We start from the raw sequence: 115,343 nt of genomic DNA, 5'->3' as shown, positions 1-115,343 counted from the left end.
TTGGAACGGACGCGCTCGATCGCGCTCTCCATGATGGCGTCGTGAAGATCACGCCGGATAAGAGCATGCCCCTCGGTGCAGCGCCTTGCCTCATACCGCTTGAGCCTGCCCGATGGGATGATCCGCTGCTACATGAGCGGGTCGAAGATCGCGGGCTTTGGACACCAACTGATCAAGGCTTTGATCCTACCTCCGCCGGAAGGCTCGAACTCGCCTGAGGCGCAGCCGGGTCCGCGGATCATGCACGGGCCCGATGCCCCGTCGTTCCAAGCACTGCGCCGCAGATGATGGAGCTACTTGTCATCGATGAATCGTCGCTACCGGTCTCCTGGGATGCGGACTTCCTCTATGGGCCGCGCGACGCGGCTGACACCGACACCTAAGTTCTGTGCGAAATCAACGCGAGCTCGTGCTTCCCGACCCCCGATGAGGCACCCACGGCTATCGCACGGACGGTTGCCAAGCAGCTTGTGGTTAACAGTCGGCAGGACGGCGCACCGTTGCCCAGACTACATCTCTGACTATCAACTCCGCGATCCAATCCGGACCGGGAAGGATTGGGATGCCAGCGTAATGATTGCGAAGGTTTCGTAGCCGACGGGACGCGGCTCCGCTTCAGAAGCCGCATTCACGGTATTGCTTTTTGGCAAGCCGGAACCGTGAGCCTATCTGGATAAAATCTACATCGAGGCATTGGTCTTTTCGTCGGAAATCGCGGAGACCATCGCATCGAAGATATTCGAGGTTTATTCGCCAACGCCTCTCGGTTGGAGAATAGGTCGCGAAATCATGCTGCGCCCTGGCCGGTCCCTTGCAGATTGCCGCTATATAGTGACGGATGTCGGGCGGCAGTGCATCTATGTGGTGAGGATTCCAGGGATCATCCTTAGGTTGTTGGGATGCCGCCGGCAGCTCGCTCGCAAGTAGAAGAGAATATGCCAATAAGAGGATGCGGACGATCATTCGGTCCTCCACCAGAGAATTTTTCATAAAGATGTGCACATGCTGCTTCGAATGCGCGCCTTGTTGCCTGCCATCTTGAAGGCCGGCAGGGCCAAACGCAACCGTCATTAGCCCTGTGCCGGTTAACGCAATGACCTGCGCCGCAAAGAGATGGTAACAGGTTCTCAAGCACTGAAAGCGCGGAAAGCTCCGATCTATTCGGCTGCGCGACTCGTCGCAATTCCGTTCGCGTTATCCAATTCCAAGCGTCGCGGCGCGAAACGGGCATAAAGCGCCGGCAGCACCACAAGCGTCAGCATCGTTGCGGTCAGCAGTCCGCCGATGACGACGGTTGCAAGGGGCTTCTGCACCTCTGCGCCTGTCCCCGTTGCCAGTGCCATCGGCACAAAGCCGAGCGACGCCACCAGCGCCGTCATGGCGACGGGACGGAAACGCGTCAGCGCTCCGTCGCAGATTGCCTGGACAAGCGGCACGCCGCTGTCGATCAGCGACCGGATCTGGGTCAACATCACCAGACCGTTGAGCACGGCCACGCCCGATAGGGCGATGAAGCCTACCGCGGCAGATATTGAGAACGGCATGCCGCGCAGCCACAGCGCGGCAATCCCACCGGTCAGCGCGAGCGGCACGGCACTGAACACAAGGAGTGCGTCGCGCGCCGACCCCAAAGCGCCGAAGAGAAGCAGGAAGATCATCGCGAAGCATGCGGGGACGACAATCGCGAGCCGCTGGCGCGCGACTGAGAAGTTTTCGAATTGCCCGCCCCAGGCCAAGTAGCTACCCGGCGGCAGCTTCAGCTTTTCCGCAACCTTCGCCTGGGCCTCAGCGACCAGCGATCCGATGTCTCGCCCGCGGACCTCGGCGGTCGTGACAACGCGCCGCTTGCCGTTCTCGCGGCTGATCTGGTTGGCCCCTTCCGTTTGCTCGAACGTTGCGACTGCGCGCAGCGGCACGGTCGAAGCCGGCGCGTTCGGATTGGAATGCGGCAACGGCACCGGGAGGTTTTCCAGCGCGGAGATGTCGTTGCGCAGCGCGTCGTTCAGCCGGACCACGATCTGGAAGCGCCGGTCTCCCTCGAACACCAGTCCCGCCGCGCGTCCGCCGACGGCAGTCTCGATCAGGTCCTGGACGTCCGCAAGATTAAGGCCTCGCCGCGCGATCTCGGCCTTGTCGATCCGGATCTCCAAAAACGGCAGCCCGCTGGTTTCCTCGACCTTCACGCTTTCGGCGCCGTCGATCTTTCTCAGGACGTCCGCGATGCGCGCCGCCGTCCGTTGCATTTCCGAGAAGTCGTCGCCGAACACCTTGACGCCGAGATCCTCACGAACGCCGGCGATGAGTTCGTTGAAGCGCATCTCGATCGGTTGCGAGAAGCCGACCTTGTTGCCGGGGAGCTTGGTCGCTTCCGACTCGATCGCTTGGATGAGATCATCCTTCGTCATCGAGGGATCGGGCCAGTCCCGTTGCGGCTTGACGATGATGTAGGTGTCCGACGCGCTGGGCGGCATCGGATCGGCCGCCAGGTCCGGCGTGCCGGTTCGCGAGAACACGAACGCGACCTGAGGGAATTTGCTGATCACCTTCTCGATCTCCAGCTGCATGGCCTGAGCCTGCGCCAGTGCGGTGCTCGGTACGCGCTTCACTTCCATGACGATGTTTTTCTCGTCCAACGTCGGCGTGAGCTCCTGCCCCAGGCGGGAGAACAGGACGAGCGAGGCGGCGAAGAGCGCAGCCGCCGCTGTGATGACCAAGCCGGGTTTCGTGATGCTTCGGGACAGGATCGGCGCGTAGGCATCCTTCAGCCGGCGGACCAGGAAGTTCTCGCTCTCCCTCACGGGCCTCGTCAGGACGATCGCTGTCGCGGCTGGGACGAAGGTCAGGGAGACCACGAAGGCCGTGGCCAGCGCGATCATCACCGTCAGCGCCATCGGCTCGAACGTCTTGCCTTCCACGCCGGAGAAGGTGAGCAGCGGGACGTAGACGAGGATGATGATGAGCTGGCCATAGACGGTCGGCCGGATCATCTCGACCGCGGACGCGGTGATCGTCTTGAGGCGTTCGTCGCGCGAAAGCGCCCGTCTGAGAGCAACCTGCCGCTCGGCGAGGTGTCTAAGGCTGTTCTCGCAAATGATCACCGCGCCGTCGACGATCAGGCCGAAGTCAAGCGCGCCGAGGCTCATCAGGTTCGCGCTGATGTGCCCCCGCAGCATGCCCGTCGCGGTCAGCAACATCGTGATCGGAATGACGCAGGCCGTGATCAAGGCCGCCCGGAAGTTGCCGAGCAGCAGGAACAGCACGGCGATTACCAGCAGCGCGCCTTCGGCCAGGTTGGTCGCGACGGTGTGGATCGTGGCGTCGACGAGTTGCGTGCGGTTGAGCACCGTTCGGGCGTGGATGCCCGGCGGTAGCATCTTGGTGATCTCTTTGATCTTGGCGTCCGCCGCGGCAGCGACGGTGCGGCTGTTTCCGCCGATCAGCATCAGGGCTATTCCGAGCACGACCTCGCGTCCATTTACGCTGGCGCTTCCGGATCTCAACTCCCTCCCGATGGTGACATCGGCGACGTCCCTGATCCGTACGGGCACCCCATTCCGGGTCGAGACCACGATCTGTCCGATGTCCTCCACGTTCTCGACGCGCCCGGCGGCGCGGACCACGTAGCCCTCGCCGTTCTGCTCGATGTAGTTGGCGCCTCGGCTGGCGTTGTTGGCTTCGATCGCCTCGATGACTTGCTTCAAGGAGAGGCCGTAGCCGACGAGCTTCGCGGGATCCGGCTGCACTTGATACTGCTTGACGAAACCGCCGATCGCGTCGGCGCCGGCCACGCCGGGCACCGTCTTCATCTGCGGCCGGACGATCCAATCCTGTACCGTCCTGAGGTAGACCGTCCGGCGGAAGTCGTCGGTCAATCTCTCGCCCTCCGGCGTCAGATAGCTGCCGTCGCTCTGCCAGCCGGGCTGGCCGTCGCGGACGGGCGCAATAGCGCCGGGCTTTTCGTATTCGACGGCCCACCAGTAGATTTCGCCGAGACCGGTCGAGACCGGCCCCATCTTCACCTCCACGCCCGGAGGTAGCGAGGATTTGGCGTCGTTGATGCGCTCGGCGACGAGTTGCCGCGCGAAGTAGATGTTCGTGCCGTCGACGAACACGACGGTCACCTGCGCGAAGCCGTTCCGCGAGAAGGAGCGTGTCGACTCCAGGCCGGGTATGCCGGCCAGCGCGGTTTCCAGCGTGACCGTGACCTGCTTCTCGATCTCGACCGGTGTCAACGCCGCCGCCGTTGCGTTGACCTGTACCTGGACATTGGTCACGTCGGGGACGGCGTCGATCGGCAACCTGGTCAGCGACCAGAGTCCGGTGGCCGCAGCAACCAAAGCGATCAGCAGAACCAGCCATCGGCGCCTGACCGAGAAATCGACGATGCGCGCGATCATCTCAGTCCTCGACGCCCGGCTTGGAGAGTTCGGCTTTCAGTGGAAAGGTGTTCGAAGACGCGATCGTTTCGCCAGCTGCAAGTCCGGACGTCACTTCAACCATCCCATCGTCGCGAAGACCGAGCACCACGTCCCGTTTCTCGAATCCCTCGGCAGTTCGCACGAAGACGACCTTGCGCCCATTCACGCTCTGCACGGCGACCGCCGGCACCGCCACAGAGACCGGGCGCGAGTCCACGGCGATGGCTGCCGTCACGAACGATCCGGGACGCCAGAGTCGATCCGGGTTATCCAGGGTGGCCACGACGCGCGCCGCCCGCGTGTCCTTGTCGAGCAAGGGGCTGACGAAGATGATCTTGCCCGTTCCTACGGGGCCGCCCCGGACGGACACCGCGACGCTTTGCCCTTCGCGGACCACCGGCAGGTCAGACGAATTGACCGCCATCTCGACCCAGACCCTACGGAGGTCAACGATGACGAAGAGCTCCGTCTCGAGGTTGTCCCTCCCGACAGCGGTCCCGAGGTCAACCTTGCGTTCCGCTACCCGTCCGGAGATCGGCGCACGGACGTTCTGAAGCCTGAGCGTTCCCTCTGGCGCTTGTGGGATCGCGGCAATCTCGCTTTCGTCGACCCCGAGCGCGAGCAACTTTTGCCGAGCAATGTCGAGACGCATAGCCGTCTGCGATGCGGCGTTCCGCGACCTGATGTACTGTTGCTCGGGTATCGCCTTGCTGCCCCAAGCCGCCTTGTCGCGGGCCGCCAGATCTTGCTGCAGATCGTTCGACAGTCGCGCGGCCATGTACTCGCTCTTCGCGTCGGCGACCTCCCGGCTCTCCAGCGCTCCGAGGATCTCGCCCTTCTCGACCTCGTCGCCGATGTTCCTGCGGAGCTCGGCGACGGTTCCTGACAGCTTTACCGACACGTGGGCAACCTGATCGGCATCGGGCGCAATGACGGCCGGGACCAACAGTCTCGTCGCCATCGTCGCCGGGCCGACTTTGACCTGCTCGATCCTGGCCAAAGCGATCCGCTCTTCGCCCATCCGAATGACGGGGTTCCGTTTCTCCCCCTGCGGCCTGTCCGCCGCGACCAGACCCGTCGTCTTGCGCAGCGCCGGCGCTCCCGGTCCCCAAGCCGCGAACGCGCCCGCCGCGACGACGGCGGCGAGACCCAGTATCCAAATCGACTTTCGAGAAGACATCGGCCGGTTTCCGGTCAGAGGTAGCGCGCGATCGCCTTGAACTCGGCGAGTATTTTCTTTGTCGGCTTCGAGGAGCCGCTGTTGGCTGCAACGTCGAGGCAATTGTCGACGTGATCATGGATGAGCGTCCGCTTCGCTTCTGTGATCGCCTTCTCGACCGCGTATAGCTGCTGGGCCAGTTCGAGGCAGGAGCGGTCGTCGTCGAACATCTCGATGACGCGGCGAAGGTGGCCTTCCGCGCGTTTCAGGCGCTTGACAATCTGGGCATGGCTTTCGTGGATGTGCTGCTTTGTCATCATGTACCTATCCTATCCCTCTGGATGGGATATTCTAACTCTGAATGGGCGGGATCGCTTCCGAGGTTAACGATCCCCCTTTCGTTCTGCGACGATAACGGGTCGCTTTCGGACATCGGAGCGATTACCGCCTTCAGGCCGCCGAGCTCCGACCTGGAGAGCTCCAGCCGCCACCCGTACGCATCCAGGACATCCTGCACGATGGCAAGCCCCAGACCCGCGCCACTGCCTCGCTCGTCGAGACGGGCACCGCGTGCGAGCACGCGTGACAGGTGACTCGGTTCGATGCCTTCGCCGTCGTCTTCGACGACAAGGGATAATTGGCTTCCGTCGGTGATGCGGACCGATCTTCCGGCATGCCGGGCCGCGTTCTCGATCAGATTACCCAGAACCTCCGCAAGATCAGTCCGGTCGAGCGGGACGCAAAGATGGTCGGCGATGAGGTTCTCGAACCTCACTCGCGCGCCGTCGGGAGTGCGCGACACGGTCGCGACGATGGATTCCACGAGCGGTTTCACCGATGTGGACGCTGCGGGGACGCCACGAGTTCGCCCGCGAACCCTGGCTCGCGCGAGCTCGCGGTCGACGTGGCGGCCCATGGCTTCCCCGACGGCTTCGATGTCTCGGGCGATGGCGGGCTCACCCCGATCACGGAGTCGCGACGCATCCGCTGCGAGAGCCGCAAGTGGCGTTTTCAGTCCGTGGGCCAGATCGGCGGCGCGGCCGCGGGACCGTTCGATCTCCCTCTTCTGCGCATCAATGAATGCATTGACTTCCTCTACGAGGGGACGAACTTCGGTCGGGACCGAGGACGGCAGATGCCGGATCCGCCCTGCTCTGATGTCGGCCACGCCGCGGCGCAGAGTGACCAGTGGATGCAAGCCGACGCCCACCTGGACCCATGTCGCAAGAGCCAGCACGCAGCCGAGAAGCACGAGCGCGAGCGCGAGATCTTTGGCGAAAGCCGAGGTCGCCGCCGACACCCTCGCCAGGTTCTCGGCGACCGCAAAGCGAACGATTACCGGCTTCCCATCTGCGGAAAGCGTGATGGCGCGCTCGGCGACCAGCACACGCTGGTCCCCAGGTCCCGACGCTTGGTGCTGGTGCGTTTCGCCAGGGCTCAGCCGATCCGCCGGGAGTTCCATGGTGGAATCCCAGAGCGAGCGCGAGCGCAGAAGCTGCCCGCGGTCATCGCCGACCTGCCAGTAAAGTCCGGAGAGAGGCTCGGCGAAGCGTGGATCGACCGGCGTCGGCATCAGCACCAGCTTGCCTTGCGGGTCGACGTCGATGCCCGCGAGAAGCTGCTTCAGATGAACGTCGAGATCTTGAGCCAGGGTGCGTGAAACATGACGCTCGAAGAGAACGATGAGCGCGCCACCGGCAATCGCAAGCGCGATCAGGATCGCCATGAGACCGCCGGCGACGAGTCGCAGTCTGAGCGAATGCCGGTTCATGCCGGGGCCTCCGGCATCAGATAGCCGAAGCCGCGCCGCGTTTCGATCACATCGGCGCCGAGCTTCTTGCGTACGCGGCCGACCAGCACCTCGAGCGTGTTGGAGTCGTGCTCTTCGCCGTGACCGTAGATGTTCTCGTCGAGCTCCTGCTGCGAGACGACCCGCCCTCGATTCCGCAGGAGATGAGCGATAAGCCGGTACTCAAGCGGCGAAAGCGCAATCGGCACGCCTCGTCGGGTCACCTTCATCTGCCGCTCGTCCAGGGTGATCTCGCCCGCGGTCATAACCGAGGAACCATGCCCCGCTGAGCGCCGCACGATGGACCGCAGCCGCGCCAGCAACTCCTCCATCCGGAATGGTTTCGGCAAGTAATCGTCGGCGCCAGCGTCGATCCCGTCCACCCGCTCGGCCCAGCTTCCTCGCGCAGTGAGAACGAGGACAGGCATGTGGCGTCCATTGGCGCGCCAGCGCTTCAAAACCGCGAGGCCATCCATCCCGGGTAAGCCAAGATCGAGAATGACGGCGCCATAGTCCTCGGTGTCGCCAAGGAACCAAGCGTCCTCGCCGTTCGCAACCGTTTCAACCACGTAACCGGACGCTTCGAGCGTGCGTGAGACATCCGCCGCGATCCGCTGGTCGTCCTCGACAACAAGCACGCGCATCACTTCTCCTTGGTTCGTTCGACTTCGCCGCTGCGGGCATCGACGTGGATTTCGAACAGCCGCCCCTTGTCGTCGACGACGCGCAACTCGTACATCCAGGCGCCGGCTTCCCGTTCAAGCTTCACGCCGACGACGTCGCCGGGAAGCTTTCTCCTGACCATTTTCAGAATGTCGGCAAGCGGACGGATTTCGCCTGCCTCGACGGCCCGTCGTGCGTCATCGTAGTCGCGAGCGAACGCCGGCGCCCCGCTGCCCGCGGCCAGAAGGGCGACCGCAAGGATCAGGGCACGAACTCGGCGCAGACGTAGGCACATGAAAACAACTCATTCTCTGGAAGACATGGATGCCAGATATCACCTGACAAATCGCTGACTTGGCTCAACAGGCGGCGGTCAGGCCGCTTCTGGCAAGGTTGCCCGCATTGCCGGCGCATGGTGCGGCCGGCCACCGTCAGGAGACACCTATGCGCAAGATAGCGATCCTTACCATTGCCGCCGTGACGCTCGGGGCGGCCACAGCCCAGGCTGGCAGCCTCGGCAAGCCGTGCACGTCGGCCTCCGAGGCCCAGTGGCTCCCGGTGGAGCAGTTGCAGGCCAAAGTCGAGGCTCAAGGCTACAAAGTCCAAAAGGCCAAACTCAAGAATGCCTGCGGCGAGTTCTACACACTCGACCAGAACGGCAACCGGGTCGAGCTGTTCGTGGACCCGACCAACGGCCAGGTCATCGGCCAGATATGACGATTCGCAAATGAGAACCGTGAGCAACATGATCGGAGCCGGCGGCGCGACGCCGCCGGCCACGGTCAAGGTCTGGGACCCATTCGTCCGGATCTTCCACTGGTCCCTGGTTTCCTGTTTCGTGATCGCCTACGCCACAGGCGACGAGATCGAGCGGGTACATGTCGCGGCTGGCTACGTCATCGCCGGACTCCTCGCGGCCCGCATCGTCTGGGGTTTCGTCGGTCCGCGGCATGCGCGATTTTCTAGCTTCGTTCGTCCGCCGCGAGTGGCCCTCGCCTATGTTCGCGACGTCGTGATGCTCAGAGCTCCCCGCTATGTCGGGCACAACCCAGCGGGCGGTGCGATGATCGTCGCGCTCCTGATCGCGCTGGCCGGCACGTGCGCCACGGGCTACGTGATGACCACGGACGCCTACTGGGGCTCCAAGTTGATCGAACACGTCCACGAGTTCCTGGCCAATCTGACGGTTGGCCTCGTCGTGGCGCACGTCATCGGCGTGCTGATCATGAGCTTCGAGCATCGTGAAAACCTGGTCGCGTCCATGATCTCCGGCCGCAAGAGGGCTGCTGATTAGCAGCCCTCTTCGAACTCAATCTGCGAATTCCGTCCAAACCAGGAGCGTTCGTTTGCACGGCTTCCGAAAGCGCCCCCGACATCGTGATCGGATGGCCGACGGCTTGGCGGCGCCAAGCTTCACCAGGAGCGCCGCAACGTGGAACTTGACGGTGTGGACTGAGATGCCGAGCCGGCGGGCGATCACCTTGTTGGGCGCGCCTTCGGCAAGCAACGCCAGCACCTCCGCCTCGCGCTGTGAAAGATGGATGGGCAGGCTGGCCGCAGTCTCTTCAGGATCGTTGGCAACTTCGTTAGGCAGACGAACCGAAGCGCTGACCGCACCTCCGGTTATCCAATAGCCGGCAGCCGCCAGGCGCGCCGCCGCGGCAATCAGAACCGGATCGGCATCAGCGCCAAGCGTTGCTGCGACACTGCCGTGCGTTATTGCCGCGCTGCCGCGGCCGGAAAGCAGAACGGCCGGAGTTCCCCGCGGCAAGCTTTTCACGGTCGCAACGTCGTCGACGACCGCAACCTCCGCGTGGTCGGATTCCCAATCCGGCCAGCGATGCGGAAAGACGCTCGCCGCGATTGGCATCGCTGAGCGCGACGAGAACGAGCAGGCTCTCGTCGCCATCGTGTCTCACCAGCACCGTTTGTGCCTCATGCCGTTCAGCTCAATGGCTTCTCGCCAATGGTAACCGTGACGTCGCGCGCCTCGCCGCCACGCAAGACGCCAAGCGTGACCGCAGCGCTTGCACTGTCTGGTCCCAGTCTGCGGATCAGTTCGCGTGGTCCGCGCACCTTCTCGCCGTTCCAACTGGTGACGATGTCGCCCAGCACAATGCCCGCCGCTTTCGCCGGCCCTTCTTCATCGAGGCCGACAACGATGGCGCCCTGTACGTCGGTGTGGTGGATCGGGTGCAGCCCGGCGCCAAGATAGCCGCGCACGACATGGCCCTTGCTCCTGAGCGTCGCGACCGTGCGCTCAATCGTCTCAAAGGGGATGACCAGCGCCCGCCGGCGCGGACCAAACAGCAACATCCCGACCAGCCCGCCCCGGGCGTCCAGCACGGGCCCTCCCTCGGAGCGTCCCCCTGTCATCACCGCCAGATTGATCCGGCGGTCGATGGTGCCGCCGCGCAGCGAGCGCCACGCCGGCCCGACCTCGGCCACCGTTCCGAGCTCCGCGAGCGACGAAGCACCATCACGCCCTGCCGCGACGATGAGATGGCCAGGCCGCACTGGGCCAGCGTTATCAAGAACAGGAACGGCGGCAGCAGGCGCCGACTTAAGCAGTGCGATGCCGGTCGATGGGTCACGGCCGACCAGTTCTGTAGCTACGGTCTCTCCAGAAGCGAGCGAAAGCCGCAGTTCCTCGTCCGGCTCGCCCGCCTCCTCGGCGGTGACGTAGAATCCATCGCCCCAATGAAAGGCCGTTGCCGTGCGGCCATGCTGGGTCACGAAACTGGCGGTCGTCGGTGCGGCCTGTTCGGCAATGCCGGCGACCGCGTCGGAAAAAGCACCAAGATCGAAACTGCTCATCACTCCCTCCCGGGTTCAGCCCTTCTGGACTTTCGATACTTGGATATGGCTGCTCAGGATCGAGTTTTCCTACTCGCCTGACGGCTAGGGCGTGCGCCCACTGGCCATCCGGTCAGGTCGCGGAGGAACGGCGCGCTCAGCACATATAGGCATCCGCTTCTTGCCTTGCTTGGAAAGCACATATGGCTCTGCCCGCGCCCGAACCGCAGCCGGATGACGCCCGCCTGCTCGATACCTATTCCGCCACCGTCACCGACGCCGTCGACCGTATCGGTCCAGCCGTGTGCCGGATCGAACGTGTCGCCTCCCGCCGCGATGCCGGGCAAGGCTCCGGCTTCGTCATCGCGCCGGACGGTTTGATCGTCACCAATTTCCATGTTGTCGGCGATGCGCGCGCTGTGCGCGTCGCCATGCCGGATGGCGCGTCAACCGAGGGTCGGGTGCTCGGTCGCGACCCCGACACCGACGTCGCGTTGGTGCGCGCAGACGGGCATTTCTCCGACATCGCACCGCTCGGCGATTCCGGGCGCCTCCGCCGCGGTCAAATCGCCATTGCCATCGGCAATCCGCTCGGCTTCGAGTGGACGGTGACGACCGGCGTCGTCTCGGCGCTGGGCCGCTCCATGCGCGCCTCGACCGGACGGCTGATCGACGACGTGATCCAGACCGACGCCGCGCTCAACCCCGGCAATTCCGGCGGCCCCCTGGTCTCGTCGGCAGGAGAGGTGATCGGTGTCAACACCGCGATGATCCGTGGCGCGCAAGGCATCGCCTTCGCCGTCGCTTCCAACACCGCCAGTTTCGTCATTGCCGAAATCATCCGCTTCGGCCATGTGCGCCGCGCCTTCATCGGCGTCTCGGCCGACACGGTCGTGTTGCCGCGCCGTGCCGCACTGATGTCGCAAGTAACGAGCCGTACTGCCGTGCGGTTGCGCTCGGTCGAGGCGCATGCACCTGCGGCGAAGGCCGGCCTGAAGGAAGGTGACATCATCGTGGCGATAGACGGCCGTGCCGTTGGCGGAGTGGACGATCTGGTGCGCATGCTCACCGCTGAAAGGATCGACAGGGAAACGGTGTTTACAGTAGTCGGCCGCTCCGGGGTCAGACAGGTAACAGTAATTCCAACGGCACGCCGCTGACTGCGAAACATCTACGTTGCCACCTGCAGGAAGAAGGCTCCGACGATGCCGCAACCCATTAGACAGCAGCTGATCGGTTTAGGTGCGGCCTGTTTCCGAGTATGACAGAGCGACGAGCTTACCGATTCCAGAATGCATGCTGATGTACCAAAACACTCGCTGCTTCCTGTCGAACTTAGGTTTGTTTCTAGACAAGGTTGCGTGATACTTTTGGTCAAGTAACGCGCAGGTGCCATTGGGCAAGGTAGCGCCGATGCAAGGTATGGGACAGTCCCCGCTGTTCGCCTCCATGCGCGGCTGGAGCCGCAAGGACCTGGGCGGTGACGCCTTCGCCGGCCTGACACTGGCTGCCATTGCCATCCCCGAGCAGATGGCCACCGCACACCTCGGCGATCTCTCCCCCGAAGCCGGCTTCCTCGCTTTCCTGACAGGCACCGTAGCCTTCGCGCTGTTCGGCGCGAGCCGCCACATTTCCGTTGGGGCGGATTCCACCATCACGCCGATCTTCGCGGCGGGCCTCGTTATTCTGGCCACGTCTGGCTCGCCACATTACCAAGCGCTGGCTGCACTACTCGCGCTGATGGTGGGAGCCGCAGTGTCGGCTGCCGGCCTGCTGCGGCTCGGTTGGGTCGCCGATCTGCTCTCGGTACCGGTCACCGCCGGCTTCCTTGCCGGAATATCGATCCATATTGTTGTCTCGCAGCTTCCTGAGCTGCTCGGCCTGCCTCCCGGAAGCGGAGACGTCTTCCACCGCCTCGCAGCTGTCTATGGCGGCTTAAGTGACATCAATCCCTATAGCGCCACCATCGGCGCGGCCGTGTTCGCAGTCGTCGCTCTGTGCGAGCGCATCAGTGCGCGCATTCCCGGCGCGCTGATCGCGCTAACGGCAGCCACGCTGGCGGTGGTCGCCTTCGGTCTGCAGACGCGCGGCGTCGCGGTCCTCGGCACACTGCCGGCCGCCTCGCCTGGCCTACGCCTGCCGGAGGTGACGTTCGGGGACATGCGTACGCTGGTGCCGCTGACCCTTCTGGTTACTATCGTCATCATGGTCCAGACGGCGGCCACCACGCGTTCCTTCGGCGGCAGCAGCGCTTCGGACTCTAACGACGTCAACCGCGATTTCATCGGCGTCGGCGCGGGCAGCCTGCTGTCCGGTCTCGTCGGCGCGTTCCCGGTCAATTCCAGCCCACCCCGCACCGCGATCTCGGTCGAGACGGGCGGTCGCTCGCAGGTCACCGGCTTGCTGGCTGCGGCCATCGTGCTGGCGCTTACGCTGTTCGGCACAGACCTTTTGAAGAACGTGCCGCAGGCGGCGCTGGCGGGCATCCTGTTCTTCGTGGCTATGCGTATATTGCGCTGGCAGACCTTCATGGCAACGCTGCGCCAAGCGCCGACGGAATTCTTGCTGATCGCCACCACCGCGCTCGCCATCGTGGCGCTGCCGATTGAGATCGGCGTCGCCATCGGCATCGGCCTGTCACTCCTGCACGGCGTGTGGACCATCACCCAAGCCAGGGCGATCGAGTTCGAGCACGTGCCGGGCACTTCCATATGGTGGCCACCGGACGGTAAGCCGGCGGGCGAGCGGATCGCAGGCGTGCTGGTCGCAGCGTTCCAAGCGCCGCTGTCCTTCGTCAACGCAGATCGCTTCCGCCAGGACTTCCACGCGATGGTGGGGGAGCGCGCGGGCAGCCTGAAGCACGTGGTGTTCGAGGCCAGCAGCGTCATCGACATCGACTATACAGCGGCGCAGACCTTGCGCGAGGTGATCGCCTATTGCCGAGACGCCGGGATTACCTTCTCGATCGCTCGGCTGGAATCGGTCAGAGCGCAGAAGGCGCTGGCGCGCTTCGGCATCGCCGCCATGCTGGGTCCAGCTGGGGTCTACCGCAGCGTCGATGACGCCGTACGCGCCCTGACGCGTGGACAGGACGCAGTTGCTGTGCCGCCAGCTGCCAACGGCAAGGAATGAGCCATGCCCACGAACGTCCTACCCGTCTTGCACACCGTTTCCGTGAGTACCCTGCAGCGCATGCTGTGCGCGGGCGACAAATTGGGCCACAGGAGCGCAGATCCCTTTGGGGGTCGGCCGGGAATGTTTGCCGTGGACGTCTACGCCGCCGCGCCAGTTCGGGCCCTTCTCACTTCGCTAGGGGTCGCCCACACCATCGCCGCCGCTGGTAGAAACCAGGCCGAGAGGAAGGCAAGGTCCTTGGCAAAGTCCTAAATCCCGCATTTCCTCGAACCAGAGCCGGCACTCGGGTGCCGGCTTTTTTACTTCAATGAGTTAAAGGGTCTGAACTCAGACTCGGAATTCGAGCACGCCTAAAGGCGGCAGACTCGGAATTCGAGATCTTGGGACTCGAAAGAGATGATATGAAGCTCATTGATTTTGTTAGATAAACTTCATCTGCGGGACTCATTTGGCGTGAGAAGCGACACCCGGAGCATCCGACGGGCACCCTCCGCTTGAACGATGCGACCGTACGCTGGGACAACGGCTTCGGTTTGCAAGTTCTCGGGAAAGGAGTGCTGCCGCACGGGCACAGCACGTCAAATGACTATTTCCGCGACAAACACGCCGCCACCGAAACCAGTTCGCTGCACTCCGTCGAGGCTACCTTTCCGTATGCCGAAGCTGCTGGATACACGATCGACTGGCTCGAAAACGTCGGCCGCTGGTTCGTCTGGCCGCACACGATCAAGAGCGAGAAGACAATCGCCGAAACGCGCACGATAGGGCCCGGGCCAGCCGAGCTCATCATGCTCGATCGTGACACGCGAAATTCGTTCGGGTCGCATTGTGTTCGTATCCAAGTGGGCGATGTCGAAGTCCATCTCTGCGCCAAATGGATCGAACCGGACGTGTTCTGCGCGTCTCTGCTCAACGCGCAGCCGATGGGTTTCTACGCGCCGGCGCAGATCGTTCGTGACGCCCGCGACCACGGCGTCGAGGTCCGGCCCGTCTGCATCAACGCTTCGCGCTGGGACTGCACGCTGGAGCCGATCGACGACGAAAAGTTTGCGGTCCGCCTGGGATTCCGGCAGGTGCGCGGCCTGCCCAACAAGGACGGCGCCGAAATCGTCGCCGCGCGCGCCGACCAGCCGTTCGAGTCCGTAGACGACCTCTGGCGCCGTTCGGACGTTCCCGTTGCGTCTCTGGTCCGATTGGCCGAAGCCGACGCCATGAACGAGTCCCTCGGCCTCGTCCGCCGCGAAGCGCTGTGGGCGCTGAAGGCGCTGCGCGACGAACCGCTGGAATTGTTCGCCGCCGCCGCGCGGACCATCGAGGAGATCCGCGAGCCACAGGTCGCGCTGCGGCCGATGACGTCGGGCGGCGAAGTCGTCGAGGATTACCGGCACGTCGGCCTCACGCTGCGGCAGCACCCGGCAAGCTTCCTGCGTGCCGACCTAGCAAGCCGCCGCATCGTGACGTGCCTCGATGCAATGACTGCCCGCGACGGCAAATGGCTGACAACGGCCGGTCTGGTGCTGGTGCGTCAGAAGCCCGGATCCGCTAAGGGTGTCATGTTCATCACCATCGAGGACGAGACCGGTGTCGCCAACCTGGTGATCTGGCCGTCGCTCTATGAACGCCAGCGCCGCATCATTCTCGCCGCCGACATGATCGCCGTGCAGGGCCGCATCCAGCGCGAGGGGGACGTCGTCCATCTCGTCGCCAATCTTTTGACGGACCTGTCTGCCGACCTGGCTGGTGTCGGCGACCGGGATGACGGCTTCCCGCTCCCGCATGGGCGGGGCGACGAATTCCACCGCGGCGGCCCCGGCATCGATCCGCGCAGCCTGCCGCCTAAGGTCCCGAAGCCGAGGGACATCTACATTCCCGACCTGCACATCGACAGCATCAAGGTGAAGACGCGGGATTTTCGATGACCGCCTGAGTGCTTATTCGATCTCAATCAGCCGAAGCAATCTCGAATACGAACTGGCAAAGCTAACGTCATTTTCTAAAAAACGCGGAAATTTCACCCTCAGGCGACATCAGGCGTAGGGTAATCCGTCGACCCGCCATCGATGCCTTGGTAATGGAAGTCGACTTGGCGCGGTGGCTCCATGGGAGCAACCGTGGTCAGGACGCAAATTTAAAATCATCGATCCGTTAAAGGGTCGTTCGAGGGGCAGCGAAAAAGCTCCAACAACTCGGCACAGGATGGATCAAGCGAAATGAAAAAAGGCACGGGGCAATCCGCGGTGCCTCAGAAACAACCGCCGCGGTTGAAGGAAAAGCTCGTCAAGCAGGTACTGAAGACATTTGCGTGGGGCACGCTCAAGCAACACTTGTCGACATTTCAACTGAATGACGACAACCTGTCCGAACTCCTTGGCCATATTCGCCACAGCACCGATTTCCTGCTCAAGAGACCCGATCAGGCCCGCGAGGATGCCCGCGCGGCGTTCACTGAGGGACTACGGAGCTACCTCGCCGAACACGCCGGTCCAGATGCGGCGGCGGGGCTCGGCGACCTGATCGCGGTCCTTCAACGAATAGAAGCCGGCTACAGGGAGATCTTGCGGACCCAGCAGGCAACTGTCGCAGCGAAACTGCTTCCTGAGACGCAAGTCTCAGCCGCTCTCTCGCGGGCGGCGTATTCGTATCACGAGTTGATGGAGGCATTTAATTCCTCCGTCAAGAGACGCAAGGAACTGACACTGCAGTCGTTTCGCATCATGCGGAGCGATGGATCGTCCTATTCGCCTGATGGTGTGCTGGCCGGAATAGTCGACGTGGCGGCGATGACACTCCTGTTGCATGGTCATCAGAACAATTGGTTTGATCCTCAGAAATTCCTTGTGCTGCCACGGCTGACAGAGGTGACGGAAGACGAGGTCTACAAGGCCGGCCTGACCGAACTGCTCGCCGCTTCTTGGCGTCAATGGGAGCGGGTCGATCAGCGATGCCGATATTTCGATGGTGAGATCAAGGTGTTTACGGGAGATGCTATTCCTTCGTGGGCACCGCAGGGCACCGAGACCGCGATCGAATACGGCCATATCAGCAAAGACGAATTCTTTGACTATCTCGCAAACGAACGCCTCAACGATCGGCTGATACAGACGTTCCAGGAAATGTCGCTGCAGACCAACATGCAGACCCAAGCTTCCGGAATCGCCGCGCCCCTCCCTCTTCCACCCGGAACGTTCGTTTCCCCGCAGGAAGCCCATTCTGGTGTCTCGCTCAGCGAGATCCTCGGTTACTCGATCGTAGACGACCATGAGAGGCCGTGCGGGTTGAGGTTGTTGGAATGGATCCGCGGCTACGCGACGCTCCAGTGCCTGGCAGACGAGCGCTATTCACAGCATGGCGAGAGCGGCATTTACTTCAGCATTCCCCGCGAGGATCTCATTGATCTGCTTGATCGCGTCGGCTTGAAGGATGGAACGGCCGAAATCTTCATCGACCAAGCGTCGCTTCGCATGTCCAGCCGAGACTTGTTCGACCAACCACTGATCCGGATCGAAGACGGATCACTACTCGTATTCGGCCCAGGATTGCTGAATTCCGATCCGGCCCGACTGACTCTGTCCGCAATCGGCAACGAGGGCGAACAACTAGGACGCAAGGGCAACGCGTTCGAAGCCGAGACCCTTCGTTTTTTTCAAGATCAGGGATACGCCGCCAAGGCATTCAAGTTCAAGCATGAAGGCGAAGAGTATCAGTACGACGCCATCGTGCCGTGGGACGATCACATTTTCGTCCTGGAATGCAAGAATCGCACGTTGTCGGGGCACAACCCTGTCGCGGCCTATTATTTCGTCATGGAGATTGCATCGGCGGTCAAGCAGGTAACTCGCCTGGCAAACGCGTTGGTCGAGCACGCCAGCCTCGTTCTCGAACGATTCGGGATCGATGTCGCAAACAAGACGGTCGTTCCATGCGTTGTGAATTCGTTGCCTTATGCCATGAAGGGGGACTTGGACGGCGTTTACGTCACTGATGCATCCGGCCTCCGCCGCTTCTTTCAGGAACGTAATTTCCACATTGTCCGACCGCATCACCTGAAGACAAAGAATGCAACGATCTTGCATCGGACTTCGATGAAAAGTCTTTGGGCAGGTGAAAAGCCTACGACCGCCGACCTAATGTCATATCTCCGCGATCCACTTGCGCTCCAACTGGGGATAGGTCACGGAAAAGAAGCCGGGCATGTCTTCGGTCTCGGAGAGCGCACGGTGGTTGCAGTCACAGACCTGGTGCAGGAGGAAATGACAACAGCGAGCATCGCAAAACTATTCTCGGTGGATGAGAAATGGGTGCGGCACGAAGCTAAAGCTGTGGCTGCTGGGATCCGGAAGGCAACTAAAAAGCACGAGAAACGGTCCGTGCGGGACGCTGACCGTGCCTGGCGGACTTCCCGACAAAGACGCAGATAGAGTGTGGGAATTGACCGCAAGCTACGGCCCCGCCTCGTTTAGAGCTTGCTCGATGTCCGCGATCAAATCGGACGGGTGTTCGACGCCAATCGACAGCCGAATCGTCGAATCGTCGAATCGAGGATTCCAATTTTTTGGCGGATGTCAGCCGGCACGCCGGAGTGGGTCATGCTTGCTGGCAGACTGGCAAGCGACTCTGTACCGCCCAGGCTCACCGCCAGTTTGAAGATCTGCAGCGCGTTCAGGAATTTGAATGCCGCAGCCTGACCACCGACAATGTCGAATGAAAACGTAGAGCCCGCGCCGGTGCATTGCCTCTTGAACACGTGGCCGGCCGGAGAATATTCGTCGAGGTGCCCAAGGTAGTGGACCTTAGCCACTTTGGCGTGATCCAGCAGGCAGTCCGCGACGATCCGCGCGTTGGCATCCGCTTTTTCCACGCGGATGCTCAATGTCTCGAGCGACCGGCTGAGAATCCAGCAGGAATGCGGATCCAGTTGGGTGCCGATGGCGCCTCGCAGCGCCTTCACGTCGAGCAGCGTGTTGTCGCATACGACGAGCGGTGTATGGCCCTGAGCCCGGCCGATCGTGTCGGCGATGCGGCGCACCATCGCGATGTCGACCAGACTGTTCGTTGGATTCGCCGGGGTTTCAGTGAAGATCATCGCCACCCGCCCTTTGCGCGTGGCGTCCTGCGCTACCGCGCTGACCGCGGCTTCGTCGACGCCGTCCGCGAAGCCGACCGCGTTGATGGAAAGACCCGCAAGCGTCTTGGCGAAGAGGGTCTCGGTCCCGCCATAAAGCGGCTGGGAATGCAGGATTACGTCGCCCGGACGGACGAAGGCGAGAATCGTGGTCGCGATCGCCGACATGCCAGACGAGAACAGCGCGCATTTATCAGTGCGCTCGTAGACGGAGAACCGGTCCTCGACGATCTCGCTGTTCGGGTGATTGAAGCGTGAGTAAACCAGTCCCGCGCCCTGCCCCTCAGGCGGCTCGCGCCGACCCGACACGAAATCGAAGTAGTCCTGCCCATCCTCGGCGGTCCTGAAAACGAAGGTCGATGTCAGGAATACGGGCGGCTTGACGGCGCCCTCCGACAGTTGAGGATCGTAGCCATAGTTCAGCATCAGCGTTTCGGGATGCAGCATGTGATTGCCGATATGGGTCTTCGACGGAAACGGCTTCACCATGGTTCACCTCAGACAGCGCCGAGACCGCGTCGGAGACGCAGTTACCAGACCGCCCGATCTCGCCTCATCCTCTACAGCAGGCGCAGAATGCATACGAAGCGACCCTGAAGTTTGAAGACGTTAACGAGCGACGGCGGCAAGCTGCCCTGCCCCTACGCGACGCGCGATACTTCACGGCCCGACTCCGGACGGCAAAAGTGATACCCTCTCCTTCCTCGACCGAAATCGTCGCTTTCGGTAGCACGGTGACTTTCAGTCGTGTTGATGGTCGTGTTCAGAAGTACCGCATCGTGGGCGAGGACGAAGCCGATCCCAAGGCGGGTTCGATCTCCTGTCGAGTCGATCTGATGTGCCCGGTATCCGTCGGCAAACTTCACTCATTAGTCCTTTGTCAAATAGGCGTGGCCTGCGCCGTCGGCCTGGGGCGCGCTCGAGGCTCAATTCACGAAATCGCGACGATTTCGATTTCCTGGCCCGCTATCTCGATCACTCGCCCGCGCTTTTGCCCAACATTGCCTTCGCGACAGGCGACACGAAGACCACTACGGTTGGATGAAGCCGGGCGAAATGCTGGATGGCCTCGGCATGGCAGAAACCACCCCCGGACCTCTCATCATGGTCCTGCAATTCGTGGGGTTCATGGCGGCCTATCGTGATCCCGGAACGCTGTCACCGATGCTGGCGGGGACGCTCGGTGGATTGCTTGCCACGTGGGTCACGTTCACCCCATGCTTCCTCTGGATCTTCCTTGGCGCGCCATTCATCGAAGTCATTCGGGGAAACAAGGCCCTGGCGTCAGCGCTGTCTTCCATCACCGCCGCAGTTGCGGGGGGTGTGCTCAATCTTGCCGTCTGGTTCGCGATCCACACGATCTTCCGGGAGACCATTCCGGTTCACGGGCTGTTGGTGGATTTCGATGCACCGAAACTGGGGAGCGTTGATCCGTTGGCGCTGGGTCTTTCGGCAGCGGCCGCAGTTGCGATCTTCCGGTTCAAGGTCGGCATGATCCCGACGCTTGCCGCCTGCTGTGTCGTCGGCCTATTTCTCCACGTCACCGGACTGGTGGGGATGATGCGATGAGACCGTCAGCGCCTCTTGCCCTGTTGTTCGCAATCTCACTACTGACATCCGCTGCCCACGCGCAACACGTGGCATTCGGCGACGTCGAGCGTGGCACAGCGTCTAAGGACTTCGTCCCTGCGTTGACCGGCGGCGGCAGACAGGGCGAGTGGAAACTCGTCGATGACGCTACGGCCGATCGCGGTAAGGCGCTTGCGCAAGTAGATGTTGACCCAACCGACTATCGATTTCCCCTAGCGATATACATGCCGACCGTTCAGAGCGATATAGAAGCCACCATCCACTTCAGGCCCATCTCAGGAAAGGTCGATCAGGCAAGCGCCTCAACCTCATCGAGGAGAAACTTGCAGAAATCGATTTTGCGACGGCGCCAGGCTTCATTCTGAACGGGCTGAAGCGCGAACAGCTTGTCGCGATGAACTCGATGATCCTCCATGAGATCTTCTTTGATGCATTGGGGGATGATGGCAAACCAGGTACAGCCATGCGCCAGGCCATAACGCGCGACTTTGGCTCGTACGAGCGATGGCTCTCGGAGTTCATTGCCATGGGCAAGGCGCTCGGCGGGGGATCCGGCTGGGTTTTTCTCTCCTGGTCGCACCGCGACGGCAAGCTCGTGAATCAATGGGCTCCGGATCACTGTCATACCCTTGCGGATGGCAGAGCAATCCTTGCGCTCGATATGTATGAACACTCCTACCACATCGATTTCGGTGCCAAAGCGGCGACCTACGTGGACACGTTCATGGACGCCATTCGCTGGGAAACCGTCGAACATCGCCTGACCGAGGCGAATACCCAAGGACGGTTGGGGGCGCAATAAACGTCAGTCACTTCACAAGGAGGATCAGCATGCCAAAATTGTCACTATTTCTGTTCGGTGGCCTTATCTCGATATTGGCCACGCTCGCCAATGCACAGGAAATCGATTGGCAGAAGGTCGATTCGACGCTCGGCCGCAAGCCCGCCATATCCGGCGATGTCCATCGCTATGGCTTTTCACGGAGCGATCTGAAGGTCACGCTGGACGGGGTCACGATCGCGCCGGCGCTCGCGCTCGGCGGCTGGGTCGCCCTGAAGCCCATGCACGGCGGCGTGATGGCCATGGGCGATTTGGTCCTGCTCGAATCCGAGATCAATCCGGTCATGTCCAAACTGATCGAGGGTGGCCTCGAAGTCACGGCGGTCCACAACCACTTGCTTCGCGCGACGCCTGCAACCTTCTATCTCCATGTCGGCGGACATGGAGACGCCGTGAAACTCGCGTCTGCAATTCATGATGCCCTTGCCGCGAGCAAGACCCCTCTCACAACGCCAGCAGCAACATCCTCGAACGGAGCGATCGACCTCGACACGGCTCGGATCGATCAGATCATCGGTGCAAAGGGACATGCAAACGGGGGCGTCTATCAGATCGGCGTTGCTCGCCGCGACGACGTTACGATGGATGGAATGGCGATCTCGCCTGCGGGCCCTATGGGCGTGGCTACGGGCATCAACTTCCAGCCGACCGGTGCCGGTAAGGCAGCGATAACCGGTGATTTCGTGCTGATCGATAGCGAGGTCAATCCAGTAGTAAACGCATTGCGCGCCAACGGCATCGACGTAACGGCGGTACACAGCCACATGTTGGATGAGCAGCCGCGGCTCTTCTTCCTGCATTTCTGGGCAAATGATGACGCCATCAAGCTCGCTCAAGGGCTCCGATCCGCGCTCGACAAGACCGCCGTCGTGAGCAAGTAGCGTATCCGAACGACAACGAGGTCACGTGAAGAAACGGGAGAGGATGGCATGTGGCAAGCTGCGAACCTCAGTGACCGACGACGGGGTTGGCCGATCCGTCATTGGGCCTGGCTCGTTTGGACAACGTTGTTGGTCGTACTGAGCCCACTCGGTTTCCACGTGGCTGCGGCTGAGGCTGAGGACAAAGTACAACCTCCATTGCAGCTTGAGGCCAAGATTCCTCTCGGCGACGTGCGAGGCCGAATTGATCACATGGCGATTGATCTGAAGCGCCAACGCCTGTTCGTCGCCGAACTGGAGAATGACAGCGTAGGGGTTGTCGACCTTTCGAACCATCGGGTCATTCGCACCCTTACCGATTTGCGGCAACCGCAAGGCATCGCATATCTGGCTACAACCGATGTTTGGTACGTTGCAAACGCGGGTGACGGATCGGTCCATTTGTTTCGCGGGAGTGACTATTCGCCGATCGGGCAGATCGATTTGGGCGAAGATGCCGACAATATTCGCGTAAATGCTGCTGGCACCCGCGTGATGGTCGGTCATGGCAACGGGTCGCTGGCCGTTCTGGATCCATCCAGCCGAGTGAAGGTTGGGGATGTGCCGCTCAAGGCCCACCCGGAAGGCTTTCAGATTGACGACAGTTCCGGCCGCGTCGTTATCAATCTTCCAGACGATCATTCGATCGTCGTGGTCGATGATGCCTCCCTGAAGCAAGTTGCCCGATGGCCGACCAGGGACCTCGCGGCGAATTTTCCAATGGCTTTGGATCAGGACCGCCGAAACGTACTTGTTGCCTTTCGTCGCCCCGCCAGGCTTGGTGCCTTTTCAATGGAGGATGGATCCGTTGTTGCCACGACGCCAATTTGCGGCGATGCTGACGACGTTTTCATCGACCAGAAACGGCGACGAGCCTACGTGAGTTGTGGCGAAGGCTTCATCGATGTTCTGGATATCCGGAGCGCGGCATATCCTCGCGTTGCCCGCATTCCAACGATTTCGGGAGCCCGCACGTCGCTTTTCGTGCCTGCACTTGATCTATTTCTTCTCGCCGCCCGGACCCATGCGGGACAGCCAGCAGGCGTATGGATATTTCGCCCAGTTTCCGAATAGCTGGATTCCCTGAGGCTCAGCCATGGTTACAAGGCCTCAATTCGCTGTACCACGAAGCTCCAAAAACCTGGTTGGAGCAATGCTCGTTGCCCTTCCCCTTGCGGTATGGCCCCGTTCGGCAGCGGCGTATCGTCCGTTCGACGGGACCGACGCCGCGGTAGCCGATCCGGGCGAAGTCGAGCTGGAATGGCAATCTGCCGGTGCGCGGCGGGAAAGCTCGCAGACAACGCTGATAGCGCCTGCGACGGTCGTGAACATAGGCTTGGCACCAGATTGGGAGGCCGTGTTCGAGGGCCAGTTGGAAACCCCACTTTCTTCCTCCACCCCCACAAGCCTGACCGCGGCCGGAAGTTTCCTCAAGCATGTCCTGCGGCCAGGCAGCCTCCAAAATAAGGATGGACCGAGCATTGCCACGGAATTCGGAGTGCTGCTTCCGGATAGTCGGGGCGATTCCGGAATGGGCGCAAGCCTTGCGGGGATCGTATCCCAGCGATGGGACTGGGGAACGGTCCATCTGAATGGCGAGGCGGTCCTCACGCGCAACCACGACGCCGATCTGTTCCTCGGCGCCATCATTGAGGGGCCAGCGGACTGGTCCATCCGGCCCGTTGCTGAGGTCTTCTACGAGAACGAATTCGGGCGATCGGAGACAGTGTCGGGGTTAATCGGCGCGATCTGGAAGGTGACCGACAAACTATCGTTTGACGTTGCGTTCCGCCACGCGCTGACAAACGACCACGCGGTCAATGAACTACGCGCTGGATTGACGTTCGGATTTCCTTTGCCGCCGCTCAGCACTTCCCGCAAGTAGGCCTTGATCATGGCAGATGCTCCGTACTCACCCGAGACTAGATCGTCGCCTTCGCCACAAGAACAATCGCATTCCAATCTCTTGCTCCTATATGTGGCGCGAGGCGTACGCGGTCTCGGCGACGGATTCACCGTCATTCTCCTGCCTGCATATCTCTCGGCGATCGGTTTGAGTCCTGCTCAAATCGGGATCATCGCGACCGCTTCACTCCTTGGGACAGCCACCCTGACACTCGGGATTGGGTGGATCGCACCGCGTCACGATCTACGCAGCCTGCTTCTGATTGGCGTGTTCCTGATGACATTCACAGGACTTGCCTTTGCGAACGTCGAGTATTTTCCGTTCATCGTGATCGTGGCGTTCGTCGGCACGATCAATCCGTCGAGCAGCGACATCGGCATGCTTGTACCTTTAGAGCATGCCATGCTGGCGCGCGGCGCTTCGGACAGGGACCGGACCAGTACTTTCGCTCGCTATAGCCTCATCGGCGCCCTTTCGATGGCCACGGGTTCGCTCGCGGCAGCCATTCCCGATCTTATGGTCTCTTTCGGGTTCGAAAGACTGAACGCGTTCGCGTTGATGTTTTACCTGTACGCGTGTCTCGCGGTGGTGGCGACCGGTCTCTACCGACACCTGCCCCGCTCGCATACTGAGGTCGCCAAAACTCAACCTCCCCTCGGTCCCTCGCGCACAATCGTCTATAAACTTGCTGCGCTGTTCAGCATCGATGCCTTTGCGGGAGGGTTCGTCGTTCAATCGTTGATGGCGCTCTGGCTGTTCTTGCGATTCGACTTGTCGCTCACACAAGCAAGCTTATTTTTCTTTTGGTCCAGTCTTCTTTCCGCATTCTCGTACCCGATCGCGGCACGTCTTGCACAGCGATTCGGCCTCGTGAACACCATGGTGTTCACGCATATTCCTTCGAGTCTCTGCCTGATCATCGCCGCTATCGTGCCGGATCTGACGACGGTATTGACGCTGTTGCTTGTCCGCTCCGCACTGTCGCAAATGGACGTACCAACGCGCACATCCTATGTGATGGCCGTCGTGACCCCTGAAGAACGGCCCACAGCAGCCAGCGTGACGGCGGTCCCTCGTACACTCGCCTCATCCGTCAGCCCCATGTTTGCAGGAGCCCTGCTCGCGACTGCGCTTCCAGGGTTACCGCTCATAATCTGCGGCACGCTCAAGATCGGTTACGATCTGGCCCTTCTATATTCATTTCGCCACATCAGGCCGCCGGAAGAAAGCTCCAAATCCGTTCATTAGACAGAGATCAAACGACAGTCCGCCCAGAATCGGCGAAGCATGGCACGAGCCTCCAGCCAGGATTTGCGTGAACGCGCAATCGACGCCGCGTTATCTGGCGTGCGACCGGCTGCAGCACGTTTCGGGATTGGCGATGCCACGGCGATCGTGTGGGTTCGCAGGGCCCGCGAGGTCGGCGACCGTTTGGCGCGCAAGCAAGGCCAGCCACGCGCTCGAAATTCGATCCGCACCGAGTTTATCTTCACGGGCTGATCACTCAGTAGGATACTCGACGCGAGATTCGCTCATTCGAATTTTAGTCGCGCAACCCGTCACACAGGCTTGCTATCGGCGATCACAACACACCGTTCCTTTTAATCCGGGAGTGAAGTGGGCCACAAATTGAAGTGTATTTTTATGTACTGCTTTGCATGCACGTTAGCTCGACAAGCTAAACCATCAGCGTCAGACGAAAACGGCTTCAAAGTTGATTGCGCGATAGGACAGCCGGCGTGACAGATGCCCGGCACCGATCCACCTTCGGGATCTGTATTTCCAAGCAACTGAAGACTTATGACCACTCCATGGTAGTCAATTTCCATCTGGAACGAAGTTGACGAAATGACCCACTGCTATTTGTTGCGCTTATCCCGCAAGAGCCAATCCCTGATGGCCTCCTCGGCCAACTCGTACGCCGGCCGTTCTTGATCAATCGCGGCCTGCTTAAGTTCTGTGATGACCTCCCTCGATAGGTAGATCAGCATCTGTCGACGCCCATCGGCTCGTTTACGAGCGCTGGATGCCTTCTCCCTGGGATTGCGCACCGACTTTTTCTCCTGGGCAGAATCGCGAGACTGCAGATAGCTGGCTATCGTGGATAGTTAACACCTTGGCAGACCAGAGGAAAGTTAGGAATCCGCCCCGCTTATGGGGCGCCCACGAGTCGCTATTCCAGTAGCATCGGGCGTAGGCCGCTGCCCATATAGATAGCTAGAATTGTAGCTATCTATTGACTCGCAGCGTTGCGAGATGTTTAATTTTGCGCGGTCTTCGATCAGATCCTCAGGACTATCTGTAGGAGGGTGGCCACAATGTCCAAAAAACTGGACGCACCGTCGTCTGTCCGTAACGACGAATCCCGGCCGGGATTACGTGCGAGCCAAATCGGACGAGCTCGCTCTGCAAGAACTCGAATTCGAGATGTTCCTAGCGCCGTTCCGACCTCTTTTTCGAAGATGGACGAGTTCGCCATCCAGCTTCTGCTTGACCCGCACATCACGGCTCTCGAATTTCGTACCTCCCTCTCCTTTTCCGGCCGTGAAGTTCCGGTCGCGATGTTCGTCGCCGACCTCGCCGACGGTAGTTGCGTTGCATTCGACATCATCGATGAGCGGCCTTATCGGGACCTCGACACCGAAGGGCTCGCGCTGCTTGCTCTGCAAGAACTAAATATGAGTCTTGTTGAAATTGATCACGCCATCATCTACTGCGAGCCGCGTTTGACTAACACCCGCCGACTGTGGAGCTTTAGAGAGTATCGCGTGTCGACTGAGCTAAGGGCCTCCATCGACCGCGTGTTAGTGGCCCGTCAACGTCTAACCATCCAATCGTTGGCCAGGACTGTAGGACTGCGAGATCCACTGCCCGTGGTCGGTGCGTTGGTCTCTCAAGGCGTTCTCGCCATCGACCCTGCGAAGCAGATCGGCCCCCGGTCCGTCGTGGGCCGGCGATCCGATTGCTGGCCATCTAAAGGATTGAACTGGTTTGGAAAGGCCGGCCAATGAACGACCGGGTCTGGCGGCATCAGTCGCTCCACGTGTATCCGCATCTGTTCATGCGCTCTGCGCGGCATTTCCTTTCTATGGCCCCACGATCAGGTCCAGCTCCCAGCGCGCTTGATAGGCGCGCCCTCTCCGTCGATCTTTGGCCTCATAAGCACGCCGGCCTCCTAAGCGACGGGTCGAAAGATACGCTTACACTTTGTGAGATGTGCAACCTGATTGTGCATTTCATTCAGATCGTGCCCGAGCAAATCCTTGGAGGCGCATGAAGGTCCATCGATTGGCGCATGTCAAAAGTCACATCGGGAGACAAAAGTGCTTCTTGCAAGCTCGACTTTCAACTCGGAGTGAAGCGATGAACGAACTCAGCTGGCAGCAGTCACTCGTGGACACACATCTAGAGCTTTTTGTCCGAACGTTTAGAGGTGTACGCTTCGCGCCGGGGCTGCCGCTATGCAGCAACGGTTGGCAGCGTATCGTTACACGGCTGGTCGACCGAGTTTCCGAGGCGACGAGCAGCTACAAAGTGACCTTTATCCAAATAGTAGAGCAGCACGGGATACTGCGCGTTTGCTGGACCACTTACTCGGAGCTTCCACGGCGGGTAGAATTCGCAATCGAGGAAGCAATCTCGCTCGCCAGCGCAAGGTCGGCCTGCACCTGTATGGAATGCGGAGGAGAAGGCCGGCTGTTCTCCTCCGGATACCGACTTTTCGTCGCGTGCGATGTTCACCAAAATGGTAATCCAGCCCCGGCAGTTCATGGCTTTCAGGCCGATTATCTCGTCCGCACGGTTATGAATGGGCGGTCGAAATTAGTGTGCAGTCGATACGATCGGGCCTCCGACTCTTTCATCGCCACCGGCGATGTCATCGCACCAGCGCCACCACCGCCACGGTGTTGATGTCCGAAACGCCAAACAGGCTAGACGGTGAGATGCTCCGGCCGCATGCCGCGTTCGAGGCGGTGTCGGACACAGGCGCGCTGCAGGTCGCTTGTAGTGAGCCGTTCGCCGAAGCCCAGGATGCTGCAGCGGCCGCGAGTTCGGCGTTCAGCGAGGATTGTTTCCACTCGCCGGCACGGAACTTGATAACGAAGAACCGCGTCACGATTGGGGCACGCCTACCAGCTGCGAGCCCAGCCAGAGCAAAATCCAATCAATCATCTATGAGGAATGGGAGTGGAGCATGCTTGAAGTCGTTATCGACCTGGCTCCTGCGGCGGCCGGCGCGAAAGCAGCGAACGATTCACCTTGGCCAACGCCATTACCGTTCGATCCCGATAGCATGTTCTGGCTCGATAGTTTGCTGCGCGGCGGCGCCTCACGGTCGACGATCGGCTGCTATGAGCGCGACATCAGGCATGTCTCTGCCGCTCTCGGAACGAATGACGCCGCGGCGCTCACGCGCCTCAATCAGTCCGTACTCGAATGCATCACGAAATTCTGGACCGCGAACGGCGCGGCGGAGTCAACCATCTTTCGACGGTTCTCCTCGCTGCGGAGTTTCGCCCGCTTCCTTATGCTCGAACGGTCCTACGACTGCTCGACGCTGCTAAGCTCCCGCTTCCCGCCTAGCGGCAGAAACCGCAGAGAAGCCATTAGTGGCGAAGCGATCGAAACGATACTCTCCTCCTCAACGTGCGATTGGGACCATTCCTGGACGCGCCTTCGCGATTGCGCTGTCGTCCAGTTGGCCGCGTCGTCCGGGCTCACAACGGCTGAACTGACCGCGCTGAACCGCCGCCATTACGACGCTCGACTGGCGAAGGTCCGCGTGTGCGGCTCGCACTTGCATAGCCGCCTCGGTATTGTCTCCCGCGAAGCCGCCCGTTGGTTGACGCGCTATCTCGACGAAGTGCCTTTCGACCTCAGCCCGGGCGGCCCGCTCTTCGTTACGACGCGACGCACCCGCCTCAGCGCACGATCGCTCCAGGCCTCGTTCCGGCGCTTGCGACAAACAGCAGGAGTCTCCCGTCACGCCGTGCCGAGCTCGTTACGCAACGCCGTCGCCGAAAAGTTCGTGCGGTCCGGTGCCACACCCGAAGTCCTGGCCAAAGCCTTGGGAATCGAGGTCTCGAGCGCGTGGCGTTACTTCGATGCGCGCGACCGCGACATGGAACGACTCTGATGGATGATCCACTTCGCGCGCGCGTGCATCAGGCGCAGGCGAGAGTCAACAGTGCACAATTTGTGGACAAACGCTGAGCCGCCCTGACGATTCCAGCGAAATGGCCGGAAATGCGTCCCGAGAAATCCCCGAGATTCATTTCGCTAGGATTCCAGAACGCGCGTGTTATCAAAAAGATACGCCACGCGGCGTGACGAGGAGAACGTGATGCAGCAGCCCTAATAAGACGCGCGATCGGAGCGGACCCCGATCGCGCGTCATATCGAAAGTCTTCGGCACCAAGCCCGCAAAGCTCGCCTAGACCAAGATCCGCCAATCCCTGAATTGAAACCGGCAGAACGACCAAGAGAACGTCTTGGCCGACCGAGAATCGCATGTCCGATTCTAAGTCGCAAGCTTTTCTTGGGGACCTTCCGCCGGACCGATCCGCGCCGCAGCTCTTCCGTTGCGCGCTGTGCAGTCTCCAGCAGAAAGGTCTGCCTCATGGCACGTCTTCCTCGTCCGCGTCCGTCGAAAATCGTGGACCGGCTCTTCCATAACCTCAACTGGCAGTTCGACGCGCCGACGCGCATCGTACGCGACAACTCGCACGAGTTCCACAGCATCGCGTACAGGCGTTGATCGAGAGCGCAATCGATGTGCAGTACGCGATTCCGCGCCACAACGAGAGCGTCGATGCCCCGTAGACGGCGCAAGATCGAGCGCGCCTGGGGTTTTCTCTGCGAGGGCGTCGATGCGTTCCGTCTCGAAGCCAACGAGGCCGTGCGCCGGGTCATCACGGGCCGGCGCAACCATATCGTCGGCGGGCACTTCAGCATGAAGATGCGCGGGCACGTGGTTCACGAAGGCGGCATCGAAGAGCGCTTCGTCCGGGCTTCCGACTGCGTGCTTCACGCAAAACGCGTCTGGGCGCAACCCGAGACGATCCGGATGAACATCTTTCCAGAATTCGAAGGAGAGATCTACACTCCCGATTATCTCGTCGAACACGATGCCGGCTTCATCCGCTACGAAGTTAAGCAGTGGACGGAATTGCGTCCCCCGAAGCCCGCCGACTGGGACGAAGACGGCAAACGGAAATGGGAGGAAGCCAAGCTTCTTCGCGCCCGTCTGCGTCGCGTTCGAGAGGCCTACCGGCGGGCCAGCCTTTCGTTTCGCGTCATCACGGAACGCGGTATCGCGAAATATTGGGGCGATCCGGACGTCGTCGATGAAGTCATCGCAAACGATCGCTGGGACGTCGAGCCGGAAGAGCTGAATCGCCTCGTCACCGCGCTGGTGGAAGCCGGCGGCTCACTCCCGATGTGGCGCTGCGAGGCGCTGTTCGAGCAAGTGCCATTCCCGCGCGGCGTGGTGCTGTCGCGCATTCCGGAACGCATTATTCGTATCGACCTCTTCTCCCCGGTCGGCCCGCACACGATCGTGCACATCGGAGTGGTATCATGCTGAATGTACTCGACCCCGCCGAGGCGGATCGCCAGGTCGAATCCGAAATCTCCGCGTACGGGGACGGCGCGCCCCTCCCTTCCATCGACTGGGTCCTGTTCGACAACCTGACGCCGAATCAGGTCATCCTCATCGACGATAAGCCACATCAGTTCATCAAGAAGCTCGAGGGTGCCGGCCCGCACCTCTTCCTGAGCCACCACACCGGCGATACCGTACGCCTCGCCACGACCCGGCTCATCGAGTTGTTCGAAAAGGGCCGATACTACAGCCCGCAGTGGAAAGTCCCCCCCGTCGACGAGAAGAAAACGATCGACGAAACACGAGCGTTGATCGGGAAGGTCTACAACACGATCAATGCCGGACCGCGGGCAAGAGCCGCAGTCATCTGGCGCTACGTCGGCGCGTTCATCAACAAGATGCTGACCGCGCCCCCGGGCGAGCCCTTTTTTAGAAACCACGATAACGCGCAAGAGATCATCGAGACCGTTGACAAGGCGATCGACGCGGAAAATAGCACACTCCCGCAAGGCAAGCAGATCAAGAAGCCCAAAAAGGTGACGCGCACGATACTGCGCTGGGTCGCGAACGAATTGAAGCACGGCATGCAGGAGCGCACGTTCGTCCATGCGAATGCGATCAAGGCGCGCAAGGCCAAATTGCCGAAACAGGTCTTCTCGATCATCGGCATGACGATCCGCGAATTGGTGGAACTCTCGGCGGAGTTTGGACCGACTAAGATCAAGATGCGGACAAACCACAAGATCGTCGAGCGCAATGCAGAGATTCGTCTGCACAACAAGGAGATCAAGAAACGGATCGACGAGGGCGAACTCACCAAAGAGGCTCTCCTGCCGGAGCTTCCGGAAGTCGGACTTTCGACCGTGCAGGTGCAGTACAGGCGCTACGACGCGTGGATCAGGCTCGCTAAGGAGAATGGTGCACAAGCTGCCGATCTCGAGTTTGGCGGCGCGGGACGCTTCGAACGTCCGAAGCGCATTCTGGACATATGCGAGTTCGACCACCACCAATTCGATTTCATGGGTGTTCTGGGCGAGACGCCGTTCGGTCGAGCTTGGTCGAAGGCCGGAATCGACAGGTTCTGGATATGCCTCGGCATCGATGTCTATAGCGGATATCCGGTGGGATTCCACCCTTCCTTTGACCCAGGCGGACTACATCCCGCACTGGCTTCGATCGATCACGCCATCAAGGTTAAGACCTACGTCGACAAACGTTTCCCGAACATCAGAGGTTCGCTCCTGAGCTACGGCAAGCCTCGGAAGATTAGATACGACAATGGCAAGGAATTCGTATCCGAACAGATGGCGCTGAGTTTGGCTCGGGTGAGAATCGGCTTCGAGATGGCGGTCCCGCACCAACCCGACACGAAACCGTTCGTGGAGCGCTTTTTTGGGACGCTCGAGCAGGATTTCGTTTCTTGGCTGAAGGGCTCCACGGGATCGAATCCGCAGAAGCGCGGAGCTCGTAAGCCGTTGCTTGAGGCGTGCATCACGATCGACGATTTTATCATGTTGTTCCACCTCTGGCTCATCGAGGTCTATGCCCGACGTAAGCAGAAAGATTTGGACTGGGACACTCCCGAGCAACGCTGGCTTCGCGGTGCGTCTAGTCCCTCGCATCGGCCTCAGCCTCTAACGAAGGAAGAAGCCGCGCGCTGGGATCTCATTCCCTCTCTCGAGTTCACTTTGACGGCCGGAAAGAACGGTATCAAGTGGAACAACCTTGTCTATCAGTCACCGCAACTTCAGGCGATGCGCACGCGCTCGGGGAGCATGGGGAAACGAAAGCACGAAAACACGCCCGTGACCGTTCGAATTCCGCTGGCGAACGTAGGCCGGTGCATCGTTGCCGATCCCACTTCCCGTTTCCATGGCAACGAACACCTCCCGCCGGAATTCGACGTGGAGTCGACGGACAAGGAAGCTCATGGGTTATCTAAGTTTCAGTGGGAAGTCCTGTGCAAGTTCCGCAACGCGAAGAAGCACGCGCCCACCGAACATCCCTCGCACCAAGTGGGTTTCAATCACCTTCTCGAAGAAGCATTAAAGGCGATGGGCATGGTGCCGACCGACGAGAAGCCGCCCGCGAAGGCCGTGCTCTCGAAGGGTTTATATCCGCGCATCGCCGGAGTCCTAGCCCGCGGCGCCGAGGAGCATGCGCTCGCCGTGACGGAAGAATTAATCGAGAAGACGGGAATCTTCAAGTCCGCTTCCGAGCAGCGCAATGCGGCTCCGGCGCCGCCTCGGGCCGATGCCGGCCGCATCACCGAAGCTGTCGCCGAAAGCCCGCCCCAGCGGCATAAGAAGCTCAGGTTTGAGGTCGATGCGCCGCTCCCCAGGGCGCAGTAGGCTAACGAGAGGTCGCAAGCGAATGTCGGATTTGGAAAACATCCTCACTTCTCCGCTGGTCCAGGGCAAACTCGATGCGATCAGAGGGATCTTCGTGAAGCACACCAAGGTGGAAGAAGCGCGCCAGATGTTGCTGCTGTCAGTAGCTTTCGCAAGACGCTTGCGCGAAAATTCCAGTACCTACCTGATAGGCTGGTCGCGCTGCGGAAAGAGCGAAACCATCAAAAGGTTGCTGCAGGAGCAGACGGGGCAGCCCATCTCGAAGAAGCGAATTCAACTTCTGCATGGGAACGGAAAGCGCTTCCTCTATGTTGACCTGATGGGTGGCTCCACCCCGCGAATCTTGGCGCGTCAAATCAATTTCAATATCTTCAACGACCGCAAAAGCCTCCGGCTCGGCGAGGAAGAAGGCACCGGCGCGCTCATCGAAAATCTGAACGATCTCAAGGTGGACGGCATCATTCTGGATGAAGCGCAAAATCTAGCCGAGGATGGCGTAAAGAAGCTGGCGAGATTCATCCTCTCGATCGAGAACGAATGCAGCGCTCCGCTGTTCGTCGTGGGGCCGCCTTCCTTGGTGAAGATGATGACCAAGGTGGATGCCATGAGCCAGCGGTCCGGCGGCATCAAGATGCTCCCGCCCTTCGGATTTGCCGACGACGAGCAACGGGAGATCCATGCCGCGTTCGTAGCGGCCTTTTCCGACGAGCTTCCCTTCGAATCGAACTGGTTCAGGGACAACGAATACGATCACCACATGCTGCGCGCCACGTTCTACGCCCAGCGCGGCCGGCCCGGCAGGCATTCGCTGCTCGTGGAGGCGGCGGTGCCCCATGCATTCATCCGAACGGGAGGGGCTGAACCAAAAGAGCTGATGAAGGAAGATATCGCCGCCGGCTTCGATCGAGTGTTCATCAACCAGGAGATCATGCACGGCCGGAATCCTTTTCGTTCGGAGGATTACCTCAGGCTCCCCCAGTTCCCGCTGAGCGTGGAACAGGAAAAATCCAGCGACTAGATGGCGGCGGCAATGATCCCCAATACGCCATGGGTTAGGACCGTCCAGCAGTTCGACGACGAGGCCATTGCTTCGCTCGCCGTACGTCTCGCACCGATGGGCAGGATCGATACAGACACCCTGCTTCGCTTGCACCTCGACATGCGCGGCCAGTCGGTTTCGACCATCGCGACAAAACCAAACGCAATCGCGGAGCTGGCGGCCTTGGGCTCGTTCGATCCGGAGCGGCTTTCCATGGGAGCCTGGGAGAATTTCAAGGATCGGACGGAATTTCTTGGTCGCGAATTTCCTGTGGGATGGTTCGTACCGGAGCGACGTCGGGTCGCGCCGGCGAGGCTGGCGGCCGACGGCGAGAACGCGCGCATCAGAAATGTCTGGCTGGTTGCAGCCATGCCATGCGATGTCGAGACTGGCGAAGTGCTTCTGGACCGATGCCCGGCGTGCCTCAATCTGTTGGGATGGACGAACCTCCGGACTGTCTGGACCTGTCAGGCATGTGATTTTGACCTGCGGTTCGCGGCTCCCAGATTGTGCCCGCCCGAAACGTTCGCCGCAGCTAAGGAGCTTGCGAGTTTTATCTTCGACCGAGGTGTTCGATTGCCGCCTCCACTAGACGAACTGCCATCATTGGATCTTTTGAAGCTCTGCAGTTGGCTTGCTCATGTCAGAATGCTTCCCGCAGAACTCTTTCTAGGCATCACCGCTAAGAACGCTCCTGCCGGATTTGCGCAGGTGAAGCGATGGCCACACTCATTCGACGAAACGGTCTTCGACCTGCTCGGAGCCTCGACAGGCGACGATCTGATCGAGGGTAACGTGATCTGGAGCAAGGCGGCCGGCGGTCTACTAGCTACCATCGATCGCCTGAGTTCGGCGAAGGCCCGTGAAGTCGTCAGGTCACGCCTCGCCGCGCTTTTGGGCCTGCCACCCGGATTTACCGAAGCTCTCCGTGACGTTACGGAGCCGAGGATACCACTCGGGATCTCTATTACTGGCCTAGACCGTCGACGATAAAATTGACGCGATCAAGCCAGGATCGGGCAAGGTTCAGACCGGCCGGATTGAATAGATATACAGTTCCCTCTCGACTTTTTCCTTCCGAAACTAGTCCAACTGTCTGAAGAATTTGCATCGCGGCGCGGATCTTCTCACCCGAGCTGTCCAGAACCTGCACTAATTCATGGGACGAGCGGGGACCTTCGGCCAGCAACTCTACGATCTTGCGGGTATTGGCGTTCGCGAGGGCCTGTAAGGCATTTGTCAGCAAAAGCTGACTGTTTTGGTTGTCGGCATCGAACATGCTTGGCCCTCACGGGAGTTGCTGCACCATAGGTTCTGGGAGAGGAATGGACGCTAGGCCAGTCCACCCAAAGTGGCTTGGCGCTGTAGCGTTCCAATGACCGCTCCTCCTCCAACCAACCCGACGCGGAAACCCTCGGAAGTCAACTGAGCGTCTATCTGAAGGCGGGGAAAACCGTGCTTAGGCGCCCTATGCGTGAAGCTGGGTGGCCCGCGCGCTAGTGCCAAATTACCATCTTAGAATTTCACGCAGTGCCAATTTTCAATCGCCAGTGTCAAAATCTAGCAACGCGTCAAAAAAAAGAGTTGGATAAACCAATCGGATAGCTTGTGGAGAATTTGGGGCCAGTGACAAAGTCAAGCGCGTATCACAAGGTCTTTGGTGTTGCTCCCCCGTAAGATTGCATTTCACCCCAATTGACCGTCGCATCCCATGTTTCAACGCCGGATCGCCGGCCTCGCCTATTGGCTCAGCCGCCGTTTTCGGAGTGGCGACTACGAACAGCAACTACCTGCCTGAATCGGCGGGCACGGTACTGAGCCGTACGAACAGAACACACAGCAATCGCCCGCCTTCGGCTTCAGCCGAGCACCGCATCCCTTGCAGTCATAGAAGAATTGACACGCATCGGTCGGCATCGTCTCGACCGCATGATGCTCGCACTTCGGGCAGGTGATCGTCGACATCAGTTGCATTGATATTCTCCTTTCTCAGTTGTCTCGACGACAGCCGTCGATCACTGTAGCCGCTCACCCAATTCTTTCATTCGACAAGTTCCGGAGCGATCGTACGTTCGACACTCCCGGTGTGGGCAGGTGGCTGATGACCGTTGCCATCCCGCAGCCCAATGCCCTTGATCAGGCCGAAGATCGCCGGGATCACGATCAGCGTCAGCAGCGTCGACGAGACCATGCCGCCGATCATCGGCACCGCGATCCTCTGCATGATTTCCGATCCGATCCCGGTGCTCCACATGATCGGAAGCAGCCCTGCCATAATCGCGACGACGGTCATCATCTTGGGGCGGACACGCCCGACTGCGCCTTCCATGACGGCGTCGTAGAGGTCCTTGCGCGTGACCGACCGCCCCTCCGCCGCGCGCCGGGCCTCGATTTCGGCGTAAGCCTGGTTGAGATAGATCAGCATGACGACACCGGTCTCGGCGGCAACGCCCGCAAGTGCGATGAACCCCACGGCGACGGCGACGGACAGGTTGAACCCGAGCCACCACATCAGCCAGAGGCCACCTACCAAGGAGAACGGCAGCGATAGCATGACGATCATGGTTTCGGTGATCGAGCGGAAATTCAGATACAGCAGCAGGAAGATGATCAGCAACGTCACCGGCACGACGATCTTGAGACGCGCGGTGGCACGCTCGAGATATTCGTACTGCCCGCTCCAGATCACGTAGTAGCCCGGCGGAAACGCGATGCTGGCCTGCACCGCCTTCTGCGCGTCGGCCACGTATCCGCCGAGATCGCGATCGCGAATGTCGACGTAGACGTAAGCCGCGAGTTGCCCGTTCTCCGTCCGGATCGAGGTCGGCCCGCGATCCAGGGTAATTCTGGCCACCTCGCCCAGCGGCACGGCACCTCCCTGCGGCATCGGCACGAGCACGTCGGACGCGATCTTTCGGGGACTGTCGCGGAGGTCGCGGGGATATCGCATGTTGACGCTAAAGCGCTGACGGCCCTCGACCGTCGTGGTCACCGTCTGTCCGCCGAGCGCGGTGGCGATCACGTCCTGCACGTCCTGAATCATGATGCCGTAACGCGCGAGCGCCGCGCGATCGGGCGTGATGTCCAGATAGTAACCGCCTATGCCGCGCTCGGCATAGGCCGAGGAGGTGCCGGGCACGGCCTTCAGAACCCGCTCGACTCGCTTCGCCAACTTGTCGATTCCGACCAGATCGGGACCAATCACCTTGACGCCGACCGGGGTGCGGATTCCGGTCGACAACATGTCGATGCGAGCCTTGATCGGCATGGTCCAGGCATTGGAGACACCCGGAAACTGCAACGCCTTGTCCATCTCAGCGATCAGGCTGTCGATGGTGACGCCGGGACGCCACTGCTCCTTCGGCTTGAGATTGATGACGGTCTCGAACATTTCGGAAGGCGCCGGGTCGGTTGCGGTGGAGGCTCGCCCGGCCTTGCCGAACACCGAGGCCACCTCCTGAAATGAGCGGATGATCCGGTCCTGGGTTTGCAGAAGCTCACCCGCCTTGGTGACGGAAATGCCGGGCAAGGTCGTCGGCATGTAGAGCAGCGTGCCCTCGTTGAGGTCAGGCATGAACTCGGTCCCGAGTTGCCGGGCGGGCCACACGGTGACGGCGAGGATTGCAAGGGCAAGAACGATGACCAGCGCCCGCGCCCGCATCACGCCCTTAATCACCGGTCGGTAGATCCAGATCAGAAAACGATTGATCGGATTCTTGTGCTCCGGAACGATCCGGCCGCGGACGAAGATCACCATCAATGCAGGTACCAGCGTAACCGACAGGAGAGCGGCTGCGGCCATCGCAAACGTCTTGGTGAAGGCCAGCGGGCTGAACAGGCGTCCCTCCTGCGATTCCAGCGTGAAGATCGGCATGAAGGACACGGTGATGATCAGTAGGCTGAAGAACAGCGCGGGCCCGACTTCGGATGCGGCATCTATCAGGATTTGAAGACGTGACTGGCCCGGTGCGGCACGTTCCAGGCGTTTGTGCGCGTTCTCGATCATCACGATCGCCGCGTCTACCATAGCGCCGATCGCGATCGCGATGCCGCCGAGGCTCATGATATTCGAACCGATGCCGAGCAGCTTCATCGCGCCAAATGCTATCAGCACGCCGACCGGCAACATCAGGATGGCGACCATCGCGCTCCTGACATGCAGCAGGAAGACGATGCAGACCAGTGCGACGATGATGCTTTCCTCAACCAGGGTATGCTTGAGCGTTTCGATCGCGGCATTGATCAAGGTCGACCGGTCGTAGACAGGAACGATTTCGACCGACTTCGGCAGGCTGGTGGCAATCTCCTGGAATCGCTTCTTGACGTTGTTGATGACATCGAGGGCGTTGGCGCCGAAGCGTTGCAGGATGATGCCGCTCGTGACCTCGCCTTCTCCGTTCAATTCCGTGATGCCGCGCCGTTCGTCCGGGCCGAGCTCGACGCGGGCGACGTCGCGCAGCAACACGGGTGTGCCGTTGTCGGTCTTGAGCACGATGTCGCCGAGATCGTTGATGTTCCTGATGTAGCCCCTGCCCCGAACGACGTATTCGAACTCGGATAGCTCGACCGTCCTGCCGCCGACGTCGGCGTTGCTGGCGCGGATCGCGTCACGCATCTTTTGCATCGTGATCCCGCGGTCGCGCATGCGCTGCGGGTCGAGAACGACATTGTATTGACGTACGAACCCGCCCGCGCTGGCGACCTCGGCGACGCCCCCGGCCTTCGCCAGTGCGAATTTCAGATTCCAGTCCTGTATGGCCCGCGTGTCCGATAGATTAAGTTCCTTGGAAACAACGGCGTACTGGTAGACCCAACCGACCCCAGTGGCGTCCGGGCCGATGGTGGGCGTCACGCCCGATGGCAATCGCGAGGATGCGCTATTGAGGAATTCGAGCACGCGCGAACGCGCCCAGTAGATGTCCGTTCCGTCCTCGAAGATCACATAGACAAACGACACGCCGAAAAACGAGAACCCGCGCACGACCTTCGATTTCGGCACCGTCAGCATCGCCGTCGCGAGCGGATAGGTCACCTGATCCTCGACGACCTGCGGCGCCTGGCCGGGATAATCGGTGTAGACGATGACCTGCGTGTCCGAGAGGTCGGGAATCGCGTCGAGCGGCAGATGGACCAGAGCGTAGATGCCAGCGGCGGCCGCGAAACCCGCACCGAACAGAACAAGCAGCAGATTGCGAGCCGACCAGGCGATCAGGCGCGCGATCATGGTTGGCCCCCCGCGTCCGAAAAGCTCTTCAGCGCAGCCTTCAGATTGCTTTCGGCATCGATCAGGAAGTTCGCCGACACCACGACAGCCTCGCCGTCGTGCACACCTTCTCGTACCTCGACGTAACCATTGCCACGCCGGCCAAGCTTCACCTCGCGTGGTTCGAAGCGCCCTTCCCCCTTGTCCACCAGCACGGACTGTCGCGCCCCGGTATCGAGCACCGCGCTTTCCGGAATCGCCAAGACCGGTGCCGGATTGCCGGTGTCGATTTCCGCGTCGACGTACATGTCGGGGAGCAAGGCGAGATCGGGATTGGCCAGTTCGATCCTGGCCCGTGCCGTGCGCGTTTCGCGGTTCACTTGCGGATAGATCACGCTGATCTTTCCGGAGAACGTGCGTCCCGGAAAACTGCGTGCCCTCACGGTGACCGGTTGCCCTGCCCGCACCGCACCAAGGTCTCGCTCGGCGACATCGACCACGGCCCACACCACCGAGGTATCGGCGACGCGGAACAGGACCTCGCCGGGCTGTGCCCGCATGCCCTCGATGGCATTGCGTTCCAGCACGATGCCATCGCGCGGCGCGGTCCATTCGATCGCAATCGGAACCACCCGGGTCCTTTCCATGGCGACGATCGCGCTATCCGGAACATCGAGGTTCATCAAGCGTTGCCGCGATCCGCGGCCGTAGCGCTCCGGGGAAGCCGTGACAGGCGAGTTGATCGTGGAGATGTACTCCGCCGCGGCCGACGAAATCGCCGCGCTGTATATCTCCATCAACGGTTGCCCTTTCTTGACGGCGGACCCGATGGTGACGTTCGCGACCTTCTGCACCCAGCTTTCCGCGCGCATCGAGATCACCGACACCCGTCGCTCATCGAGTTGGATCGTGCCGGGTACCCGCACCATCGTCCGGATTACGCGGGGTATGGCGCGCTCGGATTGCACGCTCGTGCGTTGGATTTTGCCCGGAGTTAACTTGATCGAGCCGTCGTCGGTGTCCTCGTCTTCGTACACGGGGATATAATCCATCCCCATCGAGTCCCTCTTCGGTGTCGGCGACGTATCCGGCAGGCCCATCGGATTGCGGTAATATTTGATCTTGCGGTCGTCGCCCTCTGCATCGGCAGCCTCGGCGCCCGCCGCCTCGCTCGCGGGATCGTCGAAACTCACGTCGGCACTGGGCGGCACCGGACGGTAGGCGCGTCCATCCTCCGTCTTCTTCGGATTGAGCGAGTACAATGACTTGCCGTCCGGATCCTGATAATAGATCGGTGCGGCGGCGGACTCTGCCGCAGCCGGCGTCGCCAAGCGAATCGAGCTAACCCAACGCACATGGTCGGCAATGAATGCGCCGCCAACCGCCGCTATAAGCGCGGCGGCGACAACGCCCGTCAGGACGGCCCGTTTCATTTTTGCGCCGTGATGACGAATTGGTTCTCGACGGTGCCGGTCTCGCCCTGGACCTTGGCACCGAGCGACAACTGCCAGCGCCCCGCCATGCCGAACGTCGCTTTGAACTTGTAAACGCCGGGCTCGCTTCCCGGGGTCTGCGTGATCTTCGTCGCCATCTCCTGCATGCCGTCGGGCGCCATATCGAGACGGGTGGCGAAGATCACCGCGTCAGGAACCGGCTTTCCGGTCTTGGTATCCATCAGCCTGACGGTGATGACCTTGTCAGGCCCGGCCTGCACGGTCTGATCGACCAACTCGAACTTGTAGTCGTTGATGTTCGCAAGGGCTGCGGTGCCGGCCATGCCGATTGCGGCCATGGCGATCAACGCGCCCCGAAGGGCACGCGAATAACGTGACGAATTCATCTGTAAATCCTCGAACAGTGTTGATCTGCCGGAACACGGCACGCATCATCCGCGCAGGGTTTCGGCCACGCGGGGTGGAGCGGCGCTGATGCGCCGATCAGACCAGGGTTCGAGGAGGATGGTCGGGCGGAGGACGATCGAGCCCGTCGCTAATGAGGTCGTCGTGGACCGCTGGATTGTAATGCTTGAATGACCGCACAACGATGGCATCGGCAATAGGTTGGGTGACCAAATTTTTGAGCATGCAAATCGCAAGCAGCGGGCAATCCTTGCAATCATTCTTCTTTTGCGTGTCCGGACAGCATGGCATCTCGTCGGCCATCGACGCCATGTCGGACATCGCGACGTTGGACGACCCCATCGCCGCCACCGGCGAAACCAACGGAGCCACGACCAGCCCCGCGATCACGAAGACCGCCAGCAGATGACCGATAAGGCGACGAAAACCCATAACCTACCTTGCCATACCGCGGGGAACCGGAAAAGTAGAAGTTCCTTCACATGTCCGGGACCGAACGGCCACATCGACGAGAAGCGTAATCACAGGAGAATCCGCTAGATTGTTGCAATTGCAGGAAGCTTGCTGCCTGACAGCGGTCAAGGATCCGGTATCATACTCGCTCCGGCCCGATAGAACTACCCGGCCATTCCTGGAAACGTTTCCTCTGCGGACAGATCGTGCGCCGGCACGGAGTCTTTCCGGAACAGGATATATAGCGCCGGCAACACCAGCAGCGTCAGGATAGTCGACGAAACGATGCCGCCGATCACGACTGTCGCCAATGGCCGCTGCACCTCCGCGCCGGCGCCGGTCGCGAGGGCCATCGGAACGAATCCGAGGGAGGCGACGAGCGCCGTCATCAGGACCGGTCTTAGCCGGGTCGATGCGCCCTGATACACGGCGTCGAACACCGGCTTGCCCTCCCGCCGCAGCCGTTCGATGAAGGCGATGATGACGATGCCGTTCAGAACCGCGACGCCGGACAGCGCGATGAATCCAACACCGGCGCTGATGGACAGCGGGATGCCGCGCAATAGCAGCGCCAGAACGCCGCCGGTCAGAGCCAGCGGCACGCCGCTGAACACCAACAGCGCATCGGCGACCGATCCGAAGCTCATGAACAACAGCAGCAGCACGAGCGCGAGCGCAACCGGCACCACGATGGTCAAGCGTCTGGTTGCCGAAACGAGCTGCTCGAACTGCCCTCCCCAGCCGATCCAGTAACCCGGCGGCAGTTTGACTTTCTCCGCGACCGCCTCCTGCGCGTCGGCTACGAACGATCCGAGGTCCCGCTCGCGGACATTGGCGGTGACGACGATGCGACGCTTGCCGTTTTCGCGGCTGATCTGGTTGGGACCCGGCGCGATATCGATGGTCGCTACCGACGACAGCGGCACGTACCGCATCTGCACCGCGGACGAATCCGACCATGCGACCTTCGTCGTTTCCGCCGCCGCGTTTTCGACGGGAGGCAGCGGGATGGAGATGGCGCGGATCGAATCCAGACGGCCCCGAAGGTTTTCGGGGAGACGGACCACGATATCGAAGCGCCGATCGCCCTCGAACAGCTTGCCGGCGCTTTTGCCGCCGATCGCAATCTCCACGACGTTCTGGACATCTGCAGTGCTCAGGCCGTAGCGCGACAGCGCCCGGCGGTCGAGCTTGACCGTCAGAATTGGCAGTCCGGACACCTGCTCGGTCTTCACGTCGGTCGCGCCCGGGATGCTTGTAATCGCGGCCTGCACCTGTTTCGCGGCGCCCTGGAGAATATCCAGATCGTCGCCGAATATCTTGATGCCAAGGTCGCTGCGCACACCCGAAATCAGTTCGTTGACCCGCAACTGGATCGGTTGCGAGATTTCGTAGTTGCTGCCGGGAATCTCGTTCGCAGCGTGCTCGATCTCCTCCACCAGTTCGGATTTCGGCTTCGACGGATCGGGCCATTCCTCGCGCGGCTTGAGCATGACGTAACCGTCCGAGATCGATGGCGGCATCGCATCGGTGGCAACCTCGGCGGTACCGGTCCGCGCAAAAAAATCCTTCACCTCCGGAATTTTCCTGATCCGTTTTTCCAGCGCCATCTGGAGATCGAGCGACTGGGTCAGGCTGGTCCCCGGTATCCGGATCGCAGCGATGGCGATGTCCCCCTCGTCGAGAGACGGAATGAATTCGCCGCCCATGCGGGTCGCGGCGAAGCCGCTTGCAAGCACGACGACGACAGCCCCCGACGCCACCCAATGCCTATACCGGATCGCACCTTTCAGCAGCGGCAGATAGACCCGCTTGGCCCCATGCATGAAGATGTTCTCCTTCTCGGAGACCTTGCCGGTAACCACGATCGCGACCGCCGCAGGAACGAACGTCACGGAGAAGATGGCGGCGCCCAGCAACGCCATCAGCACGGTGAGCGCCATCGGCGTGAACATCTTTCCTTCGACGCCGGTGAGCGTCAGTACCGGCAGATACACGACCGCGATGATCATGGTGCCGAACAGGCTGGGTTTGATCACCTCGCGTGACCCGTCGAGAATCGTCCGCAGGCGTTCCTTGAGCGACAGCAGCCCACCTTTCCTGCGCTGCTCCTCAGCAAGAAGCCGCAGACAATTCTCGACGATGATCACCGCGCCGTCGATGATGATGCCGAAATCGATGGCGCCGAGGCTCATCAGGTTTGCGCTGACTTTTGCCTCGACCATGCCGGTGATGGTGAAGAGCATGGCGAGAGGGATCACGCACGCCGTCACGATGGCCGCGCGAATATTGCCGAGAATGAGGAACAGCACAGCGATGACGAGGAGCGCGCCCTCGATCAGGTTTTTCTGGACGGTTCTGATGGTCGCATCGACCAGGTCCGTCCGGTCGTAGACCGTGCGCGCGATGACGCCGTCGGGAAGCGACCGGGCGATCTCGCCGAGCTTGGCGGCAACCCCTTTCGCGACCGCGCGACTGTTTTCTCCGATCAGCAGCATGGCCGTGCCAAGCACGGTCTCCTTGCCGTCCAGCGTGGCCGCCCCGGTCCGGAGATCCTTGCCTTCCTTCACTTCGGCTACATCGCGGATGCGGACCGGAATGCCCCCGCGCGAGCCGATGACAATGTCCTGGATCTCGGCGATGTTGGCGACCTGCCCCGGAGTCCGGACGAGATATTGCTCGCCGTTGCGTTCGATATAGCCCGCGCCGACGTTGGCGTTGTTGGCGGCGAGAGCCGTCATCACGTCGCGAAATCCGAGATTGTAGGCCAACAGACGCCCCGGATCCGGCAATACATGAAATTGGCGTTCGTATCCGCCGATGGTGTTGACCTCGATCACGCCGGGGACGGTGCGCAGTTGCGGCTTGATGATCCAGTCCTGGATCGTGCGCAGGTCGCTCGGCGTGAATTCGCCACCACCGGGCGCCCTGGCGCCTTGCCTGGCCTCCACGGTGTACAGGAAGATTTCACCGAGCCCGGTCGATATCGGACCCATCGCGACTTCGACACCGGCCGGCAACTGGTCCTTCACCTGCTGGATGCGTTCGTTGACGAGCTGGCGCGCGAAGTAGATGTCGGTGCCATCGAGAAAGACGACCGTGACCTGGCTCAAGCCGTAGCGCGAACTCGATCGCGTGTATTCAAGCTTCGGGAGACCGCCCATCGCCGTCTCGACCGGAAACGTAATGCGCTGTTCGGTTTCCAAGGGAGAGTAGCCCGGCGCGCGCGTATTGATCTGCACCTGGACATTCGTGATGTCAGGCACGGCATCGATCGGCAGCCGGGTGAAACTCCAGGCTCCGAAGACGCCGACCCCCAGCGCGAGCAGCATCATCAGCCAGCGCTGGCGGATGGAAAAGGCAAGGACGGCGTCAATGTTCATGTTCGGCCTCACCCTTGCCCATCTCCGCCTTCACGACGAAGCTGTTCTCGGCGACATAGGGCTCTCCCGCCGACAGTCCCGCCCGGATCTCCACGAACCTCGCATCGGAGTCTCCAAGCTCGACGGGGCGGGCCTCGATCTTGTCTCCGCCCTCCCGGACGAACACGACCGTCTTGTTTTCCAGCGTCTGAATCGCTCCCACGCGCACGGCGACGTGCACGTTGCGCTTTGCCAGCACAAGGCGCGCCGTGACGAACAGTCCCGGACGCAGGCGTCCGTCCTTATTTGCCAGAACGATCCGGGCGAGCGCCGTCTGCGTGTCGCTCGATCCGACCGGCGCGACATAGGAAATGTGGCCCTTGATGTCCGCGCCGCCGTCGTCCGGGTCGATCAGCACTTCGTCTCCGGTCCGGACGCGCTTCAAATCCTGACGATAGATCGACAGGTCGACCCAGATCGTCGACAGGTCGGCGACGACGAAGGACGGCTTCTGTTCAGAGGCATATTCGCCGAGCGAAATCTGACGGTCGATCACGGTACCGCTGATCGGCGCCTTCAGGTCGTAGACAGTAAGGCTCTGGTTGCTTTCGATCGAGGCGAGCTGGTCGTCTTTGGCGACCGCGTCGCCGATTCGCTTTTTGATCGAGCGGACGATACCCGGAAAACGCGGCGTGACCTGAACCACCGCCTCCTGGTTGGCGCGCAGCACGCCGTTGAAAGACAGCGTATCGCTGAGCGTGGCCTCCCCGGCCTCGGCGAGTATCGCACCGGCGGCGGCGAGCTTGACGTCGCTGATCAGAATGCGGTCGGCACCGTGCTCGTCCTGCTCGACATGGCCATTTGCGATCTTCTCGTCCCTATGGCTTGTCTGCGTCACCGGCGCGTTGGGCGTCGCCGGCCCCATGATGCAGTAGCCGGCGCCCCCGATCGCCAGGACCGCCGCAGCCGCGACGATTATCGTGAACGTCCTCATCGAGCGGTCTCCCGAGCCAATGTGAACGGATTGCCGACAAGCCCCTCGATGGTGGCGACGGCGACGTGGAAATTCTGCTGGGCCTCCTGCTCGCGCAGGCGCGCCTGAGCGACGCTTGCTTGCGCATCCAGAACTTCGAGCAACGTGAAGCGCCCCTGCCCGTACCCCTCGAAGATCGCATCGGCGGCCTGGCGCGACTTCGGGATCGCAACTTCGCGCAGCACTTTCAGCTCACGCAACGCGCCCTGCAGCGAATCGTAGGCACGGCCGGCGAGCACGATCAGCGTGTTGCGATTGGCTTCGCGCTCGGCCCGGGTCTTCGCGAGGCTTTCCTGAGCGGACAGGATGTTGCCCTGGTTCTGGTCGAAAACCGGAATGGGAACGGACAGCGAGAGCCTGACTGCGTCGTCGTTGGTCTCGTTGAAATGGCGCCAGCCGGCGCTGACGCGAACGTCCGGATAGGGCTTCAGCCGCGCCAGCAGAAGTTCGGCGTTGCGCTGCGCGTAGACCGCGGTCCAACGCATCAGTTGCGGATTTGAATCGATCGCAGCGACGACGGCCTTAAAAGACGGAGGCCGGCCCAGAACGTCCAGTCGCCCGGAAACAGCCGAGAACTTTGCTGCGGTGTCTCCCATCAGCACCGCCAATTCGCGCCGGGCGCTGGCAAGCGTCGAGCGAACCCGCTCGCGGTCTGCTTTCACCAATGCGGATGCGACTTCCGCCCGGCCGATTTCGGCGGGTGACGAAGCGCCGGCGTCCACCCGCCGCTGCAACAACGGCGTCAACTTGTCGATTGCGGCGACCTGCTCGTCCAGGATCTGGATTCTGCGCTGCGCGCCGAGGACGCCCAGAAAGCCGACGGCCGTCTCCGACAGAACTTCGAGGCGAACGGCCTTGCGCTGGATGGCCGCGGTCTCAATGCCGGCGCGGCCGACGGCAATTCGCGCATCGCGCTTGCCGAATAGCTCGAATAGCTGGCTGATCTGTAGCGTGGTCTCGGCCGACTTCGTTCCGCGATAGCCTCTGGAGCCGAACGAGTTGTCCTGCTCATAGGATACTTCGGGATTGATCAGCGCACCGGCCTGGATGCGTTGGCCGGTCGCGATGCCGACGTCGCGCTCGGCGGCGGTCAGACGCGGGCTGGCGGCGAGCGCGCGTTGAAGTGCGGTCTTCAACGTAAGCGGTTGCGAATGCGACGGTACCGTCAGCCAGGGGCTGACCAGCAATGCCATCGCCCACGCAAGACGCACGGCGAATTTTGACAACATGAAATATCCTGACGAACGACGGATTCAGGGCGTCAATGCGCCCGGCGAACGCGTTCAGGTCAGGAGTTTCGGTGGCGGAGTCTCGATGCCCGGAACAAGATCAGAGGCGCGCGAAAGCACTCGCGGAATCGAGGCAGCCTCAGGTGCAATGATAACAGAGAGCATCGGCGGATTCGGAAGCGAGACGGGGAAACAACCATGACAGTGGTGGTCTGCAATCATTCCCGGCCCGTTCGTGTCCGTATGGATTGGCGACATCGAGACGATGATCTCACCCTTGGGAGCGGTCACATCCATGTGGAAGAGTTCGTGCAGGGCGCCCGATAACAAGTAAGCGACGATCAGAAACACGACCGCGAACCTGCCGCGCGAAGTGCGCAGGCGATTCGTTCCATCGTTGGTGGCAGTGAGGGTCAAGGCTACTCGTTCCAAGCCGGCAGTCTTTGTTTAACACGCGCGCGAAGGTCGAGTCGACTGCTACACTATAACACGTCCGGCATCATCGAGGGTGACGCGGTGGCCGCGGGAGTTCCGTCAAACCGCCCGCGCCACGTACTCGCACCAGCCTTTTGCGCGCAACCGGCACGCCGGGCATTCGCCGCAACCATAGCCCCAGTCATGCCGCGCGCCGCGCTCGCCGAGATAACAGGTGTGCGAGTGTTCGCGGATCAGATCGACCAGCCCTGCCCCGCCGAGTTCATGCGCAAGCGCCCACGTCGCCGCTTTGTCGAGCCACATCAGCGGCGTGTGCAATTCAAACTGTTTGTCCATCCCGAGATTGAGCGCGGTCTGCAAGGCCTTGATGGTGTCATCGCGGCAATCCGGATAGCCGGAATAATCGGTCTCGCACATGCCGCCGACGATATCCGTCATGCCGCGCCGGTAGGCCAGCGCCGCCGCGAAGGTCAGGAACACGAGATTGCGGCCGGGCACGAACGTATTGGGCAGTCCGCCCTCGCCCATTTCGATCGCGACATTCCGGGTCAGCGCGGTATCGGAAATCTCCGCCAGCGTCGGGATGGCAAGCGTATGGCCCTCACCGAGTTTCTCCGCCCAGTCTGGGCGCAGCGATGTCATGCCCGCGAGCAAGGCGTCGCGGCAGTCGAGTTCGATCGCGTGGCGCTGGCCATAGTCGAATCCCAGCGTTTCAACATGCGCAAAACGTTGCAGAGCCCAGGCCAGACAGGTCGCGGAGTCTTGTCCTCCGGAAAACAGCACCAGCGCGGTTCGAGAGACGGGCTGATCGGTCATGACGTGCCAATAGCACCCCTCTACTCCCGCGCCAATCGGCAGGGATTGCGTGGCCGGTTGCCTGCTTTTCGCTGGGACGGCGGCGCGGCTTGCGGCATAGAGAAAGCGAGCCTCCCCCGATACCGGTGCACCGAATGACCCCTTCCCGCGATATTTCACGTCTGATCGAGATCATGGCGCAATTGAGAACGCCCGGCACCGGCTGCCCGTGGGACCTCGAACAGACGTTCGCGACCATTGCGCCCTACACAATCGAGGAAGCCTACGAGGTGGCGGACGCGATCGCGCGTCATGATCTGATCGATCTCTGCGATGAGCTCGGCGATTTGCTGTTGCAGGTCGTGTTTCACGCCCGCATGGCCGAAGAGCAGAACGCCTTTTCGTTCGGCGATGTGGTCGAGGCCATCACGCGCAAGATGATCCGCAGGCACCCGCATGTGTTTGCCGACAGTTCGGGCTATATCGCGCCATCAGACGTGAAGGGAACATGGGAGCGCATCAAGGCGGAGGAAAAAGCCGAGCGCGCCGCGCGCAAACCGATAAAGGAAGCGCCCGCCTCAAGCCTGCTCGCGGGCATCAAGGCCGGACAGCCTGCGTTGACGCAGGCAATAGCCTTGCAGCGAAAGGCCTCGACCGTCGGGTTCGACTGGAACGATCCCCGGGCGGTGCTCGACAAGATCCGCGAAGAAGCCGACGAAATCGAAGCGGCGCTGGATCGCGGCGACAAGCCCGACATCGCGTCTGAGACCGGTGATCTCATGTTCGCGCTCGTCAACCTCGCGCGTCATGTCGACGCCGATCCGGAGATGGCGCTGCGCGGGACCAATGCGAAATTCGAGCGGCGGTTCGCCTATATTGAACAGGCGCTTGCTGCAAGGGGCTGCTCGCTGGAGGACTCATCTCTTGCCGAGATGGATGCGCTGTGGAATGAGGCGAAGCAACAGGAGAGAACCTGACCGGTCGTGATCCGCGTGAATCCGTGTCGTCCCCGCAAACCGACAGGCCGGCTTACACCCCCGTCTGGCTGATGAACTTGGTGATGAGATAGGCTTCCATCGCCTCGATTCCGCCCTCGGAGCCGTAGCCTGAATCCTTGACCCCTCCGAACGGATTTTCCGGCAGAGCCAGGCCGGCATTGTTGATCGCCACCATGCCGCTCTCGATCCCCGCGCCGATAGCGGTCGCGGTCTTGGTCGAACTGGTGAAGGCGTAAGACGCGAGGCCATACGGCAGGCGGTTCGCCTCCTCCGCGGCCTCCTCGAAGGTCGAGAACGGCGTGATCAGCGCCAACGGGCCGAACGGCTCCTCGTTCATGGCGCGGGCATCCTTCGGCACATCAGTGACCACGGTCGGCTCGAAAAAATAACCCTTGTTGCCGACACGATGACCGCCGGCCGCGAGCCTGCCGCCTTTTCCCACCGCGTCCTGCACGAAGCTCTCGATGGCGGTCATGCGGCGGGGATTGGCGAGCGCGCCCATCGTTGAATCGGCGTCGAGACCGTTGCCGACCTTGATCGCCTTGGCGGCTTCGGTGAACTTGCCGACAAAATCCTTATAGACCTTGTCCTGTACGAGAAGGCGCGTCGGTGCGATGCAGACTTGGCCGGCGTTGCGGAATTTGGCGCCCGAGATGATCTTCGCGGCGCTTGCAATGTCGGCGTCGTTGAACACGATTGCCGGCGCGTGGCCGCCAAGCTCCATCGTCGCGCGCTTCATGTGCAGTCCGGCCAGCGCTGCGAGTTGCTTGCCGACCGCGGTCGAGCCCGTGAACGACATCTTCCGAATGATCGGATGCGGGATGAGGTATTCGGAGATTTCGGCAGGCACGCCGAATACGAGATTGATCACGCCGTCGGGTACGCCCGCATCGACGAACGCGCGGAGCAGTTCGGCCGGAGACGCCGGTGTTTCCTCGGGTGCCTTGACGATGATCGAGCAGCCGGCGGCGAGCGCGGCCGACAGCTTGCGGCAGACCTGATTGATCGGGAAATTCCACGGCGTGAAAGCCGCCACCGGGCCGACCGGCTCCTTGATCGCGATCTGGTAGATACCGGGTCCGCGCGCCGGAATCACCCGGCCATAGGCTCGGCGGGATTCTTCTGCAAACCATTCGATGACGTCGGCCGCAAATAGCGTCTCGATCCTGGCCTCGGCAAGAACCTTGCCCTGCTCCAAGGTCATCAGCGTTGCGATTTTGTCGGCGCGCTCCCGCATCAAGGCCGCCGCTCTTCGCATGATCTTGCCGCGCTCAAAAGGTGCGACGGCGCGCCAGACCTTGAAGCCCCTGTCGGCAGCGGCGAGCGCCTCGTCGAGGTCGGCGCGATCCGCATGAGCCACCGTGCCGATCTGCTCTTCGGTAGCAGGGTTAAGCACGGCGATAGTCTTGCCGGACGCACCGGGACGCCACTTGCCGTCGATCAGCAGCGATGTGTTCTGATAGTTCACGGGCATCTCCTGCGGCTTTCGTGCAATTGCTCGAGTGGCATGGAATAGAGCGAAATGAGGAAAAGTGTGTAGCGGTTTTCCACCCGCATCCCGCTTCTCAAAATACTGGAATCGATCACGTTCATGACCTTGGATCGATTCGATCCAAGATCATCGTGATCTAGTGCTGCCGCCTTGCCGGTCAAGTCCGTCCTGCGCGACCCTGCCTTGCGAAGGGGGACAGGACTGCGCAATCCATCAAAGCGGGTGCGGTATCGCGGCGTATCGGTTGACGAGGATGTCGCGTTTGGTCTCGTCGACGCGGACGGTCATCTCGTAACGGCCGTCGCGCAGTTCCTTGACAAGCACTTCGGAATTGCGGTGCAGCCAACTGATCGCCGCGCCGTCGGAGGCATCGACCGACAGGTCCAGCGTGGTTCTGGTCGCGGCAAGCCGATCCTCGATCGCCGCCAGCAGCGTATCGAGTCCTTCGCCGGTTTCGGCGGAGACGAGGAAACACGGCACCTCGGCCGAGCGGCGCACAGCAATGTTTTCGAGGTTTTCGCGTTGATCCGCGTCGAAGCGATCGATCTTGTTCCAGACCTCGAGAATGCGCGCGCCGTGTCCGGGATCGATACCGAGCTGACGAAGCACAGCCTCGACATCGTGCTGCTGCGCCTCCGCATCCTCGTGCGAAATGTCGCGAACATGGAGGATAACGTCCGCCTCCATCACCTCTTCCAGCGTCGCGCGAAACGCCGCGACAAGCTGGGTCGGCAAATTGGATATGAATCCGACGGTGTCCGACAGCATGGCCTTGCCGCCGTGCGGCAGCGCCAGCGCGCGCAGCGTTGGGTCGAGGGTTGCGAACAGCATGTCGGCGGCCTGGACCTCGGCGCGCGTCAGCCGGTTGAACAGGGTCGATTTCCCGGCATTGGTATAGCCGACCAGCGCAACCACGCGATAGGGCACGCGCTGCCGCCCGGCGCGATGCAACCGTCGCGTCGCCTGCACCTTCTTCAGTTCGTTCTCCAGCCGCACGATGCGGTCGCCGATCAGGCGGCGGTCGGCCTCGATCTGGGTTTCGCCGGGGCCGCCCATGAAGCCGAAGCCGCCGCGCTGCCGTTCGAGGTGGGTCCAGGAGCGCACCAGGCGGCTGCGCTGGTAGTTGAGGTGAGCGAGTTCGACCTGAAGCGCGCCCTCTTTCGTCTTGGCGCGGCGTCCAAAAATTTCGAGGATCAGGCCGGTCCGGTCGAGCACCTTTGTGCTCCAGGCCTTTTCCAGATTGCGCTGCTGAATCGGCGACAGCGCACAATCCATCACCACGAGATCGGCGCCTTCGGTGGTAATCAGGCCGGTCAATTCCTCGACCTTGCCCTTGCCGAGATATGTCGCGGGCCTGATCTGGGTGACTTGCGCGGCGATCGCTTTGGCCACGTCGAGGTCAATCGCGCGCGCAAGACCGGCGGCTTCATCCAGCCGGGCGTCGGTATCGCGCATGGCATGCCCCACCTGCGGCGTGTCGGCATTGCCGCGTCGCAGGCGCAGATATGGGCCGATGACAATCGCCCGTCCGGTCGGTTTGCCCTGCATCGGCCCTGAACGGTCGATGCTCCCCTCGGGATTCCGGGGTTCCAATCAGGAAACTTTCAGATATGTGTTCAAAGCGGAGCGTCCTCGCCGCCTTCGAACAACTGGATCGGGGCGCCCGGCATAATGGTCGAAATCGCATGTTTGTAGACAAGCTGCGAATGACCGTCGCGCCTGAGCAGCAGGCAGAAATTGTCGAACCAGGTGACAATTCCCTGCAGTTTGACCCCGTTCACCAGAAAGATTGTCAGGGGCGTCTTGGTCTTTCGAACATGGTTGAGGAAGGTGTCCTGAAGGTTTTGTGCGCGGTCTATCGCCATTTTTTTTATCCCGCAGTTCGCTTTGCGTTTTTTTAACCGGATACAACTCTCCGGGGAGCGTCTCCTGGCCGCCGACCCCCTCTGAGATCCTCCTCGTGGACCCGGCGCTTTGATTAGAGGGCAGAGCCTGGTGTTAGGCAAGCCGGTTCGGGCCACCGGTTCGCCCGGATACGCAAAAACCATCAGGAAAATGCTGAAAAACGGTGGAATTCTTCCCGCAGCCGTCTGGCAATACCGCCCGGCTGACCATTCCCCACCGTCCGGCCGTCGATCGCGACGACGGGCATGACGATCTGGGAGGCCGAGGTTACGAAAGCCTCCGCAGCCTCATACGCTTCCGCCGGCGTGAACGGGCGTTCCTCCAGCCTGATCTGAAGGGCGTCCATGACCTCCATGAGAACGGCCCGGGTGATGCCGGCAAGAATGCCGTGGTCCACCGAGCGGGTGACGACGCGGCCGTCTGTCGTCACGATCCAGGCATTGCTCGAAGCGCCCTCGGTGACGAATCCGTCGCTACCGACGTACCAGGCCTCATAGGCCCCCTTCTCCCGCGCTTCCTGCTTTGCCAGCACATTGGGCAGCAGCGATACCGATTTGATATCCACCCGCGGCCAACGATTTTCCGGCACGGTGACGACCTTGATGCCGTTAGCGGCGGTTTGCTGGTTTTTCTCGTAGTTGAGCGCGCGGGCCGTGACGACGACGCTCGGCTTCACGGGATGCGGCGGAAATGCATGATCGCGCCGCGCCACGCCACGGGTCACCTGCAGATAAACCAGGCCGTAGGTCACGCGGTTGCGCCACACCACCTCGTGCATGACGATGGCGAGCGCCGGGAGAGGCATCGGCTCGGAGATCCGCAACTCGCGCAGTGATCGCTGCAATCGCGCCATGTGCCGGGGATAATCCACCAGCCTTCCGCCGCGCACTTCGCAGACCTCATAAACACCGTCGGCAAACTGATAGCCGCGGTCCTGGACGTTAACGCTGGCGTTGCGCAGCTCGCGATACCGGCCGTTGACGTAAGCAATTCGCGACATCCAGCGAGTCCGACCACCGAAAAAGGATTTTAGTTGACGCCGAGCGCCTTGAGCTTGCGATGCAGCGCCGAGCGCTCCATGCCGACGAATTCCGCAGTCCGCGAGATATTGTTGGAGAAGCGGCTGATCTGCGCAATCAGATAGTCGCGCTCGAACACCTCGCGAGCCTCGCGCAGCGGCAGGCCCATGATGTGCTCGCCGTTGACGCCGGTCGGCATCGCCGGGACCATCGAGCCGACATCCTGCGGCAGCATATCCGCGGTGATGATCACCTCCGGACCGCCGCCGGCCAGGATCATCACGCGCTCGACGTTGTTACGGAGCTGCCGGACGTTGCCCGGCCAGACGTGCGATTGCAGCACGGCCATCGCGTCGTCGCCGATCTGGCGCCTGGGCAGCCCGCTCGCGGTGGAGATATGGTCCATAAAAAACTCGATCAGTTCGGGAATGTCCTCACGGCGTTCGGAGAGCGGCGGAACCCGGATCGGCACAACCGACAACCGATGATAAAGATCCTCGCGGAAACGGCCCGCGGCGATCTCCTCCTCCAGGTTACGCGCTGTCGACGAAATGATCCGCACATCGACCTTGATCTTGGCCGCGCCGCCGGAGCGCTGAAAGGTCTGGTCGACCAGAACGCGCATGATCTTGTTCTGAGTCTCGCGCGGCATGTCGCCGATCTCGTCGATGAACAGCGTCCCGCCGTGCGCCTCTTCCAGCGCTCCGGCCTTGCGCGGCTGCTGACCGTCGGTCTGCTCGACACCGAACAGTTCGAACTCCATTCGTTCCGGCGTAATCGCTGCGGCGTTGATGACGACGAACGGTCCCTCCGAACGGCCCGACTGATTGTGAAGCGTTCGCGCGGCCAGTTCCTTACCGGACCCGGACGGCCCGACGATCATGATGCGACTGTTGGCCTTCGCCGCGCGCTCGATGGTCTGCCGAAGCTGGTTCATGCATGGCGAGCGGCCAATCAGCGAGCCGGCCGCCGGCGCGAGCTGCTTCAATTCCCTGACCTCGCGCTTGAGACGCGACGTTTCGAGCGCGCGCATTGCCACCAGAATCAGGCGATCCGCCTTGAATGGCTTTTCAATGAAGTCATAGGCACCGCGCTTGATCGCCGCGACAGCCGTTTCAATGTTGCCGTGGCCGGAGATCATGACGACCGGCATGTCGGGGCTGTCCTGCTTGATCATCTCCAGCAGTTGCAGCCCGTCGAGCTTGCTGCCTTGCAGCCAGATATCGAGGAACACCATGTGCGGACGGCGGCTTGAAACCTCCGCAAGCGCCTCATCGCTGTTGCGCGCGGTTCGAGTCGTGAAACCCTCGTCTTCCAGGATGCCTGCAACGAGGTCGCGAATATCCGCCTCGTCGTCAACTATCAGAATGTCGTGTGCCATAGATTGGATCCGCCTGGTCAGTTGCCGGTTGCAACCTCTGTTTTCGTTTCGTCGCCGGTCAAGGTATCGTCGTTAGTCGCGCCACTGCCCCCACTGGTTTCGGCGTCCGCGCGCCCGGACACGGCAAACCGCAACCGCATCCAGGCTCCCCGCGCTCCCGGTCTTATCGCGGAGGCATCGTTGATTTCGAGCTTTCCGCCGTGGTCTTCCAGCACGCGCCCGACAATCGCAAGGCCGAGACCGGTGCCCTTCTCGCGGGTCGTGACGTAGGGCTCCAGCAGCCGCGCTCGTCCAACCTTCGGCAGGCCGATGCCGTTATCGATCACGTCGATGACGACGTCGTCTCCTTCCCGTGCGGCGATAACATCGATCCGGCCTTTTCCGAGGACCTCCGGCGGCACAGCCTCGATAGCCTCGGTCGCATTCTTGATGATATTGGTCAGAGCCTGCGAGATCAGCCGCCGGTCAAACTGGGCGCGCATCGGTTCGTCCTTGATATCGGCCCCGATATCGATTTCGGGATGTCCGACACGCATGAGGAAAACCGTCTGGCGGACCGTATCGGCGACGTCCTCTCCTTCCATCACCGGCTTCGGCATCCGCGCAAAACGCGAGAATTCATCGACCATCCGCCTGATATCCTCGACCTGACGCACGATCGTATCGGTGCACTGCTCGAAGATCGGCTTGTCTTCGATGATCACCTTGCCGAATTTGCGGCGAATGCGCTCCGCCGAGAGCTGGATCGGCGTCAAAGGATTCTTGATCTCGTGCGCGATTCGTCGAGCCACATCGCCCCACGCTGAGGTGCGCTGCGCGGTCACAAGTTCGGTGATATCGTCCAGCGTGACGATGTAACTGTCGCGCGATTGACTGGTTTGCTCGGCGCTGACGCGCACCGAGATGTTGCGCTCGTTGCCATCGCGGTTGATGGTGATCTGACCCTGCACCAGCCGCTGGGTCCCTTCCCTCGCCGACCGCATGAGGTCGTTCAACTCAGGGATTACTTCGGATAGCGGACGTCCCAGCGTTTCCGATTCGGAATGACCGATCAATTTCTCCGCCGAGCGGTTGAGAACGCCGATGGTGTTGGCGCCGTCGACGCCAATGATGCCGGCGCTCGCCGACGACAGCACGGCCTCGATAAAGCGGCGCCGGCTGTCGATCAGGCCGCTGGCGTTGACGAGTTCATCGCGCTGCGTCCGCAACTCGGCCGTCATCTTGTTGAAGGTTTCGCCGAGCTGAGCGAGATCTCCTTCCGACTTCAGGACGGGTACCTGAACGTTCAAGTCGCCGGTGGACACGATGTTGGCGGCGCTCATCAATCGGCGGACGGGTGCGACGAACCGGTCGGCGAAATTCAGGGCAAGCAGCACCGACGCCATCAGGATGGTCAGCGCAATCACGGCGAACATCAGTGCGAACGCCACCTGGATGCCGAGGCGCCGTGCCTCGATCGTGGCGTATACGGCAACACTCGCCTCGGTCTGCTTCAGTTGCGCAACGACATGAGGATCGAGCAGACGCGCCACATAAAGGAATTTATCATTGAAGGCGCGCAGGCGGATGACGGCGGCGACGTAGTTCGCCTCCGGGATCACCGCTATAAGCGGGTCGTCCTCATTCACATTTTTGAGGAGGCTCGGGTCCGGTGTTGTATAGGTGCGCTCGACGTCGGTTTGGGCAGACACGAGCACATGGCCGTCCTTGTCAATCAGCATCGCGCCCGGCAGGTTGCGGGCCTTCGCGCTCGAGGTCAGGAGTTGGAGAAACGTCTCGCGGTCCTGATCGTACAGGGGGCGTGCGTTGGAGATGTCGTTGGCCATGCCAAGGATATCGCCGCGAATGAGCTGGGCGTGCTCGTGCACGTAGGCGTTGGCGACGATCAGCGAGTTCTGGATGACCTCTTTTATCGGACCCGAAAACAGGCGATCGAGGCCGCGATCGATGGTGACGTTGGCCACGACCGAGACCAGGACCGCCGGCAGCACCGCGATCACCGAGAACAGACTGACAATCTGGACATGCAACTTCGCCGCGGCGCGGCCCCGGCGGCGGGCCTGAACCACGGTCCAGACCTCGCGGGCGATAATGCCGACGAGCAGAAGGATGGTGCCGGCGTCGATCAACAAAAATGTGATGACGACCCGGTGGGTCGGCTCGATCGGCGTGAGGCCGACCAAAACCACGAAGGTCAGAAACGCCGACAGCAGCGCGAGGCCGATCGCGACCGGCGCCAGTAGCCGGCGCAAGGTCCAGCCGCGCGGCTCGGCGAATGTCGGATCGTGTGCCGGCGTGTCTGCGCTAGTCATCCGGGAAAAGGTTTGAGCAGTGGAGGCTCGCTGACTAACGGCCAATACCCGACAGCGAACTGATGCATTCCTACAACAATGTTGCGTAATTGAGACATTTCCGCGGCGCAAGCGATAGCGCGGAATGACCAGGCTTTGGACTAATCGTCGATTCGATCCGAAAAATCGTCGAAACTTGGCCGGATGGAGCCGCTATCCTCCGGTCCGATAGACCTGGATATCCAGATCGCGGATTTTCTTGCGCAGCGTGTTGCGGTTCAAACCTAAAAGGTCGGCGGCCCGAATCTGGTTGCCGCGGGTCGCGGCCAGCGCCGCAGTCAGAAGCGGGACCTCGATCTCCCTGAGAATACGGTGGTACAGGCCTGGCGGCGGGACGCCATTCGGGGAGCCCGAGAAAAGCGACGACAGGTACATCTCGACGGCGCCGCCGAGACTGTCGACGCTTTGATGCCCGCTGCGTCCGGAGACGACCGGAGGAGATGCAAGTTCGCCATCGAGCACCGGGCCGGTGATGACGTCCTGCGGGTAGAGCGCCGCGAGCCTGCGCGCCAGATTTTCCAGTTCGCGGACGTTGCCGGGCCAGCGATGCCGCTTCAAGCGCTCGAGCGCAAGCGCATCGAGCTTCTTGGGCGGCAACCCGTCCTTTTCGGCGAGGGCGAAGAAGTGACTGATCAAATCGGGCAGATCCTCGATGCGTTCGCGTAACGGCGGCAGCCGCAGCGGCACCACGTTGAGGCGGAAGAACAGGTCCTCGCGAAACAGCCCCTGCTGGATCAGGACGCGGAGATCCTTGTTGCTCGCCGCGACGATGCGGACATCGGTCTTGATCGCGGTCCGCCCGCCGACGGTGGTGTATTCGCCCTGCTGAAGCACGCGCAGCAGGCGCGTCTGCGCCTCCATCGGCATGTCGCCGATTTCGTCGAGGAAAAGGGTCCCTCCTTCGGCCTGCTCGAAACGGCCGGAGGCGCGGGTGTTGGCGCCCGTGAAGGCGCCGCGCTCGTGGCCGAACAACTCCGACTCGATGAGGTCGCGCGGGATCGCCGCCATGTTGACGGCGACGAATGGGCCGTTGCGCCGCTTGCCGTAGTCGTGAAGCGCGCGCGCGACCAGTTCCTTGCCGGTGCCGGACTCGCCGGAAATCATCACGGTGAGGTCGGTCTGCATCAGCCGCGCCAGCACGCGATAGATGTCCTGCATGGCCGGCGAGCGTCCGATCAACGGAATGGAATCGAATTCGTTGTCGCCGCCGCGGCTGGCTGCACGCTCCTTGGGTTCGGCGAGCGCGCGGCCGACGATGGCGACCAGTTCCTTGAGGTCGAAAGGTTTCGGGAGGTATTCATACGCACCACGCTCGGAGGCCCGGATCGCCGTCATGAAGGTGTTTTGCGCGCTCATCACGATGACCGGCAAGTTCGGTCGCATCTTCTTGATGCGCGGCAACAGGTCGAAGGCGTTTTCGTCCGGCATCACGACGTCGGTGATGACGATATCCCCCTCGCCCTGGCTGACCCATCGCCACAGCGTCGCTGCATTGCCGGTAAGCCGCACCTCATATCCTGCGCGCGACAGCGCCTGGTTGAGCACCGTGCGGATCGCCGTGTCATCGTCTGCGACAAGTATGCTGGCTGCGGGCATGTTTCGTCCTCATCCTGAATCGCGTGAGGCAGGTGACGGCATTACCGGCACGGCGGCATCGTCGCTTTGCCGATGTTTTGGGCCGGTGTCGAACATCGGGAGCAGGACGCGGAAGCTGGTCTTGCGCGGCTGCGATTCGCATTCGACGATTCCGCCGTGATCGCCGACGATCTTGGCGACCAGCGCGAGTCCGAGCCCGCTTCCGGTCGGCTTCGTGGTTACGAATGGATCGAACAGGTTCGGCAACAGATCCTCCGCCACGCCGCGACCGTTGTCCTTGACGCAAAATTCCAGCGGCAAAGACACGCGCGACTTCTTGCCCGGCAGGGAAAGGCGGAGGCCCGGGCGGAATGCGGTCGTGAACTGGATTTCTGCCTCGTCCCCGAGATCGGCGACGGCTTCGGCGGCATTTTTGACGAGGTTCAGAAAGACCTGAATCAGTTGATCCCGATCGGCCAGAACCGGCGGCAGCGACGGATCGTAATCCTCGATAAATCGAGCGTTTCGCGCGAAGCCGGACTGTGCGAGCCGTTTGACATGATCGAGCACAGAGTGAATGTTGACCGGACCACGTGCCACCGGACGTTCGTCGCCGAATACTTCCATGCGGTCGACCAGCGTAACGATGCGGTCGGCTTCGTCGCAAATCAGCCGGGTCAGCATCCGGTCTTCCGACGATGCCCCCTGCTCGAGAAGCTGCGCCGCACCGCGAATGCCGGACAGCGGATTCTTGATCTCGTGCGCGAGCATGGCCGCAAGCGCGGTCACCGAGCGCGCCGCGCTGCGATGGGTCAGCTGCCGATCCATCTTGTCGGCGATGGTGCGCTCTTGAATCATCACCACGACATGTCCGGGCCGTTCCGTCAGAGGCGCGACGTGCAGGTCGACTTGACGATCCCGACCGATTCGCGGGGTGCCGAGGTCGACCCTGAATTCGTTCACGGGCGAGCCGGTGTTCCGAACCTGATCGATCAGCGTCAGCAGCGGACTGCCGAACGGGACGACTTCCTTCAGCGGCTGTCGTCGCAGGAACTGCGCCGACATTTCGAAGAAGGATTCCGCCGCCATGTTGGCGTCGACGATCCTGCCGTTGGGCGCGACCAGCAGCACCGGGTTCGGCAGTGCGTTGAGAATAGCCTCGCCGTCGAAGGGCGCGGCATGTGGGCGCTTGGCGAGCGATGTCATACCGCGGCACTCCACGCAAAATCCTCGAATGCATCCGCCAGAGAGCGCTGCACGCCGGCCGGATCGTCGGCCGTCAGAATTTTTCCACGCCACGTCTTGAGGACCGAGGTCGGTACTGAGCCGACCGCCGCCGCAACATCGAGCGCCCAGCCGAGATGTTTTCGCGCGTGACGAAGCCCGATGCGCAGGCCGTAGTGCCGAAGCAGGTCGTCGTAGAGCGCGTGGATGTACGCCAACTGGTCCGCGAGCGAAGGAGGCGGTTCCGCGATACCCGTTTCGAGCCGGCGTCCGATCTGACCCGGCATCCAGGGCTGGCCCTGCGCGCCACGTCCCACCATGACGGCATCCGCGCCCGACGCCTCCAGCGCCGCGACGGCCGCGTCGAACGACGTGATGTCGCCGTTGACAACCACAGGAATATCGACGGCATCCTTGACTGCCCGCACCGCCTGCCAGTCGGCGCTGCCCTTGTAAAACTGGCAACGGGTGCGGCCGTGAACGGTCATCATCTGCACGCCGGCGGATTCGGCGCGCTGCGCCAGCGCCGGTGCATTGAGCGAGCGATCGTCCCATCCGAGCCGCATCTTGAGCGTGACCGGAACTTTCACCGCGCCGACCGTCGCCTCGATCAGCCGCAGGGCATGGTCGAGATCGCGCATCAGCGCCGAACCCGACTGGCCGCCGGTCACGTGGCGGGCGGGACAGCCCATGTTGATGTCGATGATGTCGGCGCCGGCGCCCTCGGCGATCCGCGCGCCCTCCGCCATCCAGTGTGTCTCGCAACCGGCAAGCTGAACGACGTGCGGTCCGCCGCCCGTGGCCTCACAGCGGAGCACGGACATGGGCCGTCCGCGGACGAGATCGTCACTGGCCGTCATTTCGGAGACGACGAGTCCGGCCCCCAGCGCTTCCGCGAGGCCCCGAAAAGGCCTGTCGGTGATCCCCGACATCGGCGCCAAAAGAACCCGGCCGGGGATCGGAATATCCCCAACGGTGAATGGCCCGAGACCTGATGATGTTGCTGGACCTGGCGGGTTCGTGCTCATGGTCCCAAACTGCTCCGTCGCAGCCATTCTAAAATGGTCAGCTTATTAATTAGGCAAAACTTATCGATGCCTATACCGTAGCCAGTTTCTGGCATCTTGCAAGTGCGCTGCAGCACAAATAATCCCTACCGCCCACGGCCGGGTGTCCTGCTGTTTTTTGCGCGGGCATGGTAAGGGCAGCGGAGTTTCCTCCTCCAGCGACACCATTGATTCCAATGCCGACCTCAAAACGAACTGCCGCCATCATTGTTGCCGCAGGCCGCGGGCTCCGCGCCGGTACCGGCGGTCCCAAGCAATACCGGACCATCGCCGGGCGGACCGTGATTGCGCGGGCCATGGAGGCGTTTTGCGATCACCCCGACGTTTTCGCGGTCCAACCGGTGCTCAATCCGGATGACCTTGCGATGTTCAATCAGGCCGTCGCCGGGTTTCGCTATCGGCCACCGGCGAATGGCGGCGCCACCCGTCAGGCCTCCGTTCACGCCGGCCTCGAAGCCCTCGCCGCTGATGCGCCGGACATCGTGCTGATTCACGATGCCGCCCGGCCATTCGCGACGCCGGCGCTGATCCGGCGCGCGATCGAGGCCACCGATATAACCGGCGCGGCGGTGCCCGTCATTCCCGTCACCGACACCATCAAACAGGTCGATGCGTCCGGCGCTGTCAATGCGACCCCCGATCGTGCAAAACTGCGGATCGCGCAGACGCCGCAGGCGTTCCGTTTCGATGTGATCCTCGACGCGCATCGCCGCGCGGCACGCGACGGCCGCGACGATTTCACCGACGACGCCGCGCTCGCCGAGTGGGTGGGATTGACGGTTGCGACATTCGAAGGCGATGCTGCCAACATGAAACTCACAACTCCGGAAGATTTCGTGCGCGAGGAAGCGCGCCTCGCAGCAATGCTCGGCGACATCAGGACCGGCACCGGCTACGATGTCCACGCCTTCGGCGACGGCGACCACGTCATGCTGTGCGGGGTGAAGGTCCCGCACAATCGCGGCTTCCTGGCGCACTCCGACGGCGACGTCGGCCTGCACGCGCTGGTCGATGCCATCCTAGGCGCGCTGGCGGACGGCGACATCGGTTCGCATTTTCCGCCGAGCGATCCGCAGTGGAAGGGCGCGGCCTCCGACAAATTCCTGAAATACGCCGTCGACCGCGTCGCCGCGCGCGGCGGCCGCATCGCCAATCTCGAAGTCACCATGATCTGCGAGCGGCCCAAAATCGGACCCTTGCGCGATACGATGCGGGCGCGCATCGCCGAAATCACGGGCGTCGCGATTTCACGCATCGCCGTAAAGGCGACTACCAGCGAGCGGCTCGGATTCACCGGGCGCGAGGAAGGAATCGCGACGACAGCCAGCGCCACTGTCCGCCTGCCCTGGAACGATAGCGACCAGGAAGACAAGGGCTGGAGCACCTGACATGGGCGGCAGCGACACACGCGCCCTGTCGCGTTCGCTGCTCGACCTTTGCCGGATGCGCAAGCTCACCATCGCAACGGCCGAATCCTGTACCGGCGGGCTGGTCGCCGGCGCGCTGACCGACATTCCCGGCTCCTCGGACGTGATCGATCGCGGTTTCGTCACCTATTCCAACGACGCCAAGCGCGCGATGCTGGGCGTCAAGGCCAGCACCCTCGACAGTTTTGGCGCGGTCAGCAAGGAAACCGCAACCGCCATGGCGGTCGGCGCGCTGGAACGCGCCGGCACCGATCTGGCCGTCGCCATCACCGGAATTGCGGGTCCCGGTGGCGCAACGCCCGGCAAGCCCGTGGGCCTCGTTCATTTCGCTGCCGCCGCGCGTGACGGCCGCCTGACCCATCGCGAATGCCGCTTCGGAGCGATCGGCCGCAACTCGGTGCGGCAACGTTCGGTCGTCGAAGCGCTGCGGATGCTGATGGAGCTGGCGCGGGGACCCAAGCCGCCCGCAAAAGTCCGGCGCGAAAGCGTCAGCCGCTTACGGCCGCGAACGGCGCGAGCGCCGTTGCGTCGTGTGGCCGAGCGGCGCCGGACCGCAGGACCGCTAAAACCCTCTCCGAAGAAAACCTGAGAGACGTCGCTTTATTTCGCGGTATGCGGCGTACCGTAGACGGCGTCCGCGCGTTTCTCGAATGCCGATGCGAAGCGGTGGAACGCGGCGTCGAACATCGCACCCATCAGCACCGCCAGCATCCGGCTCTTGAACTCATAGGTGATAAGAAACCCGACGTCGCAGGCCGGATCCTTCTTCGGCTCGAAGGTCCAGCGGTTTTCCATGTGACTGAACGGACCGCGCAGATATTCGACCAGGATTTTGCGGTTTGGCCGGTCCAGGGTCACTTTGCTCGTAAACGTCTCGCGCACCAGCTTGAACGACACGGTCATATCGGCCACCACGACTTCCTTGCCGTCGGCCGCAGACGTGCGATGACGCACTTTCAGCGACTGGCACAACGGCACGAATTCGGGATAGCGCTCGACGTCCGCCACGAGATCGAACATCTGGTCCGCACTATGTTGCACGCGGCGCTTGCTGGAGAACGTCGGCATCCCCGTGAAGCTTAACGCAACAATTTCGCGCGCGCGGTCTGCAACTTCGCAAAGTCTTCGCCGGCATGGTGCGACGAGCGCGTCAGCGGGCTCGCCGATACCATCAGAAAGCCCTTGGTGTAGCCGACGGTCTCGTAGCCTTGGAATTCATCCGGCGTGACGTAACGCATAACCGCATGATGCTTCCGGGTCGGCTGCAGGTATTGCCCGATGGTGAGAAAGTCGACATCCGCCGACCGCAGGTCGTCCATCACCTGCAAGACCTCGTGACGCTCCTCGCCGAGCCCGACCATGATCCCCGACTTGGTGAAGATCGTTGGGTCGATCTCCTTCACCCGCTGCAGCAGGCGGATGGAGTGGAAATAGCGCGCGCCCGGCCGCACCGTCAGATAGCGCGACGGCACGGTTTCGAGGTTGTGGTTGAAAACGTCGGGCTTCGCCGCCACGACCTTTTCCAGCGCTCCATCCTTGCGGAGGAAATCCGGCGTCAGGATCTCGATGGTGGTGGCCGGGCAGCGTTCGCGGATCGCACGAATGGTCTGGGCGAAATGCTCGGCGCCGCCATCGTCGAGATCGTCGCGATCAACGGATGTGACGACGACATGCGCCAGCCCCAGCTTGTGCGTCGCCTCGGCCACATATTCGGGCTCGGAGGCTTCCAGCGCGGCCGGCATTCCGGTCCTGACGTTGCAGAAGGCGCAGGCGCGGGTGCAGGTGTCGCCCATGATCATGAAGGTGGCGTGCTTCTTGTCCCAGCACTCGCCGATGTTCGGGCAGCCTGCCTCCTCGCACACCGTGACGAGACCGTTCTCCTTGACGATCCGGCGCGTATCCGCATAGCCGCGCGAGTTCGGCGCGCGCACGCGAATCCAGTCCGGCTTCGGCGGCGACAGCGCGTCGGGCCGGTTGACCTTTTCCGGATGGCGCGGTCTGACGGGATTGGCGGAAACGGTATCGAGGACGACGACCATGAATGATCCGTTGTGCAGGAGACTTTAGGTAATGCGCCCGGCGCAGGGCTGCAACCCACTTCGCCAGCGCCATCGGATATGTAACATACTCCATAACGTCTGCGCCTGCCCGAATCCCGCCTGAAAATGACTCCAAACACGCAATCCGACATTCCCGACCCGCCTGCCCTCGGCAAGCCGCTCACGCGCTCGTTTTTCGGACGCAGCGTGCACGACGTCGCGCCCGACCTGATCGGCGCGACGCTGCTGGTGGATGGGGTCGGCGGCATCATCGTCGAGGTGGAGGCCTATCACCACACCGAGCCGGCGGCGCATTCCCATCGGGGGCCGACGCCGCGGAACATGGTGATGTTCGGGCCACCCGGATTTACCTATGTCTACCGCTCCTACGGCATCCACTGGTGCATGAACTTCGTGTGCGAAAAGGATGGCTGCGCCGCCGCGGTTCTGATCCGCGCGCTGCAACCGACCCACGGTATTCCGGCGATGCGGCGGCGGCGCAGGCTGCACGAGGAGCGTCTGCTGTGTTCGGGGCCGGGCAAGCTGTGCGCGGCACTCGGCATATCGATTGCGCACAACGCGCTGCCGCTCGATGCGCCGCCGATCGCGGTCTATCAGCGCACAGGCAAGGTTGACGTCGTCACCGGCGTCCGCATCGGCATCACCAAAGCCGCCGATCTGCCATGGCGATACGGATTGAAGGGATCGAGATTTCTCAGCAAGCCGTTCAGAAGCGCTGAGTCCTGAAATCGATCGCCAGCGGCAGCACGACCATGGGCACGACGGCAAGACCGATCGGCACGAACGCGAAGGCGGCATTCCCCGTGATATCCCAGACCATGCCGCTGACAATAGAGATCAGCATCGCAATGCCGTAGCCGATGGTGAACATTCCGGCCGACTTGCGGGGCACGTCATCGGGAGCCACCAGCAGCGCCGGCAGCGTCAGCACAAGAGTGAGGCCGACGGCGCAGGTGAAGCCCACCAGCGCCGACGCGCCGACGATCCCCCACAGGTTCGTGGTGGTTGCGACGCCAACAGCGCCCAGCAAGCCGAATACGCCGCAAAGAATCAGCGGCCACCTTCTCCTCTCCAGGCGGCCCGCGACGACCATCACGAGGATCGATCCCGGCAACTGCCCGAGGTTGAGCGCCGACAGCGCCGGCCCGATCAACTCGGTATGGCCGTTTTGCAACAGCAGGCCGGGCAGGAAGGCATTCGTGCAGAAATAGAGCTGGTTGTTCGCGCTGGCGACCAGACCGACCTTCCAGAGCAGCGGATCGCGCCAGTCCGGCATCCAGCGGCGGTGCCGAGCCGACAGGCCCTCCCCGCTTGGCCGCGCGACCAAGACGATCAGCGCGATCGCCGCCGACGCAACTGACCAGAGTTCGAGGCTTGCGCGCCACCCGCCTCCCAACAAGGGAACGATGACGGCTGCAAGCACGACCGGAAAGATTTCGCCGCACAGCAAGCCGTTGGTATAGACGGCTGTGGCGAAACCGATCCGGCGCGGAGCCCATTGCCGCACCAGCGGCGGCAGCGCCGGCTGCATCACGGCCACGCCCGCGGCCATCAGCGCGGTCGCGGCGAACAGAGTCATCGCGTCGATGGCAAAACCGCGCAGCGCCGATCCGGCTGCGGCAATCAGGAGGCCGACCACGAGCGCATTGACGGCGCCGACGCGAGCGATCAGCAGCGATCCGGGGACCGCGATCAGTGCGAACAGGCTGACCGGAATGGCGTTGAGAATCCCGACCTCGGTTCCGGACAGCGCAAGATCCGAAATGATGACCGCCAGCACCGGCGGCACGGCAAGGATCGTGAGCCGCAGCCCGACACCCCCGAGCCAAAGCAAACTCAACGGGCGCAGCGATGACGGCCGCGCAGCGCTCACTCAGCAGCCTTCAAACGCTCCAGCGCCTCGACGAATTTCGCTTTGCGCGCAACGGCGGCTTCCCGCTTGTCTTTTTCTTCCTCGACGATCTCTTCGGGCGCGTTGGCGAGGAATTTCTCGTTGGCGAGTTTGAAATCGACGCGATCGATGTCGGCATCGGCCTTGGCGATTTCCTTCCCCAAACGCACGCGCTGGGCGGCAACATCGACGATGCCTTTCAACGGCAGCGCGGCGACTTCGCCGCGGATCAGCAGTTGCACGGCGCCTGGTGGCACATGGTCTGCGAATGAGATGTCTGCGAGCCGGGACATTCGCTTGACGACGTCGCTCCAGCGCTGCGCCCGCGCCTCGCTCTCGGCGGATACGCCTGCGAGCACCAGCGGCGTCAGCGTTGCGGGCGGAATATTCATCTCCGCGCGGACCGAGCGGATGGCGGTGACCAGATCGACCACCCAGCCGATCTCGGCCTCCGCCGCATCGTCGCGAAACGCCGGCTCCAATGGATCGGCGAGCGGCTCTGGCGCGGCGAAGGGATCGGCGGCGGCGGCCGCGATCGACGCATGCTGCTCGCGGGTGAGACCGACCTTGATCGGCCATGGCGTCAGCGTCAGCAGTTGCGTCCGTGTCGATGTCGCCGTCCATAATTCCTCGGTGAGGAACGGCATGAACGGGTGCAACAGCTTCAGGATTTCATCGCGAGCCCAGGCGACCATGGCACGGGTCTCGGACTTGGCGGGACCGTCCTCACCCATCATCACCGGCTTTGCGAGCTCTAGATACCAGTCGCAGTAGACATTCCAGACGAAGCGATAGATCGCGCCGGCGGCGTCATTGAAACGATAGGCTTCGATAGCCTCGGTGATCTCGCACGTGGCACGCGCGGTCTCATGAACGATCCATCGGTTGAGCGTTTCTTTCGCGACGGTCGGATCGAACTGCGCAGGAACGACGCAATCGTTCATTTCCGCGAAACGGCAGGCGTTCCAGAGCTTGGTCGCGAAATTACGATAACCTTCGACCCGCTGCGGCGACAGCTTGATGTCGCGGCCCTGCGCCGCCATCGCCGCGAGCGTGAAGCGCAACGCATCGGCGCCGTATTTGTCGACCAGATGCAGGGGATCGATGACGTTGCCCTTCGACTTCGACATCTTGGCGCCGTTCTCGTCGCGGACGAGCGCGTGGATGTAGACCGTCGAGAACGGCACCTCCCTCATGAAGTAGATGCCCATCATCATCATCCGGGCGACCCAGAAGAAGATGATGTCGAAACCGGTGACCAGCGCGTTGGTCGGATAGTAACGCTTCAACTCCGGCGTCTCGTCCGGCCAGCCAAGCGTCGAGAACGGCCACAGCCCCGAGGAGAACCAGGTGTCGAGCACGTCTTCGTCTCGCGTGATGAAGCCCTCACGCTTTGCCGGATCGCGCGCCATTTCGGCGCCCTCGTCTACGGAGATGACACCCTGCTCTGCGTAATAGCCGAGCGCATGGCCGACCGCTTCGTCCTCTGTCTCCGCGACAAACACCTTGCCGTCCGGACCATACCAGGCCGGAATCTGGTGACCCCACCAGAGCTGGCGCGAGATGCACCACGGCTGGATGTTTTCCATCCACTCGAAGTAGGTTTTCTCCCAGTTCTTCGGCACGAACGTCGTATCACCCGAACGCACGGCCGCCATCGCCGGCTGCGCGAGTTCTTTCGCGTCGACGTACCATTGATCCGTCAGGTAGGGTTCGATGACAGCACCGGAGCGGTCGCCGTGCGGCACCATGTGCGCGTGCGGCTCGACCTTGGCGAGGAAGCCGAAATCTTCGAGGCGTGCGACGATCGCCTTGCGCGCGGCGAAACGGTCGGTGCCGTGAAGCTCCTCGGCCAGCATCAGCGCGCCTTCGGGCAGGCCGCGCAGATAATCCTCGTTGTCGGATAGCGTCAACCGCCCTTCCCGATCGAGCACGCCGATCTGCGGCAGGCGGTGGCGCTTTCCGACCTCGAAGTCGTTGAAATCGTGGGCCGGGGTGATTTTGACCGCGCCGGTGCCCTTTTCCGGATCGGCATAGTCGTCGCCGATGATCGGAATGAGGCGGCCGACCAGTGGCAGCACGACGTTGCTGCCGATCAGGTGCTCAAGCTTCTCGTTATCCGGATGCACGGCGACGGCCGTGTCTCCCAGCATGGTTTCCGGCCGCGTGGTGGCGACGACGATATAGGTCGACGGATCGTCCGGATTGAAGCCCTTGCCCTCGATCGGATAGCGCAGATGCCACAGGCTGCCCTTGACCTCGATCTGTTTCACCTCGAGATCGGAAATCGCGGTGAGCAGCTTCGGGTCCCAGTTGACCAGCCGCTTGTCCTTGTAGATCAAGCCGGCGCGGTGCAGTTCGACGAACACCTTGGCAACCGCACGCGACAGGCCTTCGTCCATGGTGAAGCGCTCACGCGACCAATCGCAGGACGCGCCGAGCCGCTTCAACTGGTTGACGATGACGCCGCCGCTTTCAGCCTTCCACTGCCAAACCCGCTCGAGAAACCTGGCACGACCCATCTCGCGGCGGCCGGGTTCCTTCCGCTCCATCAACTGCCGCTCCACCACCATCTGGGTCGCAATGCCGGCGTGATCGGTGCCGGGCTGCCACAGCACGTCGCGGCCGCGCATCCGCTCGAAGCGGCACAGCACGTCCTGCAACGTGTTGTTGAGCGCGTGACCCATATGCAACGAGCCGGTGACGTTCGGCGGCGGGATAACGATCGTGAACGGTTCGGCGTCGCGGCGCTCGGCCCGCCCCGCCTTGAACGCGCCGGCCTCTTCCCAGATACGGGACATGCGGCTTTCAATATCAGCGGGCTGGTAGGTCTTTTCGATCATGGGATGCAATCACAGTCGGTGCCGTTCAGGCGAGTTCGCGGAATGAAGCGTCTGACCCTAAAAGCCTTTCAGCGCGGGCCAAGTCAACAAGACCGCCGAATAAAACGGCTCAAGGGCGGCAGACGCCGACTTCAAGACGTCCGACAGGGGCAAGTTCCGACCTTCGCCGACCCATCGGCCGCGGCATTGCGGATCCGGAAACAGGTCACGAGCGCCCGCGCGACACCCGCTCGATTTCGGCCTTGACGATGCGCTCGACCAGCCCCGGCAGGTTGTCGTCGAGCCAGGACTTCAGCATCGGGCGCAGCATCTCCTTGACGAGGTCCTCAAGAGTGCGGGCGTTGTTACTCAAAACCGTGCTGGCGAGCGAATTGAACGCGGTCTCGACCGCCGAAACCGTCGAATGCGACAGAATTTGCGCGGCCGGCACGGCATTCGGAACGGCTGGCCGATCGACGGCGGCCGGACGCGGCCGGGTAGCCGGGGCCGACGCCATCTCGGCGAATTCCAGATCGTCCTGCGGCTCGACTTTCTGGAAAGCCGCCTTCTCCGGATGAGGAAGGGCCATCTCGTCCGTCAGTTCAAACACCTCGTCAGCCTGGGCCGGGCGGACCTCCTCCTCGGTAGTTGCGGCGTCGAGGTTCGCCAGCAACGCATCGATGTCGTCCTGACTGTTGTCGGCGGCCGGCTTCGGCGCGACCGTGGACGGAGGGCTGGCGGTCATGGCGGCCGGCCTCGTGGGCGGGGCCGGCTGAGAGGCGGATGTGGTGAGTTGGGGTTTTGCAATCGCGGCGTCGGCGATCGCTGCCCTTCCAGCCGCCGCGGGCTTTTCGTCGTCGGCGATGATGCGGCGGATCGACGCCAGTATCTCCTCCATCGAGGGTTCTTGGACCGTTGCAGGTTGTGTCATGTCCAACTCCACATCTTCACGGTCCTCGCCAGCGTCCTGGCATCATGCGACAGAGGATTTTCCGGTTCCAGATGCGGGCGCAGACTTTGATCGCAAACCCGATTGTCCCCGGATCAGACGTTGCGAATCGACGCCGATATCAATGTCTCCGCCCCAGATGTCTGCAGCAAGGCCGGTAAACACCGGACGTCGCACGAATCGCTTCGCGGCGCTGTGCAAAGGTATGGCACGGCGACAACTGATTGCAAGCAAAGGGCTGTGGACACGGTCCTCTGTCAGCGCGAGATCATTGCCCGTCCGGCGTACGGACGCCGGCCCAACTGTCGCGAACCTGATGATAATGGACACTCGGATCGTAAACAGTAGTCTTTAGCTTCAGCACATGCGGCGACAGCCGGCCGACAGCATTCAACACGGCGTAGGATGCGACGACGCGATCGTGTTGAGCCGTCACCAGTGCCACGCGCGCGTTGACGAGCGTCTGTTGCGCGGTCAACACGTCGAACGTGGTCCTCTGCCCGGCCTTGGCCTCTTCGCGAATGCCGTTGAGCGCGATCTCGGACGCCTTGACTTGCGCCTGCGCCGAGGCCACCTGCGACTTGCCCGCGAGAAGCTGGCCCCATGCCTGCGCCACGCTGGCGCGTGTCTGATCGCGGACCTGCTCGAGGCTGAGACGTTGTTGCGCCAGCGTTTCCTTCGACTGGCGGATCAGCGAATACTCCGCGCCGCCCTGGTAGATCGGCACCGACACCTGCGCGATCGCGGATGCAAAGAACTGCTTCGGAACAGTGAGTTGCTGTTGGTTACCCTGCTGCACGTTGGCCTGGAGAGTCACGGTCGGGAACAGCGCGCCCTCGGCAACCTTGACCTGCAGGTGGCTGACGTCGATGCCGTACATCGACGCGGTCACATTGGGGTTTTGGGTAAGAGCAAGATCCGTGGCGCCTGCGAGCGTACCCGGCAAGAAACGATCGACCGGCGAACCCGGCGCCAGTTGCGCCGGTTCGTTGCCGATGATGCGGCGAAAATTCGAACGTGTGGTCGTGAGGGTGGATTCGGCGGTCAAAAGCTGGGTGCGGCCGGCGGCGAGCTGAGCTTCCGACTGCGCAACGTCGGTGCGGGTGACTTCGCCGACGCTGAAACGGTCGCGGGTTTGCTTCAGCGTCTCCTCGAGCACACGGACGTTGCTGCGCTGGACTTCCACGATGGCGGAGTCGCGCAAATAGTCCATGTAGATGGTTGCCGCAGCGAGCAGCACGGTCTGTTCAAGAACCCTTAAGCCCTCGCGCGCGGCCGACACCTGTCCTTCCGCCGCACGGGTCTTGTTGGAGGTCTGGAAGCCGTCGAAGAGCGTCTGCGAAACCGTGGCGCCGACAGCCACCGGCGCCTGTGCGCCGTGAAGCGCCGACGGCGGGCCTCCCGGCACACTTTGCGTGGAGTCCGTATACTGATAACCGCCGCTGGCGGTTATGGCGACCTTGGGCCTGTAGCCCGACAGAGCCTGCGGCACGTTTTCATCGGTGGCGCGCACCGAGGCGCGCTGCGCATTGAGTTGAGGATTGTTCTGGTAGGCGCGCACCAGCGCGGACTCGATCGTGTCGGCGAGGGCCGGTGTCGCCACCCCTGACCATGCAGTCACAAGAGCCAACGCGGCAGCCCCGGCCAGTAGTCTCACACCACCCATCCGCGGAGTTCCATTCTTCCTTTGCCGGACCCAACGAGGCTGCGCTTCTGCACCCGATCGCCCCATCTCGAGTCACTTGTCCCCGCGCGAACATATTCGTCGCCGGAGTGCGACGAAACCCTTTGCGGGCGATCCCGACCGAAACTCTCTGGCTGGGGCTTTGGAGCCACACTTGACACTTCGATCAGACTCGATGACCGAAACTAACAGTTTCCCCAAAAGCTCGGACCATCTTGCCAGATTTTCCTTATATTCTTGTGCCTTTAACTGAAAACGAAAATTAAAATAAGTAATAAAAGCAGGCAGCATTATGATTATATTGCTGGTTTGCCTGCCAATCGACGCCGATATCTACAAGTGGCGTCACCTGATCGAGAATTTCTTCCGCAAGCTCAAGGAATTCAAACGTATCGCAATGCGCGCAGGCCCTAATCCACGTCTTCGACCGCACCGGGCGTGATGCCGAAGGCTTTCTGCGCCAGCGTCGCAGCCATGAATTCGTCGAGGTCACCGTCGAGCACACCCGAAGTGTCCGACGTTTGCACTCCGGTTCGGAGGTCCTTCACCATCTGATAGGGCTGCAGGACGTAGGATCGGATCTGATGGCCCCAGCCGATGTCGGTCTTGGCGGCCTGATCCGCGGCGGCCTGTTCTTCCCGCTTCTTGAGCTCGATTTGGTAGAGTCTCGCTCGCAGCATGTCCCAGGCCTGCGCGCGGTTCTTGTGCTGCGAACGTCCGGCCTGACAAACAACCGCGACCCCGGTCGGAATATGCGTCAGCCGCACCGCCGATTCGGTCTTGTTGACGTGCTGGCCGCCGGCGCCGCCGGAGCGCATGGTATCGGTGCGAACGTCGGATTCCTTGATGTCGATCTTGATGCTGTCATCCACCACCGGGAAGATCGCCACGCTCGAAAACGACGTATGCCGTCGTGCGTTGGAATCAAACGGCGAGATTCTCACGAGACGGTGCACGCCCGCCTCGGTCTTGAGCCAGCCATAAGCATTGTGGCCGCTGACCTGGATCGTCGCCGACTTGATGCCGGCTTCCTCGCCTGGCGTTTCTTCCAGGTACTCGATCTTGAAACCGCGCTTCTCCGCCCAGCGCGCATACATGCGCAGGAGCATCGAGGCCCAGTCCTGGCTTTCGGTGCCGCCCGCGCCGGCATGAACCTCAAGATAGGTGTTGAAGCGATCCGCCTCTCCCGAGAGCAGCGCCTCGAGCTCGCGGCGGGCGACCTCCTTTTTGAGATTCTTCAGGGCATTTTCGGAATCGTTGACGATGGCCTGATCGTTCTCGGCCTCGCCGAGTTCGATCATGCCGATCTGGTCCTCGAGTTCGCGCTCGACCTTGCCGATACCGGTCAGCGAATCCTCCAGCGAGGTCCGCTCCTGCATCAGCTTCTGGGCCTTCTGGGGATCGTTCCAGAGGTTTGGATCCTCGGCGATCTTGTTCAGTTCTGCCAGCCGCGCGGTCGATGTGTCGACGTCAAAGATGCCTCCTCAGCAGCCCGACCGACTGCTTGATCTCTTCGACGAGTCTTTCGATTTCAGCGCGCATGGTTTTCTCTGGTCCGCGGCTCACGCCGTCGTTCAGCAATGGCCGGTGATGTAACCGCGAAGGCCGCAAAGCGCAATCGCGTTAGAGCATGATCCCGAAAAGTGGAAACCGGTTTTCGGAGAAGATCATGCTCGATCAAAAGGATAAAACTAGAGTCTGATCCAACGCAGTTGAATCGGACTCTAGTAAAGCCCGCCGGTCCCGGGCCGGAATAGGCTGCGGTCGGCGTCGGGCAGCGGTTGCGGCTGGCGTCCGTCGGCATCCGCCACGCCGATCACGGAATAATTGTCGGGCGGCGCGGTGCCGGGCTTGAAGGCTTCGAGGATGGTCTTGCCGGTATCGCCAGGACCGGCGCGCATACCGGTCTTGGCATCGACGCGAACCAGCTTGATGCCGGCGGGGATACGGAACGGAGTGGCCGGCTTGTCGGCAAGCGCGACCTTCATGAAATCGCGCGCGATCGGCGCCGCCAGGTGTCCACCGGTCGCGGTACGGCCGAGATTGCGCGGCTTGTCGTAGCCGATGTAGACGCCGACGACGAGGTCGGGCGAGAATCCGATGAACCAGGCGTCCTTCTGGTCGTTAGTGGTGCCGGTCTTGCCGGCAATCGGCTTGCCGACATCGCGCATGACCGTGGCGGTGCCGGCCTGCACCACGCCCTCCATCATCGAGGTGATCTGATAGGCCGTCATCGAATCCAGCACCTGCTCGCGATGGTCGATCAACTGGGGTTCGGGCTGGTTCTTCCAGCCTTCCGGCGCATCGCACCCGCGGCACTCGCGCGTGTCGTGCTTGTAGATGGTGTGGCCATAGCGATCCTGAATGCGATCGATCAGGGTCGGCTTCACGCGTCTGCCGCCATTGTCGAACATCGAATACGCGGTCACCATGCGCAACACCGTGGTCTCGCCGGCTCCCAGCGCGTATGAGAGATAGTTCGGCAGTTCGTCGTAGATCCCGAAGCGCTTGGCATATTCGCCGATCAAGGGCATGCCGATGTCTTGCGCCAGCCGGACCGTTACGGTGTTGAGCGAGAGCCGCAGCGCATTCCGGAGCGTTTGCGGCCCGTAGTATTTTTCCTTCGAGTAGTTTTCCGGACGCCACACGCCGGAGCCCTGCCCCTGGTCGATCTCGATCGGCGCATCGACGATCACGGTCGATGGCGTATAGCCGTTGTCGAGCGCCGTGGAATAGACGATCGGCTTGAACGAGGAGCCCGGCTGCCGATAGGCCTGTGTTGCGCGATTGAACTGGCTTTGATCGAACGAGAAGCCACCGACCATTGCCAGCACACGGCCGGTCCACGGATCCATCGTCACCATCGCGCCGGACACTTCGGGTAGTTGCCGCAACCGGTATTCGCCGTCGACCACCTTGCCGTTCTTTGCAATCAGAGGATCGGCATAGATAACGTCGCCGGGCGAAAGCACCTGCGACACCTTCGTCGGCGAACGGCCTCGCGTCGATCCGGACGCGACTTTGGCCCACTTCACCCCGTCGAGCGTGATCAATCCCGTTTGCCGCTCCTTGCTCACGGCGCCGCCAAGTTCGCGGCCGGGCTGAAGGCCGATCCGTGCGGACTTGTCGTCGGATTCGAGCACGACCGCCATCCGCCACGGCGCGATGTCGGACAGCGATTTGACGTCGGCGAGCTTCACGCCCCAGTCGCCGGAAATATCGAGCTTGCTTATTGCGCCGCGCCAGCCCTGGGCCTCGTCATAGGTGACGAGGCCATTGGCCATGGTCTTGCGCGCTATCGCCTGCAGCTTCGGGTCGAGCGTCGTCCGGACCGACAGACCTCCCTCGTAGAGCTTCTTTTCGCCGTAGCGTTCGAACAGGTCGCGCCGAACTTCCTCGGCGAAATACTCGCCGGCAAAGGTATGCGCCCCGTTGGCCCGGCTGGTGACGATCAGCGGAGCCTTGCGGGCCTTGTCGGCGTCGGCCTGCTTGATCCAGCCGTTCTCCAGCAGCCGGTCGATGACATAATCGCGCCGTTCGACCGCGCGGTCGTGGTTCTTGACCGGATGCAGGGTCGAGGGCGCCTTGGGCAAAGCCGCCAGATAGGCGGCCTCGGCGACCGTCAACTCGTTGACCGATTTGTCGAAATACACGAGCGATGCGGCAGCGATGCCGTAGGCTCCGAGGCCGAGGTAGATCTCGTTCAAGTACAGTTCGAGGATCTTGTCCTTCGAATAGGCCCGCTCGATGCGCATCGCCAGCAACGCTTCCTTGATCTTGCGGGTAAAGGAAACTTCATTGGTCAGCAGGAAGTTCTTGGCAACCTGCTGGGTGATCGTGGAGGCCCCCTGCGGCCGTTTGTTCGATCCGAAGTTCTGGGCATAAAGCAGCGCCGCGCGCAGCATGCCGGGATAATCGATGCCGCCATGCTCGTAGAAATTCTTGTCCTCCGCAGCCAGGAACGCGTTGATGACCAGCTTCGGCACCGCCTGTATCGGCAGGTAGAGTCGGCGCTCCTTCGCATACTCGCCAAGCAGCGAACCATCGGACGCATGGACACGGGTCATCACCGGCGGTTCATAATTCTGAAGCTGGGAGTAGTCCGGCAGGTCCTTGGAAAAATGCCAGATCAATGCCGCAGCCGCCGCGACGCCGACCAGAAACAGGATGGTTCCCGCTGCAAACAGGAAACCCATGAATCGCAGCAGCAAGCGCATTATCGAATGTCCGTTTCGTTGCCGGCGGCCTGGCGACATGACGGCGCGTCCGCGGGGTCTTCATCGTCGGTCGATGCATTTCGTTCGTCGGAGCATCCGCCGGACAGGCACTCCGGTTCTGGCCGATTCTGCGAACTTGCGACAACTTTTCTATACGGCGGCTGCTGTGGCCAAACTAGGGCTTCCACCCTTGAGGCAACCCTTTTCAGTCCGCTGGCGCGGCCGACACCACTCTTTTCGCAAGGAACGCCTCAACGGCCTTCGCGACCGAACGGACCGTCTTGGAGCGCCAGCTTTCCGATGTCAGCTGGTGGAGGTCTGCCTTGTTCGAAACGTAACCGAGTTCGACTAATACCGATGGCACATCGGGCGCCTTCAGCACCTTGAACCCGGCCGACTTCAGCGGGTGCTTGTGCATCCGCGCGGAATTTTTCATCTCACTCATCAATAGCCTGGCAAAACGGTTTGAAAACGTGCGTGTTTCCCGCTGCGCGAGGTCGATCAGAATATCGGCGACGTCGGTCGGCTCTTCGGTCAGGTTGACACCTCCGATCGCGTCCGCCTTGTTTTCGGCCTCTGCCAGCCGCTCTGCCTCGGCGTCCGATGCCTTGTCCGACAGCGTGTAGATCGTCGCGCCCCGGGCATCGCCCTCGCGGCGCGGCAGGGCGTCCGCATGGATCGACACGAACAGCGCGGCACCGTTGTTTCGGGCAACGCGCACGCGCTCGGCCAGCGGGATGAAGGTGTCGTCCGTTCGCGTCATGACAACGCGGTATTTGCCGTCCTGCTCGATGCGGTCGCGCAAAGCCACGGCGAAAGCTAGCACCAGATCCTTTTCCGTCTCTCCCGTTGAGGCCTGGGTTCCGTTATCGATTCCGCCATGGCCGGGATCGATAACGACCACGGGTCGCCCGTCCGGCGGCGCGGCGGGCCCGGTCGCATCGGCGACGGGAGTCGGGGAATCAGTGCCTTTCGGCTGTTCCGAGCTGCTCGAAGCGGCCAACAGGCGATTGAATGCAGCACGGTCGACCGCCTCCAGTTCGACCACCAGGCGGGGCGGCTGCCCGTTCGCCGCATCGAGCACATAGGCCTTTTCGATTTTCGCGGGACCCGCAAGATCGAACACGATCCGCGATCCGCCCGGCATCACCAGCCCGTAGCGGAACGCCTTGATGAGGCCGCGTCCGGCACCGCCGGCGTCGGGCGCAAGGCGGAAACTGACCTGGGGGATATCGATGACGGCCCGGTAAGGATCCGCCAGCAGGAAGGCGTGGATGTCGATCTTCTTGTCGAGATCGAGAATGAAGCGGGTCTGTTTCACGTCGCCTGCGAGCCGGGCCTCTGAGGCGACCGGGAAGTCACCCGCCACCTCCGGGCGAACAGGCTCGCTCCCCGCGGCAAGCGATGCTGCGCCGGGAACAAATATCGCCATGACGCATAGCCAGACGATCCCTAGGTTTGCGCGGTTCGCCAACGAACCCTGCCTCCGAGCTGCCCAAATCACCGCAATTTACCGCAATAGGTCCGCAGGGTTAATCGGCCCTTAATCGGCCGATGACAAAAAATACTGGCGGTGTTGCCGGCCTGCGACGCTGTCCCTTGCAAGCGGCAAGCAATCCACGTATGTAAGCTGTTGCTGACGGTTAAACTCCCGGTTGTGTCGCGTTCAGCCTCCCGGTGCAGCGTTAGGGCTTCAAGTTGTTAGAAGTTCCGGCGTTTCCTGACCCTCCACAGCCAGCGCGTCGCGCGGTCGATTTGGAGCGGCAGTTTCAAGCTCGAGGGGCGTCCGGTCTCAGGTCACGATTTTACGCCCGGGATGGCTTCAGAAAGGTCATGACCGATTGTCTCGGCCCTGCGGCCACGAGGTACGACAGCCGACAGGCGCTTTGGCGCCGCGTCGGTCCGGCAGCGCTATACATGGCGGTACTTTTGCCGCCAACCTGTTCAGACGGGCAGACGCCTGATGCGCCAAACTGAAAAGCCGGCCAATATCCCCGCAAAGACCGCGTCGACGCGAAGTGAGAACTTTGCGCGTCGCGCCGCGCCGGGAGCATGGTCGGTACGGCGCCCCGGATCGCGTCGCAGCCTTCCCCTCACCCCCGAATCAGGTGGACCGTTGCGTCACCCGGCCGCGCGAAACGCGCGCGCCGTGCCATGCGCCCTCCGCCGCCAAGAGCCCCAAAATGTCCAACAAGCCCAACAAAATGTTGATCGACGCCACCCACCCGGAGGAGACCCGGGTCGTCGTGGTCCGCGGCAACCGCGTCGAGGAATTTGATTTCGAATCTGCCCAGCGCAAACAACTGCGCGGCAACATCTATCTGGCCAAGGTCACCCGCGTCGAGCCTTCGCTGCAAGCCGCATTTATCGAATACGGCGGAAACCGGCACGGTTTCCTTGCGTTCAGCGAAATCCATCCTGACTACTATCAAATTCCGGTCGCCGACCGTGAGGCGCTGATCGAAGCCGACGAGCGCGCGCACCGCGAGGCGGAGGAAGAGTCGGAAGATCGCTCCAGCCGCCGCCGTTCGCGGCATCGCAACTCGCGTCGACGCGATCACGGCGAACGCGTGCAAAGCGCCATTGTCGAGGATGCGGCCCAGCAGGATGCAGGAGCAGACGCGTCGCCGTTCAGTCCGGCTCACGATGATCATCCCCACGAGGATGACGCGGATCACGATCATCCCCACGAATTCGATCATCCCCACGACGATGACGCGGACCACGATCACCCGCACGAGCATGCGCACAACGACGACATTGGGCACAGCCAGCCGTACGGCTCCGATCATCACGACATCGACGCCGACCACCCACACGGGTCGCACGACATCGCTTTCGCGCAAAACCCAGATCAAGACCCGGATGATGTCGTCAGCGAGCATCGCGACGAGACGCATGATGACGCCGCCGAAGCCCCGGTCGTGGCAGCATCGGATCACGCGACCGGCTTCGAGCCGCCCGCCCATGCCGATGACGATCATGTCGAACCGGCCATCTCCCCCGATGCGGATCATGCTCTCGAAGCGCACGATGAGGCACACGATCATGAGTCGGGCGACCACAACGACCACAACGGCCAGCCTCATGAGGTCGAATTCCATGACGAGGAGGCCCACGCCGAGGATGACGATGACGCCGAGGAAGACGAGCAGGTCGAATCCGTCGGCGGTGACGATGCGCTGGAGGAAGTACCCGAGCGCGCCTACCGGCCACGCCGTCAGTACAAAATTCAGGAAGTCATCAAACGCCGCCAGGTGATGCTGGTGCAGGTGGTCAAGGAGGAGCGCGGCAACAAGGGCGCGGCGCTGACGACCTACCTGTCGCTGGCCGGCCGCTATGCCGTGCTCATGCCCAATACCGCGCGCGGCGGTGGCATCAGCCGCAAGATCACCTCGGCGCAGGACCGTTCGCGGCTGAAGGACGTGGTGCAGGACCTCGACGTGCCCGAGGGCATGGGAGTCATCCTGCGCACCGCCGGCGCTTCGCGCACCAAGCCGGAGATCAAGCGCGACTTCGAGTATCTGATCCGCATGTGGGAAACCGTGCGCGACATGACCCTGCAGTCGCAGGCCCCGACACTCGTCTACGAGGAAGGCTCGCTGATCAAGCGCTCTCTGCGCGATCTCTACAACAAGGAAATCGACGAAATCCAGGTGGCCGGTGAAGGCGGTTATCAGGAGGCGCGCGATTTCATGAAGATGCTGATGCCAACCAACGTCCGCGCGGTGAAGCAGTATCGCGACTGCCAGCCGTTGTTCTCGCGCATGGGCGTCGAAAGCCAGCTCGATGCGATGTTCTCGCCGACGGTGCAGCTTCGCTCCGGCGGATACATCGTCATCAACCAAACCGAAGCGCTGGTGTCGATCGATGTCAACTCGGGCCGTTCGACCCGCGAACATCACATCAAGGATACGGCGCTCAAGACCAATCTCGAGGCCGCCGAGGAGGTCTCTCGACAGTTGCGATTGCGCGATCTCGCCGGCCTGATCGTCATCGACTTCATCGACATGGACGAGAAGCGCAGCAACCGCGCGGTGGAGCGCAAGCTCAGCGACTGCCTGCGCCACGACCGCGCGCGCATCCAGGTCGGACGCATCTCGCACTTCGGTCTTCTGGAAATGTCGCGCCAGCGCATTCGCGCCAGCATGCTGGAAAGCTCGACGGAGCCCTGCCAGCATTGCGGCGGCAGCGGCCACGTCCGCTCGGTTCCATCGGTGGCGTTGCAGTTGCTGCGAAGCCTCGAGGAAGTTCTGATGAAAGGCGCGACGCACGACCTTGTCGTGCGGACACGCACTAACGTTGCGTTGTATGTGCTCAATCAAAAACGCGGCCATCTGCGCGACCTCGAACACAGCTTCAAGGTCGGTCTTTCCGTGGTCTCCGATCCCTCGATCACCGGCCAGCAATCCTTCATCATTGATCGCGGCGAGCAGGTGCATACGCTGGAGGCGGCGAAAGCGCTGCTGGCCGCACAACTGGCCGCATCCCCACCGCAGGCCGAAGAGGCCCACGAGGATGAGCAGCCACTCGATATCGAAGTCGAGATCGAGACCGGCGATACCGAGAGCCGCCCCGATGAACAAGCGGGTGGCGAAGCCGAGGGCGATGGCCGTAAGCGCAGGCGCCGCCGGCCCCGGCGTGAACGTTCCGGAGAAGCCCGCGACGACCAGGCCGCGCACGGCGACGAAGGCTCAGACAGTGTCCAGATCGCGGCCGATTTCGCCGCGGCACGCTTTATGACCGGCGACGTCGAAAATGACGGAGATGACGCCGGAGTTCAGGGTGCCGGAGGTCAGGACGGCGAAGCGCAGGCCGATCAGTCTCCGGACGGAGAATCGCGCCCACGTCGTCGTGGACGTCGTGGCGGTCGTCGGCGTCGCGGTAGCGCTGACGCCGGACTTGTCGGCTCGATTTCCGACGAACTCGGCCCTCCCTCAGCGCCTGAGGTCGTCGAAGCCGTCGCGGACTTCGATTCGGTACCGATCGCCCCTGAACCGCAGGCCGGCTCGCCCGACGTCGAAACTCAGCCGCAACACACCGCGACGCAGCCGGAAATGACAAGCCCTCCGGTTGAGGCCAGGGATGAAGCCATCTCGGAATCCGAAAAAGCCGTTCGCCGCCGCTCGACGGTGCGCGAGAAGGTGAGCTTCGCCTCGGCAGAGGCGCCGCCGGTAGCACCCGTCGCTCAAAGCCAGCCGGAACCATCGGCGCCTGAGCCGCAACAGCCTGCAGAAGCATCGGACGAAGGTCGGCCGCGCCGTGCGGGGTGGTGGTCGCGTCGGTTCGGCAGCGGCACCTGAACAGGTCTCACTCGAATGCCAAAACGCCCGGCCTGGCCGGGCGTTTTCTTGTGCGGCCGGACGAAGCTAGCTAGAGCGTTTTCGAGCGAAGTGGGTACCGGTTCGCGTCAAGAAAACGCGTCAAATCAAAATCATAGAGCCTCGCTTCTGATTTCATCAGAAGCGAAAAGGCTCTAGCAGGCTGTTGAAGAAGTTTCCCACGGAGACGGATATGGAATGGAGTCAGCGTGATCTGCGGGCGGCGCCACCATCAGGGTCCTGATCGAGCATCTTGACGGTGCACGACTTGTGTTTCACGCGGCGGCTGCCAGGAGTTTGGGCAAGCGGATCAGGTTGTAGGCCGCCAGCGCCAGGGTGAAGGTGGCGTTGACGCGGTCGCGGCCTCGCAGCTTGATCTTGGCAAGTCCGGCGGAGGCCTTGATCCAGCCGAACACCTCCTCGATGCGCTTGCGACAGCGTTGGCTGACGGCATATCCGGCATGACGGAGAGTCCTCTGGTCGATCGCGGTCTTGCGCGGCTTTCCGGTCTTGCTCAAATGCCCGTCGATGGCGATGTGCGGCGTGACCGAACGCCGTCTTAAGTCCTCGACGAATGCGGTGACGTCATAGGCCTTGTCGGCGCCCAGCGTGATCCGCCGCTCGCTTTGGCCGCGGTGGCAGTCGATCAGCGCCAACGCCTGATCCCGCTCCGCCGTTCCGGTCGCCCGGCTCACGCCACCCAGCACCGCCAGTCCGTTGCGGTTCTCCATCAGGGCATGGCCGATGTAGCAAAGCTTCGCCGGCTGGCCGCCGCCCTTCTTATAGAGCCGTGCCTCGGGATCGGTCGTGCTCTGATGCGTCTCGTTGCAGCGCTTCTCGTTGTGGAAACTGCGCTCGGCGTTGCGTCCCGGTCCATCACTGTCCTGGTCACCGCCGTCCTTGCGCCGGAAGCTCTTGATCGATGCCCACGCCTCGATCAGCGTGCCGTCGACCGAAAAATGCTCGCTTGATAACAGCCGCTTGACCTGGTGCTGCCCCATCAGCGCGTTCAAGAACTTCGCGGCGATCTCACCTTCAAGCAATCGGTCGCGGTTCTTCGAGAAGGTCGAGTGGTCCCACACCGGGTCGTCCACGCCCAAGCCCACGAACCAGCGCAACAGCAGGTCGAACTCCAGCCGCTCCATCAACTGCCGTTCCGAGCGGATCCCGTAGAATGCCTGCAGCAGCATTGCCCGAAGCAGCTTCTCCGGTGCGATCGAGGGACGGCCGAACGCCGTGTAGAGCTTGTCAAAGTCCCTCGACAGATCATTCAACGCCGCGTTCGCGATCTGTCGGATCGTTCGCAGCGGATGGTCGGAGCGAATCCGAGCCTCCAAGTCCACATAGCTGAACAGCGAGCCTGACCGTTCGTCGCTTCCCCGCATCGCTCCCCCCTCGACGCATCCGCATCAAGAGAATCATGCCCAGAACCGCTGCGCCAGAGACTTCTTCAACAGCCTGCTAGGTTCAGAAATGACTGTAGGAAAGCCGTGGTAGTGCGATCTCCTTGCCTTCCGCATTAAGCCATTTCGGCGCCGTCTTGCCCGCGACCACCGCCCCGATCGACGTTACTGCGACGCCGACGCCGCGCGCCGCCTCTGCGAAAGCCTCGAAGCGATCCTCCGGGATCGTACACAAGATCTCGTAATCGTCGCCGCCGCTCACCGCGGTTGCAAGACTCGTCTGACCCTGCTGCATCAGTCCGCGCACGGCCTCGGACAACGGAACGGACGCGGCATCGATCACCGCCGAGACGCCCGATGCCGCGCACAGTTTTGCGAGATCGCCGGCCAGGCCATCGGAAACGTCCATCGCGGCACGTGAATAATTCCGCAACGCGCCGGCGAGGCCGATACGCGGCTGCGGAATCCGATAGCGGCCGAGCAGCGTCTCTCGGACCGCAGCGTCGCTGGCCATGAGCTTGCCCTTGAGAATGGCGAGCCCCAGCGCCGCATCGCCAATCGTGCCTGAGACGACGATGCGATCGCCCGGCTCCGCGCGGCTGCGCATGACCATTCCGCCGGGCGGAACACGGCCGAAAGCGGCGATGGAAATCATCAGCGGCCCCGGCGTCGAGACGGTGTCGCCGCCAAGCAGCGGACAATGAAACGCCGCCGCGTCGTCGCCGAGCCCGCGCGCGAATGGCGCGAGCCATCTCTCGTTGGCGTCACGCAATGCCAGCGTCAGGACGAATCCGGCAGGCGTTGCTCCCTTGGCGGCAAGGTCGGAGAGATTAACCCGTAAGGCCTTCTTCGCGACCGTTTCCGGCGGATCGTTGCTCAGGAAATGCACACCTTCGACAATGGCATCGGTCGTGACCACGAGATCGTCGCCGCCGCCTTTCAAAACAGCCGCGTCGTCAGCGAGCCGCAGCGCGCCGGGATCGGCCGCGATCGGCTTAAAGTAGCGTGCAATCAGATCGTCTTCACCGGAGGACACGTTTTCGATCCACCTGGGTTCATCTGTCTATCCGCATCGGCACCCGTCAGCGCGCAAACTCGCCGGCGCGGAAACGGCGCGCGATCTGATCGAGCACCGCGTTGACCATGCCCACCTCCTCCTTTTCAATGAAGGCGTGCGCGACATCGACATATTCGGACACCACGACCCGCGCCGGAACATCCTTGCGGTGCTCCAATTCGTACGAGCCAGCGCGCAGCACCGCGCGCAGGATAGCGTCGATCCGCTTCAGCGGCCAACCCCTCGACAGCGCGTCGTCGATCAATGGATCCAGCCTGGCCTGGTCGCGGACCACGCCCGCCACCACGTCGCGGAAGAACGCGGCTTCTGCGGGAAGATATTTGTCGCCTTCGACCTCGCTGCCGAGCCAGTGGCTTTCGAACTCCGCGAAGACATCGTTGATCCCCGCGCCGCCGATCTCCATCTGATATAGCGCCTGCACCGCGGCGAGCCGCGCCGCGCCGCGCCTGTTGGCCTTCTTGTCGATGTTTTGCCTGATGTCCGCCATCGCGCCGTTATGCCTTCGCCAATCGGCGCTTGATCCGCAACATCGTCAGCGCCGCCCGCGCCGCGTCGCCGCCCTTGTTCAACTCGCTCGCGCGCGCCCTCGCCCACGCCTGTGCATCGGTATTGACCGTTATGATGCCGTTGCCGAGGGGCACGCGCCGCTGAACCGACAGATCCATCAGCGCGCGGGAGGATTCCATCGAGACGATCTCAAAATGGATGGTGTCGCCCCGCACCACGCAGCCGAGCGCGACGACAGCATCGTAAGGCTTGCCGCTCCGCTCGGCCGCATCGAGCGCGATGGCGATTGCCGCCGGAATTTCCAGAGCGCCGGGAACGGTGACGACATCATAGCTGACGCCTGCAGCGCTCAATTCGGCGACCGCACCTTCGAGCAGCGCATCCTGGATATCATCGTAAAACCGCGCCTCGACGATCAGGGCGCGTGCGCCCGAGACGTCGGTCCGATCCTTGAGTGGTGCGCGTCGTGCGTCCGCCATGCTGTGTCCCGGTTTCGTCCACCGGGCTGACCCGGCAATTCGTCTTGTTAGGGGGATGGATACGCCGGTCAAGCCCGCGCATATTTTTTCTGTCGATGAGGCCTACTTCATCTCGCTCAGCCGCGCCGCATAACGCGCCATCATGTCGACCTCGATATTGACCTCGCTGCCCGCGCGCCAAACGCTCAGCGTGGTGGAGCTGAGCGTGTGCGGAATGATGAGCACCGAAAACGCCTCGTCCCGAACGGTGTTCACCGTCAGCGATACGCCATCCAGCGTCACCGAGCCTTTGGCCGCGATGAAGCGCGCCAAATCCCGGTTGGTGCGCAATTCAAAGCGCGCCATGCCGTGCAGATCGTCGCGCGCGACGATAGCGGCGATCCCGTCGGCATGGCCTGCGACGATGTGGCCGCCGAGTTCGTCGCCGATTTTCAGCGCACGTTCGAGATTGAGCCGCGTTCCCGCCGCCCAGTGCTTTGCCGTGGTCACGTCGAGCGTCTCCGCTCCGACATCGACATCGAACCAGGTCCGGCCGTCGGCGACCCCCGAGGCGACGGTGGTCAGACACACGCCGTTGCAGGCGATCGACGCGCCGACGGCGATGGTGCTTTGGTCATAGCGGCACAGGATGCGCAGCCGGTGCAGCCGACCCTGCGCCGTCTGCGTCAGGTTTTCGATCTCGCCGATGTCGGTCACTATGCCGGTGAACATCAGAACCTTCCGAATAATTCAATACCTGCGACCGTCATCGCCAGGCATAACCGTTCAAAAGAACGGCGTCGCTTCGCTAGCTCGATCTAGACACGCTCGTAAATCGCGAGAGTGTCCTGATCCAGCGTCTTGCTTGCACACGCCCTGAACTGCGGCGACCCGGTGATGGCGGTCAGCGGCAAGGCGCCAAGCGCCGCCACGCCGTCGTCGCCGATCGGATCGGGACCACGCAGCAGCCAGGCTTCGTCGACCAGACCGGCCGCGACGAATGACGATGCAACACGCGCACCGCCTTCGACCACCAGACGGGTGACGCCTCTTTCGGACAGGGCGCGGAGAATTGCCGCCAGGTCAAGCCCGGGCGCTCCAGCCGCGACCGGAACGCGCAGTACCTGCACGCCCGCGGCGCCGAGCTTCATGGCTACGGGTGCCTGGGCAAGATCCGATGCCATCACCCAAAGCGGGGTCTCGCGCGCGGACCGGACCAGCCGGCTGTCGTGCGGAATACGCAGCGCGTGATCCAGCACCACACGCAGCGGCGAGCGCGCTTCCATGCCGGGAAGGCGGCAGGTCAGGAGAGGATTGTCGGCCAGCACGGTGCCGATGCCGACCAGAATGGCGTTGCATTGCGCGCGCAGCAGATGCACCCGCGCCTTGGCCGCCTCGCCCGTAATAGCGACCGGTACGCCTCCGGCCGCAGCGATCCTTCCGTCGCTGGACACCGCGAGCTTGAGGATGACGTGCGGGCGCTTGTCCCGGATCCGCCGGAAATGCCCGGCATGATGGTGTGCCGCCTCGGCTGCGCAAAGTCCGACATCGACCGATATTCCGGCGGCCCGCAGCCGCGCATGGCCCTGCCCCGCGACTTCCGGAGTGGGATCCTCGATTGCGGACACGACACGCGTGATGCCGGCCGCGATCACGGCATCGGCGCATGGCGGCGTTTTTCCGACATGCGAACACGGCTCCAGCGTGACATACAGCGTCGCGCCGCGCGCCGCCTCGCCCGCGCGCCGCAGCGCCTCGGCCTCGGCGTGCGGGCGCCCTCCCGGCTGGGTCCAGCCGCGGCCGACGATCACATCGTCTTTCACGATGACGGCGCCGACGGCCGGATTGGGCGCGCTCGCGCCCAGGCTGCGGCGACCCAGCGCCAGCGCTAGTTGCATGAAACGCAAGTCAACGGCCTTGGCCTTCCGGAGTTTTTCGCCGTACTGCTCTTCCAGAATGCGGAAGATCATTTGCGCAGCGGCACAGGCCGCGCGTCGTCCTCGCTGGAGAGTTCGCCCAGCACCGCCTCGAAGTCCTTGGCCTCCCGGAAATTGCGATAAACCGAGGCGAAGCGCACATAGGCGACATCGTCGAGGCTCCGCAGATGTTCCATTACGATCTCGCCGATGATCTCGGAGGAAATCTCCGCCTCGCCGCCGCTCTCGAGTTCACGGACGATGGCCGACACCATGGTTTCGACGCGCTCGGGCTCAACCGGCCGTTTGCGCAGGCTGATTTGCAGCGAACGTACCAGCTTGTCGCGGTCGAACGGCACCCGCCGCCCGTTACGCTTGATGACCGTGAGTTCGCGCAGTTGCACCCGCTCGAACGTCGTGAAGCGGAAATTGCAGGCCATGCAAACGCGCCGGCGACGGATGACGGCCGAATCCTCGGTCGGCCGGGAATCCTTCACTTGGGTATCCAGACTGTTGCAGCTCGGGCAACGCATCGCTCAACCCACCTTGCCATCGCCGGGCACAGCCGTTCGAAGAACGGCGCCGCATCGCTTTCTCACAACCCGGTAATCCATCGTTTTCAGGAGGATGGATACGCGAGTTAATCCCGCGCATGACGCAGAAAATATCGAAACGCCTCCGAACAACATACGCGCACTCATCAATCCTGGTAGATCGGAAACCGATTGGTCAGCGCCTTGACCTTCTCCTTCACCGCCGCCTCGACCAGCGGGGCCTTGCCGTCGTCGGCCTGCGCGATGGCGTTGAGCACTTCCGCGATCAGGCCGCCGACCTGCTTGAATTCGGCGACACCGAAGCCGCGCGTGGTGGCGGCCGGCGTGCCGAGGCGCAGGCCCGACGTCACGAACGGCTTTTCGGGGTCGAAGGGGATGCCGTTCTTGTTGCAGGTGATCGCAGCGCGCACCAGCGCCTTTTCGGAGACGTTGCCCCTCAGCCCCTTGGGCCGCAGGTCCACCAGCATCAGGTGGTTGTCGGTGCCGCCGGAGATGATGTCGAAACCATTGCCGCGCAGACTTTCGGCAAGCGCCTTGGCATTTTCGACGACATTCTTCGCGTAGATCTTGAAGTCCGGACGCAACGCCTCGCCGAACGCCACAGCCTTGGCGGCGATGACATGCATCAGCGGGCCGCCCTGCAGGCCGGGGAAGATCGCCGAATTGAACTTCTTGGCGAGCGCCTCGTCGTTGCACAGGATCAGGCCGCCGCGCGGACCGCGCAGCGACTTGTGGGTGGTCGTCGTCGTCACATGCGCGTGCGGTACCGGCGAGGCATGGACGCCACCGGCGACGAGGCCGGCGAAGTGCGCCATATCCACCATCAGATAGGCGCCGACGCTGTCGGCGATCTCGCGGAAACGCTTGAAGTCCCACGGCCGTGAATAGGCCGAGCCGCCGGCGATGATCAGCTTCGGCTTGACCTCCTCGGCACGGCGCGCCACCTCGTCCATGTCGATCAGGTGATCGTCGCGCCGCACGGTGTAATGCGCGGCCTTGAACCACTTGCCGGACATGTTGACCGGCGCGCCGTGAGTCAGGTGACCGCCGGCGGCGAGGTCGAGCCCCATGAAGGTATCACCGGGCTGCAGCAGCGCCAGGAACACCGCCTGGTTCATCTGGCTGCCGGAATTCGGCTGGACGTTGGCGAACTGCGCGCCGAACAGCTTTTTGGCCCGCTCGATTGCAAGCGTTTCGGCGACATCGACCCACTCGCACCCACCGTAATAGCGCGCACCCGGATAACCCTCGGCGTATTTGTTGGTCATCACCGAGCCCTGCGCTTCCAGAACTGCGCGGCTGACGATGTTTTCGGACGCGATCAACTCGATCTCGTGACGCTGGCGGCCCAATTCGCCCTTGATCGCGGCGGCGATCTCGGGATCGGCCTCGGCCAGGGTGGCCGTAAAGAAGGAATCGGGCGCTGAGGCGGTTTTGGCGGAGGAGTTCATCTACAGAATATCCTTGGCGGCACAGCCCGTCAGACACCGGGTGTGAACAGCAGTAACAGGTGGTCGAAGCGGTTCCAGCCAGATAGCACATCGGGTCAGGGCGGCCAAGGTGTTGCGCCTCCTCCCTGATGTTTGGGCAATATATGGTGGATCGCCGGCGTAAACGCTCCGGTTGAGGTTTTATTTCGCGAGGTAGTGGCGCACCGCGGCAAGCGACGGCCCCACCTCGGAAATCGCTGCGAGCAGCCTGTCGCGCGATACGTTCAGCCGGCTCGCCCAAAGGTCGGTTTGGGCGTCGTCATTCGTATCCACCGTAATCGCCGGTTTCTGATAGGTGGATATCACCGATGCAACTGTGACTAGCCGGATCATCGCACCAGTCTAGCACCCGGGCTGCAGCCCGCCACCACGCCGTGCCGCCACAGTTAAAATCCGGTGTCCGATTCCGATTTCGAACAGAATTCCGGTTGCGGCACCTTCTTCTAAGCCGAACCCGCGAATTCCGCGATCGCCGGCTTCGGCGCTGCTACAAGCAATAAGCAACCGTGCCCGCGATCGTGACCGCCAGAGCAATCAGGGCCATCGTCGGCCAGCCGCTTCGTGAGGCGGCATATCGACCCCGGGCGCGACGTTCCGTAATGAGCGCGCGCTCGTACTCGTCGGAGGATGAAAAGATGCAGGCAAAGCCACTGCGCGCTATCGCCGCGGCGGCTTCGAGCGACCGGATGTCGGTCTGAGTGTTGCTGCGCGAGATCATCATGAGCGAATCCTAGGAGTCGGATGGTAAACAAAAGGTTAACGGTTTCTGCTGCGACATTTGAAGCCGGACCGGATCAACGGGCTGGGCGTCGCGACGCCCACCGGGAACGGCTCCTGGTTATACTAGCCCTATGACAGACGATTGACGGGCTGCAGGTGCTGGCCGTACCGCTGACCTTGACGGCTGTCGGCATCGCACCGGTCGTTCTGAGGAGGACGGCTGTTGGCCGGATTGGTGAGGATGAGGAAAAATTCAAGTGGATCGGGTTTTCCAGATTTTCATTAGTTCGACCTCCACCGATTTGCAGGACGAACGACAGGCCGTCAGCAACACGTTGGCAAAAGCGGGATATATGCCTGCTGGCCTGGAATTGTTTCCAGCAACCGATCAACAGCAACTCGACTATATTAAGCGGATCATTGATCGCAGCGACTATTACGTCGTGATCGCGGGCGGCCGTTACGGCTCGCTCTCCGATGATGGGCTGAGCTTCACAGAAGAAGAGTTTGAATACGCGCGCTCAAAAGACATTCCTATCCTTGCGTTCCTTCCTGAAAACCCAGGCAACATTGCAATCGGCAAGACCGAAACGGACGCACGGCTAAAAGAAAAGCTGGACGCTTTCAAAGCTCGTTTGAGCACCGGCCGCATCGTCGAATTTTGGAACAACGAAAACGATCTTTGCATGAAAGTCATGCTGGCCGTCGCGACCGCTGTGAATTTGAAGCCAGGGGTTGGCTGGATACGCGGTGATCAAGCCATCGATCCAAAGGTCCTCCAGGAACTGGAAAGACTCCGCATCGAGAACACGGATTTTCGTCAGAAGCTCGCCGATCTCAATCGCGACGAGTCATCAACTAACCCGACTCTCGTAGCATCAGCCGATTCAGTTACCGTAGAACTGCTTGTCTATCGATCGGAAGAAGGGTTTCCAGACTCGATATCCCGGACAATTTCATTGAGCGATCTTTTTGTCGGACTATACGACCACCTCCTCAAGAGCCCATCGGAGGCATACGTTCGAGAACTTGTCGGATATTGGTACCGGCAAAACCTTCACATTTCGGACTATTGCGAGCTTGGCGAAAAGAGCGCGATCGTCGTCCGGGATAAACTGGAGGCTCTGGGCTTGATCAAGTCTCGGTCGATCATAGCGGGTTTTTCCAATCACATCGCCTGGTCCGTGACTGAAAAGGGAAAACAGTTTCTCGCATCGAGACGCACGCTGAGGATTGGCCAATCAGGGTCCGCAGCGACTTAACGCAGCCTGGCGAATAGCGCATCGAACAATGCCGGGGCTGGTCCGGTAACTTGCCGTCAGTTCGTCGGTTTCGCCAATGCCGCTATTACTTCCAGACAGGCGCGTTTGACATTCGCTTGCCGGATTGGCTGCGAAGTGGGCAGCGAATGCCAAATTCACTCCACCAGAGGACTATCGCTGGAACGGCGGGAAGAACGGATTGCTCCGTGGCTGCTGCTGCGGCGGTGGTGGCGCCGGTTGCGGCGGCGGCGCTGGTTGACGCGGCTGGCGCGTGGATTGTCGCGGCGAGCGCTTGGTGGGCGGCGGCGCCGGTTTCGGCTGATCCGGCTGCGCGGCGATAACGGTCGTTTCCGGATCCTTGCAGTCGGTCAGCCAGACATCATAGACCGGATGCTCGACGCCATGCAGGCCGGGGCTCGCCGCGAACATCCAGCCGGAGAAAATCCGCTTCACCTCGCCCTGAAGGGTGATCTCATCGACCTCGACGAAGGCGTCGGTATTGGCCGCTTCCGTCGCGGGGCGCGTGTAGCAGGCATCGGTCTTCACCCGCAGCGCGCCGAACTGCACGGTTTCACCGACATCCTCGTCGAAATGGATGATGCGGCCGGTGATCTTGTCGAGGCCCGAGAACACGGCCTTCTTGTTGATGACCTTCTGGGCCGGTGGCTCGGTGACGACCTCATCGCCCGGTTGCAGCGTGGCCGGCGTGGGCGGAGCCGAGCGCGGCGGATGCTGTGCGGGCGTCTGATTGGGCGAAGGCGGCGCGACCGCAACTCCACCGGGCGCATTCTGCGGAACCACGGTGGTTCCGGGCGGCGGCGGCAATGGCTGGGTCTGAACCGAACCGGGAGGTGGAGCGCCCTGCCCTGGCGGCAAATGCAGCGGCGCAGGCAGCACGCGTCCTTGCGGCAGGTCCGGCACTTCTTCCTCGTCGTCCTCGGGCGCGGCCTGCCCGCGCGGAATGGTGCCCGGCGGTCGCGGCGGGGGATCCGAAAAGATATTGCCTATTTGCGCGCGCGCAGGCGACGCAGCCGCGACCAGGGCAGCAACCGCGAAAGCCGCACAACCGGCTATGACAATGGTTCGAAACATCTTTGCGGCTTTGTGAGGCTCGAATCAGGGCCGGACCATTGTACAGATATCCAAGCCGCTCGCAGGCGTCCCGGTTAACACGCCGATTACGGCGGGGAAAGGGCGGCCTGCCCGGCGGCCCACATAGCGACAGCCGCGGATCGTCCGTGGCGACAATTCGAACGGGAGATACGCGGGAAGCGTACCGCGCATTGGCATCGAATCGACGGCGACACCAAGAGGCCGAAGCAAACAGTGGATTTTTGAGCAGTGGACTTGAGGCAACAGATACGATGATTCGCATCTCCAACGGTATTTGGTAAGCGTCCGGGGTTGGCGCATTCGGGGTATTCAGGGCTATACTTAAGGCTATACTCGCCTTTCAGTTTTTGCGTGTCGGGGAATTGCCATGAGCCGGACGGGGGCGCTTCGGATTGCGATGACGGCGACTGCGCTGGCGCTCGGCGGCATGATGGCGCAGGCCCAGCAGGTCGGCACGGCCTCGGCGGTCAATCCGGCCGCGACCGCCAACCTCAAGACCATCACCATCGGTCAGTCGATCGCTCATAAGGAACGCATCCAGACCAAGTCCAGCGGTTCGGTGCAACTGCTGTTCCTCGACAAAACCTCGATGACCATCGGTCCGAACAGCGACATCACGATCGACGAATACGTCTATGATCCCAGCGCCAACACCGGCAAGCTGGCGGCGACCCTCGGCAAGGGCGCGCTGCGTTTCGTCGGCGGCCAGATCAGCCACAACGGCGATGCGGAGATCAAGACCGCGTCGGCTTTGATCGGCATTCGCGGCGGCGTGATGATGACCGACGGCAAGGGCGGCATCTATTCCGGCTACGGCACCATGACCGTCAGCTCCGGCGGGCAGACCGTGTCGCTGGGCGCGGGCGAATTCACCCAGACACAACCCGGCGGACCGCCGACGCCGCCCGGACTGCCGCCACCGGGATTCGTGCAGCAACTGATCGCGGCATTCCAGAGCGCCGCCGGCCAAACGGGCGGCGTACGCGCGGGCACGGCATCGGCGAAAAATATCGCGTCCGCCGAGCAAAAGGCGACCGGGTCGCCCGGCGGATCGGTAACCGGCTCGAATGTGCCGACAACGCCTCCGCCGATCGTCGAACTTATCAATGCGATTTCGTCGGCCTTCACCCAGTCGGTGCAGACGTCCAGTCAGTCGGCTGCTGTGCAGCAATTCGTGCACGATCAGCCGACAGGCAACGACAATCCACCGCCCGTTGATAACACTCCACGGCCAACTGTGACGCTGACCGGATATGCCGGTGGCATGGATATCATCGCGGGCCACTCGTTGACCGGGACGGTCAATATCGGTCTCGATGCCACGGCCAACACGGCGCAAGCAGCCGTGACGGTTTCCGACCCTTCAAATCCGAACACTTCGACCCGGATATTCCAGTTCGATCCCACAACGGGCGGCTATGGCGACTATAAAAATTTCGTCGCGATCTCGTCCAACGGTGCGCTAGGAACCACAGACAATCAAACCGTTCTGCAGGCCATTTCTACCGCAATTCCCAACCTGACTCCGTGTCAGTGCGAGTATACACGCTGGGGACTCTGGGTAGAGACAGGATCGGCCACCACCACCACCAATGGCCCCACTGCTTCGCCTTCAGAAGGCATAGTCGGCTGGTGGGTCGCCGGTCGGCCAGTGGGCAGCATCGGTGACGTGCCTACGACGGGCCTGGCAACCTACACCGGCCATGTCATTGCCACCGTGAACAGCAACGCGGGCTTCGCCGCCGGCAACTTCTCCAACACCGTCGATTTCGGTGCGCGAACCGGCGCGGTGAGCGTGACCAATCTCGACAACACCAACTATACAGGCAACGTGAATTTTAACACCGACGACCGGCGTTATTTCGGCGGCACAATCGACAGTACCAACGTCCGCGTCGACGGTCGCAGCATGGCCCTGCAAGGCAGCTTCTTCCAGGGCGCGCGCAGCCCAGTCGGCGAAATGGGCGGGAGCGTCGCGATTTCCAGTACCAAAGACAACTACCTCGGCAGCGGAATTTTCGCGGCAAGCCAGCGCTGATATCGCTCAGCCGGTACCGCCGCATTCGGCCAACCGTGCCGCGGCGATGCCGTCAGGCGTAACGCATTGTGGCCGTTGTGATTGCGATGTGGATGGATCGAAAGCCACGAGCCGATACCGACAACGCGCCGTCTCTCGAGCGGGTTTGGGTCAGACGAATCAGCAACCCATCCTGCCCGGCATAAAGCCCGACCGTGACGGATCAGTGTTTGTTTCCATCAAAACGCAAACCGCTCTATTGCCCCGGCGTCCAGGGCTGGTAATCGCCGGTCGCTGCGGGACGGCGGCCGCTCGCCAGCGTCGAGCCGGGCGGCCGATAGGCCGCGGGCGTTCCGGTCATGTTCGGCACATGCGGCTTCTGCCATTCGCGCGGCTGATAGTTCTCCTTGGTCGGCGGTACATCGACGACGTGATGCATCCAGCCATGCCACTCCGGCGGGATGCGGCTGGCTTCTGTGTAGCCATTATAGATCACCCAGCGCCGCTCGAAGCCGAGCGTCGGGTCGATCTTCCCGCCGCGTGTCCGGTAATAGCAGTTGCCCTGGTTGTCTTTGCCGACTAGTTCGCCAAAGCGCCACGTCCAGAGTTGCGTGCCGAAGGTCTGGCTATTCCACCAGGTAAAGAGCTTGAGGAAAAACTGCTTCATTGCTGGAATCCGTCGCGGAAGTGTCATGACACCCTGATTTGATGGCATCCCGCTGCCGTCTTGTCCAGCGCAGCCGCTGCCAAAAGGCGTGATGCGGCAGGACAGATTAGCGCAGCGCAATCCACCGTTGCAACTTGTGGCATCCAGATATTGGCGGGTTACGCCTTCAACTAACCTACCCTACGTGTTTCGCGGATATTTTGGGTGTCCCTCTCCCGACGACGTCCGCGGGCGCCAACTATGACGAGCGTGGTTGGCCCGCGACAGTTGACTGCCTCGCTAAAACTCTGAATGTGGCTTTCAGGCATAAGAAATATAAAGGCTGCGAAATGTCCGAAGTCGTCAACAACATGGAAAAACATCGCTACGAAATCGAAGTGGACGGGCATGTTGCCGCAACCTACTACCGATTTCTGGACGGAGTCATCGTCTTCACCCATACCCAGGTGCCGCCCGAACTCGAAGGCAAGGGCATCGGCTCAGAACTCGTGAAGGGCGCGCTGGATCAGGTGCGCGCTGATAGATTCAGGGCTCGCGCTCAATGCCCCTTCGTGAAGGACTGGCTTGAGAAGCATCCGGATTATGACGATCTGCTGAGGCCGAATTTGTGAGGATGCGCGCAACGCCGTCGCGAAGGATGAGGCTTGAGCTATCCATCGCGGCTCACGACATGCGTCGCTTACCGGACGGATCTGAGCGCGGACATGACTGCCGTCCACGACAACAAAGCCATGGGCCGTTTTGAACTGGAAGCCGAAGGCGGCGTTGCTTTTGCGAACTACCGCCTCGCGCCGGGTACGGTCGTCATCACCCACACCGAAACGCCGCGCGAGCTGCGCGGCCGCGGCATTGCCTCGGCGTTGGTGAAGGGCGCGCTGGCGTTGATCCGGGCCGAGGGTCTGAAGGTGGTCGCCGGCTGCGGATTCGTGGCCGCCTATCTCGACAAGCATCCGGAAGAAGCCGACCGCGCGATCTGAAGCCGCGCGTCAGACTCTCACGTTTGCGATCTCATCACATACGAACGCCCTTCGGTTACCAAATCTTCCGGAATGCACACTCGCGCCTGGCAACAATCGCATCAGTGTTTCATGTCGGGCGGCAGCTTGCCCCCGTTGGCTGCGAGCTGAGCCATCATCTGCTTGTGCAGCCAGATGTTCATCGCCGCGGAATCGTTAGCGTCGCCCGGGTATTTCAGATCCTTTGCCAGTTCCTTGCGGGCACTCAGACTGGAATCGACATCGAGCGCCTTCATCAGATCCACGATCGAGGTCCGCCATTCCAGCTTTTCCTTCTTGGCGGCGACGGCCTTGTCGAGAATGGCAGCGACATCGACGCTGCTCGCGACCGCACCGCCCGACGAGGTGGCGGTACCGCCGCCTGTTTCACCTGCCGGTGTTGCCGCTTCGGCTTGCGTACCGAAGATGGCGCCCATGATCTTTCCAAATATGCTCATTGTGCCGCTCCCTCGCGTCTGTTTCCGCCGGATCGCGGAAAAGAGTAACCGCCGCGTTGCGACTTGCCAATGTGGCAATGCCCGGCCGCCAGCGCAGCTTTTGGGCCCTCCCCGCCGCAGACGACATCACAATGTCGCAATCTGCGCTTCGCGGGCATCCGCTCGTAGCTGCAATCGAAAGCCAGATGACGTTGCTCTCTGCCCTCTCCGCGTTGGCAAAAATTCACTGAACCGTGAGCAACGAAAATCGACAACAGGAATTAGAATTGCCTAACAGGTCGCGGCAAGACCAGGTTCCTTGCTCTCGCGTCTGGGCTTGATCGTGATCGTTTCCGAAGGGGCTAACTCGCGCCTTCTGGAGGCCCGAGGATCGGCCCGGAGAAAGGGAGACAAGAACATGGCCACCTCTTATCCTGTAGACATCACGACACGCCTACAATCAGGGGCGGTCGGTGTAGACGGACCCGTGATCCGCCACATCGGCTTCTCCGACCTTCTAGATGCGTTGCGGCTGGGCTGGGAAGATTTCAAGGCGGTGCCGAGCCACGCCATCGTCCTTTGCGTGATCTATCCCATACTCGGAATCCTGCTAGCGCGGACGGTGCTTGGTTACTCGGTCTTGCCGCTGCTGTTTCCGATCGCCGCCGGCTTTGCCCTGATCGGGCCGTTTGCGGCGCTCGGACTCTATGAACTGAGCTATCGGCGCGAACTCGGTAAGGAGGCGTCCGCCTGGCACGCGTTCCGCGTGTTGCGGGCACCGTCGTTCGGATCGATGCTTGGACTGGGCGCGCTGCTGCTTGCCATTTTCGCTGTCTGGGTGGCAACCGCGCACGCGATCTATGTGTCCACCTTCGGCAATACACCCGCATCGGCGATTCCCGATTTCGTCACGCGGGTTTTCACCACGCCCGAGGGCTGGCGCCTGATCATGGTCGGCTGCGGCGTCGGATTCCTGTTTGCAGCCGTCGCCTTGTGCATCAGCATCGTGTCGTTCCCGCTGATGCTCCACCAGCACGCCGACATGACCGATGCCATGTTGACGTCGATGCGCGTGGTCGCGAAAAATCCAATCGCAGCCGCGGAATGGGGTTTGATCGTTGCCGTCCTGCTGGTGCTCGGGTCGATCCCGTTCTTCCTCGGCCTCACGGTCGTGATGCCGTTGCTCGGTCATGCGACGTGGCATCTCTATCGTAAGGCGATCGAGACCCCTTTGACGTCGGCATCGCACGAAATCCCGGAAAGGGAGATCGAAAAGCGCTACGCCGCCGACTTCCCGTCGGTACTCTTCCAGTGGCACTACTGGAGACGGACCGATCAATAGTAATCCGCTTTTCGGTCGCGACCGAAAACGGAATGCAATCCCCGGCTTCAAAGGAACGTTAAGTCCTCTGAAGCCGGGGTCTTGCGATTGCAAGCACGGCCAGACCGCTGCCGGTTGACAGCGCCGGATCGGCAATAATAATGAATGCATATTCATCTTTATTGCCGATCCCATGTTTTGCTTGGTCTCATGCAAATCGTACACGGTAAGGCACGCTGTCATCTTTGCGATCGCTGCGGCAGCAAACGCGATTCCCCTTCGCCGGAAAACGCGCTACCCCTTCAGCCATGACACAGATCGAACTCTCCTGCTCTGCCGTCCATATCATCGGCGCCGGCCTCGCCGGCTCGGAAGCCGCCTGGCAGGTCGCAAATCACGGCGTTCGGGTGGTGCTGCACGAGATGCGGCCGCACCGGATGACGGCGGCGCACCAGACCGGCGGCCTCGCTGAACTCGTCTGTTCCAATTCGTTCCGCTCCGACGATGCCGCCAACAACGCGGTCGGACTGCTGCACGCCGAGATGCGCCGGCTGGGATCGCTGATCATGCGCTGCGCCGATGCCAATCAGGTTCCGGCCGGCGGAGCGCTCGCGGTGGACCGTGACGGCTTTTCGTCCGCCGTGACCAAAGCTCTCGATGATCATCCGCTGATCGAGATCAACCGAACTGAGGTCGATGGCCTGCCGCCGGCGGACTGGCGCAACGTCATCGTCGCCACGGGTCCCCTCACCTCGGCTCCCCTCGCCGCAGCGATCCGCGCATTGACCGACGAATCCGCGCTGGCCTTTTTCGACGCGATTGCGCCGATCGTCCACCGCGACTCCATCGATATGTCGAAGGCCTGGTTCCAGTCGCGCTATGACAAGGTCGGTCCGGGCGGCACCGGCGCCGACTACATCAATTGCCCGATGACAGAGGCGCAGTATCACGCCTTCGTGGACGCGCTGATCGAGGGTGAGAAGGTCGACTTCAAGGACTGGGAGATCGATACGCCCTACTTCGACGGCTGCCTGCCGATCGAGATCATGGCCGAACGCGGCCGCGAGACCCTGCGCCACGGGCCGATGAAGCCGGTCGGCCTCACCAATCCGCACGATCCGACAGTGAAGCCATACGCCATCGTGCAGTTGCGTCAGGACAACAGGCTCGGCACGCTTTACAATATCGTCGGTTTCCAGACCAAGCTGAAGCACGGCGCGCAGACCCGCGTCTTCCGCACCATTCCGGGCCTCGAGACCGCGGAGTTCGCCCGCCTCGGCGGCCTGCATCGCAACACGTTCCTGAATTCGCCAAAGCTGCTCGACACCCAGTTGCGTTTGCGCGCCGAGCCGCGGCTGCGCTTTGCCGGGCAGATGACGGGATGCGAAGGTTACGTCGAATCCGCCGCTATCGGCCTGATCGCCGGCCTCTATGCCGCGTCGGACGCGCGGGCGCGGAGCCTCGCGGCTCCGCCGCCGACCACGGCGCTCGGCGCGCTGCTCGGCCACATCACCGGCGGTCACATCGAAAGCATCGACGCCGGGCCTCGCTCATTCCAGCCGATGAACATCAACTTCGGACTGTTTCCGCCGCTTGCCAATCCGCCAGCGAAGAAGCCGGACGGCACGCGGCTGCGCGGCAACGAGAAGACGATCGCGAAAAAGCAGGCTATCAGTGCGCGCGCGCTCGCGGACCTCGATCGCTGGATCGCGGATGCGCTCCGCGTTGCGGCCGCCGCATAAGTTCAACAGACCGTTTCAGGACCGTTCATGCCCCTTCCGACACAGGACGCCGCATTCCTGTCCGCAACGTGGACCGAAGGCGTTCTGCTGAAACGCGACGTGTTTTCCACCGTGGAGCGCGGACGTTTTCGCGCTGCTTCCGGCGAGGTCGAGGCGGTGTTGCGGCGGCTCGACCAGGTGCCGTGGTGGTCTTATGGTGTCGCGCGTCACCTGTTCGCGCGCGAACGCCGGGCCTTGCAACGCGCCGGCGGCCTCGCCGTCGGGCCGGATTTGCTATGGGCCGGACGGCAGGCGTTGGTGCGCGGCTTCATCGACGGCGTGGCGCTGCATCTCGCCAGGCCTCATGGCGACCGCGCCTACTTCCAGTCTGCCAAGGCGGCGCTGCGCAAGCTGCATCGCGCCGGCATCTGCCACAACGATCTCGCCAAGGAACAGAACTGGTTGCGCGGCAGTGACGGTCGCGCCTACCTGACCGACTTTCAACTCGCGGCCTGTTTCAAGCGGCGGTCGCGGCTGTTTCGCATCGCCGCTTACGAGGACCTGCGGCATCTTCTGAAGCACAAGCGCACCTACGCGCCGGACACACTGACACCGCGCGAGCACAAGATACTTGCGCGCAAATCGCTGGTGGCGCGGACGTGGCTGATGACGGGCAAGAAAGTCTACCAGGCCATCACACGCGGCGTGTTCAATTTCACCGACCGCGAAGGCGGCGGCCGGCGCCTCGTCAACGACGCCCCCGTGCTGATCGCGCGCATCAGGGACAACCCGGCGGTGCGCGATGCGGCGATCGTTGCTTTCGCGGATCGTCGGAGCGGTGTCGGTCTCTATGCGTTTGTAGAAGCCGATCAGGCCGGGCTGGAATCGCAGTTGCGGACTACGCTCGCAGCCGCAAACGATCCAAAGCCGCCGGAACACATTCAGATCGTACCGCGCCTGCCGCGCGATGCCGGCGGCAAGGTGCGCACGGAAATCCTCCAGCTCATCGCGATGAACCAGATCGATTTGATCGAACCGCTCATTACCAGCCCCGCGGACCGCGAATTTTTCCGCGGTATCCTCGAGAGCCGGAAAAACCTGCGCGACAGGTTCAATTTCGAGTCAACCGACCAGGCGCTGCCATCCTGACCTTGTTCAGGCACGAAACATCGTCGTGCGTGACGCCCGCCACAACGTCCACAAGATGTGCAACCGCGATGCAGCCTGCGGCACGAAGGGATCGACGTTGGCTTGAGCCATGCGTTTCAATGCGGGGCGCACCAGCGCGAGCGGGAGATACACCGTCCGCGACTCCGGCGGCAGCTCCGGCAGCAGAGCCAGCGCCGCATCCAGATGCGATCGTGCTTCATCGGCCAGTCCGCTGAGGGCTGCGCGAAGCGGTGGTGTGTCCCGCCCCGCGAACACCTGTTCCAGAGCGCTGCCATGTTGCTCCATCAATTGCAGCGGCACGTACGACTGACGCCGCGACGCGTCGAAACCCAGCATCGCAATCACCTGCGCGATACCGCGCGCAAGACCCGCGTGACGCGCCAGATGATCCGTCTTATCGGATTGGTGTCCGACGATACACGAGGCAAACGAAAACAACGCGCACGATGTATCAAAGAGATATTGCTCCAACGCCGCCAGGTCCGGCATCGGATCGTTGTAGAGATCGAACTGATGCGCCTCGATCAGTCGCGACAACCGCTCGACCGGCAGACCATGGTCCCGGATCGCCAGCAGCAGTTCGGCGGCGACCGGGTTGCCTTCAACGCCGCCGTGTCCCGCGCCCACGAGCACGTCCAGCCACCATTGCAGACGGATTTCGCCCGGCAATGGCTGGGTGATCTGCTCCCTGACCCTGACGATCTCGACGTTGAAAGCATAAAGCGCCAGCAGCGCGCGGCGGCAACGGAGCGGCGCGAGCAGCGTCGTCGCATAGTTTTCGAAATCGTGGTTGCGCACGAGGTCTGCACAGAACGCCGCGGACGAATTCTCCGATGCCGCACCGCTCATGGTAGGACGATGAGCGCCGTCAGGCGCTGCCTCGAGATCGCGTTTGTCATGGCACGGCTACCAGCGCCGTCAGGCGCTGCCAAAGCGGTGAGGTTGTCATGGAACGGCTATCAGCGCCGCCGCGACCCGGCGCCGCTCGCCCAGCATGATGTTGTAGGTACGGATCGCAGGCCCGGTCAGCATGATGTCCACCGCGACGTGATGCCGGCGCAGCGCCTCGCGCAGGTCGGTTGGAGCGAGCCAGACCTCGGTGCCGGTACCGATCAGCAGGGTATCGATTCCGGCAGCGCCCGCGAAAACCCGCGCCAGCGCATGGCGGTCGATGTCATCCGGCCGCGTCACCGGCCACGCCCAGATGCCGTCCGGCAGGCACAGCAGCGAGCCGCGATGCGACATGGTATCGAAGCGGAAGCCGCCGCTGCCATAGGCCTCGATCGGCGCGGGCCGCGGAAGGTGCGGCGCGTCCGGCTGGTCGGCGCTCACGGCTTCGATGGCTTCTTGGATTTGACCAGCTTCTCCTCGACGTCGACGCGGTGATCGCCGACGCCGAGATAGATCAGGATCGGCGCAGCGATGAAGATCGAGGTGTAGGTGCCGACCAGCACCACGCCGAACATCATCACCGCGGTGAAGCTGTGAATGGCCGCTCCACCGAACAGCAGCAACGCGAGCAGCGCCAGCGTGACCGTGACGTGGGTGATGATCGAGCGCGACAGCGTCGAATTGATGGATTCGTTGAGCAGTTCCGGCATCGGCAGCTTCTTGTAGCGCCGCAGCATTTCGCGAATCCGGTCGTAGATGACGACGGTGTCGTTCAGCGAGTAGCCGAGAATGGTCAGAAGCGCCGCGATGCTGGTGAGGTCGAAGTCGACTTGCGAGATCGACATGAAGCCGATGGTCAGCACGATGTCATGAACGTTCGCAACCATGGCGCCGAGCGCAAACTGCCACTCGAACCGGAACCAGAGATAGATCAGGATGCCGAGGATCGCCAGTATCAGGCCCAACATGCCATAGGCGAGCAATTCGCCGGACACCCGCGGGCCGACCACCTCGACCCGGCGATAGTTGACGCTCTCGCCCAGCGCACCGCGCACCTTCTGCACGGCATCCTGCTGCGCGGCGTCTCCGCCCGGCTGCTCGGCGACGCGGATCAGCACTTCGGTCGGGCCGCCGAACTGCTGGAGCTGGACCTCGCCGAGACCGAGCTTGTTCAGCGTCGTGCGCATCGTCGCGATGTCCGCCTCGCCCGACTTGGCTTGCACTTCGAGCAGCGTGCCGCCCTTGAAATCGATGCCGAAATTCAGGCCGTGCGTGAAGAACAGCGTGATGGCGACGATCGAAAGCACCGCGGAAATCGGAAAGCTGATGCGGCGGAAGCGCGTGAAATCGAAATGCGTATCGTCGGGAACGATCCGCAGCGATGGCAGCAGGCCGAACCAACTGACGATGGTCAGCACAACGATGAGGGCACCGAGCCCGAGTAAAATCCAGTGGGTCACAGCCGGCTCCGCGTCATCAGATCGGTACGTTTTGCGGCCGCTTCCAGCGCACCCATGTCGCCACGATCAGCCTGGTCACCTCGAACGCGGTGAACACCGTGGTGATGATGCCGATGCCGAGCGTCACGGCGAAGCCGCGCACCGGGCCGGTGCCGATATAGAACAGCACCGCGGCAGCGATGAAGGTCGTGATGTTGGAATCCAGGATCGTCGCCAGCGCCCGCTTGAAGCCGGCATCGATCGCCGAAATCGCGGTGCGGCCGCCGCGGACTTCCTCGCGGATACGCTCATAGATCAGCACGTTGGAATCGACGGCGATGCCCACGGTCAGCACGATCCCGGCGATGCCGGGCAGCGTCAGCGTCGCGTTCAGCAACGACAGCACGCCGAAAATCATGGCGACGTTGATGGCGACCGCGATATTAGCAAACACACCGAACAGCCGGTAGGTCAGCAGCATGAACACGATCACCATGATCGAACCGACATAGGCCGCGAGTTCGCCTTTTTCGATCGAATCCTGTCCAAGGCCGGGACCGACGGTGCGCTCCTCGATGATTGTCAGCGGCGCCGGCAGCGCGCCGGCGCGCAGCAGGATCGCGAGGTCGTTGGCCTCCTGCACCGTGAAATTCCCGGAAATCTGCCCGGAGCCGCCGGTGATCGGTTCGCGGATGACCGGCGCCGAGATCACCTCGTTGTCGAGTATGATGGCAAATGGCTGCCCGACGTTTTCCGACGTCGCCTGTGCGAACTTGCGCGCGCCGTTGCTGTTGAAGCGGAAGGTCACGATCGGCTCGCTGGTGCGCGAATCGAATCCGGGCTGGGCGTCGGTCAGGTCGCCGCCGGAAACCAGCACCTGCTTCTTGACGACGTAAGGCGTCTTGGGCGCCTGCGAACTCATCAGCACTTCGGAATCGGCAGGAACCCGGCCCTGAAGGGCCTGCTCGGGCGACACGCTCGAATCGACCATGCGGAAGTCCATCTTGGCGGTCTTGCCGAGAATTTCCTTCAGCCGCGTCGGGTCCTGCAATCCCGGCACCTGCACCAGAATACGATCGGTGCCCTGACGCTGGATCAGCGGCTCGACGGTGCCGAGTTCGTTGACGCGCTTCTCGATAATCTGGATCGACTGCTCGACCGACTGGCGGATGCGGTCGGTGACCGCGGCCTGCGGAACCGTCATGCGGATCAGCCCGCCGTCAGCACTGCTGACTTCGAGGCTGCGCTGGCCAGTGGAGCCGAGCAGACCGCCGAGTGGCTGCGACAACTCGCGCAACTTGCCGAGCGCCGTCTGGAATTCCTCCTCCTTGCTAATGCGCACCTCGACCACGCCGTTCTTGGCGGCAAGGCCGGTATAGGCGATCCGCGCGTCGCGCAGCGCCTTGCGTGCGTCGTCGCGGACCTGGTCGAGTTTCTCTTTTTTGACGTAGTTGGAATCGACCTCAAGCAGCAGATACGAGCCACCCTGGAGATCGAGCCCCAGAACGAGGTGGCGCTGCGCCCATTTCGGCCAGGTCTTGACCTGTGCTTCGGGGAAGAAGTTCGGCACCGCGCACAGGCAGATCGCGAGGGCGGTCACGATGATCGCCAGTGCCTTCCACCGCGTAAAATACAACATCGAGATAACCCGTCAGATACCAGGAATGACCGCCTCCGGGCCCACTTAGCTCGCGGCGCTGTCGTCCTTGGCGCCCTCGCCTTTGGCGCCCCCCTTTGTCGGCTCACCCTTTGTTGGTTCACCCTTGGCCGGCTCGCCCTTGGCGCGGACGATCGAAATCATCTGCCGCATCTGCCGCACCCGGACGCCGTCCGCGACCTCGAACTCGATCTGGTCGTCATCCACCACCTTGGTGACCTTCCCGACGAGACCACCTGTCGTGATGACGATGTCGCCGCGACGGATATTCTTCACCAGCTCGTTGTGCTCTTTCGCCTTCTTCTGCTGAGGCCGGATGATCAGGAAATACATGATGACAAAGATCAGCGCGAACGGCAGCAGCGACATCAGCAAGTTGTTGGTATCGCCGGCACCAGCGGCCTGAGCAAACGCGGGAGTAATGAACATTCGGACGATTCCTTGAAACGGGGCAGGCCGGCGCGACAGCAAAGTCGGCCGGTCGGGGGCAAATTCGCGCGGACTATAACGGCCACGGTCCCAATTGCAACGCCGCCAGACCCTTGATCGGGCCTCATGATTTCGGCTGCTTGCAGGAGCCGGGGCACCCCGCTAAGGGTGCCCGCTCTGGAAAGGCAAAGATGGCAAAAAAGTCACGGAAAGCCGGCTCCCGCACGGCGCCTGGGGCTCGCTCCGGCAACCGGGGCAGCGGCGCGACAAAAGGTCTGGTATCGGCCGCGGCGCCCGCCGCCGCGGAGCGGATCGCGCGCGCGCTCGAAGTGATTGCCGCCGCCATGTCTTCCGCGGCGGAACGGCCCGACAATCGCGCGGTGCTGACGCGTGCCGACGCCTTCGTCTGGCATCCCGACGGACGATTGATGCCGGTCCCACAGGTCAGCCGCGTCGACCTCGGCCTGCTCAAGGGCATCGACCGGATGCGCGATATCCTGATCGAGAACACCGAACGCTTCGCCAAGGGCCTGCCTGCGAACAACGCCCTGCTCTGGGGCGCGCGCGGCATGGGCAAGTCGTCGCTGGTCAAGGCGGCACATGCCAGCGTCAACGCCGCGGTCGGCGGTCAGCTCAAGCTGATCGAAATTCACCGCGAGGATATCGAGAGCCTGCCGGGCCTGATGGAGCTGCTGCGCTCATCGGACTTCCATTTCATCGTGTTCTGCGACGACCTGTCGTTCGACGGCAATGATGCCTCCTACAAATCGCTGAAGGCGGTGCTCGAGGGCGGCATCGAGGGACGCCCGGACAACGTCATCCTGTATGCGACATCGAACCGCCGACACCTGCTGGCGCGCGAGATGATCGAGAACGAGCGATCGACCGCGATTAATCCCGGCGAGGCCGTCGAGGAAAAGGTCTCGCTGTCCGACCGCTTCGGCCTCTGGCTCGGCTTTCATCGCTGCAGTCAGGACGAATATCTCGCGATAGTGCGCGGCTATTGCTCTCACTTCGGCATCACGCTCGACGACTCCGAGCTTGAGCGGGAAGCACTTGAATGGTCGACCACGCGCGGCTCGCGTTCCGGCCGCGTCGCCTGGCAGTTCACGCAGGAACTCGCAGGGCGACAGGGCGTGCGTCTGGCGAAGTAAACGGCCTGGCGAGAACTGGTTTTATCGCGAGCCTGCAATAACAGCGCGCTTCAAATTTACAGCGCCGCCAGCAGCTCGCCGCAGACGGCGCAGACCATAACGACCAGCCAGGGCGGCGTTCGCCACAGCAGCAACAACACAAAGGCAACCACGGCCAGTCCGAAGTCTCCCCTGGACAGGATGCCCGAGGTCCAGACCGGATTGTAAAAGGCGGCCAGCAAAAGGCCGACCACCGCGGCGTTGATGCCGCGCAGCGCCGCCCTGGCCGCGGCCCGCCGCCGTAATTCGTCCCAGAAAGGCATCACGCCGATGACCAGCAGGAAAGACGGCAGGAAGATAGCAACAAGACACAGCGCAGCGGTTTTCCAGCCGCCGATCACCGCCCCGAGATAGGCCGAAAAGGTGAACAGCGGTCCCGGCACGGCCTGCGCAGCGCCGTACCCGGCCAGAAACGCATCGTTATCCACCCATCCCGGCGGTACCACTTGTGCCTGGAGTAACGGCAACACCACATGTCCGCCGCCGAACACAAGAGAACCAGTGCGGAAGAACGTATCAAAGAGCCGCATGTCCGCATTGTCCGAGACGGCCGACACGACCGGCAATCCCACCAGCAGAATGGCAAATGCCGCCAGCGCGAGCATTGCGATCGCCCTGCCCGTTGACGGCGTTGAGCCGAGGTGATCGGCCGGCACGGGTTCGCGCTTCAACACGGCCATGCCGGCGACAGCGCCGACAACGATCGCACCGATCTGTCCCCAGACTGAATTGATCGTCAACGCCGTGACGGCTGCCAGCGCAGCCACGCTGGCACGCTCACGATCGGGCGTCAGCGTTCGCGCCATCCCGAGAATCGCAAGCGCCACCACCGCGACGGCAGCGACCTTCAGGCCATGCAGCCAGCCGCTGCCCAGTGCGCCCCCGAATGAGGACACACCGTAGCCGAACAAAACCAGCGCCAGCGCTGACGGCAGCGTAAAACCCATCCAGGCCGCAACTGCACCGGCATAACCGGCCCGCGCCAGGCCGATGGCTATGCCGACCTGGCTGGAAGCGGGGCCCGGCAGGAACTGACACAGGGCCACCAGATCGGCAAAGCGCTTTTCCTCAAGCCATTTCCGCCGGTCCACGAACTCGTTGCGGAAGTAGCCGAGATGGGCAACGGGACCGCCGAACGATGTCAGGCCGAGCTTCAAGAACGCCGCAAACACCTCGCCCGCGCCCCGCTCATGCGCGGGAGACGTCATGTGACCGCACCAACCATGGGCATCGTCGATTTCCCCGGCAGATTCCTCATGGCCAGCCGCCTTTTAAAACGACATACCGTATCGGTTGATGCCAGAACCAATACCGCGGCAAGCATTATATTATCTTGAGCGCACGGCTCGATCTCGCAAGTGGAGCTGCAGCGAGGATCACAAACGACATCGGCCGCGAAGCAGACTGCGCGGCCGATGCAGAATTAAGAGGTCCGGGAAGCGTCTGCGCTCCGAGACACTCACGCCCCGTTGAGGAATTGAAGCGGGTCAACCGGTGTAGATCCTTTTCGGATCTCGAAGTGGAGTTGCGGCGACGCCGCTTCGCCCGACTGACCCGACTTGGCAATGACCTGGCCGCGCTTGATGGTATCCCCGCGCTTCACCAACAGCTCACTCGCATGGGCATATGCGGTCACGTAACCGTTGGGGTGCCGAACCAGGATCAGGTTGCCGTAACCCTTGAGTTCGTTTCCGGAATAAGCAACGACGCCATCCTCGGCAGCCTTCACCGGCGTGCCCTCGGGCACAGCGACGTTGATGCCGTCATTGGATTTGCCGTTGGTCCGGGCGCCATAGGCGGCGATCACGCGGCCGCGCACCGGCCAGCGGAATGTCGGCAATGCGCCGGTCGCCTCGGCGGCCTTCACGGCGGGTTTGACCGCGGCCGCTTCGGGCGTCGCCGTCGCAACCGCGAGGTTGACCTTCTGCACCGGACCTGCGGGTGCAGCCGCCGCAACGTGAACCGCAGGTGCGGGCGTAGGCGTAGGCGCTGGCGCGGCGGGAGGCGCGGCCGCAGCGACAACAGGCTGCGCGGCCACCGCGGCGGCCTTAGTCGGCACCGTGATCTTCATGCCGATCTTGAGTTTCGTGCTGGATTGCAGGCCGTTGGCGCGAGCGAGTTCGCCGACCGAAATGTGATTGTGGCGCGCGATGCTCATCAGCGTGTCGCCGCGATTGACGTAGTGGACGCCGGACGCAGCCGCCGCGACCGCGACGGGCTTCGCAGCCGGAGCGGCATGGGTGTCCGCCGCCGTCGCACGCTTTGGAATGATCAACTGCTGGCCCGGCTGCAACCGGCGCGGACCGCGGTAGCCGTTGGCCTTGAGGATTTCGGCGGTGGAGACGCCATAGCGGCGCGACAATCCTTCCAGCGTATCGCTGGTGCCGACGATGATCGGGGTGCCGCCACCGCGATTCCAGCCGTCCCGCGCCGCGACAGCGCCGGTCGACTCGACCGGACGCGCGGGAGGCGCATACGAGCGTGTGTCGCGCCCGCCGGCCGATACGCCTGATGATACCGGGTAGGATCCTGGCGTCGAGATCGGCGGCGGCAGCGGCTGGGATTGATATTGCGGCCGCGAATATCGCGGCAACTCGCGGCGTTCGACCGGAGCCACGGGCGCTGCGGCCACCGAGCCGGTGGCATCGCGCTGCCATCCGAAATGATTTGACTGCTGCGGATGACTGTCGATCTGCGCCAGGCGCGAGGACATGTCCGCACTACATCCGGCAAAACCGATCGATACCAGCGCCAGCACCGCGACCTGCGGTACGCGACGCGAGCAAAGCAACTCGACGACACGGGACATGGTTACTCACTCGTACGCAACATAATTACCAATTTGAGTAAACATGCTCCCAGTAAACAAGCCTTTAACCGTGACACGCCGCCGCCTTGAAAATTAACGCCGACGACACAAGGCGTTGCGGCCGCAACTGAACTTCGAGACGGCCATTCCCGGTGGCTAAAGTTCGCGGGCGATGCCCGGCAGCGCCGGCACGAAGCGGACGTCGATCAGCTCCTTGCGGACAAGTCCGGCGTTGGTCCGCCGGAGGAGCATCAGCGTCTGCCGTCCGTTGTGCGGGCCGACGGGCGCGATCAGAAGCCCGTCGGGCTCGATCCGGGCCGTCAGCGCGTCCGGAATCTGCTCCATCGCCGCCGTCACCATGATGCGGTCGAACTGCCCCGCCCCGGCTGGAATGTCGAATCCGTCGCCCAGCATGACCTCGACGTTATCGCAATCGAGCTGCTCCAGCCGGGCGCGGGCGCGATCGGCGAGCACGCGAAACCGTTCGATGGTCACGACCTCGCGGCACAGACGCGACAGGATCGCGGCCTGATAGCCGGAGCCGGTGCCGATCTCCAACACCCGGTGGTCGTCGCGCAATTCCAGCCGCTCGGTCATGTAGGCGACGACGAAAGGCTGGCTGATGGTCTGGCCGCAGGCGATGCCGAGCGCGGTATCCCGCCAGGCATCGTCGCGATCGTCCGACTCCACGAAGACATCGCGCGGGACGCTGTCCATCGCGCGCAGGACGCGCTGATCGCTGATGCCGCGTCGCCGCAGGCTGAGCTGAAACATCATCTTCTCGGGCGGCGGCGGACCGGCGGGGGACATGGGCGAACTCTGAAGCGCTGGCGTTTGGCCACAGCGGTTATCAAGATAAGTTGATGCAATCTGCGCGGATCGCCAGCCGGGTCAATCCGGCGGGACAAATTTTTGTTCGGCGACGGAACGGGCCGGCCGCGCCAGTTCAGGCGGTCCGGAGATCCATCGGCCGGCTGCAACCGGGCCGACAATATCTTGTCATTCGCGCCAGCGACGGCTTCGCGCATTGCCTTCGGCCGTGTAATTTGCGACTCTGTGCTGGCAATTTGGCAAGGGATCGGGATTTCCACCATGGTACCAGCGAAGCCGCCCGGCGGCTCGGTGTTCCTCGTCGAGGACGAGGCCATGATCCGCATGATGGTCGCGGATATGCTGGAGGAGCTCGGCTACAGCATCGCCGCCGAAGCCGGCGAGATCGAGCAAGCGCTCAAGCTCGCGCAGACCACGGACTTTGACATCGCCATCCTCGACGTCAACGTCAACGGAAAGCTGATTTCCCCGGTGGCCGAGGTGATCGAGGCACGCAACCGGCCCTTCATCTTCGCAACCGGCTATGGCACGCAGGGTCTGCCGCCCGAATATCGCGACCGTCCGGCGTTGCAGAAACCCTTCCAGATGGAGGGCCTCGCCGCCATGATCGAGCGCACGCTCAAAGGCAGCGCTGTAGCCTGAGTGGCCTGAGCAATTGCAGCCGGCGGCAAGATCGCCGGTGGCTTCGCGTCGGACATATCATTCTCTCTGCAAGAGAACGGGACGGAGCGCCCTACTTCAAGGTCGCTGTCAGGACCTCGACGAATGCATCATCGGTGCGATCCAGCCGCAGCGGCGTCACTGAGACGCACCGCGCCGCTATCGCCGCGAGATCGGTACCCGCCGCCGGGGTATCCACGACGTCGGCCTTCTCGAATCCGATCCAGAAGTACGGGTTGCCGCGGCCGTCGCGGCGCTCGTCGATCTTGAGGAAACCGAGATTGCGCTTGCCCATCCGCGTCACCAGCACCCCGACCACCTGCTCCGGCGCGCAGGCCGGGAAATTGATATTGACCACCGTGTTTTTGGGAATGCCGACGTCGATCACCTTGCGGAGAATCTGCGGCCCGAACTTGCGCGCGGTTTCCCACACCGGCCTGTCGCCAGTCTCCATGCTGAATTCCTGCGACAGCGCGAACGACGGCAGCCCGAGCATCGTGCCCTCCAGAGCGCCTGCGATGGTCCCGGAATAAACCACGTCCTCGGCGAGGTTGCGGCCCCGATTGACGCCGGAGAGTACGAGATCCGGCCCCTTTTCGCCGAGGATGTGCCGCGATCCCATGATCACGCAATCGGTCGGCGTCCCCTTCACCGCGAAATGACGTGGTCCGATTTCGCGCAGCCGCAGCGGATCGTTCAGCGACAGCGAATGCGAGACGCCGGACTGATCGTACTCGGGTGCAACTACCCAGACATCGTCGGACAGGTCCTTTGCAATTTGCTCGATGATCTCGAGGCCCGGCGCGTTTATGCCGTCGTCGTTGGTACAGAGAATCCGCATTCGTGAAGTTGCCTTTTTCGGCCGCTGCTAGTGATCCTAGCGCCGTTCGGACACCTCTTATCCGGCTCGGCCGAGCCTGGCAAACCCGCCGAATCCGAGGCCGGAGGTCCTGCGCGCTACAAGCCTTTCGCAATCACCTTGAGGCCGCCCATGTAGGGCAAAAGCACGTCGGGCACGGCGATGGAGCCATCGGCCTGCTGATAGGTCTCCATCACGGCGATCAGGGCGCGGCCGACCGCGGTGCCGGAGCCATTCAGCGTATGAACGAAGCGTGGCTTGCCGTCGGGGCCACGCGAGCGCGCGTCCATGCGCCGCGCCTGGAAATCGCCGCACACCGAGCAGGACGAAATCTCTCGGTAGGCACCGCCCTCACCCTGTCCCGGCATCCACACCTCGATGTCATAGGTCTTTTGCGAGGCAAAGCCCATGTCGCCGGTGCACAGCGTCATCACGCGGTAATGCAGGTCGAGCCGGCGCAGCACTTCCTCGGCGCAGGAGAGCATCCGCTCGTGTTCGTCCTTGGATGTTTCCGGCGTCGTGATCGAGACCAGTTCGACCTTGGTGAATTGGTGCTGGCGGATCATGCCGCGGGTGTCGCGCCCGGCGGCGCCCGCTTCGGCGCGAAAACACGGCGTCAGCGCGGTGAAGCGCAGCGGCAGTTCTTTTTCATCGAGGATGGATTCGCGAACGAGGTTGGTGAGCGGGACTTCGGCGGTGGGGATGAGCCAAAGTCTGTCTTTGCGTGTTGGAGCCGACAGCGGGGTAACCTTTTGCTCCATGTCGAAATGACCAGGCCTAACCTTCCTCTGATCTATTTCGACAACTGTTTGCTCAAGTTGCTCGGAGATCGTCCTGTCTTTAATGAAATCAAACTGATCCTCTGCAAACTTCGGCAACTGGGCTGTGCCGAACATGGCGTCATCACGCACCAGAAGCGGTGGATTGACCTCGGTATAACCGTGCTCGCCAGTGTGGACGTCGAGGAAGAATTGTCCGATGGCGCGTTCGAGCCGCGCCAGTCCCCGCTTCAGCACCACGAAGCGCGCGCCGGACAATTTTGCCGCCGCCTCGAAATCCATGTCGCCGAGCGCGCCGCCGAGATCCTCATGCGGCTTCGGCGTAAACGCATAGTCGCGTTTCTTGCCGAACACATGATGCTGGATGTTGCCGTGCTCATCAGTACCATCGGGCACCTCGTCGAGCGGCAGGTTCGGAATTTCGGCAAGCGCCTTTCTCAGCTTCTCGTCGGCCGCTTTCGCCGCCGCGTCCATCTCGGGCATGGAGGTCTTGAGTTCGGCGACTTCCGCCATCAGCTTCGCGGCGCGCGCCTCGTCCTTCGCCTTCTTGGCCTCGCCGATTTCCTTCGAAGCCGCGTTGCGGCGCGCCTGCGCCTGCTCCGACGCCAGAATCGCAGCGCGGCGTTTCTCGTCGATTGCGAGCAGTGACGACGACAGCGGCGCAAGCCCCCGCCGCTTCAGCGCGGCATCGAAGGCTGCGGGGTTGTCGCGGATCGCTTTGATGTCGTGCATGGAGGTGAAGTCCCAAGGCGAAATTCACAGGGCGCTGTCATGCCCGCGAAAGCGGGCATCCAGTACCCCGAATGGGTGCGATTGGAAACCGTCTGGCGGTCCTGAATACTGGATCGTCCGCTATCGCGGACGATGACGGCGGGAATCGCGGCGATATTAGCAATTAAAACCGACCCGATACGGCCCTACTCCGCCGGGTTTTCCGCCGGTGGTGGCGTGCCGTCGGGCGGTGGCGGCTGCGCGCCCTTGGCGGCGGTGGCCTTTGCAGCGGTGGCCTTGGCGGCGCTCTTCTCGACGATGGATACAGCGACGATCGAGCCTTCGTAAAGCAGGAGCAGCGGCAGCGCCAGCGACGCCTGGCTGAGCACGTCGGGCGGCGTCAGCACCGCGGCGATGATGAAGGCGACGACGATGAAATAGCGGCGCTTTTCGCGCAGCATTTTCGAGGTGACGACGCCGATCCGGCCGAGCAGCGTCAGGATCACCGGCAACTGGAAGGCGATGCCGAAGGCGAAGATCAGCGACATCGTCAGCGACAGATATTCGCCGACTTTGGGGAGCAACTGGATTTGCGCGGTTTCAGGACCGGAGAGCTGCTGCATGCCGAGCGAGAACCGTACGATCATCGGCAGCACCACGAAATAGACCACCAGCGCGCCAAACACGAAGAACGCCGGGGTCGCGATCAGGTACGGCAGGAACGCGTTGCGCTCGTGCTTGTAGAGGCCGGGCGCCACGAACTTGTAGATTTGCGTCGCCACGATCGGAAACGAGATGAAGCCGGCGCCGAACAGCGCGAGCTTCAGTTGGGTGATGAAATATTCGAGCAGCGCGGTGTAGATGAACTTCGAGTTCTCCGGCCCCGCGACCCAGACGAACGGCCATACCAGCACGTTGTAGATCTGCTTGGCGAAGAAGAAGCACAAGATAAATGCGATACCGAAGCCGACCAGCGCCTTGATCAGCCGCGAGCGCAGTTCGATCAGGTGATCCATCAGGGGGGCCTCGCTGGCCTCGATGTCTTCGGAGCTCATGACGCTTTGGCGTCCTTGACTGCCTCGTGCGGCGTCTCGTGCGTAGCCGGAGCCGGCTCGGGCGTGGCGTGCTGGAATTCGGGCGTGATCGCCAGCGGCTCGGATGCGAGGGCCTTGGCGTCCGCCTCCGTCCCGGTCTTGGGGATCGCGGCCTCCGGTGCGATCGATCCGCTTGCCGGAACGTCGTTGGCAGACGCGGCAGACATATCGGCTGCGGGCCTGTTGGCTGCGGGCTTGTCGAGATCCTCAAGCTTTGGCGGCTCGCCGAGCGAGTCGGTCAGCTTGGTCATCAGGTTGCCACTGGTCAGGCCACTGGTGGCGTCGCGCACCTCGTCGAAGGATTTCTTCAGCTCGGCCATGTCGGCCTCGCGCATCGCCTCGTTGAACTGGCCCTGGAATTCGGCGGCCATCCTGCGCGCCTTGCCCATCCACTGCCCGACCATGCGCAGCACGCCCGGCAACTCTTTCGGGCCGATGGCGATCAGCGCGACGACCGCGATGACGACCAGTTCACTCCACCCGATGTCGAACATGAAACTTTCCGCTCACGCGAGGTTTACGCCGGTTCCGCGACGCACCCGGGCCAGCTTTTGAATCAAAGCCGGACTCCAGCGTTTGCCGCAAGCCGCCGCCGTGATCAACGCGCTTCGACAGCCCTGCCGTCTCCCGCTCTCGCTTCATTTCTGCGGATTCGCGACTTCGCGGCCGTGCCGCGTCAGACCGTCGTCTTGCTGCCGACGTCGGACCGGCTCGCGCCGGGAGCCGGCGCGTTGTGATCGATCGTCTTCACGGGTTCGGGTTTTTCCGCAGTCTTCTCATCGTCCTGCATGCCCTTCTTGAAGGCCTTGATGCCCTGCGCGACGTCGCCCATCAGGTCGGAAATCTTGCCGCGGCCAAACAGCAGCAGGATCACCGCGATCACCACGATCCAGTGCCAGATGCTCAGTGAACCCATCCTGCAATCCTCCAAATCGGCGGCCGGCGTCCGGCCGAAGCTGTACGGAAGGTAGGCTCGGGGGGCGACGAAAACAAGGATTTCGGCCCCAGCGGGTATCAAAAGGACCCGGTAACCTCTGACTTTAGATTGGTTAGGAAGAGCGCCGAAACAGGAGCGGA

The 115,343-nt window shown here is 62.3% G+C and carries 94 protein-coding genes and 8 pseudogenes (1 of these 102 running past the window's edge); 35 read left to right on the top strand and 67 right to left on the bottom strand.

The annotated features are described in order from the left end of the window. A pseudogene (locus tag NHAM_RS28115) lies at window positions 1-71 on the bottom strand (efflux RND transporter permease subunit) (its annotated part extends 225 nt beyond the left edge of the window); the annotation flags it as partial. A 46-nt stretch (window positions 72-117) separates the two neighbouring features. On the opposite strand from NHAM_RS28115, the pseudogene NHAM_RS29045 reads away from it, so the two are divergent. Continuing rightward, window positions 118-383: pseudogene (locus NHAM_RS29045) on the top strand (hypothetical protein). A gap of 232 nt (window positions 384-615) precedes the next feature. Here NHAM_RS29045 and NHAM_RS09655 read toward each other — a convergent pair. The 7 genes from NHAM_RS09655 to NHAM_RS09625 form a co-directional block, all read right to left on the bottom strand. Further along, window positions 616-1,071 carry a hypothetical protein gene (locus tag NHAM_RS09655; protein WP_011510380.1) on the bottom strand — a complete coding sequence of 152 codons (456 nt, stop codon included), beginning with the start codon at window positions 1,069-1,071 and terminating at the stop codon, window positions 616-618. An 86-nt stretch (window positions 1,072-1,157) separates the two neighbouring features. Next, window positions 1,158-4,397: an efflux RND transporter permease subunit gene (locus NHAM_RS09650; RefSeq protein ID WP_011510379.1), complete on the bottom strand. Its 3,240-nt coding sequence runs from the start codon at window positions 4,395-4,397 to the stop codon at window positions 1,158-1,160. A gap of 1 nt (window position 4,398) precedes the next feature. After that, window positions 4,399-5,598: an efflux RND transporter periplasmic adaptor subunit gene (locus tag NHAM_RS09645; RefSeq protein WP_011510378.1), complete on the bottom strand. Its 1,200-nt coding sequence runs from the start codon at window positions 5,596-5,598 to the stop codon at window positions 4,399-4,401. Between the two features lie 14 nt (window positions 5,599-5,612). Beyond that, on the bottom strand, window positions 5,613-5,897 hold the full coding sequence (locus NHAM_RS09640; protein WP_011510377.1) for a metal-sensing transcriptional repressor: 285 nt from the start codon (window positions 5,895-5,897) through the stop codon (window positions 5,613-5,615). Then, window positions 5,894-7,348, bottom strand: a complete 1,455-nt coding sequence (locus NHAM_RS09635) for a sensor histidine kinase (RefSeq protein ID WP_011510376.1) — start codon at window positions 7,346-7,348, stop codon at window positions 5,894-5,896. The genes NHAM_RS09640 and NHAM_RS09635 overlap by 4 nt, the downstream gene beginning before the upstream one ends. Next, window positions 7,345-8,010, bottom strand: coding sequence for a response regulator transcription factor (locus NHAM_RS09630; protein ID WP_011510375.1), 666 nt, complete (start codon window positions 8,008-8,010; stop codon window positions 7,345-7,347). The genes NHAM_RS09635 and NHAM_RS09630 overlap by 4 nt, the downstream gene beginning before the upstream one ends. Next, complete coding sequence (locus NHAM_RS09625) at window positions 8,010-8,324, bottom strand: PepSY domain-containing protein (RefSeq protein ID WP_011510374.1); 315 nt, start codon at window positions 8,322-8,324, stop codon at window positions 8,010-8,012. The genes NHAM_RS09630 and NHAM_RS09625 overlap by 1 nt, the downstream gene beginning before the upstream one ends. Window positions 8,325-8,473: 149 nt before the next feature. On the opposite strand from NHAM_RS09625, the gene NHAM_RS09620 reads away from it, so the two are divergent. After that, a complete protein-coding gene (locus NHAM_RS09620) occupies window positions 8,474-8,746 on the top strand; it encodes a PepSY domain-containing protein (protein ID WP_011510373.1) in 273 nt (90 codons plus the stop codon). A 10-nt stretch (window positions 8,747-8,756) separates the two neighbouring features. Beyond that, the gene (locus NHAM_RS09615) at window positions 8,757-9,323 is read left to right on the top strand and encodes a cytochrome b/b6 domain-containing protein (protein WP_041357908.1); all 567 of its coding nucleotides are present in this window, start codon (window positions 8,757-8,759) and stop codon (window positions 9,321-9,323) included. 15 nt (window positions 9,324-9,338) lie between these two features. Here the strand turns inward: NHAM_RS09615 and NHAM_RS28110 are convergent, their stop codons facing one another. Continuing rightward, entirely contained in the window at window positions 9,339-9,899 is a 561-nt protein-coding gene (locus NHAM_RS28110) for a helix-turn-helix transcriptional regulator (RefSeq protein ID WP_041357907.1), read from the bottom strand. 74 nt (window positions 9,900-9,973) lie between these two features. Next, window positions 9,974-10,846, bottom strand: a complete 873-nt coding sequence (locus NHAM_RS09605; protein WP_011510370.1) for a S1C family serine protease — start codon at window positions 10,844-10,846, stop codon at window positions 9,974-9,976. A gap of 182 nt (window positions 10,847-11,028) precedes the next feature. On the opposite strand from NHAM_RS09605, the gene NHAM_RS09600 reads away from it, so the two are divergent. From NHAM_RS09600 to NHAM_RS09580, 4 genes and pseudogenes are all read left to right on the top strand, one after another. Continuing rightward, on the top strand, window positions 11,029-11,985 hold the full coding sequence (locus tag NHAM_RS09600; protein ID WP_011510369.1) for a S1C family serine protease: 957 nt from the start codon (window positions 11,029-11,031) through the stop codon (window positions 11,983-11,985). Between the two features lie 253 nt (window positions 11,986-12,238). Beyond that, entirely contained in the window at window positions 12,239-13,957 is a 1,719-nt protein-coding gene (locus NHAM_RS09595) for a SulP family inorganic anion transporter (RefSeq protein ID WP_011510368.1), read from the top strand. A gap of 887 nt (window positions 13,958-14,844) precedes the next feature. After that, a pseudogene (locus NHAM_RS09585) lies at window positions 14,845-15,879 on the top strand (OB-fold nucleic acid binding domain-containing protein); the annotation flags it as partial. 291 nt (window positions 15,880-16,170) lie between these two features. Next, window positions 16,171-18,378 carry a nuclease-related domain-containing protein gene (locus NHAM_RS09580; protein WP_157043577.1) on the top strand — a complete coding sequence of 736 codons (2,208 nt, stop codon included), beginning with the start codon at window positions 16,171-16,173 and terminating at the stop codon, window positions 18,376-18,378. Window positions 18,379-18,399: 21 nt separating this feature from the next. Here NHAM_RS09580 and NHAM_RS09575 read toward each other — a convergent pair. Beyond that, window positions 18,400-19,571, bottom strand: a pseudogene (locus tag NHAM_RS09575) (aminotransferase class I/II-fold pyridoxal phosphate-dependent enzyme). 11 nt (window positions 19,572-19,582) lie between these two features. Here NHAM_RS09575 and NHAM_RS24790 point away from each other — a divergent pair. From NHAM_RS24790 to NHAM_RS09490, 13 genes and pseudogenes are all read left to right on the top strand, one after another. Continuing rightward, window positions 19,583-19,903: pseudogene (locus NHAM_RS24790) on the top strand (GreA/GreB family elongation factor); the annotation flags it as partial. Between the two features lie 205 nt (window positions 19,904-20,108). Continuing rightward, window positions 20,109-20,651 (top strand): annotated as a pseudogene (locus NHAM_RS09570) (chromate transporter); the annotation flags it as partial. A 304-nt stretch (window positions 20,652-20,955) separates the two neighbouring features. Next, a pseudogene (locus tag NHAM_RS09565) lies at window positions 20,956-21,474 on the top strand (superoxide dismutase); the annotation flags it as partial. A gap of 29 nt (window positions 21,475-21,503) precedes the next feature. Beyond that, window positions 21,504-22,394 (top strand): DUF1259 domain-containing protein, encoded by an 891-nt coding sequence (locus tag NHAM_RS09560; RefSeq protein WP_011510364.1) that lies wholly within the window; start codon window positions 21,504-21,506, stop codon window positions 22,392-22,394. Between the two features lie 252 nt (window positions 22,395-22,646). Then, window positions 22,647-23,507: a hypothetical protein gene (locus tag NHAM_RS09555; protein WP_245270039.1), complete on the top strand. Its 861-nt coding sequence runs from the start codon at window positions 22,647-22,649 to the stop codon at window positions 23,505-23,507. A gap of 79 nt (window positions 23,508-23,586) precedes the next feature. Continuing rightward, a complete protein-coding gene (locus NHAM_RS09550; protein ID WP_157043576.1) occupies window positions 23,587-24,318 on the top strand; it encodes a hypothetical protein in 732 nt (243 codons plus the stop codon). A 9-nt stretch (window positions 24,319-24,327) separates the two neighbouring features. Next, window positions 24,328-25,587, top strand: a complete 1,260-nt coding sequence (locus NHAM_RS09545; RefSeq protein ID WP_011510361.1) for an MFS transporter — start codon at window positions 24,328-24,330, stop codon at window positions 25,585-25,587. Between the two features lie 1,070 nt (window positions 25,588-26,657). Further along, window positions 26,658-27,350, top strand: coding sequence for a hypothetical protein (locus NHAM_RS09530; RefSeq protein ID WP_011510358.1), 693 nt, complete (start codon window positions 26,658-26,660; stop codon window positions 27,348-27,350). 1,058 nt (window positions 27,351-28,408) lie between these two features. After that, window positions 28,409-29,476, top strand: coding sequence for a tyrosine-type recombinase/integrase (locus NHAM_RS09515; protein ID WP_198137014.1), 1,068 nt, complete (start codon window positions 28,409-28,411; stop codon window positions 29,474-29,476). A 675-nt stretch (window positions 29,477-30,151) separates the two neighbouring features. Then, complete coding sequence (locus NHAM_RS09505) at window positions 30,152-30,925, top strand: hypothetical protein (protein ID WP_041357897.1); 774 nt, start codon at window positions 30,152-30,154, stop codon at window positions 30,923-30,925. Further along, window positions 30,919-33,294, top strand: coding sequence for an integrase catalytic domain-containing protein (locus NHAM_RS09500; RefSeq protein WP_011510353.1), 2,376 nt, complete (start codon window positions 30,919-30,921; stop codon window positions 33,292-33,294). The genes NHAM_RS09505 and NHAM_RS09500 overlap by 7 nt, the downstream gene beginning before the upstream one ends. Window positions 33,295-33,325: 31 nt before the next feature. After that, window positions 33,326-34,312 carry an ATP-binding protein gene (locus tag NHAM_RS09495; protein WP_198137013.1) on the top strand — a complete coding sequence of 329 codons (987 nt, stop codon included), beginning with the start codon at window positions 33,326-33,328 and terminating at the stop codon, window positions 34,310-34,312. Next, window positions 34,313-35,326 carry a TniQ family protein gene (locus NHAM_RS09490; RefSeq protein WP_011510351.1) on the top strand — a complete coding sequence of 338 codons (1,014 nt, stop codon included), beginning with the start codon at window positions 34,313-34,315 and terminating at the stop codon, window positions 35,324-35,326. It abuts the gene before it with no gap. Here NHAM_RS09490 and NHAM_RS09485 read toward each other — a convergent pair. The 11 genes from NHAM_RS09485 to queC form a co-directional block, all read right to left on the bottom strand. After that, window positions 35,301-35,612, bottom strand: coding sequence for an ArsR/SmtB family transcription factor (locus NHAM_RS09485; protein WP_011510350.1), 312 nt, complete (start codon window positions 35,610-35,612; stop codon window positions 35,301-35,303). The genes NHAM_RS09490 and NHAM_RS09485 overlap by 26 nt on opposite strands. A 494-nt stretch (window positions 35,613-36,106) precedes the next feature. After that, window positions 36,107-36,307 (bottom strand): GDCCVxC domain-containing (seleno)protein, encoded by a 201-nt coding sequence (locus NHAM_RS28100; RefSeq protein WP_011510349.1) that lies wholly within the window; start codon window positions 36,305-36,307, stop codon window positions 36,107-36,109. A gap of 67 nt (window positions 36,308-36,374) precedes the next feature. After that, window positions 36,375-39,557, bottom strand: coding sequence for an efflux RND transporter permease subunit (locus NHAM_RS09480; protein WP_011510348.1), 3,183 nt, complete (start codon window positions 39,555-39,557; stop codon window positions 36,375-36,377). Then, complete coding sequence (locus tag NHAM_RS09475; protein ID WP_011510347.1) at window positions 39,554-40,969, bottom strand: efflux RND transporter periplasmic adaptor subunit; 1,416 nt, start codon at window positions 40,967-40,969, stop codon at window positions 39,554-39,556. The genes NHAM_RS09480 and NHAM_RS09475 overlap by 4 nt, the downstream gene beginning before the upstream one ends. Continuing rightward, window positions 40,966-41,376 (bottom strand): FixH family protein, encoded by a 411-nt coding sequence (locus tag NHAM_RS09470; RefSeq protein WP_011510346.1) that lies wholly within the window; start codon window positions 41,374-41,376, stop codon window positions 40,966-40,968. The genes NHAM_RS09475 and NHAM_RS09470 overlap by 4 nt, the downstream gene beginning before the upstream one ends. A 97-nt stretch (window positions 41,377-41,473) precedes the next feature. Next, complete coding sequence (locus NHAM_RS09465) at window positions 41,474-41,827, bottom strand: hypothetical protein (RefSeq protein WP_011510345.1); 354 nt, start codon at window positions 41,825-41,827, stop codon at window positions 41,474-41,476. A gap of 185 nt (window positions 41,828-42,012) precedes the next feature. Then, the gene (locus NHAM_RS09460) at window positions 42,013-45,231 is read right to left on the bottom strand and encodes an efflux RND transporter permease subunit (protein ID WP_011510344.1); all 3,219 of its coding nucleotides are present in this window, start codon (window positions 45,229-45,231) and stop codon (window positions 42,013-42,015) included. Beyond that, window positions 45,221-46,204 (bottom strand): divalent metal ion exporter adaptor subunit IhpB, encoded by a 984-nt coding sequence (gene ihpB / locus NHAM_RS09455; RefSeq protein WP_011510343.1) that lies wholly within the window; start codon window positions 46,202-46,204, stop codon window positions 45,221-45,223. The genes NHAM_RS09460 and ihpB overlap by 11 nt, the downstream gene beginning before the upstream one ends. Continuing rightward, the gene (gene ihpA, locus NHAM_RS09450; RefSeq protein ID WP_011510342.1) at window positions 46,201-47,472 is read right to left on the bottom strand and encodes a divalent metal ion exporter subunit IhpA; all 1,272 of its coding nucleotides are present in this window, start codon (window positions 47,470-47,472) and stop codon (window positions 46,201-46,203) included. The genes ihpB and ihpA overlap by 4 nt, the downstream gene beginning before the upstream one ends. A 54-nt stretch (window positions 47,473-47,526) precedes the next feature. Then, on the bottom strand, window positions 47,527-47,889 hold the full coding sequence (locus tag NHAM_RS09445; RefSeq protein WP_041357896.1) for a hypothetical protein: 363 nt from the start codon (window positions 47,887-47,889) through the stop codon (window positions 47,527-47,529). Window positions 47,890-48,006: 117 nt separating this feature from the next. Continuing rightward, complete coding sequence (gene queC / locus NHAM_RS09440; RefSeq protein WP_011510340.1) at window positions 48,007-48,723, bottom strand: 7-cyano-7-deazaguanine synthase QueC; 717 nt, start codon at window positions 48,721-48,723, stop codon at window positions 48,007-48,009. A 134-nt stretch (window positions 48,724-48,857) separates the two neighbouring features. On the opposite strand from queC, the gene mazG reads away from it, so the two are divergent. Next, on the top strand, window positions 48,858-49,679 hold the full coding sequence (gene mazG, locus NHAM_RS09435; RefSeq protein ID WP_011510339.1) for a nucleoside triphosphate pyrophosphohydrolase: 822 nt from the start codon (window positions 48,858-48,860) through the stop codon (window positions 49,677-49,679). 52 nt (window positions 49,680-49,731) lie between these two features. Here the strand turns inward: mazG and NHAM_RS09430 are convergent, their stop codons facing one another. From NHAM_RS09430 to dusB, 10 genes are all read right to left on the bottom strand, one after another. Then, window positions 49,732-51,174, bottom strand: coding sequence for an NAD-dependent succinate-semialdehyde dehydrogenase (locus tag NHAM_RS09430; protein ID WP_198137012.1), 1,443 nt, complete (start codon window positions 51,172-51,174; stop codon window positions 49,732-49,734). After that, the gene (locus NHAM_RS26580; protein WP_157043575.1) at window positions 51,165-51,353 is read right to left on the bottom strand and encodes a hypothetical protein; all 189 of its coding nucleotides are present in this window, start codon (window positions 51,351-51,353) and stop codon (window positions 51,165-51,167) included. The genes NHAM_RS09430 and NHAM_RS26580 overlap by 10 nt, the downstream gene beginning before the upstream one ends. Before the next feature lie 52 nt (window positions 51,354-51,405). Further along, entirely contained in the window at window positions 51,406-52,785 is a 1,380-nt protein-coding gene (hflX, locus tag NHAM_RS09425; RefSeq protein ID WP_041357894.1) for a GTPase HflX, read from the bottom strand. A 23-nt stretch (window positions 52,786-52,808) separates the two neighbouring features. Then, on the bottom strand, window positions 52,809-53,057 hold the full coding sequence (gene hfq / locus NHAM_RS09420) for an RNA chaperone Hfq (protein WP_009797508.1): 249 nt from the start codon (window positions 53,055-53,057) through the stop codon (window positions 52,809-52,811). Between the two features lie 182 nt (window positions 53,058-53,239). After that, entirely contained in the window at window positions 53,240-54,097 is an 858-nt protein-coding gene (locus tag NHAM_RS09415; protein WP_011510335.1) for a D-amino-acid transaminase, read from the bottom strand. Between the two features lie 29 nt (window positions 54,098-54,126). Continuing rightward, a complete protein-coding gene (locus NHAM_RS09410; protein WP_011510334.1) occupies window positions 54,127-55,497 on the bottom strand; it encodes a sigma-54-dependent transcriptional regulator in 1,371 nt (456 codons plus the stop codon). 17 nt (window positions 55,498-55,514) lie between these two features. Continuing rightward, window positions 55,515-57,809, bottom strand: coding sequence for a sensor histidine kinase NtrY-like (locus tag NHAM_RS09405; RefSeq protein ID WP_011510333.1), 2,295 nt, complete (start codon window positions 57,807-57,809; stop codon window positions 55,515-55,517). 192 nt (window positions 57,810-58,001) lie between these two features. Continuing rightward, entirely contained in the window at window positions 58,002-59,444 is a 1,443-nt protein-coding gene (gene ntrC, locus NHAM_RS09400) for a nitrogen regulation protein NR(I) (RefSeq protein WP_011510332.1), read from the bottom strand. Between the two features lie 9 nt (window positions 59,445-59,453). Next, window positions 59,454-60,629 (bottom strand): two-component system sensor histidine kinase NtrB, encoded by a 1,176-nt coding sequence (locus tag NHAM_RS09395; RefSeq protein ID WP_011510331.1) that lies wholly within the window; start codon window positions 60,627-60,629, stop codon window positions 59,454-59,456. Then, window positions 60,626-61,675 carry a tRNA dihydrouridine synthase DusB gene (gene dusB, locus NHAM_RS09390; RefSeq protein ID WP_011510330.1) on the bottom strand — a complete coding sequence of 350 codons (1,050 nt, stop codon included), beginning with the start codon at window positions 61,673-61,675 and terminating at the stop codon, window positions 60,626-60,628. The genes NHAM_RS09395 and dusB overlap by 4 nt, the downstream gene beginning before the upstream one ends. A gap of 215 nt (window positions 61,676-61,890) precedes the next feature. Here dusB and NHAM_RS09385 point away from each other — a divergent pair, with 215 nt between their 5' ends. After that, window positions 61,891-63,102, top strand: a complete 1,212-nt coding sequence (locus NHAM_RS09385; RefSeq protein WP_041357891.1) for a bifunctional 2-C-methyl-D-erythritol 4-phosphate cytidylyltransferase/2-C-methyl-D-erythritol 2,4-cyclodiphosphate synthase — start codon at window positions 61,891-61,893, stop codon at window positions 63,100-63,102. 1 nt (window position 63,103) lies between these two features. After that, window positions 63,104-63,730 carry a CinA family protein gene (locus NHAM_RS09380; protein WP_011510328.1) on the top strand — a complete coding sequence of 209 codons (627 nt, stop codon included), beginning with the start codon at window positions 63,104-63,106 and terminating at the stop codon, window positions 63,728-63,730. An 11-nt stretch (window positions 63,731-63,741) separates the two neighbouring features. Here the strand turns inward: NHAM_RS09380 and NHAM_RS09375 are convergent, their stop codons facing one another. Further along, on the bottom strand, window positions 63,742-64,209 hold the full coding sequence (locus NHAM_RS09375) for a type II toxin-antitoxin system RatA family toxin (protein ID WP_011510327.1): 468 nt from the start codon (window positions 64,207-64,209) through the stop codon (window positions 63,742-63,744). Window positions 64,210-64,220: 11 nt separating this feature from the next. After that, window positions 64,221-65,180: a lipoyl synthase gene (lipA, locus tag NHAM_RS09370; RefSeq protein WP_011510326.1), complete on the bottom strand. Its 960-nt coding sequence runs from the start codon at window positions 65,178-65,180 to the stop codon at window positions 64,221-64,223. 126 nt (window positions 65,181-65,306) lie between these two features. On the opposite strand from lipA, the gene NHAM_RS09365 reads away from it, so the two are divergent. Continuing rightward, window positions 65,307-65,927: a DNA-3-methyladenine glycosylase gene (locus NHAM_RS09365; protein ID WP_011510325.1), complete on the top strand. Its 621-nt coding sequence runs from the start codon at window positions 65,307-65,309 to the stop codon at window positions 65,925-65,927. Here the strand turns inward: NHAM_RS09365 and NHAM_RS09360 are convergent. The 4 genes from NHAM_RS09360 to NHAM_RS09345 all read right to left on the bottom strand — a co-directional run bounded on the left by NHAM_RS09360 (window position 65,908) and on the right by NHAM_RS09345 (window position 72,529). Continuing rightward, window positions 65,908-67,074, bottom strand: a complete 1,167-nt coding sequence (locus NHAM_RS09360) for an MFS transporter (RefSeq protein WP_011510324.1) — start codon at window positions 67,072-67,074, stop codon at window positions 65,908-65,910. The two genes, NHAM_RS09365 and NHAM_RS09360, sit on opposite strands and share 20 nt — an antisense overlap. Then, a complete protein-coding gene (locus NHAM_RS09355) occupies window positions 67,071-69,935 on the bottom strand; it encodes a valine--tRNA ligase (protein WP_011510323.1) in 2,865 nt (954 codons plus the stop codon). Before NHAM_RS09355 ends, NHAM_RS09360 begins: the two co-directional genes overlap by 4 nt. 205 nt (window positions 69,936-70,140) lie before the next feature. Next, entirely contained in the window at window positions 70,141-70,845 is a 705-nt protein-coding gene (locus NHAM_RS09350) for a PopZ family protein (RefSeq protein WP_011510322.1), read from the bottom strand. Window positions 70,846-71,131: 286 nt separating this feature from the next. After that, window positions 71,132-72,529, bottom strand: a complete 1,398-nt coding sequence (locus tag NHAM_RS09345; RefSeq protein ID WP_041357890.1) for a TolC family outer membrane protein — start codon at window positions 72,527-72,529, stop codon at window positions 71,132-71,134. A gap of 331 nt (window positions 72,530-72,860) precedes the next feature. On the opposite strand from NHAM_RS09345, the pseudogene NHAM_RS28095 reads away from it, so the two are divergent. Beyond that, window positions 72,861-72,950: pseudogene (locus NHAM_RS28095) on the top strand (transposase); the annotation flags it as partial. 7 nt (window positions 72,951-72,957) lie between these two features. Here NHAM_RS28095 and prfB read toward each other — a convergent pair. The 3 genes from prfB to NHAM_RS09325 form a co-directional block, all read right to left on the bottom strand. Continuing rightward, window positions 72,958-74,089, bottom strand: a protein-coding gene (gene prfB / locus NHAM_RS09340; protein ID WP_157043573.1) for a peptide chain release factor 2 whose coding sequence is annotated in 2 segments (ribosomal slippage) — window positions 72,958-74,019 and window positions 74,021-74,089 — 1,131 coding nt in all. Because the reading frame shifts where the segments join, the coding sequence is not laid out codon by codon here. Window positions 74,090-74,271: 182 nt separating this feature from the next. After that, a complete protein-coding gene (locus tag NHAM_RS09330; protein ID WP_041357888.1) occupies window positions 74,272-76,764 on the bottom strand; it encodes a penicillin-binding protein 1A in 2,493 nt (830 codons plus the stop codon). A 205-nt stretch (window positions 76,765-76,969) separates the two neighbouring features. Further along, entirely contained in the window at window positions 76,970-78,196 is a 1,227-nt protein-coding gene (locus tag NHAM_RS09325; RefSeq protein ID WP_157043572.1) for an N-acetylmuramoyl-L-alanine amidase, read from the bottom strand. Between the two features lie 751 nt (window positions 78,197-78,947). On the opposite strand from NHAM_RS09325, the gene NHAM_RS09320 reads away from it, so the two are divergent. Beyond that, window positions 78,948-82,067, top strand: a complete 3,120-nt coding sequence (locus NHAM_RS09320) for an Rne/Rng family ribonuclease (RefSeq protein WP_011510317.1) — start codon at window positions 78,948-78,950, stop codon at window positions 82,065-82,067. 293 nt (window positions 82,068-82,360) lie between these two features. On the opposite strand, the gene NHAM_RS09315 is transcribed toward NHAM_RS09320, so the two are convergent. The 10 genes from NHAM_RS09315 to NHAM_RS09270 form a co-directional block, all read right to left on the bottom strand. After that, window positions 82,361-83,470 carry an IS5-like element ISNha7 family transposase gene (locus tag NHAM_RS09315; RefSeq protein ID WP_011509106.1) on the bottom strand — a complete coding sequence of 370 codons (1,110 nt, stop codon included), beginning with the start codon at window positions 83,468-83,470 and terminating at the stop codon, window positions 82,361-82,363. A gap of 82 nt (window positions 83,471-83,552) precedes the next feature. Further along, a complete protein-coding gene (gene thiL / locus NHAM_RS09310; protein ID WP_011510316.1) occupies window positions 83,553-84,524 on the bottom strand; it encodes a thiamine-phosphate kinase in 972 nt (323 codons plus the stop codon). 46 nt (window positions 84,525-84,570) lie between these two features. Further along, the gene (nusB, locus tag NHAM_RS09305; protein WP_011510315.1) at window positions 84,571-85,053 is read right to left on the bottom strand and encodes a transcription antitermination factor NusB; all 483 of its coding nucleotides are present in this window, start codon (window positions 85,051-85,053) and stop codon (window positions 84,571-84,573) included. A gap of 7 nt (window positions 85,054-85,060) precedes the next feature. Then, a complete protein-coding gene (gene ribH / locus NHAM_RS09300; RefSeq protein WP_011510314.1) occupies window positions 85,061-85,552 on the bottom strand; it encodes a 6,7-dimethyl-8-ribityllumazine synthase in 492 nt (163 codons plus the stop codon). Between the two features lie 102 nt (window positions 85,553-85,654). Beyond that, entirely contained in the window at window positions 85,655-86,263 is a 609-nt protein-coding gene (locus NHAM_RS09295; protein WP_011510313.1) for a riboflavin synthase, read from the bottom strand. Between the two features lie 86 nt (window positions 86,264-86,349). Then, window positions 86,350-87,501 (bottom strand): bifunctional diaminohydroxyphosphoribosylaminopyrimidine deaminase/5-amino-6-(5-phosphoribosylamino)uracil reductase RibD, encoded by a 1,152-nt coding sequence (ribD, locus tag NHAM_RS09290; protein ID WP_011510312.1) that lies wholly within the window; start codon window positions 87,499-87,501, stop codon window positions 86,350-86,352. After that, window positions 87,498-87,980, bottom strand: a complete 483-nt coding sequence (gene nrdR / locus NHAM_RS09285; RefSeq protein ID WP_011510311.1) for a transcriptional regulator NrdR — start codon at window positions 87,978-87,980, stop codon at window positions 87,498-87,500. The genes ribD and nrdR overlap by 4 nt, the downstream gene beginning before the upstream one ends. Window positions 87,981-88,147: 167 nt before the next feature. Continuing rightward, entirely contained in the window at window positions 88,148-89,452 is a 1,305-nt protein-coding gene (glyA, locus tag NHAM_RS09280) for a serine hydroxymethyltransferase (protein WP_011510310.1), read from the bottom strand. 180 nt (window positions 89,453-89,632) lie between these two features. Continuing rightward, complete coding sequence (locus NHAM_RS09275; protein ID WP_041357887.1) at window positions 89,633-89,824, bottom strand: DUF3606 domain-containing protein; 192 nt, start codon at window positions 89,822-89,824, stop codon at window positions 89,633-89,635. A gap of 154 nt (window positions 89,825-89,978) precedes the next feature. Continuing rightward, window positions 89,979-90,212 (bottom strand): hypothetical protein, encoded by a 234-nt coding sequence (locus NHAM_RS09270; protein WP_011510309.1) that lies wholly within the window; start codon window positions 90,210-90,212, stop codon window positions 89,979-89,981. A gap of 256 nt (window positions 90,213-90,468) precedes the next feature. Here NHAM_RS09270 and NHAM_RS09265 point away from each other — a divergent pair, with 256 nt between their 5' ends. After that, window positions 90,469-91,473: a DUF4062 domain-containing protein gene (locus NHAM_RS09265; protein ID WP_011510308.1), complete on the top strand. Its 1,005-nt coding sequence runs from the start codon at window positions 90,469-90,471 to the stop codon at window positions 91,471-91,473. Window positions 91,474-91,644: 171 nt separating this feature from the next. On the opposite strand, the gene NHAM_RS09260 is transcribed toward NHAM_RS09265, so the two are convergent. Further along, window positions 91,645-92,565, bottom strand: coding sequence for a DUF2155 domain-containing protein (locus tag NHAM_RS09260; protein WP_011510307.1), 921 nt, complete (start codon window positions 92,563-92,565; stop codon window positions 91,645-91,647). Window positions 92,566-92,953: 388 nt separating this feature from the next. On the opposite strand from NHAM_RS09260, the gene NHAM_RS09255 reads away from it, so the two are divergent. After that, the gene (locus NHAM_RS09255) at window positions 92,954-94,624 is read left to right on the top strand and encodes a FecR domain-containing protein (protein ID WP_011510306.1); all 1,671 of its coding nucleotides are present in this window, start codon (window positions 92,954-92,956) and stop codon (window positions 94,622-94,624) included. A 235-nt stretch (window positions 94,625-94,859) separates the two neighbouring features. Here NHAM_RS09255 and NHAM_RS09250 read toward each other — a convergent pair whose 3' ends face one another. Continuing rightward, window positions 94,860-95,270 (bottom strand): NADH:ubiquinone oxidoreductase subunit NDUFA12, encoded by a 411-nt coding sequence (locus NHAM_RS09250; RefSeq protein ID WP_041357886.1) that lies wholly within the window; start codon window positions 95,268-95,270, stop codon window positions 94,860-94,862. A 329-nt stretch (window positions 95,271-95,599) separates the two neighbouring features. Between NHAM_RS09250 and NHAM_RS09245 the strand changes: the two genes are divergently transcribed. Both NHAM_RS09245 and NHAM_RS09240 read left to right on the top strand, forming a co-directional pair. Then, complete coding sequence (locus NHAM_RS09245) at window positions 95,600-95,881, top strand: GNAT family N-acetyltransferase (protein ID WP_011510304.1); 282 nt, start codon at window positions 95,600-95,602, stop codon at window positions 95,879-95,881. 93 nt (window positions 95,882-95,974) lie between these two features. Further along, complete coding sequence (locus NHAM_RS09240) at window positions 95,975-96,247, top strand: GNAT family N-acetyltransferase (protein WP_041357884.1); 273 nt, start codon at window positions 95,975-95,977, stop codon at window positions 96,245-96,247. Window positions 96,248-96,348: 101 nt separating this feature from the next. Here the strand turns inward: NHAM_RS09240 and NHAM_RS09235 are convergent, their stop codons facing one another. Beyond that, entirely contained in the window at window positions 96,349-96,723 is a 375-nt protein-coding gene (locus NHAM_RS09235; protein WP_011510302.1) for a DUF3597 domain-containing protein, read from the bottom strand. 397 nt (window positions 96,724-97,120) lie between these two features. Here NHAM_RS09235 and NHAM_RS09230 point away from each other — a divergent pair, with 397 nt between their 5' ends. The 3 genes from NHAM_RS09230 (at window position 97,121) to NHAM_RS09220 (ending at window position 100,893) form a co-directional block, all read left to right on the top strand. Then, window positions 97,121-98,044 carry a DUF2189 domain-containing protein gene (locus NHAM_RS09230; RefSeq protein ID WP_011510301.1) on the top strand — a complete coding sequence of 308 codons (924 nt, stop codon included), beginning with the start codon at window positions 97,121-97,123 and terminating at the stop codon, window positions 98,042-98,044. Window positions 98,045-98,331: 287 nt separating this feature from the next. After that, the gene (trmFO, locus tag NHAM_RS09225; protein ID WP_011510300.1) at window positions 98,332-99,765 is read left to right on the top strand and encodes a methylenetetrahydrofolate--tRNA-(uracil(54)-C(5))-methyltransferase (FADH(2)-oxidizing) TrmFO; all 1,434 of its coding nucleotides are present in this window, start codon (window positions 98,332-98,334) and stop codon (window positions 99,763-99,765) included. A gap of 27 nt (window positions 99,766-99,792) precedes the next feature. Continuing rightward, entirely contained in the window at window positions 99,793-100,893 is a 1,101-nt protein-coding gene (locus NHAM_RS09220) for a serine/threonine protein kinase (protein ID WP_011510299.1), read from the top strand. Between the two features lie 6 nt (window positions 100,894-100,899). Here the strand turns inward: NHAM_RS09220 and NHAM_RS09215 are convergent, their stop codons facing one another. From NHAM_RS09215 to yajC, 5 genes are all read right to left on the bottom strand, one after another. Further along, window positions 100,900-101,763, bottom strand: coding sequence for a phytoene/squalene synthase family protein (locus NHAM_RS09215; protein WP_011510298.1), 864 nt, complete (start codon window positions 101,761-101,763; stop codon window positions 100,900-100,902). 96 nt (window positions 101,764-101,859) lie between these two features. Next, on the bottom strand, window positions 101,860-102,246 hold the full coding sequence (locus NHAM_RS09210) for an Mth938-like domain-containing protein (RefSeq protein WP_011510297.1): 387 nt from the start codon (window positions 102,244-102,246) through the stop codon (window positions 101,860-101,862). Then, on the bottom strand, window positions 102,243-103,265 hold the full coding sequence (secF, locus tag NHAM_RS09205) for a protein translocase subunit SecF (RefSeq protein ID WP_011510296.1): 1,023 nt from the start codon (window positions 103,263-103,265) through the stop codon (window positions 102,243-102,245). The genes NHAM_RS09210 and secF overlap by 4 nt, the downstream gene beginning before the upstream one ends. Before the next feature lie 16 nt (window positions 103,266-103,281). After that, on the bottom strand, window positions 103,282-104,883 hold the full coding sequence (gene secD / locus NHAM_RS09200) for a protein translocase subunit SecD (protein ID WP_011510295.1): 1,602 nt from the start codon (window positions 104,881-104,883) through the stop codon (window positions 103,282-103,284). A gap of 45 nt (window positions 104,884-104,928) precedes the next feature. Further along, window positions 104,929-105,330, bottom strand: coding sequence for a preprotein translocase subunit YajC (yajC, locus tag NHAM_RS09195; RefSeq protein ID WP_011510294.1), 402 nt, complete (start codon window positions 105,328-105,330; stop codon window positions 104,929-104,931). 191 nt (window positions 105,331-105,521) lie between these two features. Between yajC and NHAM_RS09190 the strand changes: the two genes are divergently transcribed. Continuing rightward, on the top strand, window positions 105,522-106,484 hold the full coding sequence (locus NHAM_RS09190) for an ATP-binding protein (RefSeq protein WP_011510293.1): 963 nt from the start codon (window positions 105,522-105,524) through the stop codon (window positions 106,482-106,484). 56 nt (window positions 106,485-106,540) lie between these two features. Here the strand turns inward: NHAM_RS09190 and chrA are convergent, their stop codons facing one another. From chrA to NHAM_RS09175, 3 genes are all read right to left on the bottom strand, one after another. Beyond that, complete coding sequence (chrA, locus tag NHAM_RS09185) at window positions 106,541-107,731, bottom strand: chromate efflux transporter (RefSeq protein ID WP_011510292.1); 1,191 nt, start codon at window positions 107,729-107,731, stop codon at window positions 106,541-106,543. 251 nt (window positions 107,732-107,982) lie between these two features. Then, window positions 107,983-109,332, bottom strand: coding sequence for a peptidoglycan DD-metalloendopeptidase family protein (locus tag NHAM_RS09180; protein WP_011510291.1), 1,350 nt, complete (start codon window positions 109,330-109,332; stop codon window positions 107,983-107,985). 156 nt (window positions 109,333-109,488) lie between these two features. Beyond that, window positions 109,489-110,142, bottom strand: coding sequence for a protein-L-isoaspartate(D-aspartate) O-methyltransferase (locus tag NHAM_RS09175; protein WP_011510290.1), 654 nt, complete (start codon window positions 110,140-110,142; stop codon window positions 109,489-109,491). 282 nt (window positions 110,143-110,424) lie between these two features. Between NHAM_RS09175 and NHAM_RS09170 the strand changes: the two genes are divergently transcribed. Continuing rightward, window positions 110,425-110,805 (top strand): response regulator, encoded by a 381-nt coding sequence (locus NHAM_RS09170; protein WP_011510289.1) that lies wholly within the window; start codon window positions 110,425-110,427, stop codon window positions 110,803-110,805. A gap of 91 nt (window positions 110,806-110,896) precedes the next feature. On the opposite strand, the gene surE is transcribed toward NHAM_RS09170, so the two are convergent. From surE to NHAM_RS09145, 5 genes are all read right to left on the bottom strand, one after another. Continuing rightward, a complete protein-coding gene (surE, locus tag NHAM_RS09165) occupies window positions 110,897-111,664 on the bottom strand; it encodes a 5'/3'-nucleotidase SurE (RefSeq protein WP_011510288.1) in 768 nt (255 codons plus the stop codon). 116 nt (window positions 111,665-111,780) lie between these two features. After that, complete coding sequence (serS, locus tag NHAM_RS09160) at window positions 111,781-113,193, bottom strand: serine--tRNA ligase (protein WP_011510287.1); 1,413 nt, start codon at window positions 113,191-113,193, stop codon at window positions 111,781-111,783. Window positions 113,194-113,378: 185 nt separating this feature from the next. Continuing rightward, window positions 113,379-114,227 (bottom strand): twin-arginine translocase subunit TatC, encoded by an 849-nt coding sequence (gene tatC, locus NHAM_RS09155; RefSeq protein WP_011510286.1) that lies wholly within the window; start codon window positions 114,225-114,227, stop codon window positions 113,379-113,381. Then, a complete protein-coding gene (gene tatB / locus NHAM_RS09150; RefSeq protein ID WP_011510285.1) occupies window positions 114,224-114,760 on the bottom strand; it encodes a Sec-independent protein translocase protein TatB in 537 nt (178 codons plus the stop codon). Before tatB ends, tatC begins: the two co-directional genes overlap by 4 nt. Before the next feature lie 182 nt (window positions 114,761-114,942). Then, window positions 114,943-115,182, bottom strand: coding sequence for a twin-arginine translocase TatA/TatE family subunit (locus NHAM_RS09145; protein ID WP_011510284.1), 240 nt, complete (start codon window positions 115,180-115,182; stop codon window positions 114,943-114,945). Window positions 115,183-115,343: the final 161 nt, after the last annotated feature.

The organism is Nitrobacter hamburgensis X14 (assembly GCF_000013885.1).
Taxonomy (GTDB): domain Bacteria; phylum Pseudomonadota; class Alphaproteobacteria; order Rhizobiales; family Xanthobacteraceae; genus Nitrobacter; species Nitrobacter hamburgensis.
This window is presented reverse-complemented; position numbering and strand designations above follow the sequence as displayed.

What these genes read in the sequence shown, in the direction of transcription:
- NHAM_RS09655 (WP_011510380.1), bottom strand. Translation starts at nt 1,071, where the DNA reads ATGACGGTTGCGTTTGGCCCTGCCGGCCTTCAAGATGGCAGGCAACAA.
- NHAM_RS09650 (WP_011510379.1), bottom strand. Translation starts at nt 4,397, where the DNA reads ATGATCGCGCGCATCGTCGATTTCTCGGTCAGGCGCCGATGGCTGGTT.
- NHAM_RS09645 (WP_011510378.1), bottom strand. Translation starts at nt 5,598, where the DNA reads ATGTCTTCTCGAAAGTCGATTTGGATACTGGGTCTCGCCGCCGTCGTC.
- NHAM_RS09640 (WP_011510377.1), bottom strand. Translation starts at nt 5,897, where the DNA reads ATGATGACAAAGCAGCACATCCACGAAAGCCATGCCCAGATTGTCAAG.
- NHAM_RS09635 (WP_011510376.1), bottom strand. Translation starts at nt 7,348, where the DNA reads ATGAACCGGCATTCGCTCAGACTGCGACTCGTCGCCGGCGGTCTCATG.
- NHAM_RS09630 (WP_011510375.1), bottom strand. Translation starts at nt 8,010, where the DNA reads ATGCGCGTGCTTGTTGTCGAGGACGACCAGCGGATCGCGGCGGATGTC.
- NHAM_RS09625 (WP_011510374.1), bottom strand. Translation starts at nt 8,324, where the DNA reads ATGTGCCTACGTCTGCGCCGAGTTCGTGCCCTGATCCTTGCGGTCGCC.
- NHAM_RS09620 (WP_011510373.1), top strand. Translation starts at nt 8,474, where the DNA reads ATGCGCAAGATAGCGATCCTTACCATTGCCGCCGTGACGCTCGGGGCG.
- NHAM_RS09615 (WP_041357908.1), top strand. Translation starts at nt 8,757, where the DNA reads ATGAGAACCGTGAGCAACATGATCGGAGCCGGCGGCGCGACGCCGCCG.
- NHAM_RS28110 (WP_041357907.1), bottom strand. Translation starts at nt 9,899, where the DNA reads ATGCCAATCGCGGCGAGCGTCTTTCCGCATCGCTGGCCGGATTGGGAA.
- NHAM_RS09605 (WP_011510370.1), bottom strand. Translation starts at nt 10,846, where the DNA reads ATGAGCAGTTTCGATCTTGGTGCTTTTTCCGACGCGGTCGCCGGCATT.
- NHAM_RS09600 (WP_011510369.1), top strand. Translation starts at nt 11,029, where the DNA reads ATGGCTCTGCCCGCGCCCGAACCGCAGCCGGATGACGCCCGCCTGCTC.
- NHAM_RS09595 (WP_011510368.1), top strand. Translation starts at nt 12,239, where the DNA reads ATGCAAGGTATGGGACAGTCCCCGCTGTTCGCCTCCATGCGCGGCTGG.
- NHAM_RS09580 (WP_157043577.1), top strand. Translation starts at nt 16,171, where the DNA reads ATGAAAAAAGGCACGGGGCAATCCGCGGTGCCTCAGAAACAACCGCCG.
- NHAM_RS09560 (WP_011510364.1), top strand. Translation starts at nt 21,504, where the DNA reads ATGCCAAAATTGTCACTATTTCTGTTCGGTGGCCTTATCTCGATATTG.
- NHAM_RS09555 (WP_245270039.1), top strand. Translation starts at nt 22,647, where the DNA reads ATGGCGATTGATCTGAAGCGCCAACGCCTGTTCGTCGCCGAACTGGAG.
- NHAM_RS09550 (WP_157043576.1), top strand. Translation starts at nt 23,587, where the DNA reads ATGCTCGTTGCCCTTCCCCTTGCGGTATGGCCCCGTTCGGCAGCGGCG.
- NHAM_RS09545 (WP_011510361.1), top strand. Translation starts at nt 24,328, where the DNA reads ATGGCAGATGCTCCGTACTCACCCGAGACTAGATCGTCGCCTTCGCCA.
- NHAM_RS09530 (WP_011510358.1), top strand. Translation starts at nt 26,658, where the DNA reads ATGTCCAAAAAACTGGACGCACCGTCGTCTGTCCGTAACGACGAATCC.
- NHAM_RS09505 (WP_041357897.1), top strand. Translation starts at nt 30,152, where the DNA reads ATGCCCCGTAGACGGCGCAAGATCGAGCGCGCCTGGGGTTTTCTCTGC.
- NHAM_RS09500 (WP_011510353.1), top strand. Translation starts at nt 30,919, where the DNA reads ATGCTGAATGTACTCGACCCCGCCGAGGCGGATCGCCAGGTCGAATCC.
- NHAM_RS09490 (WP_011510351.1), top strand. Translation starts at nt 34,313, where the DNA reads ATGGCGGCGGCAATGATCCCCAATACGCCATGGGTTAGGACCGTCCAG.
- NHAM_RS09485 (WP_011510350.1), bottom strand. Translation starts at nt 35,612, where the DNA reads ATGTTCGATGCCGACAACCAAAACAGTCAGCTTTTGCTGACAAATGCC.
- NHAM_RS28100 (WP_011510349.1), bottom strand. Translation starts at nt 36,307, where the DNA reads ATGCAACTGATGTCGACGATCACCTGCCCGAAGTGCGAGCATCATGCG.
- NHAM_RS09480 (WP_011510348.1), bottom strand. Translation starts at nt 39,557, where the DNA reads ATGATCGCGCGCCTGATCGCCTGGTCGGCTCGCAATCTGCTGCTTGTT.
- NHAM_RS09475 (WP_011510347.1), bottom strand. Translation starts at nt 40,969, where the DNA reads ATGAAACGGGCCGTCCTGACGGGCGTTGTCGCCGCCGCGCTTATAGCG.
- NHAM_RS09470 (WP_011510346.1), bottom strand. Translation starts at nt 41,376, where the DNA reads ATGAATTCGTCACGTTATTCGCGTGCCCTTCGGGGCGCGTTGATCGCC.
- NHAM_RS09465 (WP_011510345.1), bottom strand. Translation starts at nt 41,827, where the DNA reads ATGGGTTTTCGTCGCCTTATCGGTCATCTGCTGGCGGTCTTCGTGATC.
- NHAM_RS09460 (WP_011510344.1), bottom strand. Translation starts at nt 45,231, where the DNA reads ATGAACATTGACGCCGTCCTTGCCTTTTCCATCCGCCAGCGCTGGCTG.
- ihpB (WP_011510343.1), bottom strand. Translation starts at nt 46,204, where the DNA reads ATGAGGACGTTCACGATAATCGTCGCGGCTGCGGCGGTCCTGGCGATC.
- ihpA (WP_011510342.1), bottom strand. Translation starts at nt 47,472, where the DNA reads ATGTTGTCAAAATTCGCCGTGCGTCTTGCGTGGGCGATGGCATTGCTG.
- queC (WP_011510340.1), bottom strand. Translation starts at nt 48,723, where the DNA reads ATGACCGATCAGCCCGTCTCTCGAACCGCGCTGGTGCTGTTTTCCGGA.
- mazG (WP_011510339.1), top strand. Translation starts at nt 48,858, where the DNA reads ATGACCCCTTCCCGCGATATTTCACGTCTGATCGAGATCATGGCGCAA.
- NHAM_RS09430 (WP_198137012.1), bottom strand. Translation starts at nt 51,174, where the DNA reads ATGCCCGTGAACTATCAGAACACATCGCTGCTGATCGACGGCAAGTGG.
- hfq (WP_009797508.1), bottom strand. Translation starts at nt 53,057, where the DNA reads ATGGCGATAGACCGCGCACAAAACCTTCAGGACACCTTCCTCAACCAT.
- NHAM_RS09415 (WP_011510335.1), bottom strand. Translation starts at nt 54,097, where the DNA reads ATGTCGCGAATTGCTTACGTCAACGGCCGGTATCGCGAGCTGCGCAAC.
- NHAM_RS09410 (WP_011510334.1), bottom strand. Translation starts at nt 55,497, where the DNA reads ATGGCACACGACATTCTGATAGTTGACGACGAGGCGGATATTCGCGAC.
- NHAM_RS09405 (WP_011510333.1), bottom strand. Translation starts at nt 57,809, where the DNA reads ATGACTAGCGCAGACACGCCGGCACACGATCCGACATTCGCCGAGCCG.
- ntrC (WP_011510332.1), bottom strand. Translation starts at nt 59,444, where the DNA reads ATGCCCGCAGCCAGCATACTTGTCGCAGACGATGACACGGCGATCCGC.
- NHAM_RS09395 (WP_011510331.1), bottom strand. Translation starts at nt 60,629, where the DNA reads ATGACATCGCTCGCCAAGCGCCCACATGCCGCGCCCTTCGACGGCGAG.
- dusB (WP_011510330.1), bottom strand. Translation starts at nt 61,675, where the DNA reads ATGAGCACGAACCCGCCAGGTCCAGCAACATCATCAGGTCTCGGGCCA.
- NHAM_RS09385 (WP_041357891.1), top strand. Translation starts at nt 61,891, where the DNA reads ATGCCGACCTCAAAACGAACTGCCGCCATCATTGTTGCCGCAGGCCGC.
- NHAM_RS09380 (WP_011510328.1), top strand. Translation starts at nt 63,104, where the DNA reads ATGGGCGGCAGCGACACACGCGCCCTGTCGCGTTCGCTGCTCGACCTT.
- NHAM_RS09375 (WP_011510327.1), bottom strand. Translation starts at nt 64,209, where the DNA reads ATGCCGACGTTCTCCAGCAAGCGCCGCGTGCAACATAGTGCGGACCAG.
- lipA (WP_011510326.1), bottom strand. Translation starts at nt 65,180, where the DNA reads ATGGTCGTCGTCCTCGATACCGTTTCCGCCAATCCCGTCAGACCGCGC.
- NHAM_RS09365 (WP_011510325.1), top strand. Translation starts at nt 65,307, where the DNA reads ATGACTCCAAACACGCAATCCGACATTCCCGACCCGCCTGCCCTCGGC.
- NHAM_RS09355 (WP_011510323.1), bottom strand. Translation starts at nt 69,935, where the DNA reads ATGATCGAAAAGACCTACCAGCCCGCTGATATTGAAAGCCGCATGTCC.
- NHAM_RS09350 (WP_011510322.1), bottom strand. Translation starts at nt 70,845, where the DNA reads ATGACACAACCTGCAACGGTCCAAGAACCCTCGATGGAGGAGATACTG.
- NHAM_RS09345 (WP_041357890.1), bottom strand. Translation starts at nt 72,529, where the DNA reads ATGGGTGGTGTGAGACTACTGGCCGGGGCTGCCGCGTTGGCTCTTGTG.
- NHAM_RS09330 (WP_041357888.1), bottom strand. Translation starts at nt 76,764, where the DNA reads ATGCGCTTGCTGCTGCGATTCATGGGTTTCCTGTTTGCAGCGGGAACC.
- NHAM_RS09325 (WP_157043572.1), bottom strand. Translation starts at nt 78,196, where the DNA reads ATGGCGATATTTGTTCCCGGCGCAGCATCGCTTGCCGCGGGGAGCGAG.
- NHAM_RS09320 (WP_011510317.1), top strand. Translation starts at nt 78,948, where the DNA reads ATGTCCAACAAGCCCAACAAAATGTTGATCGACGCCACCCACCCGGAG.
- NHAM_RS09315 (WP_011509106.1), bottom strand. Translation starts at nt 83,470, where the DNA reads ATGCGGGGAAGCGACGAACGGTCAGGCTCGCTGTTCAGCTATGTGGAC.
- nusB (WP_011510315.1), bottom strand. Translation starts at nt 85,053, where the DNA reads ATGGCGGACATCAGGCAAAACATCGACAAGAAGGCCAACAGGCGCGGC.
- ribH (WP_011510314.1), bottom strand. Translation starts at nt 85,552, where the DNA reads ATGGCGGACGCACGACGCGCACCACTCAAGGATCGGACCGACGTCTCG.
- NHAM_RS09295 (WP_011510313.1), bottom strand. Translation starts at nt 86,263, where the DNA reads ATGTTCACCGGCATAGTGACCGACATCGGCGAGATCGAAAACCTGACG.
- ribD (WP_011510312.1), bottom strand. Translation starts at nt 87,501, where the DNA reads ATGATCTTCCGCATTCTGGAAGAGCAGTACGGCGAAAAACTCCGGAAG.
- nrdR (WP_011510311.1), bottom strand. Translation starts at nt 87,980, where the DNA reads ATGCGTTGCCCGAGCTGCAACAGTCTGGATACCCAAGTGAAGGATTCC.
- glyA (WP_011510310.1), bottom strand. Translation starts at nt 89,452, where the DNA reads ATGAACTCCTCCGCCAAAACCGCCTCAGCGCCCGATTCCTTCTTTACG.
- NHAM_RS09275 (WP_041357887.1), bottom strand. Translation starts at nt 89,824, where the DNA reads ATGATCCGGCTAGTCACAGTTGCATCGGTGATATCCACCTATCAGAAA.
- NHAM_RS09270 (WP_011510309.1), bottom strand. Translation starts at nt 90,212, where the DNA reads ATGATGATCTCGCGCAGCAACACTCAGACCGACATCCGGTCGCTCGAA.
- NHAM_RS09260 (WP_011510307.1), bottom strand. Translation starts at nt 92,565, where the DNA reads ATGTTTCGAACCATTGTCATAGCCGGTTGTGCGGCTTTCGCGGTTGCT.
- NHAM_RS09255 (WP_011510306.1), top strand. Translation starts at nt 92,954, where the DNA reads ATGAGCCGGACGGGGGCGCTTCGGATTGCGATGACGGCGACTGCGCTG.
- NHAM_RS09250 (WP_041357886.1), bottom strand. Translation starts at nt 95,270, where the DNA reads ATGAAGCAGTTTTTCCTCAAGCTCTTTACCTGGTGGAATAGCCAGACC.
- NHAM_RS09245 (WP_011510304.1), top strand. Translation starts at nt 95,600, where the DNA reads ATGTCCGAAGTCGTCAACAACATGGAAAAACATCGCTACGAAATCGAA.
- NHAM_RS09240 (WP_041357884.1), top strand. Translation starts at nt 95,975, where the DNA reads ATGACTGCCGTCCACGACAACAAAGCCATGGGCCGTTTTGAACTGGAA.
- NHAM_RS09235 (WP_011510302.1), bottom strand. Translation starts at nt 96,723, where the DNA reads ATGAGCATATTTGGAAAGATCATGGGCGCCATCTTCGGTACGCAAGCC.
- NHAM_RS09230 (WP_011510301.1), top strand. Translation starts at nt 97,121, where the DNA reads ATGGCCACCTCTTATCCTGTAGACATCACGACACGCCTACAATCAGGG.
- trmFO (WP_011510300.1), top strand. Translation starts at nt 98,332, where the DNA reads ATGACACAGATCGAACTCTCCTGCTCTGCCGTCCATATCATCGGCGCC.
- NHAM_RS09220 (WP_011510299.1), top strand. Translation starts at nt 99,793, where the DNA reads ATGCCCCTTCCGACACAGGACGCCGCATTCCTGTCCGCAACGTGGACC.
- NHAM_RS09215 (WP_011510298.1), bottom strand. Translation starts at nt 101,763, where the DNA reads ATGAGCGGTGCGGCATCGGAGAATTCGTCCGCGGCGTTCTGTGCAGAC.
- secD (WP_011510295.1), bottom strand. Translation starts at nt 104,883, where the DNA reads ATGTTGTATTTTACGCGGTGGAAGGCACTGGCGATCATCGTGACCGCC.
- yajC (WP_011510294.1), bottom strand. Translation starts at nt 105,330, where the DNA reads ATGTTCATTACTCCCGCGTTTGCTCAGGCCGCTGGTGCCGGCGATACC.
- NHAM_RS09190 (WP_011510293.1), top strand. Translation starts at nt 105,522, where the DNA reads ATGGCAAAAAAGTCACGGAAAGCCGGCTCCCGCACGGCGCCTGGGGCT.
- chrA (WP_011510292.1), bottom strand. Translation starts at nt 107,731, where the DNA reads ATGACGTCTCCCGCGCATGAGCGGGGCGCGGGCGAGGTGTTTGCGGCG.
- NHAM_RS09180 (WP_011510291.1), bottom strand. Translation starts at nt 109,332, where the DNA reads ATGTCCCGTGTCGTCGAGTTGCTTTGCTCGCGTCGCGTACCGCAGGTC.
- NHAM_RS09175 (WP_011510290.1), bottom strand. Translation starts at nt 110,142, where the DNA reads ATGTCCCCCGCCGGTCCGCCGCCGCCCGAGAAGATGATGTTTCAGCTC.
- NHAM_RS09170 (WP_011510289.1), top strand. Translation starts at nt 110,425, where the DNA reads ATGGTACCAGCGAAGCCGCCCGGCGGCTCGGTGTTCCTCGTCGAGGAC.
- surE (WP_011510288.1), bottom strand. Translation starts at nt 111,664, where the DNA reads ATGCGGATTCTCTGTACCAACGACGACGGCATAAACGCGCCGGGCCTC.
- serS (WP_011510287.1), bottom strand. Translation starts at nt 113,193, where the DNA reads ATGCACGACATCAAAGCGATCCGCGACAACCCCGCAGCCTTCGATGCC.
- tatC (WP_011510286.1), bottom strand. Translation starts at nt 114,227, where the DNA reads ATGAGCTCCGAAGACATCGAGGCCAGCGAGGCCCCCCTGATGGATCAC.
- tatB (WP_011510285.1), bottom strand. Translation starts at nt 114,760, where the DNA reads ATGTTCGACATCGGGTGGAGTGAACTGGTCGTCATCGCGGTCGTCGCG.
- NHAM_RS09145 (WP_011510284.1), bottom strand. Translation starts at nt 115,182, where the DNA reads ATGGGTTCACTGAGCATCTGGCACTGGATCGTGGTGATCGCGGTGATC.